Below are 91,270 nucleotides of genomic sequence, written 5' to 3'. Positions count from 1 at the left end.
TGTCATTTTGATTTAAAGGTGGATATTCAAAATATTGCAGTTGTTGCTCTGGTTCTAATGTCATAAATGATATTAGCATCCAATATGTTGCAATATTATAATACACTGTTTCCCATATAGGAGGAGATTCCATATTTTATCCTTAATAGAATTGTCTTTTATTGATTCCATTTTAAAACATGATAATGGAAATTACCATCTATCCAATAATTTAACTCAGATTCTTTCTTTTTCTTTATTCCACCATGATTTGGCGCGGGAGTATGATGATCCATTCTAATTAATTGGCGTGTTATTTTCATGTCCATGCCCAAACCAAATAACTGGCCACTCGCCTCTTTTTTTGCACCAAAAACTAATTTAATAGGTACTTTTTCATTACCAAACCTGATTTTGGCCCCTGTTGGAATAGTTTTCTGAGTATTTCCTGGTTGATTTTTAAACATAGGCATATAAATTAAAAAGCCTTTTAGTTTTCCTCCTTTCCTTTTTGTTGTACTATAGCCGGAAGCCCAATCTGCTAATCCACTACCAATAGCTCCTGGTAAATTGTATGTAAAATTTTGAATGGCCTCTTTATAGTCAAAAGATGCATTACTAGGGTGTCCATTTATGTCAAAGTCTGAAGCAGATAGTCCTTGAATAACACCCATAATACTATTTGCACCTGAAATAAGCTCAATAAATCCAGATACAGCTTGTACTTTATCATATAAATTCATAAAGTAGGCCATTCTAGTGCCAAGTGTTTGAAGGGAGTTCATCATTGAAACATTTAGGTCTATCAGTCCCATATACCCGCTAGGGTCAATAATATTGACAGACTCAGCATGAGCATAAAGATAAGGATTCAATGTAATCGGATTATTCCTAACACCCTCAAAACTATCCCTGCTTACAAACCGCCCAATCTTCGGATCATAATCTCTGGCTCTTAAGTGATAAAAGCCACTGTCCTGATCAAGGTACTCACCCACATAACGGTGCTTGATTGTACTGTCAGGTTTACTGCTTAATAGCGCATTACCAAAGGCATCATAATCAATAATTGATTGGGTAGAACCTTGTTGATCGGTTACCAGACGAGTAGAACCCTGTGCATCCTGGTAAAGATGGTTCACTTGCCCTGTTTGGTCTTGGGTAAGTAAATCACCTAAGCCCTCAGGCGTATGCACATAAAGGGTTTCACTCCAGGCACCCTGATCTACACGTGTACGTTCTAACACCACTTCACTGTAAGGACGTTCGCTATCGACTAAGTATTGTGTTTCAATGGTTTGCCCATTTTGTTTAGTTACTTTACCGATACGATTATCTTGTCCATCGTATTGATAAGACACTTGTCGCCGGTTAACCTGATCATCAATGGCAATTAGCTTATTACTGCTGCTCCATGAATAAGATATTTCTCCCTCTGGGCTGGTTTTCTTAATCAGATTGCCATTATTATCCCATGCGTAAGAAGTAGTGACATCTGCCGTTGTTTCACTGATTAACTGATCGTTACTGTTATAACTATAGTGGGTAGTTATACCATTCGCGACTTTTGTTAAGCGGTTACCCATTGCATCATAGGTATAAGCCATACTATTACGCTGACCTGCTTGCAGGATGGTTTCTGCTAATAATTTACCCGTAACATCATATTGATAACTAACACTTCGTTGTACACCATCAATGGTTTCATCTACTTGAGTGCGACGACCATTTTCATCAAGTGTATACTCAAACTTAGCGAGTACTTTACTGCCTTTTTGATGGGTGATGCTGGTGAGCTGATTGGCCTTGTTATAGGTCATCACACTTTGCGTACCATTACTGCGGTTGATTTGGGTACGATTACCGACTTTATCGTATTCAAAGCTGGTGACGCTACCGTCTATTGCTGTGATGCTGGTTAAGCGGTTTAACGCATCATATCCATAACTAAAGCTACCTTGCGTATTTACTTGCTGAGATACTTTATTACCATTGCCATCCCATTCATAAGACAATTGACCAAGAGGTGATGAAACCTGGGTAATACGCCCCAGTTGATCATAGGTATAGTCAAGATCACCAGTTAAACTATCGCTGACTTTAGCCACATTACCCAGGGCATCATAACTATAACTAATAGCGCGTTTATCAGGATAATTTAATGCGGCTAACTGCTGACTGGTATTGTAAGTATAACCCGTAGCCTTACCATTAAAGTCTGTGTGCTTGGTAACATTACCTATGGCATTGTATTCCCAGCTTTCTTTTTGCCCTTCGGGGAGCGTGCGTTGAATACGTTGCCCTACTTTGTTATAGGTAAAGCGTGTGGTATGACGATTCGCATCACTTTGTAAGGTTTGACGACCTTGTGTATCATAGCCATAAACAGTTTTATTGTTTAAAGCATCACTGACCTGAAAGAGTTGTCCTAACACATCATAACTAAAGGACGTTTTGTTTTGTAATGCATCAATAATGACTGTATTTCGACCTGCTTTGTCATATTCATAACCCACACTATGACCAAGTGCATTGACCTTTTTGATCGGTTGGTTATTGTCGTTATACAAGGTTGTACTACTATTACCTAATGCATTCGTTTGCTTGGTTAGATTACCCACTGCATCATAACTTGATTCCGTGGTATTGCCCAATGCATCAATGAGTTTGATCTGGCGGCCTAGCGCATCATATTGATACTGGGTCGTATTGCCTAAGGCATCAACAGTTGCTATGGCATTACCAACAGCATCATACTGGGTTTGCGTAATATTGCCTAATGCATCTTTGACTTGTATGGGGCGATCAGCCTCATCATAGGTTGTTTCGGTACAAATACCCGTTACACACGTTTTGACCTCATTACCATTTTTGTCAAAGGTGGTGCTGTCTATTTTACCATCAGGGTAAAGGGTTTGAGTTTGTTCTCCTCGTTCGTTATAGGTGTATTGGGTTGCTTGCCCTAAAGGATCGGTAACTTTGATCAGTTGGTTCAAGTCGTCGTATTGATAGGTGGTGACTAAGCCATTTTCATTGGTGTGAGTTAATACATTACCATTATCATCGTAGGTTTTACGGGTAACCATTTCTGTGGCTTTGCCGTCAATCACTAGATTGTATTTACGCGCTGTTTCATTACCGTTTTTATCGTACTCAAAACGGGTTACATTACCTGCGGCATCGGTCTCTGATACTTTTAGCCGTTTGCCGTTGCTGTCTTGGTAACCAAAACGTGTTGTATTACCCATTTGATCAGTAAGTACGGCTAAATCACCTTTATTTGTGTAGCTCGCATGAGTTGTATTACCCATGGCATCTGTGATTTGAGTTAAATCACCTGTTTGATCATAGGTACTTTTGATGACTCTGCCTAACTCATCAGTCACCAGGGTAGGATTACCATCCGCATTATAGGTGGTTTCGGTAGAGAAGCCTAAAGCATTGGTTTCTTTGGTAACATTGCCGTAGCGGTCATACTCGTAAGCTGTTTTATGTCCTAGGGCATCGGTGACACTGGTTTCATTGCCAAATTGATCATAGGTATACTGAGTCACATTGCCTTTGCTGTCTGTTACTTCGGTAATATTGCCTTGATCGTCGTAAACGTAAGTAGTGGTATTGCCATTACGGTCAGTGACTTTATCCACTTTATTATCATTGTCATGTTCCAGATTAACGCTATAACCTAAACCATCCTTTTGATTAATGAGCTGTCCATTATCATCAAATTCGGCTTTAAACAGACGTTTACCATCGGTACCATAAATTTCACTGAGCTGATGAACTAAATCTGCACTTTGTTGATAAATAAAGCGTGTTTTTAGTTGTTTAGGATCAAAGGCACCTTCTAAGTTACCATCACCATCGTAGGTGTAGTTAAGCACGCGGCCATCGGGAGCATCCACTTTTACAATGCGATCATTGTTGTCACGGGTAAAAATTAATCCTGCACCGTTAGAGTGCTGAATACCATTATGGGTATAGCTTAAGGTATTGCCGTAACGATCTTTAATTTGACGAATACCGAACGATTTATCCAGGTAATACACCATTCCATCTTTGGTGGTTAATTTAAATTGCTGTGGGTTGACCTTGTCTAAGCTGTCGTAATCAAAAAGAGCACCACCATGAACGCGTAGCATACCAACATCGGTTGCTTCTAAAGTTGAATAAGTGCCTGCTTTAGGCGCAAAGTCCAACTGGAAGAAACTACCTGCCGACTGTGACATCCAGCTATTACATTCGGGTATTGTTTTAGGCTCAAACTTTTCTATTTTACCGTCTGGTAAGCGGACAGTAACCATTCGGGTACCAACTGGCTTAGGGCAGAATTTTTTATTGAAACCGGAACCTATTTCCGCAAAATCCCAATCACGTCCTGGTATACCGTTGGTTTGAATTTTAACATCCTGGTAATTCACGCTCCAACCATAGCCAAAGTCCAGGCTTTCATTCTGGCTACGAGTATCGTAGGTACGGGTCAGGCGTAAAGGTAGGTTACCCATATCAATATCGAGATCGGTAAAGCTTAACGAGAATTGTCCTACTTTTTGCTCTCCACTGATAACCACGCCTATTTTGGCACTGCTTTGGTTGCCGCCTTCATCTTTTACGATTAGCAGTAAATCATAAAGTCCGTTGGGCATCGTTTGTGGTTTGAGTGTACCTAATTTACCATTGATGACCGATTGGTTGCCTTTAGCTACAGAAACCCATTTGCCTTCATCGGCAGGTGATAAATAAACTTGATATTCTACTAAGTTATCATCGGATGCTGTACCAATAATATCGGTTGTGGTGCTGATTTCTGCCACATTAATCTTATCTGATTTAGCCGGAGCAGTTATTTCCGCAGTAGGTGCAGTGATATCAGCCTTGTTTTTGACAATAAAACTTGTTTGTTGCTTAACTTCTCTGCCTTTAGCATCTCTGGCAATCAGGTCTAGTGTATGTAAACCTAATTGATTGCTTGTGACAGTTGCGCTGTTACCACTAACGGTTACAGGGCTGCCATCAAGCGTCAATGCTGCAACCTCATAAGGTTTTGTACCTCCATTTAGCACAATATCCACAGTAACAGGCTCGTTTGCCTCAACCAGTTGGGGTGTAGCAAGTAATTGACCGGTGAAAACGCCGCCTGTAGTAGCTGAAGGTTTGATGGTGACTTTATAGCCTTGTTGAGCCCACGCTTGCCCGTCACTGGCTTTAATAACAACATCAAAACTTCCACGTGTAGGTTTATCCCATGTTAAGGTGCCTGTTTTCACATCTATTGTCATGCCTGCAGGGGCATTAACCAATGAGTACACAATAGGGTCATTATCCGGGTCAACGGCAGTGACTTGATAGTTGTATGGTATATTTTCCTGGCCATCCATAACAGGAGTTGAAGTAATACGTGGCGGTCTGTTATCAGAAGGTAATGAGTTAATGGCTAAATCATAGGTTTGGGTGACGGTGTAGTTACCATCATTTACTGCAATTTTAATGGTATGAGTACCCAATATAGGATTTGACCAAGTAAGAAGTCCATTATTATCGATAATTACACCAGCAGGTGCTTCTTCTAATTTATAGGTTAACGGATCTCCGTCAGGATCATTAGCTTGTACTTGGTAGTGATAAGTGTCATTAACTACCCCTTGTATTTTAGGTATACTAGTAATTTGTGGTGGTTGATTAGTAATGGTTTGATCACCAATAGTGAGGGTATAACTTTGTTCAACCTTATGTTGTACGTCACTAACACTGAGTTTAATGCTGTGATTGCCCAAAGTTGGTTTTTCCCACTTTACAACACCATGGGAGTCCAACATCATCCCCTCCGGGCCTTCCTCTAAGAAATAGCTCAGTGGATCATTATCGGGATCAACAGCAATTAACTGATACTCATACTCGTTATTGATTGAGCCAGCTGTTTTTGGAGAACTGATAATTTGTGGCGGTTGATTTTCTAGTTCTGAATCACGAACCACGAGCGTGTAGTTTTGCTCTATTTCATAATGACCATCGCTTATAGCCAGTTTAATGGTATAGCTACCCACTGCTCTTGCTTTCCAAGAAAATAGGCCATTAGCATCAATGGTTGCTCCTGCAGGTGCTTCTTTGATTTGATAGCGTAATACGTCTCCATCAGGATCGATTGCTACAAGTTGGTAATGATACAGTTCATTGACTACTGTGCTTGTTTCAGGCGTACTGGTTAATAACGGTGGTTGATTAGTAACTGATTCTTGCGTAATAACGAGTGTATAGTTCTGTGTTACTGTCGCCAAACCGTCTGTGACTGTTAATTCAATGTCATGCTGTCCCAGTACTGGGGTATTCCATGTAAATAGCCCTGTATTACTAACCGTTGCACCATTTGGAGCTTTAGTTATTTTGTAAGTTAGCGGATCCTCATCAGGATCGACAGCAATTAATTGATACTGATAAGGTGCACCTAAGCTACTTTTCGTATTGGGCACACTTAAAATTTGAGGGGATTGGTTAGCTTCTAGGCCAACACGCAGTGTATATTCTTGTGTTGCGACACCACCTCGTTGATCACTGACTTCTATCACAATAGGGTAACTGCCAGCAATGGCCTGTGCCCAAGATAGCTTACCTGTTTCACGGTTCAGCTCTAAACCTACAGGCCCCTTAACTAATGACCAAACCACTTTATCACCGTCTGGATCATTCGCACTGGCTTGATAGCTATAAGCAGCATTTTCTGCAATATAGGTACTCGGTTGACTTGTGATAACAGGTGCTCTATTAGCCTGTGCGGTGATGGTTAATGCGTAGCTTTGAGTGGCAACACTGCCATCTTCATTCATCGCTTCGACAGTAATGTTTTCCACCGACTCTTGAGAGGGTTGCCAATTAATTTCACCCGTTTGAGTGTTGATAGTCATTCCCTGTGGTGCTTGACTAAGATTATAAGTAATAGTATCTCCACCACTGTCTTTTGCTTGTGCAAAATAAGTATAGGGCTGATTAACTGTACCATTGATAATTGGAGTACTTGTAAAGGAGGGTTTACCACTAACAGCTAAGACAACAGATTGTTGGTCTCTAGCCCCATAAGGATCTGTCACAACTACAGTTATAGGATAGCGACCTGGCTGAGGGTTAATCCAACTGATCAAACCATTTGTATTCATAGTCATGCCTGATGCCTGGCTAGCAAGACTGTAAGATATTTTCTGACCTTCAGGATCAACAGCTTCTACTTGATGGCTAAAGTACTTACCAGAAGGAATACGGGTGGGGATTTGATTGGTAATTTGAGGGGGTAAATTATCATCAATAACTTCAATATTATAAGACTGTGTTGCTTTACCACCATTACCATCGATAACTTGAATATTGACCTCATAAAAACCAATTGTATCGGGCTTCCATGTGATTAGACCTGTTTGACTATCGATTATCATACCAACAGGGCCGGCTAAAAGACTATAGGTTAAATCATCACCATCAGCATCTAAGGCTTCTGCCTGATAATGATAATCTGTTTTAATATCACCACCTATTTTAGGCTCACTGACAAAATAAGGTGGTCTATTGGCTACTTCTCCAGCCTCGATAGGTGATGGAACAACTGAGACAACTGAACCAGATGCACAGGATTCTAAACCTTCTGAGTCAAGTGGGCGTACATTGTAAAAATACTCCTTCCCCTCTTCGACCGTTTTATCAAGCCATGTGGAGTAGTTTGAGGTTGTTTCGCCTAAACTAATATAAGGTCCTTCTAATTTTTCAGAGCGATAAATACGGTAGGCATCCGCACCATTATCTGCCCAAGTCACTTGCACTTGCCCTGGTTTAGCACGCGCTTTTACATTATTTAAACAACCCTGTTGAGGCTTGATTTTATTGGCACCAAAGGCATCAACATAAACGTAACCTCCATGTGCATTTTGTGAGCAGTCAGCAGCTAGTGCCCGAACTTCCAACTCATGACCAATTAATGAATCAGGAACGATCATATCTACATCAATAAAGGGCGTTGATCTCCAAGTTCCATTAAAGTTAGTGGTGTAAAATAATCTTCCAGGTTGGTTAGAATAAGCTATATCATCATATAATATTTCTGCTGTCGTTAAATCTTTCAACTGTACATGAAAGTAAGGTTGTTGATAGGAGGCATGATTTGGATCGTTTAATACCGCCGCATAAGTGAAACGTATGTGTAGTTTTCCATCAGATGGGTCACGGTCATCTTCAGTGATAACATCTTTCTGAGATATCTGATTTATATGTCTACCACCTATCTCATCATTAAGCTTTGCCGTAAAGTTACCTTGTCTCGGTAAAACTAGATGAGGTGCTCTAGGATCAAAGCTGTTGCTTACAACATTCAAAATAAAACTTCCACCATTTGATATTTGAACGCTGTCAGCTGTGAATGGAGGATTTCCCTTAAGTCTATAGTTTAGTCCGTGCTCTTTCTCCCAATGGCTAAAATCTCCATTCTCAAAATCGCCGTTCTGAAAAATAGCCCAGCTATTACTTGAAACTAATGCTAAAGCAATTGAGCTAGCTAATAAATTTCGCTTGATTTTTTTCCTATATTTATCAGGTTCATTGGTTCGTTTCATAATAAATTCCTTATTAATTTGTTAATCAGTAAATGAGGTGTATCGCTTATAATTATTAATAGGATTGAATACGCTCTCATCGTGTATTTCCAATTGTTACGCCTTTACCCGGCCAATCAATACTAGACGCACAGCATTTGGTTTGATCGATTTTATGGAGATCGTTATAGCCAACGCCATATATGGCGCCACTTTCGGTTTGATAGAACACATGTTCTTTACCCCCACCCACAGAAACAACAGGATCATTAGCATGTGGTGTGCGTAAGGTGGGAGATGCTCCGTAAATCATTGGGAAAGCACTGCCACCCGTTTGACCCCATGTATAGATTTTTCCATCCTCGGTTAATGCGATAGAACCCACATAACGCGCATAGAGTTGAGCGACATTTTTCATGACAACAACAGGTTCTGGTGAGCTAATATTGGTTTTAGTCGTTCCTTGTCCGAGTGCAGCATGTAACCCCCAACCAATCACCGTACCATCATCCAGTAAGGCTTCACCCCAGCCATTGCCACCGGCGATATAGGTCATACGATCAGCATATTGATCTAAATTAGGCACACGCGTGGGAGTGCGAATTATTTTTTGAACCCCGTAATTAGAACCTTGAAAACCTAACCCGCTGGCTTCATTGTCACCCCATGCCCAGACATGGCCCTCTTCAGTCACTGCAAAAGCGCCTTCATAAGCCCCACCAATTAAACGTGCTTTTTCACCCTTTAAGTCAACAGCAATAGGTATCTGACTATTTTTCTTTCCATTATTACCAAGCTGCCCATATAAGTTATGTCCCCATGTCCAAACTTTTCCATCAGCATCTAATGCAACTGAAAAATACTCACCAGCTCCAATTTGCACTGCATTTTTCAATACCTTACAAGGGGTAGAAACATAAATTGATTTTGTTGGTTTACAACCCGTCTCTCCATAACCGCTTTGTCCCCAGCCATAGACATTTCCTTCATTATCTAAAGCAATTAGGTGATAAGCACCTCCTGTTAGACCAATAATGTTCGTTAGGCTATTTACTTTGGCCGGATCTTTATTGCTAGATACAACCTTCGTTCCATTGCCTTGTTGGGATGAGCCTCTGAATCCCCATACCCAGACATTACCTTCTTTAATGGCTGAACCTGTTGTTAGTAAACCGCCTTGCACCATATCAGGATAAGCTCTATCAAAATATCCTTTTTTTGCATAGAAGTTAAAAAATGTTTTAGGTGATGTTATGCTGTCTCGCTGGGTCAAACCGATAGTTGAGTTTCCTGCCAATGTGGCAACCGCAATAATTTCCTGGCCAGCTCTTAAATTGCCAATATCAATTGATAGTGCCATGGCAGGGTCATCTGTTGTACTGACATCGTTATAAACTGAAATATTTTTTAAAGAACCATGACTGGCTCGTGTGATAAGATCACCTTTTAAATAGCCAGGCTCACTGATTTCCCATTTATCGGGAGCAATATAACCACTTGGAGCGCTGAGTGACAATAATGAGCCATACTCATTAAAAAAAGTATTACCAGGGGCATCAAGATCGACATCAATTAACCCTGTTATACGCAAGTTGTTATAGTTAACTTTAGACTTGTTCTTTAAGTTCCATTGCCAAACAGTATCGCCATTGGCATCTGTTTTTGTTTGAAAATCTACACTGATATTCGAAGGTAGTGTATTGATAGCAGTATTAAGAGGTCTGTTTTCATAAACGTTTGCCCCATCTGAAACAAATAAGCTTAAACGCTCAATGGTAAAATCTTCTGCTAATGCCAGGGGGGATGATAAAATAAGTGACGAAAACAAAAGCTTTCGACAGAATTTTGTTAATAAATTAATATCGGTTTTTAACATAAATATTCCCTTTTTAATGTTATAAATTACTTGCTAATCGCTTGTTTTATTTAATGGTTAAGCTAAGCAAGCGGTTGTATGAAATGAGTGCAACTACCTGATCTGAAAGATCAACTGATGCTTTAATTAGAATGATAATTTCGGAGATAACATGTATTTACTAAAGCTGTTTAAATACCAACCAGCTATTAAATCGAACTTAGTAAATGATTAATTTTTGTTAAAACAAGAGTTTTTGGATAAAGGGAGGATAGATTTGTTATTACTGCCATTATTTTTTAGTGAGGCTGCGTGCATAAATGTTGCTGAAGTAGATATTAAGCTATTTTTGGCTATTTCTATCAATGCTAAATCATCAGCCATAACTAAAACTGAAAATTATTTGGAAACCTTAAACGTCTGCATTGGCACATAGCTATCTGTCAGAAGACACCTAGTCACAAGAACCATCTCAAATCTGAGCTAAAACAAATTAGCTTATCATCAGAGGAAAATTTTCTTTTTTAATCACAATTCAATTAAAATCTAATCCATTATAAAATTATTATCTGCTAATAGCCCAGATATAATATCCAATTATTTCTCGCATTATCATTATATTATAAATTTATATAAAATATTTTAAAAATTGCTTATATATTTTCATTTTATTATAACATAGATTAAAAATAGGAGCAATCGTAGATATTAAGCTATTTTTGGTTATTTCTATCAATGCTAAATCATCCGCCATAACCAAAACTAAAAACTACTTGGGAACCTTAAACGTCTGCTATTGGCACAAAACTATCTGTCAGAAGGCACTTGGTCACGAGGGACTATCCCTAATCTGAGCCAATACAAATTAGCTTATCATCAGAGGAAAAATTTCTTTTTTAATCATAATTTAATTAAAACCTAATTCATTATAAAATTATTATCTGAAATAGCCCAGACATAATATCCAATTATTTCTCGCATTATCATTTTATTATAAATTTATATAAAGTATTTAAAAATTGCTTATATATTATTTCTCTATTTTACTATAAATTAAGAATAGAAGCAAATAATTACAAAAAAACAATTATCTGTAAACATGATTCTGGCATTGAAAAACTAATTCAACATGCATCTAAAATCTCGTTTCTCAAGAATTAATATGTTAGCACCAAAAACAATTTTATTTGCAATTTGTTCAACACTTTCTGATTCCAGGCTAACCAACAAAAAATAAAAGCAACTAAACACATAAAAACTACAGCGCAACACTTTTTTAAGAATAATATTTAATATTTTGTATTTATAGTAAGCAACACTTAACTAAATTACATAGTTTGCGAAATTAAATCTATTCAAAGCTATTTTCAATAATACTTGGCCAATTCAATCATAGTTTTAAATTACTGATGATATTTTTTATCGTAAAATACAAATTTATTGAGGCTTTATATCTAACATCTCTTTCTTGCTTCTAATAATGAATGTGTAAGTAAGAACAGATATTTCTGGAATAATTATGCAAAAAAAACTATTACTGGTAGATGGTTCATCATATTTATATCGGGCATTTCATGCTCTTGCGCCATTAACCAGCCCAACAGGTATGCCTACAGGTGCATTATATGGTGTACTAAATATGCTGCGGCGTTTGCGTTTAGATACACCGCATGATTATGCATGTTGTATATTTGATGCTAAAGGTGAAAATTTTCGCCATCAGCTTTATCCTGAATATAAAGCTAATCGCCCGCCTATGCCAGAAGATCTTAGACCACAAGCTGAAGCGTTACCAGAATTAGTGAAATTAATGGGCTGGCCGGTTTTATCTGTCAAAGGTGTTGAAGCTGATGATGTAATTGGTACATTAGCTTATTCAGCAGAACAAGCCGGCTATAAGGTTATTATTTCTACTGGTGATAAAGACATGGCTCAGCTGGTTAACAATCAAATTACGCTTGTCAATACCATGAACAATGAAAAGCTTGATATTGAAGGTGTATTTAATAAATTTGGCGTAAAACCGCACCAGATAATAGACTATCTTAGTCTGATTGGTGATAAAGTTGATAATGTACCCGGTGTAGAAAAATGCGGTCCTAAAACAGCGGTTAAATGGTTGCAGGAATATGATTCATTACAAAATATAATTGAACATGCTAATGAAATTAAAGGTAAAGTTGGTGAAAATCTCAGAATTGCATTATCAAAATTGCCCCTATCCTATCAATTAATTACTATTAAAACTGATGTAGATTTACATCATGAGCTACCGCACGGAATTGAAGATTTACAGCGAAAAACTCCGAATTGGGCAGAATTAATTTCACAATTCAAGCAACTTGGTTTCAAAAGCTGGTTAAAAGAAGCACAAAATCATTGTCATGAGAATATGAATGAAACTTCTCAGCCTGCTAATGATCTATTTAGTGATATTGAAACCGATGATAGTACTGATACTAAAATTATAGAAAATACAGCAGAAACTGAACAAATCAGAAATATACCCAAGAACTATTCAGCTATTACCACAATTGAACAATTAAATAAATTACAACAACAATTAGACAACGCTAAAGTTATTGCTCTGGATACAGAAACAGATAGCCTGGATGCGATGAATGCGCATCTTGTCGGTATCAGTATTGCTTTAGAACCAGGAACAGCATTTTATATACCTGTCGGACACAGCCCGGCAGTAATCAGTGAACAATTAGCTATTGAAACCGTGCTTGCTACCCTGAAACCTTATCTGGAAGCAGATATACCCGAAAAAATTGGTCAAAATATTAAATATGATCAACATGTTCTGGCTAACTATAAGATTAACTTACAGGGAATTACCGGCGACTCAATGCTGGCTTCTTATATAATTGAAAGCCATTTAGGCCATGGTCTTGATGAATTGGCACTTCGACATCTGAACTGGCAAACTATTCATTATGAAGATCTATGTGGCAAAGGCGCAAAACAAATCAGTTTTGCTGATGTCGCGCTTGAAGATGCCGTTAATTACGCAGCAGAAGATGCAGATGTTTGTTTTCGCCTTGAATTTTTACTAAAAAAACAGATGGATACAGCGCAACTTGAGTTATATCGTAATCTCGAAATCCCTGTAGAGAACGTACTTTATAACATGGAGCGCACCGGAGTACTAATAGATCGTCAGGAACTGGCTCAGCAAAGCCATGAGCTTGGTACTGAATTGGTTCGACTCGAAGAACAGGCATATCAACTGGCAGGACAGCCTTTTAATTTAAACTCACCCAAACAGCTTCAGTCTATTCTGTTTGAAAAAATGGGAATCCCTACTTCCGGCCTGAAAAAAACTTCATCCGGAGGTATTTCTACCAATGAAACTGTGCTGGAAAAGCTTGCAGCAGATTATCCCCTACCCAAGCTTATTTTACAAACACGTAGTCTGGCTAAATTAAAATCCACTTATACAGATAAATTACCGCAACTAATTAATCCGAATACCGGTCGTGTACATACTACCTATGCTCAGGCTGTCGCTATTACAGGTCGTCTGGCCAGTAATAATCCAAATTTACAGAATATTCCGGTACGTACTGAAGAAGGACGGCGTATTCGTAAAAGTTTTATCGCTCCACCCGATCAGTTTATTGTTTCTGCGGATTATTCTCAGATTGAGCTAAGGATTATGGCTCATCTTTCTAATGATTCTACCTTAATTGATGCCTTTCAGCATGATGAGGACATTCATAAGCGTACCGCAGCAGAAATTTTTGCGACAAATCAAGAACAAATAACCGCAGAACAACGTCGTTATGCTAAAACCATTAATTTTGGTTTAATCTATGGTATGAGTGAATATGGTCTGGCCAAATCGTTAGGAATTGAATTGCAGGCTGCACAACACTTTATATCACGTTACTTTAACAGATATCCGGGTGTACACGAATATATGGAAAAAACTAAAGAACAAGCATTACAGCATGGGTATGTAGAAACCTTATTCGGACGTCGTCTGTATCTGCCTGGTTTAAAAAGCACAAATGCTAACGAACGCGCCGGAGCATTCAGAGCTGCGATAAATGCACCGATGCAAGGGACGGCATCTGATTTAATTAAACGAGCCATGATTGCTGTATATAAATGGCTTAATCAGGAAAAAATGCAATCTAAACTGATTATGCAGGTACATGATGAGCTTGTATTACAGGTACCTGAATATGAGTTGTCATCTGTACAAACACATTTGCCTCAATTAATGGCAAATGCGGCTAAATTAAAAGTTCCATTAATTGCTGATGTCGGATATGGGCATAACTGGGATGAAGCTCATTAATGGAATACTCAATTTGACATACCAGGATTAATAATAAAAGGTAGTCTGAAATTTATCAGGCTACCTTTTTAAAAATTAACAATATAAACTATATTTTTATGACAGAATATATCAAAATATTAATATATTAATTAAATGTCAAATAAATAATTTATTTTATTTCAGCTAATTGTGCACGCATAGCAGAAATTTGCTTAGAATAGTCGTTATGACCAAAAATTGCAGAACCTGCAACAAATGTGTCTGCTCCTGCTGCTGCTATCTGAGCAATATTATCAATTTTTATTCCACCATCCACTTCTAACCGGATAAATCTTTTACTTTCACGAGTATATTCATCAATTACTGCCCTAACCTTACGAATTTTTTTCAGCGTGGAAGGAATAAAGCTCTGCCCCCCAAAACCAGGATTAACCGACATCAGTAATATGACATCTACTTTATCTAATACTTCTTCCAATACACTTATTGGTGTAGCCGGATTTAATACAACCCCTGCCTGACATCCGGCTGTCTTTATTAGATTTAAGCTTCTATCTACATGCTTACTTGCTTCGGGATGAAAAGTAATAATATCCGCACCGGCTTTTGCAAAAGCATTAATCATCTCATCAACTGGTTCTACCATTAAATGTACATCGATGGGAACAGAAGCATATGGTTTTATTGCCTGACAAACCATAGGACCGAACGTAAGATTTGGCACATAATGATTATCCATAACATCAAAATGAATCCAGTCCGCCCCGCTATTAATTACAGAAGCAATTTCATTGCCAAGACAGGCAAGATCTGCAGATAAGATACTAGGGGCAATATAAAAATCCGGTTTTGTTAATTTATTCATATTAAAAATTATCTATAATGAATTATATTATTTACGCAAGTTTACTACCATTATATGTGCTTGACCGCTATTGAAGTATACTCATAATAACTGATGAAAATCAAAGGGAGAACAAAATGATGTTTTCAAGCTGGCAAAAAATAGCCCGCTATTGTGCCGGTTTTGTCATATTGACATTTACTTTCTCCACTTTTGCTGCTGGCCAAATTAATTGTGATTTACGTAAGCTTGAATTAACTCAAATGCAAAAAGCTCGGCTCAGGCTGATTAGAATGCAGTATAAAAGAAACCAAGATACTAATTTACAGCATACTGCGAATAGTAAACGTAAAAGAGAACAATTAACTCAGATTTTGATTAAGCCGAAATTTGATGAAACTGAAGCTAAACGTTATGTTTTAAATTATTATATGCCGCGGATCCAGCAAGATATAGATGAATTAAAAGTACAGTATGAATTTTTACAGGTTCTAAATTATCAGCAACGTCAAAGCTGGATTAATAATTGTTTGCGCTAAACATTATATATATTTTTCAGATCGCCAATACAATTACTTTTGAGTAGAACTGTATTGGCAAATTTTTTATTACCTGATCAATATAGAGTTTTATTGTTTAGCACACTTTTCATTTTCTGATGCATTTTTAATGTTTTCAATACTAGTCAGATCACAAATATATAATCCGGCACTGCTTCCTAACCAGACTGATTTTTTCAGTCCCTTACCGCTTTGGGGCTCCGCAAATATCCGATAATTCAGACAACTATCATCTTCATCATCACATTTTGCACTAATAGTATATTTTTCACTGACATTACTATTATCATTTGCATGTTTACTAATGATAGTAGTTATATCACCTTCTACTAGATTACCATTCAACAACTCTAATTTTCTTTCTGCAATCTTTTGATTGATATTAATTAATGCTGTACTGGCATCTGTTATATTTGCTTTTTCAATATGATTAGTATAAATAGGTATCGCAATAGCTGATAATATTCCTATAATAACTACTACTACCATCATTTCTAACAACGAAAAACCTTGAATTAATAATTTTTTATTCATTTAGAATATCTTTAATAATTATTTGGAAAATTAATTGTCATACAGGGCTGCCTGCACATTTTCTTCAACCATACTTGTAGTTGATGCATTGCGTCCCCACCCTTTTGCTGTGATCCTAAATAAATATATCCCAGCCCCAGCAGCTTTATCAGGGCCTAAATATTCTATAACATATCTGTATTTTACTTCACTCTTAACACTTGATGCAGATTCGGATTGAGTAGGGTAAACAATAGAAGGATCTTTAGCCGAATCATCAAACACATTTTGTCGTTTCCAGACTTCCTGCAAATCACCACAATTTTCTACAGTAGCCAGCTTACTATTAGCTATTGCTGGCTTTATATTATTAGCAGCACACAGACCGTCTTTACATTCACAAGTAAAATGTTTCTTTTGATTTTGAGCCGGCCAGGTGCCAATAAATTCTTCAGCTGCAATAATGCCTGTTTGAGCATTTTGAAGAGCAAACTGATGATCACTGTCATTGGCACTAGTACGGGTATCCATAGATGTGCTTTGTATTGTCGCAACAACCAAAAAAGCAATGACAATCATCATAATCAGCACTAAAAACAGTGCAAAACCAGATTGTTTCTTCTGTATTCTATTATATGATTTCATATATGCAGTCATATTCCATAACTATTTAAATATTTGAATACTTAATCAGGGTTGAGATGCCTGAGTTGCCTGATTATTAATACAAACTTCGCCCTGTCTTACCATTGCATTGATTACATAATTCACACTTTGATTGTTTGCCTGAGCAGGATTAATAGTCAGTGTTGCTGTTATTAATACTGGAGGTTTTTCATAGTTAGCGGTATTTACAGCCTGGCTGGAAACATTGTTAGGTTCAACAATGTCTGATGCTGTTTGAGGACAATCTGCATCCTGATGTCCGTCATATTCAAAACTATATTGTATATCTGATACATTACTTATAATCAACTGAGGAGATGTCCATACACCGTTACTGTAGTTTACCCGGTAAAGCCCCGGGGCTTGATCACCGTCATTTGTTGTACCAACCAAATATACCGCTGCATTTATATGGTTTGCCAAATCAGGGATATCTTTACCACAATCAGTTGCAACCAATCCATTTGCATAATCTTCATTAATATAAGTTATGATCAGTGATTGACTTCCACTAGCCTGAGTTACTCCAATATCACCATTAAAAATTGTGGATAAATACTGGCTCCCATTCGCAGGTGTAGGAGAAAAAGTGGCATCAAAAATATTACTTAAATCATCTGCTGTAGGCGGTTGCATACAACTAAAATTACCTAACTGCCTGGCATCACTTCTTAGCAAGTTCGCAGCATTTCTTACATCCTGCTCATATTCAACTCTACTTTTTACCTGTTCTTTCAATCTATATGTGCTAAAAAAGGTTGAACTTGCAGCCAGTAATACAATGATACTAATGATTGAGGCCACCATTAATTCAATCAAACTAAATCCGGATTGCTTTTTAAAAAGCTGTAATGAATTCAAATTATTTCGATAATTAAATAAATTAATTTGAATATGAGCATTTTTTTTCATGATTGGCCTGCTGTCAAACTATATGAAAATTCATCAGTTGTATCGTTATTGCCTAAAGATTGCCCTCCCCAACTAACCCTAACATTTCCATTGGCATTAATCACACAACTATTTAAGGTTGTATTTATCAAATGCACATTCAATCTAGCAGAACAGGTATTTATATCAGTGGTGGCATATTCAGAATAATCTTTACCAATAAACTGTATTTTAGTCGAATTAGCATCCAATTTTTCGTTAATTACTAATTTCGGTTGAGAACGCATTTCTTCTACAAGATTTTGTACCGCTCTTGTTACCTCACCTTGATTTGCCGCATTTATTGATGTATTCACTGCATTGATCTGAGCGAGCATTAACACAAGTACGCCAAAAGAAAGCACAAAAATCGCAACTACTGCTTCAACTATAGTTGTACCTTGTTGTAATTTATAATTGTATAAATTATGTTTAGATTTTTTAATTTCTAATTGAGACATATTTATATTCCATTATTTTGGTTAAGGCAGCGCTAAACTACATTCTCGGATATTTGTACCATTTTTGCCATAACATGCTATAGGTTTGCCACTAGGTGTAACAACAATACGTCTACTAATACTAGCATATTGTATATCGGTGATTTCAACAACCACATTGGACTGACCAATGTTCCAGTTACTTTTATTTGCTCCGTTACCGATACCAAACTGACCGTTTGGCATAAAGCCTAAAACGCCACTTCCGGTAATAGAATTACATGCATTTTGATTAGAATTGCAAAATCCTGTATTTATATTTAGTTTATTATCATTGTTCTGATTTACAGCAACAACCCGTATCATTGAATCTATATTTTGTGTATAACTGCCATCCATATTCTTATCATTAAATGCCATAAATCCCTGCCACCCGGCACCGTTATTATAATTACTAAAATTTTCACAACCATTAGAAGTAGCTGCATTTTGTTTGATTTTAGTCGGGCAAATTAATACTGGCTGATTTGTCCGGATTGCTTCTGCGCGCGCAAACTGAAATAAAGATAAAATTTGATCTGCACGATTATAGGCACGCTGCGTAGCAATCATTCTTTGCATTTGAGGAAAAGCAATTGCAGCCAGAATTGCTGTAATTGCTAAAACAATTAACGCTTCAATTAAAGTAAAACCAGCATTAACAGGTTTTGATGAGACCATAAGATCGCCCTATAAAGTGCCATATACAATATAAAATAAATTTATTTTAAGCTAATTTTACATCATTTCACATAATTTTGGAAAGTGCCTAATCATCAAAATAGCCTTCAGGCATAGCTGCATTATCAAATTTTGTAAACTGCCCCTGAAAAGTAAGGTGAACTTTTCCTGTTGGACCATTACGATGTTTACCGATAATACATTCTGCCAGACCTTTAAACTGACTGTCAGGATGATAATACTCATCACGATACATAAACATAATTAAATCTGCATCCTGTTCGATGGCTCCTGATTCTCGCAAATCCGACATCATAGGTCGCTTATCTGTTCGCTGCTCTACTGTACGGGACAATTGTGACAATGCAATAATAGGCACCTGAAGTTCTTTAGCCAGTGATTTTAAAGAACGTGAAATTTCACCCAGCTCAGAAGCACGGTTGTCTGAGCGGCCAGACCCAGACATTAATTGCAGATAATCAAGCACAATCAGTCCTAGTTTACCACCTTGTTGTCGCGCCAGTCTGCGTGCTCGTGCACGCACTTCCAGAGCAGTTAAGCCGGGGGTTTCATCAATAAACATTGGCGAATCGGTGAGTTTAACTACTGCATCGTTGAGTTTACCCCAGTGCTCATCCTGTAACTGACCTGTTTTCAGAACACTTTGATCAACACGGCCTACAGAACCTAACATACGCAAAACCAATTGTGCACCACCCATTTCCATTGAAAAAATAGCTACCGGTAATTTTTCTGCAATAGCGACATGTTCAGCAATATTCAGTGAAAAAGCCGTTTTACCCATTGACGGACGACCTGCAACAATAATCAGATCTCCCGGTTGCAGACCTGATGTCATTTTATCCAAATCAATAAAGCCAGTTGAAACACCAGTCACATCGTTTTTATTATCACGAGAATACAGGTAATCAATTCGAGCTACAACCTCTTTTAACAATACAGGCATAGTCAGGAAGCCCTGTTTTGATCGTGCAGTTGATTCAGCAATCTGAAAAACACTGTTTTCGGCTTCATCCAGCATTTGAGCTGCATCTTTTCCCTGCGGGCTATAAGCTAAGCGGGCAATTTGTGTTCCCACTTGTGCCAACTGACGCATTATAGAGCGTTCACGGACAATTTCACCATACCTTCGAATATTTGCTGCTGATGGCGTATTTTGTGCCAGTGTTATCAAATATTCCAACCCCCCTGCCGGATCAAGCTCTTCCTTTTTTTGCAATTCTTCCTGTACAGTTATCACATCTGCCGGACGTGACAATTCTACTAGAGCCTTAATTGCTCTGAATATCAGGCGATGTTCATGACGGTAAAAGTCGTCTTCATCTATTAAGTCTGCAATTCTGTCCCAAGCACTGTTTTCAAGCATCAGACCACCTAAAACCGACTGTTCAGCTTCCATAGAATGCGGTGGTACTGCTAATTGATTTGTTTCATCAATACTGATATCAATTTCTTCCATGTCTTTTAACTTTAATCACTACTTTATTTATTTTACCATTAAGCTCCTGCTTATCTGCTTATTTGCAGGCATTGATAGCAGTGTATTACAATATTAACAAACCACATGATGGTTTAAAATGGGTTAAAATGGTTATATTTTAAAAATATATCCCATTTAACTAAAAATGAGCTCACAGTAAAATAAGCAACACCCACTCTATCAGAAGGAATCACAACCATGGAACACAAATTACCAGAACTGCCTTATGCTCTTGATGCATTAGCACCACATATTTCAAAAGAAACCATGGAATATCATTATGGTAAACATCATCAGACCTATATTACCAATATGAATAACCAAATTAAGGGAACAGAGTTTGAGAATATGCCATTGGAAGAAATTATCAAAAAATCTTCGGGCGGGTTATTTAATAATGCAGCTCAAACATGGAACCACACTTTTTACTGGTTTGGCTTTACGCCAAAAGGCGCTGCATTAACAGAAAATAGTGCTTTAGCAAATGCAATCAATGCTAAATGGGGAAGTTTTAATGCTTTTAAAGAAGCATTCGACAAAGTTGCTGCAGGTACTTTTGGTTCAGGCTGGGCCTGGCTGGTAAAAACACCGGACGGTAATCTTGATCTGGTTTCTACAAGTAATGCAGCCACACCTCTGACCACTGACAACACTCCTTTGCTGACATGCGATGTCTGGGAACATGCATATTATATTGACTATCGCAACAGCCGTCCGAATTACTTAAGTAATTTCTGGGAAATCGTTAACTGGAATGAAGTAGAAAAACGCTTTGCAGCATAAGCTATAATTCACGGCACATAATTAAAACTGCCTTTTGTCTAAAGGCAGTTTTTTTATAACTGTACATCTATCTCAGTTATTTTCTTTCGGCACATACCAGTAATTTTTGGTATTGTGTGTGTGCATATACTGTTTGAACTCTGCTGAGCTATAAGCTGATTTCACAGCCTGTGCCCATTCTTTTGGAGCATTATCTGCTCTTACAGCCACAACTAATTCAAATGAAGGAATAATATCTTCCTGTAACAAAGCAAGATCAGGATTAATTTTGGCAGCATATGCCCTGCTTCCGGGTATAACTGAATAATCAAAATCTGATAAAGTACGCGGAATATTGCCCGGATCCAGCTCAGTGATATTCAATTCATAAGGATTTGACTTAATATCATTTTTAGATATCATTCCCGGATTAGTTGAAGGCTTAAGGGTAATCCAGCCAGCTTTTGCCAGCAGACGATAGGCGCGTGCCGCATTTGCCGGATCGTTTGGAACTGCAATAGCACTCCCTTTTTTTATAGCCTGCAAGTTTGTATGGCGCTTAGAGTAAATTGCTGTTGGCACAGTAGGAATATGAGTTAAAGCAACCAGATTGGCTTTTTTATTCTGATTAAATGCATCCATATAGGCAGTATGCTGATCAACATTTACGTCAATACTGCCTTGCTGTAAAGCGATATCAGCCTGCATTAAATCAGAAAAATCAACTTGTTTAATTTGATATCCCTGTTTTTCCAGAATAGGTTTTACTGCATCAAGAAAAAGCTGGCTATAGGGGCCGGGTGAAGTGCCGACAATAATCTGTTTATTACTGGTTTTATCCTGCTGACAGGCTCCCAGTACCAGACAGGCAGTAATTAAAATAATAATTTGCTTAAAAAACTTCATGCTATTGGCTCCGATGATAGTCAATTTCATATTTTTAATTCACATAACAGCAAGTACGTTTTATTTATGTGAATTAAAGATTAATTGGCTTATGGAAAAAATATAATATAGCTGGGTAGTCTAATCATTGCATATGAATATTAAAAGACTGACTGCTTATAACCAAAGATAAGAAATTTATATACATGCAGACATTAAAAACGGCTTAAAATAAGCCGTTTTAAATAAATAGAAAGTTAATTTTTTTTAGTCTTAGCTGCAAGCCAGTTACCCATGGTCTGAATAATTTGTACAATTAATACCAGAACGACAACTGTAACAATCATAATTACATAATCAAATCGCTGGTATCCGTAATTAACAGCTAAATCACCGATACCTCCGCCACCAACTGTACCAGACATGGCTGTAGCATCAATTAAACCGATAAGTGCTGTAGTTAAGGCCAGCCAAATAGAGGGCATAGCTTCAGGTAAAATAAAATAGCGAATAATCTGAAAATTGGTTGCTCCCATTGATTGAGCTGCTTCGATAATACCTGCCGGTACGCTTAATAAGGAATTTTCAATTAACCGAGCAATATAAGGGGAAACAAAAATAATCAACGGAATGATCATTGCCTTGGTACCAATAGATGTATGGATAGCAAGACTGGCTATTGGTAACACACAAATCAGCAAAATGATAAAGGGTAATGAACGAACAATATTAATAATAATATTTAGCAAATTATACAGTATCGGCTTTGGCCATACTCCTCCCTGTCGGGTAAGCAATAACAGTACACCTAAGGCTGTTCCGAGTATCGATCCCAGAACAAATGAGATACTGACCATATTGAAAGTTTGCAATATTGCCGTACCAAACTGGTCAGCAGTTAATGAGGTATCAAACCACTGATTCATACACCACCTCTTTCCACTCGAACGCCTCTGTCCTGCAAAAATGTCAACGCTTTTTCTACATCTGTCTCAATACCATTCATCTGGATAAACATACTTCCCAGCACTACTCCGCCTATTTCGCGCATATTGGCAAAAAGTATGTTAATTTCCACCAGTTGTTTTAAAATAAGCTCATTAACTACTGGTTCTCTAGCTGAATTACCTAAAAATTCCAACCTGAATATATTTTCCTGTTCAACCAGACTATCCAACACTGCTTCGGGTATTTTTGCATTGATTACTGTGCTGACAAATTTTTTCGTTGTCTCTTGCTGAGGGGCGGAAAAAATATCAAGTACAGTTCCTTTCTCAATTACCTGCCCCTTTTCCATCACCGCTACTTTATTACAAATGGAGCTAATCACTTCCATTTCATGAGTAACCAGTAAAATAGTGATATTGCGTTCGCTATTAATTTGTTTTAATAGTTTCAGAATAGATAAAGTAGTCTGAGGGTCTAATGCGGAAGTAGCCTCATCACATAATAATATTGTTGGTTCTGTAATCAGAGCACGGGCAATCCCGACACGCTGTTTTTGACCACCGGATAACTGGCTTGGATAACTTTGCTTTTTACCAGCCAGATCAACATACGACAACATAGCATCGACTCTGCGGTCTATCTCATCACGTTTTAATCCCTGTAAAACTAATGGAATTGCAATATTCTGAGCAACCGTTTTAGATTCCAGTAAATTAAAATGCTGAAAAATCATGCCGATTTTTTTCTTATGCTCACGCTGAGCCTTGGTATCCAGTTTGTTTAAATCTACACCGTCAACAGTAACCGTACCGGATGTTGGTTTTTCAAGCTGGTTAACCAGACGAATTAAACTGCTTTTACCTGCGCCACTCCACCCAATCAGCCCATAGATATCACCCGTATCAACTGAAAGGTTAATATCATTCAGGGCATGAACCTGCTGTTTATTTTTGATATAAGTTTTTTTTATATTTTCAAATATGATCATAACGATCCTTAAATACTCGCTGCGATCTGATTTCCAATGATCCAGATGTAATGCAATACAGATAGTGTACTTGATAAATCGTAAACGTGCTGACCGATTTTCTAATGACTACAGCTAAAAAATGCAAGTATACTGTAAATCTTGGTGATTAAGTTCATTATTATGTATTACTCTTTTTTAGCGTATAAAATAAAGCTATTGTTTAAAATTATGCCAGTTAACGCCATAACAATGATGTTGCTGCCAGCATTGCGCAAATTCTTCACTTTGTAACCATTGCCATTCGTATTCACGCGCATTTTTAATTTCATCATTCCAGTGCTCTGAAGGTACTGCCGGATGGCACATAATCAACAATGGATGTTCAGCAGACATGCCAAGCCAGTTGTTCCATTTATGCTGTAAAATTTTTAAATCGGCATTAAAGTTATAGATACCTGCAAAGAAATGATTGTGCCTAATATTAGCTGCATTTAAAGCGCTGTCGAGAGCGTGACCGCCAAGGGTATGAATTAATTTTGCCTTGATATCTTTCTGAGAAGTTTTTGTGCTGCGTACTGCTATTGTATTTCCATAACGCTGCAAGATTATATTTAGTAGTACAGAGCGTATCTGCGGGAACTGATGTACATGCTGATGACCATCGATAAAAGCAGGTATACTACTAATTTTATCTTCAAAAGCATCCAGCTGACGATTAATAATATCCTGCAAAATTTTTTCTGGCCATACATGCAGATAAGATTTAGACAGTACCTGTTTCAGCGTACCCAGCCCGGCAAAACCGGTAAAATCCAGATGCAATCCAATATCAATATGCTGTTTTTTCAATTCTTCAACCTCATCCGAAGCAATGTTGCCCAGACTCATAAAGCTGCTTGCCTGTATACGTCCCATTTCAGACAGACGCAGCACAGCTTCATTTACAGCTGCAGATAAACCCAGATCATCTACGTTAATCATTACTGGTTTCATTATGTGCCTTTTCATTAAATGCCCAGAATTTACCCAGTATAAAAGATAAAACTGTCACTATCAGCGTAACAATAAACCATAACCACCAATAGGCCTGATTTCCAAAACAGTGTATACCTGCCATAAATAAAATCTGGTTTATCATAAAACCGGCTATAGAGCTGAATAACCAGCGCCAAAGAGCCTGAAACCATGTATGTTGCGTCAAACTGAATGTAAGGTAATAATGACCGGTAAAGCTGATAACAAAAGCACAAAGGAAAGCCAGAGGATTGGCCAAAACAGGTAAAAAGTGAGCATATTGAACTAACACCACCAAACATAAAAAATGCATAGCAGCGGCTGCTCCTCCTACCAGAGTAAACCATATGCCTTGTGCAGAAACAGATTTCATTATTTTTCGCGACTGTCCCACACTTTGTCTATCAGATAAAGCGGCCGCTGTTTTACTTCTTCATAAATACGACCGATATATTCGCCAATTACACCAAGACAAACGAGCTGAATCCCGGCAGAAAACATAATTCCGGCTGCCAGTGTCGGCCAGCCAGCAAGGTCTTTGCCAAAAAAAAGAGTATCAGCAACGATATACAATCCATAGACAATCGAAAGGAATGAAATAATCATTCCCATTCTGGAAATCCAGCGTAATGGACGCTGGGAAAACGAAGTAATGCCTATTAAAGCCAGCTCAAACAGGCTGAAATAATTAAACTTACTCTTGCCTGCCTGTCGTTCAGAGGCCTGAAAAGGTATATAAATGGTAGAAAATCCTACCCATGCGTACAACCCTTTCATAAAACGCTGCCGCTCAGGTAGCTTGAGTAAAGCTTCAACAACCCGGCGTTTCATCAGTCTGAAATCACCTGCATTAGATTTCAGCTCATACCGGTGAGTGTCCTGCATAAAATGGTAAAAGCCATTTTTCAGCATCCGGGTTAATAAGCCTTCATGTTCACGTGAAGCCTGTACGGCGGCCACCACATCCACATTATTGGTCTGAATTAATTCAAGCATTTGTTCCAGTACTGAAACCGGATGCTGCCCGTCAGCATCCATCATGGTAACCAGTTCGCCCTGAGATTGCGCTAATCCGGCCGTAAGTGCAGCTTCCTTACCAAAATTACGCGAAAATTGTATCAGCCTCAATGCTGTATTACTTGGTAATTGCTGTCGAAACGTTTCAAATAATGTAGTCAGATGATCTTTACTACCATCATCTACTAAAATAATTTCACAGTTCTGTTGCTGCCGACTGGTAAAATCAAACAGTTCAGGCAAAAAGCGATTTATAGCTGCTGCATCATTATATACCGGCAGAATAATACTTAAACCAGTGCTAACTTTATCCATATCATTTACCTCTCAGCCTAAAAGCAAACTGAGATAATCCAAATGTATTATTAATCATTTTTAATTTTATATAAATATAAAAAATCATTGTTGTTTTAAACATTTTTTCGGTATGTATGCCTGCCAGACTACCTTAAGAGGCTCTCGATCGGGTAATTTATTCCATCGAACTATCCACTCACCTTGTTTTACAACCAGCTCAGAATGATGGGCTAAAGGTTCTAACCATGGTGTCTGAGGATGTTCATCCGCAGGCCATAATGCCAGCGTACCCTGCTGCTGTAAACGACTACTGCTCATCCATGGAGAATAAGCGGAATTACCGGAAACCATGACTGATGGAGCAAATTTTGAATAAGAAGCTACCAGCAATACTACCCAGTCTGAACCAGTCACACTATCAAGCTTACAAGAAGATAACTCCTGCCATTGATCATCAACCTGTTTGGCCAGTGCAGCCTGAGGCCAGTCCATCCGAGAAGGTTTATGACGGATTCTGGCTCCGAATCCTATATAAACAGCCATCAATATGGTAACAATAAACGCCCAGACTGCTATACCTTTCAGCAAAGATTTATCTTTAGATATAAATACCGGTTCGGGAATCAGAGACACGATTATGAGTCCAGATAGGCCCCACATCGGCATACCCCACATATCACGTAATCCTAGTCCAAAAATCAGTCCGGCAAATACAAGTATCAGCGTAGGAACTAATCCCATCCATAAAAGAAAATACCAGTCACGCTGACGCAATACCTGAACAGACGGGCGTAAACTCAATCGTGTACGGGTAAACAGCAAAATAAATAAAATAGGTAAATGATTAATTAGCTGAGTGCCGAAATAGCCCAGAGCCGCCAGATGCCCGTTACGGTTTGCATCTTCAGCTGAGCGTGCAGAAGCATAAGTCAGTGGTAACCAGTTATGCTCTATCAGCCAGTATATATTCGGAGCAAACACAATCAGAGCAAGCAGAATTGCCAGCCACGGCTTTGGTGTCAGCCATAACCGTCGGTTCGGTGTACACAATGAATATAACACCATAGTTAATAACAGTAAGGCAACGGTATATTTTACCAGCATGCCAATACCAGCCAGCAAACCATACAATAACCAGTATTTCCAGCGATTTTCTCGAATAGCCAGATAAAAGATATAGACTAAACCCAGCCATACTGGCATTTGCGCTATATTATGATTGAATTCAAGAGAAGGCCACGTGTAATAAAATATTGCCAGCAAAAACAATGCACCGATAAAAGCCCGGCTTTTGCTCATTAGTTGCCGGCCAAACAAATAAGCCAGCCATAAACACAATGCTATTGTACATTGACTTAAAATATACGGACCAATATGACCAAAAGTATAGTAAAAAGAATAGAGTACCCAGCTTGAAAATGGCGGATGCTTATAATATCCCCATTGCCATTCACGTCCCCAGTAAATACCCTCAGGAACATCTAAGGGATAACTTGAGGAAAGCATAAAAGGTAATACCGTCCACAAGATGAAATACAGTATTAACCAAAAGGGTAGTCTGAGCGACAATGGTTTGCTTGGCATAAAAAGATTTCAATTTTGAAAGTAAGTTATTATAAAGGGTGCGGTATCTGTTAGACACTACTATATAGCAATATTATCAAGAAACTTATCTGTTGATTTTAAAAAATTATTTACTTAAAGCATTCAGGCGCAATGAAAAATTGCGCCTGAATAATGCAAAATCAGCTCAACTAAAGCTAGCTTAAGCTACTTGGAATGTAGCTTTGATTTTATCCGGCCAGATTAATTCCAGTTCATCACCGGATTGAATCGCAGCAACTCCGGCAGGTGTGCCGGTGTAAATAATATCACCTGCCTGCAAACCATAAACCCCGGACAGATAACTGATAATTTGCCGGCACGTAAACATCATATCTTTTGTATAACCCTGCTGGCGTATCTCTCCATTTACCTTTAAGAAAAATTCCTGTTGCTGGATATCATCAATTTCAGCTGGTGGAATAAAGTGCGATAAACAGGCTGCTGTAGGAAACCCTTTGGCTTTTTCCCATGGCAAACCTTTACTCTTTAACTCTGTCTGTACATCTCGCGCAGTTAAATCCAGACCAATAGCATAGCCACCGACATAATCTAACGCCTCATTTTCCTGAACATCGAAAGCATCTTCTGCCATATATATAACCAACTCACATTCATGATGTACATCGGAGCTATAGGATGGTAATTGAATATCATCAGACTCCAGAGCCAGAGAAGAAGTTGGCTTCATAAATACCACGGGTTCTTCAGGTTTTACATTATGTAATTCTTTAATATGCTCTGTGTAATTTCTTCCAATACAAAAAATATTACCTAAAGCAACTTTTTGTTCTTCGATATAAACGGTTTTCATCTTGTGTCACCAAAAATTAAATCCAGATTTGAAATTAATTACTGTCTGGAAATAGCAATTTATCCGGCCAAAATCAGTTTATCAAAACTGAAAATTCAGCCTGTATAGTCTGTGAGAACCAGAGATAATATATTTAGTAAAATTAAAAAGCAGTAATTTCACTTAATTTTATTAATTGCATTGGTTCTTTCAAGTATGGTTCTACTGTTTTAATCAGGTTTTGAAAATGTACAGTATTACCATGCTCATTAATTGCTGCATCATCAGCCCAGCATTCAATAAATATAATTCGATCAGCCTTATCTAAATCTTTATTAACGGTGTAAAACACATTTCCTTTTTCTTTACGTGACAATTCCACACATTGCTCAACCGCAGCAGCAATATTTATCCAGGCATTTGCTTTCAAATCCATGATCGCAATTAGTTTAATTGGCTGTGACATATTTTATCTCCTTGATTTTTCTTAGACGGTACGAAAGCACCTACAAAAGTAAAGCCTATTCTTTTAATTAGCTAAAGACAAATATAAAATTAATCACGTCGTGTAGCATCTACACCTTCCTGTACCGAATTTACCCCGATAATAGTCAGCCTTGGAAAATCTGCCGTCCGTTTGGGACAATTAGCTGCAGGTACTATGGCATGAGTAAATCCAAGTTTTTCTGCCTCTCGCAAACGTTCCTGTCCGCGCGGAACAGGACGAATTTCACCTGATAACCCGACTTCTCCGAATACAATCAGCTTTTCCGGTAATGGTCGATTACGATAGCTTGAAAGCATGGCCAGAATCACAGCCAGATCTGCTGCCGGTTCGGTAATTTTCACACCACCTACAGCATTAAGAAACACATCCTGATCATAACAGGCAATACCGGCATGACGGTTCAGCACAGCCAGCAACATTGCCAGACGCTCCTGAGCCAGCCCTACAGTTAATCGTTTTGGAGCAAAACCATGAGCATCATCAACAAGCGCCTGAATTTCTACCAGTAAGGGGCGTGAACCTTCCTGAGTAACAAGAACGCATGAGCCGGGAACATCATCGCGATAACTGGATAAAAACAATGCTGAAGGATTGGAAACCCCCTTCAGCCCTTTTTCTGTCATTGCAAAAACACCCAACTCATTAGCGGCACCAAAACGGTTTTTAATAGCCCGAATCATACGATAATTTGAATGAGTTTCCCCTTCAAAATACAATACTGTATCCACCATATGCTCCAGCACCCTGGGACCGGCAATCGCGCCATCTTTAGTTACATGACCAACCAGCAGCATGCTGATACCCTGTTGCTTCGCCAGACGGGTTAATTGTGCTGCACATTCCCTAACCTGTGACACGGAACCGGGGGCTGAAGTAATACCATCAGAATACATGGTCTGAATAGAATCGATTACTACCACTCTGGGTTTTTGGCGTGCAATAACTGCACTGATTGCCTCTACACGTATTTCTGCCAGTAAATGAACTTTGTCCGCACGTACACCAAGACGCTGGGCACGTAAAGCAACCTGCTGAGCTGACTCTTCTCCGGAAACATACAATACGGATTCCTGTTCGGCCATCAAGGCTATTGTTTGCAGCAATAATGTAGATTTTCCAATACCCGGATCTCCGCCTAACAAAATAACAGCTCCGTCTACTAAACCACCTCCAAGTACTCTGTCCAGCTCACTCATTCCTGTTGGCGTTCTCTGTATTTCAACTGCACTGACTTCTGCCAGTAACTGTACCGCCGATTCACTTGATGCCCATGATTGAAAACGACTGCCAGAAGAAGGTGCAGATAAAACTGTTGTTTCTTCCAGAGTATTCCATTCGCCACAATGAGGACAACGCCCCTGCCATTTAGGTGAACTTCCACCACAACTGCGACATTGAAACTGAGTTTTTTGCTTTACCATGAAACCTTTCCGACAATACCTGCATTAAATTCAAACATAGTTTCCTTTGACTATTGAGAAATAATGATTCAATAAAATTGACCACTTTTATTTAGTTCTCTATTTTATCTAAACTTCACCTAGCCAAAACACAAAAACAGAGTAATTAATTTTACTCTTTATCAGCGTATAATTTAGTTAAATTTTTGATACTAAAACCATTAAATCAAAATAGTAATATCCGTATATATAGACAATAGAAGCACTATAATAGTTTTAATCATAATGATTAGCAGATTAAAAAATATGGCAATTTACTGACTCAAATTCAAAAGAGTCTGCACTTATAACTGAACGATAAAATCAAATGTTTTTGGCAAATAGTAATTGCTTCCAAAAACAAATTATAATAATTACTTTGTCTGGCAATTATTATATACTCTGTCAATTCGTGCAGGTTAAATCCGGCTTTGCCTTGATATTCTCTTGCATGATCAATTATTACATTACACTATTTAATCTTTAACATACATCGAAAAAAATGGAATGAATTTTATTTTTCGGCTAATTTTTAGCGGAATACCTTAATGTTCAAATCGGTCCATTTTTATTTCAATTTTTATACACAGGGTTTTTCAAAACTATGTCCTTGCCAATGATTGTCACATTCGCTGTGTACATTTTAGGAATGATTGCAATTGGTTTTTTTGCCTATCGGTCAACACAGAATTTTGGTGATTACATTCTGGGCGGGCGTCGTATCGGCAGCGTGGTAACTGCACTTTCGGCCGGAGCTTCTGACATGAGCGGCTGGCTGCTGATGGGATTACCGGGTGCAGTATTTTTATTTGGTATTTCACAAAGCTGGATAGCCATTGGCTTAGTACTTGGTGCTTACCTGAACTGGTTATTGATTGCCGGACGACTGCGTGTTTTTACAGAAATCAACCATAATGCGTTAACTTTACCCGATTATTTTACGCATCGATTTGAAGATAACAGCTCGTTACTGCGTATTATTTCAGCAGTAATTATTCTGATTTTTTTTACAATTTATTGTGCATCAGGAATTGTTGCCGGAGCTAAGTTATTTGAAAGCACTTTTGGCATGAGCTATGGCTGGGCTATGCTGGCAGGAGCTGGTGCAACTATTCTTTATACGCTTATAGGTGGTTTTTTAGCGGTTAGCTGGACAGATACCATTCAGGCAAGTCTGATGATGTTTGCTCTGATTTTAACCCCCATAATGGTAATCATTAATGCCGGTGGTTTTTCTGATGCACTCATTCATATTGAAAACCTGAATCCGGACTATACCAATCTTTTTGCCCATATGGATTTTATCGCCGTAATCTCATTGCTAGGCTGGGGGTTGGGCTATTTCGGGCAGCCGCATATTTTAGCCAGATTTATGGCTGCTGATTCGCATGAAGTAATGAAAAACGCACGCCGTATCAGCATGACATGGATGATTTTATGTCTGGCCGGTGCCATTACCGTCGGCTTTTTCGGAATAGCATATTTTGCCAACCATCCAGAGCTAAGCTATCTGGTCAACAATGGAAAACAGGAGCGGATTTTTATCGAGTTATCTAAATTACTTTTCAATCAATGGGTCGCCGGTATTATTCTCGCTGCAATTCTGGCTGCTGTGATGAGTACCTTAAGCTGCCAGCTGTTGGTCTGCTCAAGCGCTTTGACAGAAGATTTCTATCGCGCATTTTTCCGTCCAAAAGCAAAACAGAAAGAATTGGTCTGGATTGGACGAATAATGGTGTTTATAGTATCTGTGATTGCCATTTTGCTGGCAATTAATCCGAATAACAGCGTTCTGGATTTGGTGAGCCACGCGTGGGCTGGTTTTGGGGCGGCATTTGGTCCGATTATTATTTTTTCTGTATTCTGGTCACGTATGACACGTAACGGCGCATTAGCCGGTATGATTACCGGTGCCGTCACAGTATTGCTTTGGATCAATTTTAACTGGTTAAATCTGTATTCACTCATCCCCGGATTCATACTTGCATCAATTGCAATCATTATTTTTAGTTTATGTGATAAAAAACCAAGTGAGATAGTACAGGTTCATTTTAAAGATGCTTATAAGCGCTACCATACTAAAACAAAATAAACTTTAATTAACCTGGCGGATTAAACTGTTTTTAAGTTACTCAGTAATCCGAATATGCTCTCAAACCAATTTATTTTATTACATAGCTATATTATGATTATGTCCTTTAATTCACATAATCGTAATAATGAGCATCAAGCATTGGCCGCAAAACGATCGCCCCCGGGAAAAGCTTCTTAAAATGGGCGCCTCGGCGCTAAGTGATGCCGAGCTACTCGCAATCCTGCTGCGCACCGGTACCCGTGGCATGAGTGCGGTAGATCTGGCACGAGAGCTTATTTCTCAACTGGGCAGTCTGCGCGCATTGCTTGAAGCAGATTGTCAGCAAATTTGTCAGTATCACGGAATGGGTATTGCCAGTTATACCCAGTTTGCAGTAATCAGGGAAATAAGCAGACGCATGCTGGCAGAAGAAATTTATTGCCGCCCTATTTTTACTCAGCCGGCTGCAGTGGCTGATTTCCTGCGTTTACATATAGGCTATGAAAAAGTGGAGGTTTGTGTAGCTTTACTGCTGAACCAGCGTAACGAGCTTATGCAAACCATTGAACTGGCGCGCGGTACCATCAATGAAGCACGGGTTTACACTCGCGAAGTTGCTACAGCAGCTCTAAAACATCACGCAGTCTCAATTATTCTGGCACATAATCATCCAGGACAATCTACTATGCCGTCTAGCGGCGATATTCAATTTACCAGAGAAATAAAAGCCGCTTTAAATCTGCTGGATATTCGTTTATTGGATCATTTTATTGTTACTGCTGAAAAAATAACATCAATGGCTGAATTAAATTTGCTGTAATAATAATTATGGTTTGCAAATATTTATTCAGAAGCAAAACACTGCAAAACTGGATAAATTTATCATTGGCGATTACAATATCTGGTTTAATAGCGTTATTTACTTGAATTAAACGGAGTAGCCCCATGATTGATTTTGCTTATGCTGCCGACACTGCCGCTGCACAAAGTGGTTTTATGCAGTTTGTACCACTTTTATTAATTCTTGTTGTATTTTATTTTCTGATTATCCGCCCGCAGCAGAGCAAGCATAAAAAACATCAGCAAATGCTAACCGAGCTGAAAAAAGGCGATAAAGTTGTCACTTTAGCTGGCATCGTCGGCAAAATCACTAAAGTAAATGAACAGTACTTCACTTTAGAAATTGCTCCGAAAGTTGAAGTAGAATTCGAACGCAATGCTATTAGTGGCAAAGCTCCAGAATAAAACCAGTTATTCTGCCGCAACTATTCGGTTGCGGCCTTTGTTTTTTTTATTTATTAATTGAAAACAATAGTCTGCAAACAAGGCAGCAAATATGAATCGTTATCCTTTGTGGAAATATCTGCTTATTATCGTTTCAGTCGTATTGGGACTGCTATATACCATTCCCAATTTTTTTGGCGAAATACCGGCAGTACAAATCTCTACCAACCGTCAGGCCATTATCATTAATGAACAAACCGAAAATACGGTGAAACAAGCCCTGGCTGATGCGCATATTCAGCATCAGGGCATGTTCATAACTGATGGCAGTCTGAAAGTACGTTTCAGTGATACTGAAACTCAGCTTAAAGCACGTGATGCCATTGCTTCCAAATTTGGTGAAGGCTATATTGTGGCATTAAACCTTCTTGCCAACACCCCGGAATGGATGGAAAAAATTCATGCCAAACCGATGTTCCTTGGTCTGGATTTACGTGGTGGTGTGCATTTCACTATGCAGGTTGACATGGACTCAGCCGTTGACAAAACACTTGACAGTTATGCAGGTGATATCCGCCGTCAGCTGCGTAAATTACAAATCCGTAGTGGCAATATTGTTAAAAACGGGCAGACACTGGTTGTCCCTTTCCAGTCGGCAGATGACGCGTCCACTGCCATATCCGGATTAAAAAAATATCTTAATGATGCAACACTTACTCAGAATGGCGATCGTCTGATTGTCAGCCTGAGTAATACTGTCCTGACCAGAATCCGTACCGATGCAGTGAAACAGAATATTAATACCCTGCATAACCGCGTTAATGAGCTAGGTGTTGCTGAACCGGTTATTCAACAGGCCGGGCCGGACAGGATTGTCGTACAACTGCCGGGCGTTCAGGATACGGCTAAAGCCAAGGATATTATTGGCCGTACTGCCACTTTACAAGTACGTATGGTTAGTGATGATCCTAATCAGTATCAACAGGCGCTGCAAGGCCATAACCCTGATGGATTTGAACTATTGTCTTCCGCAGGTAATGGGGCGCCTACACTGGTCAGCAAACAGGTCGAACTAACCGGTGACAATATTAATGATGCTCAGGCCAGCTTTAACGACCGCGGGCAACCAGGCGTCAGCGTAAACTTTGACAGCACAGGCGCCAGTATTTTTGCCGATCTTACCCGAAACAATGTCGGTAAACGCATGGCAATGGTACTTATCGACCAGGGTAAAGCTGAAGTCATTACTGCACCAGTAATCAATGAACCGATTCCCGGTGGTAAAACCATTATTTCAGGCAATATGAATATTGCCGAAGCCAATGATACCGCTTTGCTGCTGCGCGCAGGTTCACTGGCAGCACCAATGAAAATTATTGAAGAACGTACTATTGGTCCTTCATTGGGTAAAGAAAATATCAGTAAAGGCTTTCATTCCACCTTATGGGGCTTCGTAGTAGTAGCCATATTCATGATGCTTTACTACCGGATGTTCGGGCTGTTTTCAGTAATTGCCCTGTCATGTAATCTGTTATTCCTGATTGCCATCTTGTCAGCAATGCAGGCAACTCTGACACTACCGGGTATTGCAGCTATTGCCCTTACACTGGGTATGGCAATAGACTCGAATGTACTAATCAATGAACGTATCCGTGAGGAGCTGCGTCATGGCAACACACCGCAGATATCAATTAATGCCGGTTATGATCATGCCTGGCATACCATTGTGGATTCTAATATCACTTCTTTGATTGCCGGTCTGGCACTATTGATTTTTGGTTCAGGGCCTATTCGCGGATTTGCTGTAGTACATTGTCTGGGTATTATTACATCTATGTATTCGTCAGTAGTAGTTTCCCGTGCTATTGTTAATTTGTGGTATGGTCGCAAACGCAAACTGAAAACACTGTCTATCGGCCATATCTGGATTGCAGATAAAGCTGCCACCGATAAAAGTAAGGCTTAATAAATTATGGAATTCTTCAAAATAAAACGTGATATCCCGTTTATGAGCTATGGTAAGCTGACAACGGCGATTTCATTATTTACTTTTATTCTGGCTGTATTTTTTCTCGTGACTCGCGGGTTAAATTTTTCTGTAGAATTTACCGGCGGTACTGTAATGGAAGTGGAATTCAAACAGAGTGCTGATTTAAATAAAATTCGCACAGAACTGGATGGATTAAAACTGGGAGATATACAGGTACAGGCATTGGGTACAAATAAGCAGATTATGATACGCCTGCCCAATAAAGCCAATATGACCTCAGCACAACTTTCCAATCAAGTGATGGATTTACTCAAACAGCATAATGACGGTGTAAGCTTGCGTCAAGTGGAATTCATCGGGCCGCAAGTGGGCGAGGAACTGGTTACTCATGGCTTGCTGGCTTTAGGCATGGTTGTGATTGGTATCATTATTTACTTATCCATGCGTTTTGAATGGCGATTTGCTGTGTCCGCTATTATTGCCAATATGCACGACGTTGTAATTATTCTCGGCTGTTTTGCTCTGTTCCAATGGGAATTTTCTCTTACTGTACTTGCAGGCGTTCTTGCCGTGCTCGGCTACTCTGTTAATGAATCCGTAGTAGTCTTTGACCGTATTCGTGAAAATTTCCGTAAGCCACATATGCGTGGTAAAAGCGTACCGGCAATCATAGATAATGCCATTACCGCAACCATGAGCCGTACAGTTATTACTCACGGATCAACAGAAGCAATGGTTATTTCTATGCTGGTATTTGGCGGAGCTGCTTTGCATGGTTTCGCAATGGCATTAACAATTGGTATTGTGTTTGGTATTTATTCCTCAGTATTAGTAGCCAGCCCGTTACTACTGATGTTTGGTCTGAACCGGCAAAATCTGGTTAAGCCGCCCAAACGGAAAGAGGAAGCTGTAGTTTAAGGTTTAATAACAATTGTCTTCCCAAATCATACAAAAAAATCCAGAATAATTTTTTATTCTGGATTTTTTTGTATGATTATAAAATTTATCTACAAATTTAGGTTTATCTGTACGGCAATCAAAATAAAATTTAAAGAAATTACAAACCTATACTCTTCGACGGGATAATAACTGATTGCTAATGTAATGCCCGTTCGTCTTTCCAACCTTTATCCGTTAAAACCAACACAGCCGCACGACGTTGAGGTTCTTGCAAAGATTTCCACCAGTTTTCATCAGTATTTTTTAATAATTTTTCAGCCCATTTCTCAGGTACCAGTTTTGCATCATAAATCACTTTAGAAACAGTCATCCCATTTGCAGGGGTAGGTTCAGTAAAGAGTACAATTTTATCTACCTTTTGTGTTCCGAGGCAGAGCAAATTTCCCTGAGTATTATTGATCACATTGTCCTCACTTTTACTTGTACGGTAATACACCGCCTGCGGTATATCTTTTCCACCATTAACAGTCAGTGTTGCATCCTTACCTTTTTCATACAAGCCTGCATCAGTTAAAATATCCATTTGCTTTAAAGCCGTTTTATTAATTTTATCGCCATCACTATTTTTTCTGGCAATACGTATTTCTTTACTGCCTAATGCAATCGTGTTATTCATACCACCCTGAGCATTATCCAGCATCAAATTTACCGCCAGACAAACCTTATCATTTTTAGCAAAGTCATTGATCGCCTCAGCAAAATTAGTATTATTTGCCTCTCGTTTACCTCCGCAGGCCGCTAGCAATAAGCTAACAGCTAATACACTTATTTTTTTCATTCCGGTCTTCCTTATAAAATCTGTACTTGTTAAAGCATACTGCCAATATGTCTGATTAGCAACGCAAGCTGTTCAACTCAATACACGGAAACAATTTAAAACGAACCATCGACATAAAACCAACACTTTAAGCAAATATAAGCAAAACGGTATAATAGCAGCTTATTTCCGCAAACAGGCTTTCAAAAATGAGTATACAAATTTACGGTATCAGCCAGTGTAATACTGTAAAAAAAGCACGCCAATGGTTGGCTGAACATCATATTAATGCTGAATTTATCGATTATAAAAAAATATCGCCGACAATAACTGATATCCAGTTCTGGCTTACAAAAGTACCCAAAGAAATATTACTTAACCGTAAAGGTACTACATGGAGAAAATTAAGTACCAGTGAACAGACAATTGCTTTAAGTAATGATGAAGAAGCCATTCGCCTAATGATAAACCAGCCTTCAGTGATTAAACGACCAGTTCTGGTCAAAAATCAATTTATATTGGTCGGTTTTGATCCGCAGCGCTATACTGATTTTTTTGCCTGATATTTCCAGATACAAACCATGAACAACACAACAATATTTATTTCTGATTTACATCTTTCTGAACAGACTCCACCTTTAAATCAATTATTTGATCGCTGCCTGCAACAATGGCAAGGAAATATTGATGCTTTATATATTTTGGGTGATTTTTTTGATGTCTGGATAGGTGATGATGATGATAGCGATTTTATTCGTCATATCAAATCTCAGTTAAAATCTTTTACTTCCATCACACCAATTTATTTCATTCATGGTAACCGGGATTTCCTGATTGGTGAAAAATTTGCTGCAGAATCTGGAATACAACTACTTACATCACCTCAGCAAATAAAGCTTTACAATCATGATTATATTATTATGCATGGTGATGAATTATGCACTGACGATCTTGCATATCAACAATTCCGTGCCCAGTCCCGCAATCCTCTATGGCAAATGGCAGTATTAAGTAAATCTATTGAAGAGCGTCGCTTACTAGCCGGACAAATCCGCCAAATGAGTGAAACACGTAAAAATAATGAAGGTAAAAGTGAGATTTCTGATGTAACAGAACAAGCCATTAATGAACTGATGAGTAGCCATATGCAACCTTCTTTGCCTACACTGATTCATGGTCATACCCATCGTCCGGCCGTACATAAATTACAGTTGAACAACCAGCCTTTCAAACGTTATGTCATACAGGACTGGGCTGATGATTACGGCGGCTATCTGGCTGTAGACGCAGATGGTGTACATGTACATGAGCTTAAGCTATAAATAGAAAAAATACATCTATACTATTAATAAGAATGCTCCTAGAAGCTAATTATCTCATTACTAACTAGAACAGTCAGATTTCGTATCTGAAGACAACGCTATTCAAATAAAAACCGAAAAGATTAAAAATTCTTTTCGGTTTTTATTTATTATTTTTCATTTCCAAATACCCTGCTTTATCCAAGTAATGGCATATCATTATTAAATCACCCATTATATACAGAAATATTAAAATAAAAACCGTGTCTACTAAGCGTAAACACGGTTGATACTAGTTTTAAAAAAATTATTTACTACCGCGCATTAAATCAAAAAAGTCAGCATTATTTTTAGACTGCTTGAGTTTATCAATAATAAATTCCATTGCTTCGATATCATCCATTGGATGCAAGAATTTCCGCAGCAGCCACATTTTTTGCAAATGTTCATTAGAAACCAGCAATTCTTCACGGCGAGTACCTGAACGATTAATATTGATTGCAGGAAACAGACGTTTTTCAGCCATACGCCGATCCAGATGCAATTCCATATTACCTGTTCCTTTGAACTCTTCATAAATCACATCATCCATACGGCTACCGGTTTCTACCAGAGCAGTTGCGATAATGGTCAAAGAACCACCCTCTTCCACATTACGGGCAGCGCCGAAAAAGCGCTTAGGACGATGCAATGCATTTGCGTCAATACCACCAGTCAGAATTTTTCCGGAAGCAGGAATAACAGTATTGTAAGCACGCGCCAGACGAGTAATCGAATCCAGCAGAATGATTACATCTTTTCTGTGCTCTACCAGACGCTTGGCTTTTTCAATCACCATTTCTGCTACCTGAACATGCCGAGTCGCCGGTTCATCAAAAGTGGAAGATACTACCTCACCCCGTACTGAGCGGGTCATTTCCGTAACTTCTTCAGGACGCTCATCAATCAGCAGAACAATCAGTTCAGCTTCAGGATAATTAGCTGTAATCGCATGTGCGATATTCTGCAGCATGACTGTTTTACCAGATTTCGGCGGAGCTACCAGCAAAGCGCGCTGACCAAATCCGATAGGTGCAATCAGATCAATTGCACGTCCGGTAAGATTTTCTCCGGAACGAATATCCCGCTCCAGAACAAACTGACGATCAGGGAATAACGGGGTCAGATTCTCAAATAAAATTTTATGTTTGCATACATCCGGATCGTCTCCGTTAATTTTATCCAGACGAACCAGCGCAAAATAGCGTTCATTATCTTTAGGTACACGCACACTGCCTTCAATCGTGTCACCTGTATGCAGATTAAAGCGCCGTATCTGACTTGGGCTGACGTAAATATCATCAGGCCCTGCCAGATAAGATGTATCCATGCTACGCAAAAAGCCAAAGCCATCTGGGAGAATTTCCAGCGTACCTGAACAGGTAAACGCTTCTCCCTGCTTCATTTTAATGCGCACAATAGCAAACACCAGATCCTGTTTGCGCAAACGATTGGCATTTTCAATACCAAACTCTTCAGCTATGCCCAGTAATTCAGACACATGTAGATTTTGTAATTCAGAAACGTGCATAAAGATATAAATGAACTTATTTATTAGAATTGAAGATAAAATGAGTAAAAAAACTCATAATAATTCCGTTCGCCAGGCTTTATAATGCAAAAAACACACTAAGGCATGGCAAGATTTTTATTGAATGTTGATTTGGTTTAATTTCGTCACAAAAGACATTAATCAAAGATATTAGAATTGACATCTTCTTATAGACATCAATTCTATTCGTTAAGCCTTATAATGTCAAGCCGTTATCAACATCCAAACGCTACTGTTAATAAGCATACCCTTAAATATTGATTATCGCATCAGTTGATACTGATGGATTAAAGAAACAAAATTCATTTTTTAAATTTATATGCTCAATTAATCTGATAAAGCAATAATTATGGTTAATATAATTTTTTTATTGTTATATTAATCCAATTATTTTAATCACACTTTATTACTCAGCCTAGATATTATTCATATTATTAAAATAAGTATATTAATGTAAATACAAACAAGCCATCTCAAAAAGACAACAGCTACGAACAAATAATATATCAAACCCAAAATTTTACGGATTTAAAGCTGTTACAAAATAACCAAGGTATACAGCCGATAAGAAAATGTATTTTCGCAGATGGCTGCTATAATCATCTTTCCATTAACCCTAAAAGAGAAATTATGAAACACTTGTCTTTAATCACTCTGGGAATCACTACTGCACTTATTTTATCAGCCTGTAATTTTGCTGATAACGGATATAAAAATAACAGCAGTGAGCCGGTAGCAGCCTCTACTGCTACTGCACAGGCTACTCGAAACCCACAGCTTACAGGGGATGAGTTTCTGGCCAAAAATAAAAATACCCCGGGAGTAAAAACTACAGCTTCAGGTTTACAATACAAAGTTAATCATGAAGGTTCAGGCAAAAAACCTAAAGCTACTGATATAGTGACAGTTCAGTATGAAGGACGATTAATTGACGGTACAATATTCGACAGCACTGCTCAGCGAAATAATCAGCCGGCTACTTTTCCGCTTAACGGAGTAATCCCAGGATGGACTGAAGGTCTGCAGCTAATGTCAGAAGGCAGTGATTACACATTCTATATTCCTGCCCAACTGGCGTATGGCGAACAAAGTCCTACCAGTGCCATTCCGGCTAACAGCGTTCTGGTATTTGATGTCAAGCTGATAAAGGTTGGAGAGTAATTAAACAAATTAAATTGATCATACCGATAATGGAAAACGCACTCAGTAAACTGAGTGCGTTTTCAAATCTGGCTCCCCGACCAGGGCTCGAACCTGGGACCTGCGGATTAACAGTCCGTCGCTCTACCGACTGAGCTATCAGGGAATGAGGCGAGATTATAGCGATTGTATTTTTACTGTCAAGCCTTTTAAACAACTTAATAATTATAATTCAATTAAATTGTTCATTACACAATAATTAAATATTGATGAATAATTTATATTGTTAACTATTCAGATCGCTCGTTCTGACCAAGTATCATGGTTCCGACACCTTTGTCAGTAAAAATTTCCAGTAATAAGGCATGTGGTACACGTCCGTCAATGATATGGGTATTATGAACGCCATGCATGGCAGCCTGCAAAGTAGCATTAATTTTAGGCAGCATACCATTCTGCAAAGTACCGTCAGCAATTAAAGCACTGATATCGCATGGTGTTAACCGGCTTAATAAATTATTATTTTTATCCAGTACGCCGATAGTATTGGTCAGCATGATCAGCTTTTCCGCTTTAAGACTTTCTGCCAGTTTACCTGCTACTACATCAGCATTGATATTAAAAGCTTCTCCATGCTCACCCACCCCGATAGGTGCTACAACAGGAATATAGCCATGCTCTACCATTTCCCGAATCAGAGCGGTGTCTATTTCTTCAACTTCTCCAACCTGGCCGATATCCTGCTTTTCATTTTCAAAGTTGGTAACAAACAGTTTTTTAGCCTTAATAAAATGATTATCACAACCGGTAATGCCTACAGCATGTCCTCCGTGCAAATTCAGTAAAGACGTGATTTCCTTATTAACACAGCCACCCAATACCATTTCAACAATATCCATGGTTTCACTGTCTGTCACCCGCATACCCTGAATAAAATGATTTTCCTTGCCGACTTTATGTAGTAGTTCATTAATTTGCGGACCGCCACCATGTACGATAACCGGATGAATACCGACCAGCTTGAGCAAAACGACATCTTTAGCAAAAGATTCTTTTAATTGCGGGTCAGTCATGGCATTACCACCATATTTGATTACCATAGTCACACCGGAAAATCGCCGGATATATGGAAGTGCCTCTGCTAAAATATTAGCTTTTGTTTTAGCCTCAATGGTATCAATATTAATGATGGTGTCTGTGCTCATTACTTATCCCAGTTTGATTGAATTGATTATTTTTTCTATGGTTAAGTTTATCTTCTGTTTTGATAAATTAAAACCATAATTTGTAATTAGATGTTTAAACCAGGTACTGAACGGATAAAAACACAACTGTAAACAAACGAGAAAAGCAGATAGGAAAAGCAAATCAGCTGACATTGACTTTACTGATAACTAAATACATTAAAACATTTTTATACAGACGATGTATTCAGTGTTATCAGCAGACAGGATGTGATCTATAAGATTTTTTAAAAAGATGACGGATAAAATTTAATCAAGTTTTGCCATACATGCTCCCGTACTAAAATACGTCGCTAAAATAGCCTGTGCGGCGACCTGATCCAATACTTGCTTGCGTTTTTTTCCAAATACCAATGCTTCGTTCAGTAAACTTTCTGCAACAACAGATGTCCAGCGTTCATCTACCCAGTATACCGGTAAATTAAAACGTCCATGTAAACGATTACCAAAACGACGACAAAGAGCAGTGGCCTCGTCTTCAGCACCATCAGCATGAGTTGGAAAACCCACAATAAGAGCCTGTGGCTGCCACTCTTTAATTAAAGCCTGAATACGGTTGAAATACTGCTCGTTGTTAACAACAGTAATCGTCTCCAGCGGATGTGCGCTTGTAAGCTCGGCCTCTCCGATGGCTATCCCGATACGGGCAGTTCCAAAATCAAAACCAAGTACAGTACCACGCTTTATTGGAGAAAGAGCTGAATCAGGCATGACCCACCATCATACTCAGATTGGTAATATCAATATTTAATAACTGTAAAGCAGCTTTATAACGTTGCTTATAAGGCATATCAAATAAGATCTGAGTGTCGGCAGGTACTGTTATCCAGCTATTATTTGCCAGTTCCTGCTCCAGCTGTCCGGCTGACCAGCTGGAGTAACCAATAGTAGCTACAGCTTTATCCACTGTATTTTCCTGTGTCAGTCCCAGAATAATATCACGGGAAGTTGTCATGGCTATATCATCAGTTACCAATAAACTGCTCTCCCAGGAACCTGTCGGAGTATGTACCAGAAATCCGCGGTCAACCTGTACCGGACCGCCCATCAGAACACTTTGTCCATGGAATCGTTCCGGTGTGGGAGCTTTAGCAGAATCAAACAGTAAATCCATCATAATCGGTGATGGTTTATTCACAATAATGCCCATGGCACCGTCTGCACTATGTTCGCACAGGTAAATCACGCTTTCTTTAAAAAACGGGTCCTCCATTGACGGCATAGCAATCAAAAAATGATTTGCCAGAGAAAAACCGGAAGGAGCGTTTTGTTGTGCAACCATATTGTGCTTATCCATAAAATGATATCAGACCAGATAAAATGAATTTGTCGTTAAATTGGGTTTGTTTTGCAGTTTCTCAAGCCTGCGCTTTTCGTTATAATTCTATCTTACTCCAAAGCGGATTGTTTTAACCGTTTTTTAAATCCTCATCAAAGCAAATAATACTTGCAGACTTGGTCAAAAGCGCGGCCATCACTGAAAGGTCAATTGTGTCATTAATTAAACCTGTTGTTCTTTTAATTCTAGATGGTTTCGGCCATCGTGCCGAAGGAAATGACAATGCTATTTTACTGGCACATACTCCTAATATCGATAACTATCGTCAGCAATATGCTTATGGCACGATAGATGCTTCAGAACGAATGGTCGGATTGCCAGTTGGCCAGTTTGGCAATTCAGAAGTAGGTCACCTGAATATTGGTGCAGGCAGAATTGTACCTCAGGATATTACCCGAATCGATATGGCCATTGAAGACCATACTCTCGAACAAAATCCGGTTTTGCGACAGGCATGGAATAATCCGAATCATACTGTACATCTGATGGGGTTATTTTCTGATGGTGGTGTGCATAGCCATATAGAACATTTTTTTGCAGTTATAGAAGCCGCATTAGCTGCCGGCATGCAAAAAATTGTTGTCCATCCGTTTCTTGATGGTCGTGATACACCGCCGCAAAGTGCCCGTCCCTATCTGCAACGACTGCAACAATATATGCAACAGCATTCTCAGATATTATGCGGAGCAGTTGTCGGACGTTTTTTTGCCATGGACAGAGATAATCGCTGGGATCGGGTTGAAGCTGCTTATAATGCCTTATTTGGCGATGCGCCTTATCAGGCTGATTCACCTGTTGCTGCATTAGATGCTGCTTATACCCGTGGCGAGCAGGATGAATTTGTTAAACCTACCATTGTCAGCCCTCAGGCAAAGCTGCTGGATGGTGATGCCATTCTGTTTCTCAACTTCCGCGCTGATCGCGCACGTCAATTAACTCAGGCTCTTACTTTTGCTGATTTCGACGGATTTAAACGCAAATATCGTGTACAACCGGGATATTTTTCTACGATTACTGCTTACGGCACACAATTCAGCAATCCAGTAATGTTCGAAAAACAATCAGTAAATAATGGTCTGGGAGAATTTTTGGCCGGACAGGGTCTTAGCCAGCTCCGTATAGCAGAAACAGAAAAATACCCGCACGTAACTTATTTCTTCAGCGGTGGTCGGGAAGAGCCTTATATTGGTGAAGAAAGAATTATGATTCCTTCACCCAAAGTGAACACATACGATTTACAGCCAGAAATGAGTGCTGTCGGCATTACTGAACAGATTATTGATAGTCTGAAACATCATCGCCATGATGTTATTATTTGTAACTTTGCCAATGGTGATATGGTTGGACATACCGGCTCACTTGAGGCCGCTATAAAAGCAGTAGAAACACTGGATAGCTGTGTAGCACAGGTTGTCGAAACGACACTTTCTGCAGGCGGAGAAGTGATCATTACAGCTGATCACGGTAACTGTGAACACATGTATGATGAAAAAAATCAGCAACCTCACACACAGCATACAGTTGAACCTGTCCCATTTATCTATATAGGGCGTAAGGCAACAATCCGTTCCGGCGGAGCACTTAAAGATGTAGCTCCTTCTCTTTTAACTGCTCTGGGACTGACTCCGCCTGCAGAAATGACAGGCCAGAACCTAATTGAATTCACAGATAAATAATGAAATCTTTATTCTGTCTCATTCTGATATGGTGCAGTACCCTTTTCTCTTTGGCTATCGCTGCCAATAATCAGAAAATTCAACAACCACCCGGTGAACTGAAACAGGTTCACCAAGCTATTTCAGCAACACAAAACCAGATCAGTAAAACTACGGTTGAACAGAAAAAAATTGATGCCTCAATGGTTGCAACCAGCCAGCAGCTTAATCAGGCAAAAAATGAGCTTAACCGCATTCAGCAACAGCAACAGACCAGTATGCGGCAGTTACAAATCCTGCAAACCAACCTGGATAAAACCCGTACCCAGATTGCAGAAACTCAGACCCAGATAGCCCGTTTACTTAATGCTCATTATCGAAACCGTCAGCCTAACAGCGTATATTTAATGCTAAAAAAGGACCCCTCCGACCAAAAAGGACGCTCGTTACAATATATCCGATATTTAAATGAAGCCAATGAGCAGGTCATTCAGAGTTTACGCCAACAACAATTGCGAATGAATGCACAGCAACAGGCTATCAATAATCAGCAACAGCAACTTTCTTCTTTACAAAAAAAACAACAGCAGCTTATTAATAAACTGCATGCTGAACATGCTATTCAGCAAAGCAAATCCAGCGTATTAAACCAACAACTACAAGTACAGAATAAGCAGTTACAATCATTAAAGGCTGATGAGAAAAGATTGAATAATTTATTAAGTAGGCTGTCAGCCCAGGGAACGATGCGTCGTCTGGCACAGAATCCAGCTAAACCACCTAAACAAAATACCGTTAAACCGGAAAATACCAGTCAACCGCACACTTCTCCCACTACTAAAAATCCTGTAATCAGTGATACAAATAATACAAAACAGCCATCAACTTTAACTGCAGAAGATTTAGCTTTACAGGCTACAGAAAATATTAAAACACCGCTTATTAAAGGTCTTGCACAGAAACAGGGACGTCTTTCCCGACCGGTTAACGGCAGCATATCAGGAAGATTCGGAGAAAACAGACCAAATGGCGGCATCTGGAAAGGATTGTTTTTTTCCTGCAATAATACGACAGTACAAAACATATCTGATGGTAACGTAATTTATGCTGCATTTTTGCAAGGTTACGGCAATACCGTTATCATTGATCATGGTGAAGGTTATCTCAGTATTTATACTGGTTTGTCTTCAATCAGTGTTTCTGCGGGTAATACTGTCAGTACTGGTCAAACCATTGGTATAAGTGGTAAATTACCAGATGGTCAGAACGGACTGTATTTTGAAATTCGTTATCATAATCAGGCAATGAATCCATTATCATGGCTACACTAACACAGACTATACATTGCTATTACCTCTAATTATTTTATAGTGTACACTCTGACAAATTTTGAATTTTCATCATAACCTGTTATATACGGTTATTAGTATCCTGAATTAATGTCGTTATCAGAAAGAACAATAGTAATAATGGCTAAATCTAGATTTAAAAAAGCAGCTCTATATACATTCGGCGCTTTTAGCGGTGTTATTCTCACTCTGAGCATACAGGGTTATGCTAACGAGAAATCCGAACCTCTACCAGTACAATCTCTTCATACTATGGCTGAAGTTTACGGACAAATTAAAGCTAATTATGTTGAGAACAAAACTGACGATGCTATTCTTGAAGGCGCAATGAAAGGTATGGTCAGTAACCTTGATCCGCATTCAGAATATCTGACAGTTAAAGATTATTCAGATTTGCAGGAAAGTACTACTGGTGAATTTGGCGGACTGGGAATGGAAATCAGCTCAGAAGACGGACTGATTAAAATTGTGGCGCCTATCGAAGATACACCTGCTGAGCGTGCCGGTATTAAAAGTGGTGACTACATTGTTAAAATTGACAATGAGTCCACCCGTAACATGACTGCTACTGAAGCTGTGAAAAAAATGCGTGGTAAACCCGGAACCAGCATAACGCTGACTCTGGCTCGTAAAGATGAAACTCAGCCGATTGTGGTACGCCTGACAAGAGCTATCATTAAAGTTAAAAGTGTCCGCTCCAAGCTTCTCGAACCTGGTTACGGTTATGTGCGCATCATGCAGTTTCAGGAACATACTGTAAGCCTGCTGGCCGATGCCATCAGAGATCTGGAAAAAGAGAATAAGCAACCGTTGAAAGGTCTGGTACTCGACTTACGCGATGATCCGGGTGGTCTGTTAAACAGTGCTGTTGGTGTTTCTGCTGTTTTCCTGAAACCGGGAGTAAAAGTAGTTAGTACCAAAAGCCGAGATAAAAAAGAAGGCATGATATTAAAGGCCATTCCTAAAGATTACGTAGTTAGAGGTAATGATCCGCTGATAAATATGCCAGAGGAAATAAAAAATATTCCTATTACAGTTTTAGTAAATTCAGGTACGGCTTCTGCTTCAGAAATTGTTTCCGGTGCGCTTCAAGACTATAAACGTGCTGTAATTGTAGGAACTCAGAGCTTTGGTAAAGGTTCTGTACAAACAGTTATTCCGTTATCTAATGGCGGTGCAGTTAAATTAACAACTGCACTTTATTACACCCCTAATGACCGTTCAATTCAGGCACAAGGTATCGTGCCTGATGTTGAAGTGAAAGATGAAAATCGTAAATTCGAAAGTCGAGAAGCCAATCTTGGCGGACATCTGAGCAACCCGTTAGGTGGTAAAGAAGTTAAAGGGGAGTTAACAGGCAGTCAGAAGAAAACGGCTGCTCCGGCTCCGGTTGCTGATAGTAAATCTGTAAATCAAAATTCTGAAAATGCAACAGATAGAGACGGCGCTAAAGATATAAAAACCAGTAATATTTCCAATAATAAAGACAGCAAAAAAAAGGATAATGAAGACTGGCTGGAAAAACGTGTGCCTAATCCGGCGAAAGATGTTCAATTGAAAGCTGCTCTGGACTTGGTAAAAGATCCAGTAAAATGGAATCAATCACTTGGACTGGCTGCAAAAAAACCAGTTAAAACGGATGACAAAAAAGATAAAAAATAGCATTTTATCTAAAAAAACAGATAGCTTTGCTATCTGTTTTTTTTATAATATTAAAAATCTTTCTGATTTAAATTTAATATGACTGTGATATCACACCTATTAATATCAGAAATAGTTATATATTATTTTTGACTGGCAAATTCGAGTAATTAGTACAAGGTAATCTATTTATTATTTCTTGTCTTAATGGCTTGACAGCAGTTTCTATTTCATTCGAATTATTACTATTTAATATCAGATCATACAGCTGCAATGCTTTAATAGCATAAATAACCTTCAGCTTAATTTTCACAGAACTATCATGTTTTTGATTAAATGCTTTTTTCCAGGTCTTAATATCTTTATCTGTAAACTGGTTTTCACATAATTGTTTCAAACTTTCATCTGTTTGTTTTTGTTTACTTTCATCTAAATTCACTATTGAAAAATAGTCACGATTGGTGGATTCTAAATCATAGTAAATCGCCAACTTCAATTGATCCATACTATTCCCTCTTTTGGCCGATTTTTCTATTTTTTTTAATATTTTATCATTATAGTTAACTTTATACATATCATTAGCTATATTTTTTGTGAGCTCGGTATTTTGGAATCTATATAAATCAGAATGTACAGAAGAAACAAATTGAGAAATCATAATAGCTTCCGAATAGGAAAATTGACTGCTAAAGATAAACAATAAACCCATAACCACCAGTTTTCTGTATTTCACTACTATCTCCTTTGCGATTATTACTAAATTTGAAATAAAAACACTAATTTACATATTAGCAATTTACAGTAGCGATATCATATCTCTATAACAACAATATAAATAGTGAAAATTAAAAATATACTTTTTTAATTTTTCATACATACATATTTTTGCCCTTGATTATCAATTAATTCATTAACATATGAATATAATAATGTAATTTAAAATATTTATAAAATTAATTTTTTAATTTTGATTAAATAAGAAGTAATATTAATAATTAGTGTCACAGTGATTTTATTAATCCAGAATAAATAAAAGACTGCCATTTAAATGGCAGCCTTTATTTGTTTATTTTTAACTGAAAAGATTTATTTCTTCAGTTCCTTAGCAAGATATAACCATGTTTCAATTACAGTATCAGGATTCAAAGAAATTGTTTCAATTCCTTCCTCAATCAACCATTTAGCAAAATCAGCATGATCAGATGGTCCTTGCCCGCAAATACCGATATATTTGTTTAATTTACGACAAGCCTGAATTGCCAGACTAAACATCACTTTTACAGCCGGATCGCGTTCATCGAAAGTACCTGCAATCGGCCCACCGCTATCACGATCCACACCCAGAGTTAGCTGAGTCATATCATTTGAGCCAATAGAGAACCCATCAAAATATTTCAGGAACTGTTCAGCAAGGACTGCATTTGTTGGCAGTTCACACATCATAATCAGACGCAGACCATTTTTACCACGCTCCAGCCCGTTGTCTTTCAATGCGCGTACGACATTTTCTGCCTCTTTCAATGTACGTACAAATGGAATCATAATTTCAACATTAGTCAATCCCATTTCATCACGCACATATTTCAGTGCTTTACATTCAAGTGCAAAGCAATCTTTGAAATCATCAGAAACATATCGGGCTGCACCGCGGAAACCCAGCATCGGATTTTCTTCATGAGGCTCGTATTTATTACCACCTAAAAGATTGGCGTACTCATTAGACTTAAAGTCAGACATACGCACAATTACTTTTTTCGGATATACAGAGGCAGCCAGTGTTGCCACACCTTCAGCAATTTTATCAATATAAAAGTCTACCGGAGATGAATAGCCGGAAATTCTGTCAGTAATGGTGGCTTTCATCTGTTCATCCTGCTGATCAAATTCCAGCAAAGCACGAGGATGAATACCAATCTGGCGGTTAATAATAAATTCCATTCGTGCCAGACCAATACCATAGCCCGGTAAACCTGAGAAGCTGAATGCCAGCTCAGGATTACCTACATTCATCATGATTTTGGCTGGTGATTCAGGCATATTATCCAAAGGTATTTCATTGACATCAACTTTCAGTAAACCTTCATATACATAGCCTGTATCCCCTTCAGCACAGGACACCGTTACTTCCTGACCATCCTGCAAAGCAGAAGTTGCATTACCACAGCCAACCACTGCCGGAATACCCAGCTCACGCGCAATAATGGCTGCGTGACAAGTACGTCCGCCACGATTGGTAATAATCGCAGAGGCACGTTTCATAACCGGCTCCCAGTCCGGATCGGTCATATCAGTAACCAGTACGTCACCTGGCAACACTTTATCCATCTCATCAACAGATTTAACCAGACGTACTTTACCCTGACCGACTTTCTGACCGATGGCACGACCTTCTACCAGAATGGCAGATTTATCATTAATCTGATAGCGACGTAGAACACGGCTGTTATTTTCCTGTGATTTCACAGTTTCAGGACGAGCCTGCAAGATATACAGTTTGCCATCAACACCATCACGCCCCCATTCAATATCCATCGGACGGCCATAGTGTTCTTCAATTGTCAGTGCATACTGTGCCAGCTCAGTAATTTCTTCGGCACTGATTGAGAATTTTTTCCGATCGGCAGCATCAACATCTACTGTCTGTACAGATTTACCTGCCTGAGCCGCATCAGTGAAAACCATTTTAATCAGTTTAGAACCCATGGTTTTACGCAGAATCGCAGGACGTCCGGCACGCAGAGTTGGTTTATGTACATAGAATTCATCCGGATTTACTGCACCCTGTACAACAGTCTCACCCAGACCATAGGATGATGTAATGAATACAACCTGATCAAAACCAGATTCTGTATCCATGGTGAACATTACCCCGGAGGCGCCTTTATCAGAACGTACCATCCGCTGAACACCGGCAGACAGAGCCACTACATCATGAGCAAAATTTTTGTGCACACGGTAGGAAATGGCACGATCGTTATACAAAGAAGCAAATACATGGTGCATAGCTTCTTTGACATTATCATAACCGCTTATATTCAGAAATGTTTCCTGCTGACCGGCAAAAGATGCATCAGGTAAATCTTCAGCAGTCGCAGAAGAGCGTACAGCCACGCAAATCTGGTCAGTACCGGCATCAGCTACCATTTTTTCCCATGCTGCCTGTAAATCTGCTTCCAGTTCAGGCGGAAATGGGGTGTCCATGATCCATTGACGGATCTGTTTACCTACCCGGGCCAGTTCGGCAACATTATCTACATCTAGTGCCTTTAGCTCGTTATTGATACGTTCACTCAAACCTTCGTAAGCAAGAAAATTGCGATAGGCTTCGGCAGTGGTAGCAAAACCACCGGGTACACGCACACCTTTTTCGGTGAGCTGTGAAATCATCTCGCCAAGAGATGCATTTTTGCCGCCGACGCTTTCAACATCAGTCATGCGCAGATTTTCAAACCAGATTACGTTATTACCGGCCATGATGGTTATCCAGTGAGGAGTGGGAAAGTTGAAGACGACCTATTCTAACTAGTCAGGTATAAAATGTCATGTATTTTTGGCTATTTATCCGGCCTTAATTGAGGATAATTTATCACTAATCAAACACTATTCAGATACAAATCCTTGATACCTTGAATATTTTAATTTAAATCTCAATTAATTGGATTAACATATCAAAATAATTAATTTTTCAGCAATTTTATTTCATAAATATCTTTTACATTCAATAAAATATTAATTTTATTGCTTAAATATTGCATATTCAGCTTAATTTTATATTTTAAGAACATATGTTGAAAATAATCCAATATTTAAGCATGAGCTGGAAGAAACTTCATTTACGATGGATAATTCGTTTAGTCGCCGCTTTTTGAACTCTGAATTATGCAGATAACTATGAAACCAGTACGTCAAGTTTTTTTTGTTTCCGACCGTACCGGCATTACTGCCGAAAGTATGGGTCTGGCTTTATTAAACCAGTTTGACAATATAGAATTTAAGCGTGCTACCTACCCTTTTGTAGACACTGAAAAAAAAGCACGTGAAATTGTTGCGTTAATTAATAATGCTGCTAATCACAGTGAAACACGTCCTTTGGTTTTTTCCAGCATTGTTGATGAAAATGTCCGTAAACTGATCAAAACCAGTGCCGGGCTGCATATGAGCTTTTACGATGCATTTATCGGTGAGCTTGAAGATGAACTCGCCACAGAGGCAAATCACTCCATTGGCCGAACTCACGGAATGCATGATACAGAACGATACGATAAAAGAATGGAAGCAATTAATTTTGCTTTGAATCATGATGACGGAATTACCGATCGCGAACTGAAAAAAGCTGATGTGATTCTGATGGGCGTTTCTCGCAGCGGTAAAACGCCTACTTGTCTTTATCTGGCATTACAGTATGGAATTCGTGCTGCAAATTATCCTCTTATTCCAGAAGATCTGGAAAGCAGTGAATTACCTAGAATGCTGCAACCATTCCGGCAAAAATTATATGGGCTAACCATAGATGCAGATCGTTTGCATCATATTCGTTCAGAGCGCCGTCCTGATTCCCGTTATGCCAGTCGTGATAATTGCCGGCATGAAATTTTAACAGCTGAAGATATGTTCCGCCGTTTTAATATTCCTTACACCAATACAACTCATAAATCTATTGAAGAACTGGCTGCAAGTATTATTTTAGCGGCTAAATTACAACGGCGATTTTAGGTCTTTCGTTATAAAATTTTGCCCTGAATAAATTCAGGGCTTTTCAATCATGTTTTATATTTATCTGGTATCAGTAACAGACAAATAAGTTAAGCAGAATTAATATCAAATCAAATCTTTGAATACATGAATATTATTACCTGAGCACATAACATGTTTTTATGTACTATCCAAGGTAACTGTACTATCTCTAAATTTCCAAATTAAAATATGTCTGAATATTCAGATACCATCCAGAAGTACTGAGTTTTTTATTCCGTGGTCGGATTGTCGCAAAGATATACTTTAGATTATTTTTCTCTTGCTTTAGTGGCGTAATCAGCAAAACATACTTATCTGTATTTCGTAATTATATTATATAATTAACAATCAATTAACATAATCGATAACAACAGTAATTATTTCTTAGTCAGTAGATTTTCACACCAGCAAAAACAACAAATAATCTTGGCATCAATATAACCATAATATTTTTAATTTAATTCTAAAAATTTATTTTTAAGCGTATAGATTGATATCTTTTGTTATCTATAAATCGAATTGTTTTCAATTTGGGTTAAGTTTTCTTGCCATTTTGTTTTTCTCATGGGATTATGAATCATAAAATTCAAAATTGTTTTAACTATTAATCTTTTGAGACAATTTTATGCAGCCGCGTCCAATTATAGGCATACCATGTGATGTAAAGCAGATAGGTAAGTGGAATTTTCACGCTGTAGGTGAAAAATACATTCATGCGGTTCAGGACAGTGTCGGTGATGTTATTTTACTTCCGGTACTGTCTGATCAGGAAGTTTTAACTCGCCTGCTCAAATTGGTTGATGGTGTTTTTTTACCCGGTTCTTATTCAAATATAGACCCGAAATGGTATGGTGAAATATCGGCACGAGAGGGAATGTTACAGGATGCTGCCCGTGACCATACTGTTTTACCGCTAATTAAATATATTATTGATAGTGGTATACCACTTCTGGGTGTTTGCCGCGGTTTGCAGGAAATCAATGTAGCACTTGGTGGTGACCTTCACCAGCATATACAGGAAATACCCGGTTATCTGGATCATCGTGAACCCGATAATCAGCCAATTGAAATTCAATATGGCGATGCGCATGCGGTTAATCTGAAAACAGACAGTTTATTGATGCTGTGGCTGGCAACAGACCACAAACAGTATCAGGTCAATTCTTTACATCAGCAAGGAGTAAAAACGTTAGCACCCGGGCTTAGCATAGAAGCAACTGCTCCAGATGGTCTTATTGAAGCATTCAGGATTGATGCAGCGTCAATATTTGGCTATGCAGTACAGTGGCATCCGGAATGGCAATATGGGAATAAGCCGCTTTCTATCGCTATTTTTAAAGCTTTTCGTGAAGCATGTATGCAATATAAATTGCACAGGCAAAAGGAATCATTTTAAGGTGACTTATGTATGATGACATATTTAACTGGCTTAAAGAACATGGTATCACTGAAGTAGAATGTATCTTACCGGACATTACAGGTGTGGCTCGCGGTAAAATTATTCCGAAAGATAAATTTATATCTGAACCGGATATGCGACTACCCGAGGCAGTATTATTGCAAACAGTAACCGGAGAATATCCACAATCCAGCCTTCTGGATGAAACAGATGCGGATATGGAGTTAAAGCCAGACCAGACTACTCTGCGCTTTGTTCCCTGGGCTCAGGATCCGACAGCATCACTAATATTTGATTGCTTCTCTCCTGACGGTTTACCGGTTGAAACTGCGCCGCGCAATGTACTCAAACGCATATTAAAATTGTATGAAAATATGGGGCTGGAACCCATCGTTGCTCCGGAAATGGAATTCTATCTGATTTCACCCAACCCCGATCCGGATGTCCCCCTGCAACCTCCGATCGGCCGTACCGGACGCAGTGAATTCGGACGACGGTCTTATGCTGTAGATGCAGTAAATGAATTTGACCCTCTGTTTGAAGAAATTTACGACTACTGCCATGAACAAAACCTTGAAGTTGATACGCTGATTCATGAAATTGGTGCAGCACAGATGGAAATCAATTTCCTGCATGGTAATGCTCTGGATTTAGCCGATCAGGTATTTTTATTCAAACGCACAGTACGTGAATCTGCCTTTCATCATAAAATGTATGCCACTTTTATGGCTAAGCCTATGGAAGGAGAACCGGGCAGTGCCATGCATATCCATCAGAGTTTGAACAACGTAGAGAATGGTAATAATGCATTCAGCAGTGATGATGGCACTCCTTCAGAACTATTTTTTCATTTTATTGGCGGCCTGCAAAAATACCTGCCGCAAACCATGCCCTTTTTTGCTCCGTATGTTAATTCTTTCCGCCGGCTGACCCGGTTTACAGCTGCACCCACTAATGTTGAATGGGGTTATGACAATCGCACTGTAGGTTTACGTGTCCCGCGTGCTAAAGCCAAAGGAAAACGGATTGAAAACCGGCTGGCCGGAGTAGATGTGAATCCTTATCTGGCGATTGCCTGCTCACTGGCTTGTGGTTATCTGGGAATTAAAGAACAGCTACAACCGCGTGCTCCGCTGAGCAGTAATGCGTATTCATTACCTTATCAGTTCCCTACTACACTGGAAGAATCAATAGAACGTTTACGCCAGTGTGAACCAATTCATGAAATACTGGGTCAGCGCTTTGTTGAGATGTACATTGCCGTAAAAGAGCAGGAAGTTTCAGAATATTTTCGTGTTATCAGCCCTTGGGAGCGCAAATATCTGTTATTGCATGTCTGAAACCATCTCAATAGCATATTTCAACTGTTATTCTTGTACTTGTACATTGAATGATTGCTTATAACATTTTAAAACAAAGGAGTTTTTATGAGTAATAAAACCGATGTGAGACTGGCTGTAAAACATCATTTACATCCATTTTCCGATAATGCTGAGCTTAAAAAGCACGGTGTACGCATGATGGTTAAAGCAAAAGGCATTTATGTATATGATAGTGACGGCAATGAAATCATTGACGGTATGGCCGGGTTGTGGTGTGTCAATATTGGATACGGAGAAAAAAAACTGGCTAAAATTGCCGAGAAACAAATGCAAGTGCTGCCGTTTTACAATACTTTCTTCAAAACAACCCATCCTGCAATCATTAAATTATCGGAAAAACTGGTTGAAATCACACCGGAGGGATTTAATCATGTGTTTTATACCAACTCCGGTTCTGAATCGGTTGATACCATGATACGTATGGTGCGCCATTACTGGGCATCTGTCGGCAAGCCTTCTAAAAAAGTGATCATTGGTCGCTGGAACGGCTATCACGGCTCTACCTTAGGCGGAGCAAGTCTGGGAGGTATGAAAGGCATGCATGAGCAAGGTGATTTACCGATTGCCAATATAGTTCATATTGAACAACCCTGGTATTACGGCTTAGCCAAAACTAGTGAAAGTGAAGAAGAATTCGGCATTCGTGCTGCTAACTGGCTTGAAGAAAAAATTCTGTCATTGGGTGCGGACAAAATTGCAGCGTTTGTTGCAGAACCGATTCAGGGTGCTGGCGGAGTGATTATTCCTCCGGCAAGTTACTGGCCACGAATTGAAGCCATCTGTAAAAAATATGACGTACTACTGGTAGCTGATGAAGTAATTTGCGGTTATGGGCGTACTGGCAGATGGTTTGGATTCGAAACCTTTGGTTTCACGCCAGATATTTTTACGACCGCTAAAGGACTGTCTTCCGGCTATTTACCAATCGGGGCAGTTCTGGTCAATGACAAAGTAACAGAAGGTCTACTGTCCGGGGGTGAGTTTAATCATGGCTTTACTTACAGCGGGCATCCGGTTTCAGCCGCAGTTGCCTGTACAAACCTGAATATAATTGATAAAAAGAATCTGATTGAAAAGGTACGTAATAAAACAGGTCCTTATATGCACAAACGCTGGCAGGAAACATTCAGTCAGTTTAAATATGTTGCTGATATTCGCAGTGAAGGATTGATGTGTGGTTTTACACTGGTAAAAAATCGTGATACTCGCGAGTTCTTTGACGATTTCGGCGCTACAGGTTTGATTTGCCGGGATATCTTTTTTAAGAACAATCTGATTTTCCGCGCCTGCGGTGACCACATCGTAGCTGCTCCTCCGCTAATTATTTCCAAAAAGGAAATTGATAATATGCTGGCAATCGCCAGTGAGTGTATGCGCGAATTTGAGGAACTTATGGACAAAAAGCTGGATTGTGATACAGATAAGGCTGCCTGAATTTGATTAAACAAAAACCTGAGTGATAGCTCAGGTTTTTGTTTATTTTAGAGAGTGAATTTATCGCTCTTATTCTATGCTTTTCAAAGCAACCGATGGTGCTGGATTCAGTAATATATTTGCATTCTGCGCAGTTAAAGTGAGCGGTACAGTTCGCTTGACCAGTACCAGCCCGTAAACAGCTGCCAGATGTGGCCACCAGCGATTACCCATATATTCTATAGCCTTGTGACTATCACCGTAACAGGCCGGAATACCATAACCCATAAACTGTCCTTCTTCCAGAAACAGGCCAAAGCGTTGCATCTTATCAACAGCCGTACGAGCAGACAGTAACTTTAAAGCAGAATGGCCTTTCAGACTGCTCTGATAAAACAGGCGCCAATATCCATGAATATTTAAGCCGGTCATTACAAGATGCCCACCGGGCACCAGAACACGAGCTATTTCAGCTATAGACTCTTCATAATCGGATAAAGTATCCAGACCATGAGGCCAGATAATGGTATCTATACTTTGCTGAGCCCAGGGTAAGGCCTTAGATTCAGCAATAACTGCTGTACCACAATCGACTATATTACTTTGTACAATATACTGGGAATCAGCTGCAAAAACATGCCGGAACTGCCATTGTGATATACCGCATTGTAATATGGTGCCAAAACGCAACCCTGCTAATTTATGCAGGATGAACTGCTGCTCCAGCCGGCTTAAATAGAGACCATATTTATGTTCGGCCAGCCAGTTTTCCAATTGCTGAGTATTCATTTAAACACCATTATGTACCATATTAAATCTAAGCTGCAGACTATTGAATTATTTTATTGCATTTACATCATTACTGTAAAAATAGGGATTTATCCTTGACCGTTAAGAACTTCCTCTTTAATATTAATAGGATTTTGCACAAATTTTACGGTTAAACGAATGGCTAAATTGAAGCATATGGTACTGGCACTTACTGGCCTGATACTTGCTCCCTCATTATCATTTGCCCAATCTTACACCAGTAATGGTATTGGCTTATCAATAATGAATCTAAATGCGGCTACCCTGAAGGGAAAAGCGAATTCCAATCATGATATCTGGGGCCGCTTGCGTCAGGATTTCCGTATGACAGAGGTTAATCCTGAAATTATTCGCCGGCAGGAGCAGTATTATTCAAGCCACAGCGATTACTTTAACCGCACGGTTGTGCGCAGCCAGCCTTATTTATATCACATCGTAAATGAAGCAGAAAAACGTCAGATGCCGGCTGAAGTGGCTTTACTGCCGTTTATTGAGAGTGCTTTCGTCAGCAAAGCTCAGTCACGGGTAGGAGCTTCCGGTCTGTGGCAGTTTATGCCCAGCAGCGGTCGACAGTACGGACTGGAGCAGACTAATCTGTATGATGGTCGTCACGACGTATATGCAGCGACCGATGCTGCTTTAACTTATCTGCAATATCTTTATAGCCTGTTTGGTGACTGGTCACTGGCTCTTGCGGCCTATAACTGGGGAGAGGGTAATGTTGGTAAGGCCATTAAACGTGCTCAGCTGGCGGGTATAGATCCTACCTATGAAAATCTGCGCATGCCAAATGAGACCCGTAATTATGTGCCGAAATTGCTGGCTGTGCGGAATATTATCGAAAATCCGCAGGCCTTTGGTGTTAATCTGGTTTCCGTACCGAACCGTCCTTACTTTGAAGCAATCAGCATTGATCAGCCAATTGATATTGATGCAGCTGCCCGACTGGCGAATATTTCGACTTCAGAATTTCTAACCCTTAATCCAAGTTTCAAGAGTCCGGTTTTTATTCCTAAAGAAAATCGTAAAATGCTGCTGCCTATTACCGCAGTAAATACTTTTGAACGCAATTACCGCAACGCAGATAAAAATACGCTGCTTTCATGGAATATCTTTAAAGCATATTCAACCACCAGTGTAGCTGATTTAGCTGCACAAACTGGAATGAGCAGTGCTGAAATCAAGCGATTGAATAATCTGACCAGCAATACTGTACCAGCCGGTCGCAGCCTGCTTATCAGTAAAAATAGTTTGAACACTCAGCTTATGGATTCTTTCCGCAACAGTGATACAGATCCATTACTGAATATTGCTATGGCAAAACCAGTATTACCTCCGGGCACGTTTGTGACTCATCCGGCAGCAACCACTGTTGCCCAGGCTGATAAAGTTACTGATACCGGCAATGCACCTGTACCAGCTCTTACTGAAACAGTTACAACCACAACATCCACTGTACTGAATACTGACCAGCCGTCACCGGTCAATACAACAGTACAAACCCAAACCATAACCGTGGCTGAAAACGCAGCAACCCCGGCAGAATTGCCTGCCCCTGTTGCAACCAATAAGGATGCACTGATGCAGGTTGCACAGGATGCGCAATTACAGGCAGCTGCTGCAGCTTCCGTTCAAAAAGCACTGGCACAGGCTGAACGTGAAGAAGCTCAGACTGCTGCCCGTCTGACAGAAAACCGTAATGAACGCACAACACGCAATGTCATCAACGTTGCGGACAGCCGCAGTAATATTGCTCATAAAGTAAATAAGGGTGATACATTGTATTCAATTGCCCAGCGCTATAATATTAATGTAGCTGATCTGGTTACTGCCAATAATCTGCGCGGTCATAATCTGCAGGTTGGTCAGGTACTGAAAATTAGCCCGAATCAGGATAATAAACGGATACTGGCTACTGTACGTAAAGGTAAAGACTCCAAATCCGGTGTAGTCCCTGTTTCATACACGGTAAAAAAAGGCGATACGCTTAGCAGCATAGCTCAGCGCCTGAATATTCCTGTAAGTAAATTGCAAAAAGTACATGGGAAACAAGTATTACGTCCCGGTCAGAAAATTAAGCTGACCAATCTGTAGTTTTACAGCATATCATTGCAATTAACTCAAAAAGGTTAGTGTACATTCACTAACCTTTTATTTTTAGCTATATAAATTTAATTCTTTTTTGGAATAAATATACAGGTAGTTGCCGCTCCAATAACCATAACTATTCCGGCAAAAGCCTGTATATTTACCGTTTCATTCAATAACAGAATGGCCGTTATTACTCCGAAAACCGGTTCCATAGCCAGAAATATCCCGCTCACACTGGCAGAAACATTTTCCAGCCCTTTATTCCAGCACCATGCAGCCAGCAGACTGCATCCAATACCCAGATAAGCTATAGCACCAATACCCTGAAAAGAATAATGAATATCCCAGTTTTCAACTAGAAACAGCATAAACGGCAAACCAAATACAGTACCCGTTTGCAACGTTAAGGCTGTATATATCTTAACATCTATTTCGCGTAGTAACTTTTGTGACAAACGTATCCAGAAAGCCATGACAATAGTTGAAGTAAATACCAGCGAGGCTCCCAACAATGCAGTATTACCACTGGCCTTTTCTGGTTTACCCACTACCAGCAACACCCCTATAAAAGCCACAATGCCCAGTATAAATACCAGCAATGGTGTTTTTTCGCGAAAAAAAATCAGACCCACCAGTACTATAATAATTGGTTCCATACCAATAATGGTGACCGCATTGACCGCAGGAATAAGTTTCAAACCTGTAACCTGTAACAGATAAGTTGCAGGATATGTCAGCAATCCTAGTCCGATAATTTTGATCAGTTGTACTTTGGAAATGACATTATGGTTTTTAAAATAGCTCCACGTGATGGGTAAGGTAACTACTGCTGCCAATATCAGCCTGCCGAGTACCACAAGTGACGGATCCAGCATGTCATAAGCCATTTTTGTAGCAATAAATGAGCTACCCCACATAAATGAAGCAATTAAGAGATAAAGCATAATTTCAAACTAAAACAAACCAAAAATTCTGCGCACTGACCCATTTTAAATACATGATTCAATCAATCTGAACAAATATTTGTCAGTGTTTTAACCAAATATCATGTCTATTTGCAATACGTTTCAAAGCCAGTACGCTTTTCTGTACACAAAAGCATGCATATTAGCATACACAAACATTTATAAACTGCTAGAATCCTCCCAGCAGAATAAATAATTTGACTAAGCTCTTCTCAGAATTAAAAGAAATTTTTGACTATGTTTTATTTTAGTATTAACAGCCCGGACAACTGTCATCTTGGTTTTCTGGTACTCATGGATGAAGATAATTCAGCTTATACTGATGGAGCTACTGGCTATTATGCTGTTAAAGCACAGACTGATGAAACAGACCAGCAAGCCTGTCCGGCACAATGGCAGATATTGCAGCAATTATCAGAGCAAGAAAGCCTTCGTTGGTTTCGCAAAGCCGATTATGTTCAGCTTTGTGATGCTGAAAACAATATTATAGGGCGTTTACAGCAACAATATCTCATCTTATGTGGTCAGCATTTTGTACTGAATGACCTCACCGGCACCCTGTAACCACAACATATGTATTGGTAAGGTTATTTATGTCTACACCTGATATGCTCCCATCCAGCAACCAGTTTGCTTTTGCCCGTACCAGACGATTTCTACCGCTGTTTGGTACTCAGTTTTTTGGTGCGTTTAATGATAATTTGTTTAAAACCTCATTATTCGTTTTAATCAGTTTTTATGGGCTTGGTGCTAATTCATGGTTACCAGCAAGCCAGATGCTGAATGCTGGTGCCCTGCTATATATTCTGCCCTTTTTTCTTTTCTCTGCATTATCTGGTGAATTATCTAATAAAATGGATAAAGCCATTCTGGCGCGCTGGATAAAAACTGCTGAAATCTGCATTATGCTGATAGCAGGTATCGGCTTTTGGATGCAGTCTGTCACAATATTGATGTTATGCCTGTTTCTGATGGGCACACATTCTACTTTGTTCGGTCCGTTGAAATATGCGGTATTACCAGAATATCTCCCTAAATATGAACTACTCAACGGTAATAGCCTGATCGAAAGCGGTACTTTTCTATCCATATTATTCGGGCAGATTTTAGGTACTATTCTGGCTGGCACCAATACAGCATGGCTGTTTAGTATCCTGCTGTTCGTCGCTATTCTTGGGCAGATTGCCAGTATATTTATGCCAAGGGTACCCGCACAAATTCCACAGCAATATATTGATTCAAACATCATGCGGAGTACAAAACAGTTACTTCGGCAAACTTATCTGCAAAAAAATCTCTGGATTGCCATAATCGGTATTTCCTGGTTCTGGCTGATTGGTTCTGTATATATAACCCAGCTCCCTACTTTTACCCGTTTGAATCTTGGTGGAAACGAGGCTGTATTTAATTTAATGCTAACGCTCTTCTCCCTTGGTATAGGTACGGGTTCAATTGTTTGTGCACGGATTAGCCGCCATCAGTTACATCTTAGTCTGGTTGTGATCGGGACAATCGGTCTGAGTATATTCGGTCTGCTGCTGGTATGGTTCACACCGTCACAACCTAATCTGCCAGTTGCCGGTATCGGTACATTTATCGGCCGACCGGACAGCATGGCAATAATGATTTGCATAATCGGTATTGGTTTTTCCGGCGGCTTTTTCTCATTGCCATTATACACATGGCTGCAAACAGCCAGCAGCGATCAGTTCCGTTCGCATGCAATTGCTGCCAATAATATTATCAACGGTCTGTTTATGGTTTGTGCAGCCATATTAAGTGCTGTACTGATCTGGCTGTTTAACAGCATTAATGCCCTATACATGATTGTGGCGCTGGGAAATGTGCCCGTTTTAATTTACTTATTACGAAGTCAAGAGTTACGTATTGATTTTAAGGAATTTATTTTACGAAAACATTAAAACGTTTACCTGATAGCTTTAAATTAGCGTTTTGAAATAGGTATAATACCGGATGGTTTTAATAAACAGCAATTTAATTAAAGCCAGTATCCTCTTTTATCCAGCTAGTTTGGGCAAGGCATTATGTCAGATAACGATACGATTCATATTCGCGGTGCACGCACACACAATCTTAAAAATATAGATCTGGATATTCCCCGTCATCAACTGGTTGTCATTACCGGTTTGTCTGGTAGTGGTAAATCCTCACTGGCTTTTGATACTTTGTATGCAGAAGGACAACGACGCTACGTAGAAAGCCTGTCGGCCTATGCTCGCCAGTTTTTGCAAATGATGGAAAAACCGGATGTAGATTTAATTGAAGGTTTGTCACCAGCTATTTCCATTGAGCAGAAAGCAACCAGTCATAATCCGCGCTCTACCGTAGGAACAGTCACTGAAATTCATGACTATTTGCGCTTATTGTATGCACGTGTCGGCACACCGTATTGTCCTGAACATAATTTGCCTTTATCCAGTCAGACTGTTTCCCAGATGGTTGACCATATACTGAACCTGCCTGAAGAAAGCCGGGTAATGATTCTGGCTCCGGCAGTGCGCGGTCGCAAAGGTGAATTTCTTGAATACTTTGCTGATTTACAGGTACAGGGTTTTGCACGGGTGCGTGTTGATGGTGAGGTATACGCGATTGAAGAAGTACCAAAACTGCAAAAAAACATCAAGCATGATATAGATGTGGTTATTGACCGGGTAAAAGTACGCGCTGATATCAAACAGCGTTTGGCTGAAAGTTTTGAAACTGCACTGCGTCTGGGCAATGAGCGTGCTCTGGCTATCGAAATGGATAGTGGTAAAGAACACTGGTTTTCAGCACGCTTTGCCTGTCCGGTATGTTCGTATAGTCTGCAGGAACTCGAACCACGCCTTTTCAGCTTTAACAACCCTGTCGGAGCCTGTCCCAGTTGTGACGGACTCGGCAGCATGGATTATTTTGATCCTGAACGAGTAGTAATGCATCCGGATTTATCGCTGGCCGCTGGAGCAATCAAGGGCTGGGATAAACGTAATACTTTCTATTTCCAGATGATTCAGTCACTCGGGCAACATTTTAAATTTGACGTTAATACGCCATTTAATGAATTAAAGGAAGAAATCCGGAGTATTATTCTTTATGGTTCCGGTAAAGAGCAGATTGAATTTACCTATCTGTCTGAACGGGGCACAAAATTTACCCGCAGTCATCCGTTTGAAGGTATTCTGCCTAATCTGGAGCGGCGCTACCGCGAAACAGATTCCGCTACTGTACGCGAAGAATTAGCCCAGTATCAAAGTCATCGAGCCTGCCCGGCCTGCGGCGGTGCCCGTTTGCGAACAGAAGCACGATATGTCTATATAGGTGGAAAATCATTACCTGATGTCAATGCATGGCCGTTAACAGCTACACTGGATTTTTTCCAGAATCTGAATCTGGAAGGTAATAAAAAACAGATTGCTGAAAAAATTCTTAAAGAAATTAATGAGCGTCTTGGTTTTCTCATTAATGTCGGCCTGAATTACCTGAGTCTGGCACGCAGTGCTGAAACCTTATCTGGTGGTGAAGCTCAGCGTATCCGGCTGGCCAGCCAGATTGGTTCCGGCCTGACAGGTGTCATGTATGTACTGGATGAACCGTCTATCGGCCTGCACCAGCGAGATAATGACCGCCTGCTCGATACACTGAAACATCTGCGCGATCTGGGTAACAGCGTAATTGTCGTTGAGCATGATGAAGATGCTATCCGTGCCGCCGATTTTGTTGTCGATATGGGACCCGGTGCCGGTGAGCATGGCGGACAAGTTATTATCGCAGCTTCACCTGAAAAGGTGGCAGCATGCAAAGAATCTATAACAGGACAATATCTGAGCGGGAAAAAAGCCATTAGCATGCCGGAACAGCGCAGTCCGGTTGATAAAGAGCGCTTACTGATATTAAGCGGTGCCAGTGGCAATAATCTTAAAAATGTAACCCTTACCTTACCTCTCGGCCTGATTACCTGTATTACCGGCGTTTCCGGGAGTGGCAAATCAACTCTGATTAACGACACACTGGCAAAAATTACTGCACGTGAATTAAATCGCGCCAGTGAAGAGCCTGCTCCTTATGAAGATATCAAAGGACTGGAGCATCTGGATAAAGTTATTAATGTTGATCAGTCTCCCATAGGAAGGACTCCGCGTTCTAATCCTGCCACGTATACCGGCCTGTTTACACCCATCCGCGAACTGTTTGCCGGGGTACCCCTTTCTCGTGAACGCGGATATACAGTTGGCCGATTCTCTTTTAATGTAAAAGGCGGACGCTGTGAAGCCTGTCAGGGTGATGGGGTTATTAAAGTAGAAATGCATTTTCTTCCTGATATTTATGTACCCTGCGAGGTTTGCCATGGAAAACGCTATAATCGTGAAACACTGGAAATACAATACAAAGGCAAAAATATCAGTGAAATTCTGGAAATGACCGTGGAAGAAGCCTGCACATTTTTCGATGCTGTACCGACAGTTAAGCGAAAATTGCAGACATTGCTGGACGTAGGACTGGGTTACGTGCGATTAGGACAGTCTGCCACTACACTTTCCGGTGGTGAAGCTCAACGGGTAAAACTGGCGCTGGAACTCTCCAAACGCGATACCGGGCGGACACTTTATATACTTGATGAACCAACCACCGGCTTACATTTTGCCGATATAGCTCTGTTACTGGACGTTATTCATCGCCTGAAAGGGAAAGGTAATAGTATTATTATTATCGAACATAATCTGGATGTAATTAAAACAGCTGATTATATCGTTGATCTGGGTCCGGAAGGTGGTGATGGAGGCGGTACGATTATCGCGGAAGGTACTCCGGAAGAAGTTGCAGCCAATCCTAAAAGCTATACCGGAAAATACCTTAAGCCAATGCTTGGCAAATGAATAAATTAAACTGTGGAGCTGTTATCGGCCGCACAGTTTAATTACCAGTTAAAAAACTATTAACCAAAGTAAACATGCATGTAAAAAATACAAGTAACATGCATTTTGTGTTAATGTTCAGCTGTATATTTTTATTGCGTATCTTACTCAAGGTTAAATATGAAAAAATTGTTATTTGCATTATTGTCAGTGGCAGCAATCAGTACGGTACTGACAGCATGTACTCAGAAAACTGAATCCGTACCGGCCGCCAGTTCTGGCAGTACTCCTGCAACAACAGATAAAACAATACTGAAAGTTGCTGCTTCACCTGTTCCTCATGCAGAAATTCTTCAGGTAGCTAAACCATTACTGGAAAAAGAAGGAATTGATTTACAAATCATTCAGATGACTGACTATGTACGTCCGAATATCGCCCTGAATGAGAAAGATGTAGATGCTAACTTCTCTCAGCATAAACCTTATCTGGAAGATTTTGTCCAGAAACACAAAATGCAGTTAACACCGATTGCCAATATTCATGTAGAACCGATGGGTATTTACTCTAAAAAAGTAAAAGCACTCAGTGAAATACCTGATGACGGGCTGGTTACTATTCCAAATGATGCTACCAATGGTGGTCGAGCTTTGTTATTGCTGCAAAAAGCCGGTTTAATTAAATTAAAAGCAGATGCGGGTATCAGTGCTACTGTACGTGATATTGTTGATAATCCGAAACATCTCAAAATTACACCAATGGATGCGCCTCAGTTACCGCGTACTTTAAATGATGCTACTCTGTCTGTAATTAATACCAATTTTGCTATGGAAGCTAAACTGGTACCAACCAAAGATGCTTTATTTATTGAATCAAAAGATTCACCTTATGCAAATATTCTGGTTGTCCGCACAGGGGATGAAAACCGTGATGCAATCCAAAAGCTGAAACAGGCCATGACTTCACCTGAAGTGAAAAAATTTATTGAAGAAAAATATCAGGGTGCCATCATTCCTGCATTCTGATTAATTATTTCATTTTAGGAAATAAAATAAACCCTTATGTTTGTAACATAAGGGTTATTTTTAATTTATAGCAATTCAAAAAATATTTATGATAAATCTTTTGGATTGACAGCCTGCCACTTTCCCAAAGGTAACTTAAGGGAGAAAACATCTAGCTGCCCTATTCCTACTCGCACTAAACGTAAACAAGGCCAGCCGACTTTTGCACACATGCGTCGTACCTGCCTGTTTTTACCTTCACTGATTCGAATTTGCAGCCAGAAATCAGTTACTGTTTTACGTTCACGAATTGGCGGTACTCGCGGCCATAAACGGGCTCTATCAGCAGCATTAACCAATTGAACCTGAGCCGGCTGTGTAATAAAGTCGCCCAGATTTACCCCGTCAGCCAATTGCTGCATGCGTTCGTTATCCGGTTTACCTTCCACCTGTGCCCAGTATGTTTTTATCAGTTTATACTTTGGATGAGCAATTTTTGCCTGTAAACGCCCGTTGGCAGTTAATAAAAGTAATCCTTCACTATCCGTATCCAGCCGGCCTGCCGGATAGACATCCGGTAATGATACATATTGCTTCAGGGTAGGATGTTTTTCATGAGCGCTAAACTGACAAATCACACCATAGGGTTTATTCAGTACAATCAGTTCAGGTACAGACATTATGCTTCCAATCAGAAAATCAGGCTGTCAGGAATGCTGACAGCCTGTTTTATAAACACAGAGGTTTAGCTCAGTAATAAAGCATCATCAGATACTTTTTCGCCCTGAGTATGTTCGAACATCTTTAATAGATCCGCCACACTCATACCGGCACGTTTGTCACCAGCCACATCCAACACCACACGCCCCTGATGCAGCATGACAGTACGTGATCCGTGATCCAGAGCCTGCTGCATCGAATGTGTTACCATCATTGCAGTTAATTTATTTTCACGCACAATACGGTCTGTCAGCTCGAGTACAAAAGCGGCTGTTTTAGGATCCAGTGCAGCAGTATGCTCATCAAGCAATAAAATTTTAGAACTTTGCAACGAAGCCATCAACAAACTGACAGCCTGTCGCTGCCCACCGGAAAGCAGACCAATTCTGTCGCTCAATCGGTTCTCCAGCCCCAGATTAAGCATTGCCAGTTTTTCACGGAACAGTTCACGATACTGACGTTTAATAGCCGGACGCAAACCACGACTGCTGCCACGCCGCAGTGCCAGAGCCATATTTTCTTCAATGGTTAAGGCTTCACAGGTACCGGCAAGAGGGTCTTGAAAAACACGTGCTACTAATGGCGCACGTTTATAAGCAGGTTCACTGGTAACATCTTTACTATTAATAGTAATCGTACCGGAATCCACCATGGTGTCACCGCTGATAGCATTAAGAAAAGTAGATTTACCGGCACCATTACTGCCGATAACGGTAACAAATTCACCATCCGCAATACTTAAACTCATGCCTCGCAAAGCAGGATTTTCAATTGGTGTTCCCGCATTGAATGTGAGGCGTAAATTATCTGCGCGCATCATGCTTTGAATTTCCTTTTAAAGTAACCTTTGATTGCCGGCAACCGCAGCGCAAGTACAACTAAAATTGCTGTAACCAGATTTAAATCCTGCGGTCCAAAGCCTATATGCTGCAATGTATCACTGCCCAGCGCCAGCGCAATAAATGCACGGTAAAGTACTGCCCCCACTATAACAGCCAGTGTAATGATGATAAACCGTTTTCCTGGAATTAAGGTTTCGCCAATAATCACCGCGGCCAGCCCGACGACAATCGTGCCAATACCGATTGATATATCTGCACCGCCCTGAGTCTGGACAAATAGTGCACCAGCCAAGGCAATAAATGCGTTTGATATCGCCATGCCTAACAGTAAAATACGTGAGGTATTTACACCCTGAGCACGAGCCATTCGTGCATTTACGCCGGTAGCTCGCATTGATAAGCCAATTTCTGTAGCAAAAAACCAGTCCAGAAAAAATTTGGCAATCAGCACAAAACCAAAAATTACCAGCGGCTGCACCCAATACTGGTTGCTTCCGTCTGCATTAAAAAACGGCGTAAATACACTGGGCTGATCCAGTAAAGGCAAATTAGGTGCACCCATAATACGCAGGTTAACCGAATACAAAGCAACCATAACCAGAATACTGGCCAACAGCTGCATGATTTTTAAAGAAACATGCAGCCATGCTGTTACCAAACCGGCACATGCACCGGCAACTCCGCCAAGTGCAGTAGCCAGCCACGGATTAATACCATGGGTAACACAAATGGCAAATACAGCACCGCCGAGCGGAAAACTGCCATCGGCAGTTAAATCAGGAAAATCCAGAATACGGAATGAAATCAGTACACCCAGAGCAACGAGAGCATATATCAGTCCGCTTTCTAAAGCGCCAAATAAAGCTATAGAAGACATATTAACCAATTAATAAATTGTGGTTGAAAATAAAAACAACATCGGCAAAGCCTGAATCAGCTTGCCGATGTTACGGTATCCGTCCCAGAGGCTTTCTATAATCCTAATCGACTAATTTAGCCTGTTTGAGTAATTGCTCCGAAAATGTAATACCTTGTTCGGCAGCATGAGATTTACTTACCATCAAATCAAGCTGATCTGCGCTCATACGCTGCGGAGCAATGTTACCAGCCTGCTCTCCTTTGAGAATCCGGCCTACAATTTTACCAGTAGCTGTACCAAGCTCATGATAATTAACCCCCAGTGCTACAGCTGCACCGCGTTTTACTGAGTCGGTATCTGAAGCCACCAAGGGCATTTTCATATCTTTGGCAACTTTGTACATGGATTCATAAGCAGAAACCACATTATTGTCCAGAGAGGTATAAATCAGATCTGCCTTACCCTGCAAGCTTTTAGTAGCCATGGGGACATCAGTTGTACGCTGTGCCGGAGCTGCTGCCACAGTAATACCGTCCTTAGCCAGTAAAGACTGTAATTGTCCGAGCACAACGGTTGAATTGATTTCTCCCGGGCTATATACATAACCCACTGTTTTCAGGTTAGGTACCACTTGTTTCATTAAATCAATCTGTGGCTGTAAAGGCAGTTCATCAGATACACCGGTAACATTGGTTTTGCTGGGTTCCCAGCTTGTTACCAGTTTGGCTGCAACCGGATCGGTTACTGCTGCAAACACTATCGGAATTTTGCGCGTTGCTGCAACCATAGACTGCGCGCTTGGCGTGCCGATAGTAACAATTACATCCGGATTATTACCAGCGAATTTTTTAGCAATCTGACCGGCAGTAGCAGTATTCCCTTGTGCACTTTGAAAATCCAGCTGAAGATTTTTACCCTGTTCATAGCCTTCAGCACGCAGTTCATCAATCACACCCTGACGTACAGCATCCAAAGCAGGATGTTCAACAATTGCCGTAATGGCTACTTTTTTCGTATTGGTATCGCTGGTTTTATTTCCCTGTTCGGATTGCGAACAGGCAGAAAGCAAACAGGCAGCAGTTAAACCCAGAATAAATAAGGTTTTTTTTGCTCTGAGCATATGAGGTTCCTCAGCACAGGATTAATCCGGAAGCAATTTAGCAATAAAATTGCTTACACCTGCACAAGTAAGCAGATGATGGCATAAATTATACAAAAAACCAGCCTTATTGCGTAATTAAAATTGCTCAGACATACGCTTTTACATTAAAATATAATTTCAATATTTTATTTATTTAAGCAATAAAATTTTAAAAATATAATTCAATTACAAAAATAATTCTTATAACTCATAATACTCGCCATATCACACTTTTCTTAGAAAACACCCTGCTTCACATTTTTTAATCTATCCGGCCGAAAACCACACAACCATGTTTTCCAAAATAACCTTTGCTGACGCGGTCGCGGTACGACCAGCTGATATTGCATGATATTTTGTAGTCCGTCCTGCTCAATTTCATTAAGCTGAGCCCAGGCTACTGCGAGCATGGCCAGACTGGGGCGCTGCCTGCGGTTATCTGCAGAGGGCAGCAAAGCAAGAGCAGAATTAAACTGCTGTTTTAATGTAGCAAGCCATGCGTTCATCAATGCCGTAAATTCAACTCCACCGTGTCGGTTAAGTACCAAATGAGCCGGAACATTAAATTGCTGTAATAACTCTACTGGAATATACAGCTTCCCCAGCCTTGTATCCGCACCAATCCGTGAGTAAATCATCACCAGCTGACATATTTCACCCACTTTATCGGCAAATTCCAAAGTTTGTTCTGCACTGAATCCCAAAACTCTGCTTGTTAAACGCCCCTGCACCATCCCTGCCTGTTTACTATAATGGCATAGCTGTTCCATATCCTGAAATCTGGCCTGAGTTAATTGCGTACGAAGTGCATCAGGCAAAGCCAGTATTTCAGCCAATGGTAAAGAATATCGGATAATAAATGGTTTTAAAGCCTGTAATAAAGGATGTTCAGGAACAGAATCAGAGTTATACAGCTTATCTAGTTGTCGCTCCCACCATCGCAGTGTTGTCAAAGCCACATTAGCATCAGAACAATCTTCTACTACATCATTTAATTCTTGCTGCAAAGCATACAAAGCTATCAGTGCATGACGCTGCACCGAGGAAAGAAAAGGAAAACGAAAAGCCATAGCATTCCTGCTATGGCAAATTTTCTGAAGACAATATTCGAGTGGCTGCACAGCAATAAATTAAATTAACCTAAAACAGTATTGTAACCTTTTCCGGATATTTCTCCAGCCACTAATCTGCAATAAAAATTAACTTTTTAGCGTATCTTTTTTTACTTCACCGTTACGAAGTACAAAATTTAAACTATTATTCCAGAATTCAACCAGAAATAAATCATCTTCTGTCAGGTGCTGTTGCTGAATTTTTTGCTCCAGCCACTTCTCATCCTTATTTATCCGATGCAATTCCGTTGTACGCACCTCTCCTTCCTTAAATAAAATTAATGAAGGATATTTGCCTTTATCAGTTAATACCGTCAGCGAACCACTGGGCTCAATCTGTGCATAACTGACTTCCTGAAACGAAGTAATACCCTGAGCATGCAAAAGTGAAGCCACATTAAGAATATCAATCTTATTCTTTTTACGCAGAATATTATCCATCAAAAAATGTCCGTCTTTCATAATCGGAATCGGTTCACCAATAGCAAACATTCGGATAAAGCTGACATGCTTGCATACCCAGTTTAATAATGAAATAAGGCAAACACCGATTAACAACACTATAATATACTGATAAATCGGAATATCCTGATTATAAATTACACCACCGATAATACCGCCAAGTACAAAGTTACCAATAAAATCTACCGGGGTCATCTGATTCAACTGCGTTTTACCTGTTACATTCAAATGCAGAATGACAATAATAAAACCAACAAGAAACTTAGCCAGCACCCATAAATAATATTCCATAAGAATTTTTCCTGTATTAAAGTTAAATTCCCGACCAGCTCTTACCGGTCAGAGTTCATTCCCCTCATACAAGCATCATTCTTAACTTTATTCATAAACTCTGAAAATGAACATTAAGATATTTTAGTTTAATTTGCTTTATTCTAAATAAATGATAAAGATAACATTTTACAAGCAATAATTTTTTATCAAGATGTAACTGATACCGTCTTAACCCTGAGCGAAAAATTTAATTACCTGGCAACGGTATTTATTTCTTTTATCAGGCAAATTACATCACAATTACATTTTTAAATGAAGAATGATATTTATCCGGTATAATCAGATTAGTACACCAATTTCCGTTATAATTGGTTTCTTTACTCACTAAATGAAATATACATGTCAAATCAGCGCCTCATCATTGGCTTTCACGCAATTAATGCCCGTTTATGGCAAAATCCAGACAGCATAATTGAACTTTATGTACTGGAGGATAAACATGATGCCCGTATGCGCGATGTATTAAATAAAGCTGAAGCAGAAAATGTGCGCGTTATCAGCGCAGATCAGGCACGGCTCGATACTTTGAGTAAACATGCCCGCCATCAGGGTGTAGTAGGCTTTATCGATGCTTCCAAACAACATGTAGACATAGAAGATGTACTTGAAAATCTGAATGAACCACCGTTATTGCTGATTCTTGACGGCATTACAGATCCGCATAATCTGGGAGCCTGTTTGCGTGTTGCAGATGTTATGGGAGTTCACGCGGTAATTGCTCCCAAAGATAAAAGTGTCGGATTAAATGCCACCGTAAGTAAAGTAGCCTGTGGTGCTGCTGAAACAGTACCTTATATTACAGTGACGAATCTGGCACGCACCATCCGTGAATTGAAACAGCGCGGTATCTGGATTATCGGTACCGATATGAACGGTAGTGATGACTTATATCACTTTACGGCCCCGGAAGCAGTGGCATGGGTAATGGGTGCAGAAGGTAATGGCATGCGCCGTTTAACACGAGATATGTGTGACACATTGGTATCCATTCCTATGTTCGGAACCGTTGAAAGCCTGAACGTTTCTGTCAGCACTGGTATCGTTCTGAGCGAAACCCGTAGGCAACGGATACTATCATCCTAAAATTACTTTACAATACAACATATTTCTGTTAAAGATTATAAAATTAAGGAGATAATGATGATTTGGTGTATTGCAGCTTTGGTTCTGTTTGTATTGGAAATGTTTAGCGGCACTTTTTATATGCTGGTAATCAGTGCCTCATTACTAAGTGCCGGTCTGGCTGAATGGCTGCTGAAAACCAGTGAGAGCGTCAATGCTGTTATTGCAATAGTTTTTTCTATTCTGGGTATTGTCATTGTACGTGCCTGGCAAAAGAAGCATCCGCGTGAAAACATGGCCAAACCAACTGATGATCCGGACTACGGTCAGACAGTGATACTTAGTCAGCTGCTACCCGACGGATTATGGCAGGTACAATATCGGGGTACTATCTGGCAAGCTCGTTTTAATCATCCGGCAGAAGCAAAATCCGGTGACAGTGCGCAAATCATCAGCCATCAAGGCAACATTTTAAATATTACTTCTCAGGTCCCATCTACTTCGCAGGAATAATTATGATTCTGACATTTATTTTTCTCGCCGCTATTGTCGCATTTATCTGCATGGCATTTAAAGTTGTACCGCAGCAGGAAGTCTATATAGTTGAACGTTTAGGCCGCTATCATGCTACTCTGGTGGCCGGTCTTAATTTTATTATTCCGATTATCGACCGTGTCGCTTATAAACATACCTTAAAGGAAATCCCACTGGATGTACCCAGTCAGGTTTGTATTACCCGTGACAATACTCAGCTTACAGTGGATGGTATTATCTATTTTCAGGTAACTGATCCTAAACTTGCATCCTATGGCTCCAGTAACTTTGTAGTTGCCATTACCCAACTGGCACAAACAACATTACGTTCAGTTATCGGTCGTATGGAACTGGATAAAACTTTTGAAGAACGTGATGATATTAACCATACCGTGGTAGCCTCTCTGGATGAAGCAGCGGTTTCATGGGGTGTTAAAGTATTGCGTTATGAAATCAAGGATCTGGTTCCGCCTCAGGAAATTCTGCGCTCAATGCAGGCTCAGATCACGGCCGAACGGGAAAAACGCGCACGTATTGCTCAGTCTGAAGGGATTAAACAGGAACAGATTAATCTGGCGGCCGGTCAGCGTGAAGCTGAAATTCAGAAATCACAGGGCGAAGCTCAAGCCTCTATCAATGAATCTCAGGGTGCAAAAGTAGCACAAATTAATCGCGCTGAAGGTGAAGCTGAAGCTTTGCGTCTGGTTGCTCAGGCGACCGCGGAAGCAATTCGTCAGGTAGCTGCCGCAGTAAAAGAACCGGGCGGTACAGAAGCTGTGAATCTGAAAGTGGCTGAACAGTACGTAGATGCTTTTGCTAAACTGGCAAAAACCAATAACACTCTGATTATGCCTGCTAATGTTGCAGATATTGGTAGTCTGGTAAGTGCTGGCATGAGCATTATCAAAGGTCAGAACAGCACAGCAGTTAAATAAATAACTCACGTAACTATTAAAAAATCAGGTTCCGGTTAATGATACCGGCAGCCTGATTTTTTATCCTTAACCCTGATACTGATTATTTCTAAATTATTCTTTTTAAAAGCAATATATTTAAATAAATACTACTCTTCTATTAACGGCCACAACCATGCCCAGACACTGCGGCCTTCACTGCGCAACACCATAAAAGTACGGCAAGCAGCAGCTGTAGACATACTTTCTACACCGATTCCTTTTTCGACTAATTGTGAAGTCAGACGCGGATGAATAAACACATGATGATTTCCGGTACCGATTAAAATCACTTCAGGCTTAAACTGTAAAGCCTGAGTAAAATCATCAATGGTTAACTCACTGGCTGCTTGCTTATCCAGTGTGAGCACTTCATCAGCAGTAATACATACAGGTTGAGTATATTGCCGGCCGTTTACAGTAATTTTTCCGATATCAACTTCCTCAATCCATAATCCTTGTTTATCCCGAATTTCTTCAATTTGCATTAAAATTTCCTTATGCATAACCACACAACATACTATGGCTGTAGTAGTCAAAAAAGCAGTTTTCGGCTAGCATAGTAGATTATTCACGTAAAATTGCAAGTATCAGGCAGTTCATAAATTAAATTTGTCTATTTGAAGGAGTAAACATGCAGCCTCTGCGTATAGGCTTGCTGGGCGTCGGCACAGTAGGTGGTGGTACCGTCAAGTTATTACAGAATAATGCGGATGAAATTACCCGCCGGCTTGGCCGCGAATTAATTATTACCCGTGCAGCAAGTCGTAATATTGAACGTACCCGGGAAATATGCGGCAATAGCACTTTTGTTAGTAATGATGTATTTGAAGTAGTAAATGCAACTGATGTTGATGTTGTAGTAGAACTAATTGGCGGTACAACAATAGCTAAAGATGCTGTGATCCAGGCAATCAGGAACGGAAAGCACATTGTTACTGCCAATAAAAAACTTCTGGCAGAATACGGTAACGAAATTTTCCGACTGGCTTCTGAACACAATGTAATGGTGATGTATGAAGCTGCAGTTGCCGGCGGTATTCCTATTATTAAAGCTTTACGTGAGGGGCTGGCTGCCAACCATATCGAATCTATTGCCGGCATTATCAATGGCACCAGTAACTTTATTCTGAGTGAAATGCGTACCCGAGGCAGTACCTTTCCGGAAGCATTAAAACAGGCACAAGAACTGGGTTATGCAGAAGCCGATCCTACATTCGATATTGAAGGTCATGATGCCGGTCATAAATTAAGTATTATTTCTGCACTGGCATTCGGAACCCCGATTAATTTTAGCCAATGTTATCTGGAAGGCATCAGTCATCTGGAGAGTCTGGACATCTGTTATGCTGAGGAACTAGGCTATCGCATTAAATTACTTGGTATTACCCGCAAAACTCCGCAAGGTATCGAGCTGCGTGTACACCCTACTTTAATCCCTGAAAGCCGATTACTGGCAAAAGTAGAAGGAGTAATGAATGCTGTAACTGTTCAGGCAGATATGATTGGGCAGACACTCTATTATGGTGCTGGTGCTGGTGCCGGCCCAACTGCCAGTGCAGTGATGGCTGATATTATTGATGTAACCCGATTACAGAATGCTGAAGCCAGCTACCGTGTTCCCTATCTGGCTTTTCAGTCTAATTCATTACAAAATATTTCCATTCTGCCAATGGATGAAATCACCAGTAGTTATTATCTGCGTGTATCTGCCTGCGATGAACCGGGTGTGCTGGGAGAAATTGCGAATATTCTTGCTGCAGAAAATATTTCTATTGAGGCTCTCATCCAAAAAGGTATTATTAATAAGGAATCTGCCGAAATTGTTATCCTGACACATTCAACCAAAGAACGTTTTATCAAACAGTCAATGGCTAGAATTCAGGCATTACCACGAGTTTTATCCCCGGTTACCATGATCCGGATGGAAAGCTTACATCATCGTTAATTCCATATCAGCCAAATAAATTTTTTAAATACGGGCGTTATAGCCCGTTTTTTTACTGCTGTTATACCTGTCAACACAAACTGATCATGAATTTTTTAAATAAAAAATAAAATCCTAATTTTAATTAATAATATCTACAAGAATTATCTGGACACTAATACCTGACTATTTATTATAAATATTTTGAATTTTAAATAAACAAAAAACAAAATAATTATACTATTTATGCGTATCATAAATAATTTTATTTATTATATAATTTAACAATAAATTCATAGCATAACAAAATAAAATATACAATATAGATATATTCATATATACTATTAGTCCGAAAAATAATTTCTTTTATCAAATAAATGGTTAGTATATTCTATAAGCATAAATACAGATATCGTATGTCTTCACTCCGAAAAACCGAACAGGGATACAGCTTATTTGAGCTTATGCTTATACTGACTGTTATCCTCATGATAATTCTGATTGCTTATCCATATTATCGCCAGCATGTACTACAGGGTAGATTAAATCAGGCAAAGGCGGCATTGCTTATCAATGCTCAATTCCTGTCCAAACATTATCAAAAACACATTAGCTATAAGCAAAACAAACACAACTGGCCAGAATTACCTATTATTGAGAACCAGCATTTTTGTTTTCGCATACAGGGAAATCCGCGTTTTGCACCTGAAGAACATTTCACACTCAAAGCAGTGGCGATTGATACCGAAGCTGAACCTCGTATAATCAAATTAAATCAGGATGGAAGAATATTTATCTGCCAAAGCAGCTCCAGCCGCTGCGATGAAGAAAATCATTTTTTTAATGGCAAAGGACAGCCAGACAAAAATTGCCGGATTTTTTAATTAAAGGTAAGTTCAGTATTGCTGCAACATATTAACTATGAACCTGATACAATAACTCATTTCCATAAACCATAATCAAACGTATTCGTCTTAATCATGAGTATTCTGTCACTCGATAATGCCTGCTTTACTGTAGGTCACCACCCCTTACTGGATCATACATCTTTGCAAATGGATGCAGGTGAAAAAATAGGCTTTATTGGTCGCAATGGTGCCGGGAAATCCTCATTACTGAAAATTCTTGCCCGAGTACAGAAACTGGATGACGGATTATTAACTATCCAGAACAACCAAAAAGTTGTTTATGTACCGCAGGAATCCTTTTTTGAACCGCAGGCTACTGTATTTGACACCATAGCCCAAGGATTGGGCGAACTGCAAAATCTGTTACGTGAGTATCATGAGCTCAGCCAGAATATTGGTGATGAAACCAGTCTGAATCGGTTAACTGAATTACAGAATAAGCTTGAAAACCTTAACGGCTGGCAATTTGATGCCTTAATTGCGCAAACCTTAAGTGAATTACAACTACCGGAAAACGAATTAATCAGCAACTTAAGCGGTGGTCAGAAAAAGCGTGTTGCACTGGCTCAGGCATGGGTACAAAAACCGGATATCCTGTTACTGGATGAACCAACCAATCATCTGGATATCGAAGCGATAGAATGGATGGAAAATCTGCTTGGTAATTTTGCCGGCAGTCTGATTGTCGTGACACATGACCGACGCTTTCTGGATCGTGTAGCTACGCGTATCATCGAACTAGATCGCGGACATTTACGTAGTTACCCGGGAAGTTTTAGTGCCTATAGTGAAAAAAAAGCACAGGAACTAGCTGTTGAAGCTGAACATAACCGGCTTTTTGATAAATTTCATGCTCAGGAAGAAGCATGGATTCGCAAAGGAATTGAAGCACGCCGCACACGTAACCAGGGGCGGGTTAAACGGCTGGAACAACTACGCCGCGAACGCGCTGCACGTCGTGAAGTACAGGGGCAGGTCAGCTTTAATTTAAATCGCGGTGAAGCCAGCGGGAAAATTATAGCAGAGCTTGAACACGCCGGATTTGCTTATGGTGAACACCTTATTATGCGTGATTTCTCTTGTGTTATTCAGCGCGGTGACAAAATTGGTCTGATCGGATCAAATGGTGTTGGCAAAACTACCTTTTTAAAATTGATTTTAGGTGAATTACAGCCAACCTCAGGCAAAATTCGGCTGGGCTCACGTCAGGAAGTTGCCTATTTTGATCAGTTTCGTAGTGCATTAAATGAAAACGATACTGTTTTTGATACTATAGGTCAGGGTAATGATTACATTGACATTGGTGGTCAGCGTAAACATGTAATTGGTTATCTTGAAGAATTTCTGTTTTCTCCGGCCAGAGTTCGTAGTGAAGTCAAATCACTTTCTGGTGGCGAGCGCAACAGGCTATTACTGGCCAAACTATTTATCCGACCAGCTAATATTCTGGTACTTGATGAACCAACAAATGATTTGGATATCGATACGCAGGAATTACTGGAAGAGTTATTGCGGGATTATAACGGCACCGTATTTCTTGTCAGTCACGATCGTACTTTTCTGGATAATGTAGTTACTCAATCCATAGTTTTCAAAGGTAATGGTCAATTAAAAGAATACATAGGCGGTTATCAGGATTATATTGACGCCCAAAAACGTGAACAAAGCTTACTAACACCAGCGCCCACAACAAGCAAAAATACCAGTAATCCTGATAAAAACCGGCAAAAAAGCCGACGCAACGATAAACTTTCCTACAACGAACAACGTGAACTCACCAGCTTACCCGACGAGCTTGCTGCTCTCGAAGCAGAACAACAAGATCTGAATAATAAACTTTCCGATCCGGAAATATTCAAAAATGACTATAAACTGGCAACTGAATGGCAAACACGTATTGCTGAAATTGAAGAGCTGCTGCTGGAAAAACTTGAACGTTGGGAAATCCTTGAAGCAAAACAAAAAAATCAGGAATAATCCGATAAAAAAGCCAGTATATGAATATACTGGCTTTTTTATGTTCGAATTTATCTTTTACGGTGGCGTCCAGTACCGCCACCATGCCGCATACAAGTTTCATAACGACGGGTGACATTAGTAGCATACCAGTTGGTATTATAATCTTTGCTTAACTTCGGTCCGCTAATTATCACTTGCGGCATAATAGCATATGGAGGATTTTTACCGAATTGCTGTTTATATAAAGCAATTACATTCTGATAGGTGGATGTATTTTCAAATTCTGCCTGTTTTTCCTGCAACAAATCTGAACGTATCTGTTCCGTTTTCATTACGACACCATGATCAGCAAATAACTGATTCAATGCTGTTTCAGTCTGACTAGGCATTGACTGCGCCTTATCATCTTTATCATATAGCAATAAATCCCCATCCAAAGCCATATCTGTATTGAGCAGTTTATTTATATCTTGCTGAAAGGCTGCATTGCGGCTCGAATACATGCCGGAATTATAATCAGCAAAACGGTATTGAGGATTATCATAGGCCGCAGGATACTTCATCAACCGGTGGATACCGTAATATAAACCACCCTCCCGGGTATACATATAATCACGTAACTCATTCACCGTAGCATTGTCGCGCTGATGTTCACGTGCATATTTTACTAATACCTGCATCGAACCAATAGTAGTAATCGGATTATTATCTTCTCCGATATCCTTACCCATAAACCTAGCCGCAGCATTAGTAATTGAATCAGCATAAAATTGCTTTGATACATAAGCAAATATCTGCCGGTAAATTAAGTCCAGCTGCTGTTCAGTTTTTACATTACGCATCTGTACCAGAAAACTGTTTTCTTTGCTCGGTTCATTAACCAGTACTGAATTAAAATAACGTGAAACTGCCGGTCCCAGAGCCGGACCAAACTGCCTGACAAATTTTTGCGGCACTTCCGTCTGAAAAGCCTTGATTGCTTTATTACCAAGATCAGGAACCGAAGGGTTTGCAACAAAATTTGATTCCTGATCAACCACAGCAATCACACTACATACATTTTCCTGAGTCTTACTGATTTTCAGCTCATCCATGATCCGACTGATATCTGCAGCCCATGCATCACGATCTGCTACCCGAGCCGGAATTAACCGGCTTATCTGTGCTGGCTGATTTAATACCCGGCTGCTGTCATCCGGCGAATTATCATCCCCGCCAGACCATCTGCCCTTGTCCTTACAGGCAGACATACCGCACAGGAATAATCCAGCCAGTGTAATATGACCAATTGTCTTCAGTAAAAATCTAGCATTCATACCATAGCATTCATTCAAACAAAACAAATTATCAGCCGCTGATCCGGCACAGCTTCAGCATTTACGACTGCGCCAGAACCATACCCAGACCCAAAGTAATACAGCAGTAAAAAATAACGCACTCCATATCGGTAAAGGTATCAGTAAAATTTTCTGAACCTCACCACAATTACCTGTACCGCGAATAATCGGTTCATACCAATGAAATAACGGCGCATCACGCAAACGGAACGTCCATGGTGCGCCGCAGGAAGGCTGATCCATCAAAGGAAGATGCTGAATATATATCTGATATACAGCTACACCCAGTCCGCCTATGGGTGCCAGACTGACCACAATGGCATTTATCACCCGCTCAATACAGCTGCGGTTAGGACAGCAGGCACACAAAAAAGCCAGTAATGCAGTAGCAATGACCGCTACACGCTGAACTATACACAACACACACGGGTTCATTCCCAGAACATACTGACCTATAAACGACCCTGCCGCACAAAGTACTGCCAGAAAAAATACACACCACAATGCTTTACGGAAGCTCATTTTCAATCCTTTTAAACACGCAGTTATCAAATATTTGTACTTTCGCCTGACCATTATCCATACAAATTCCCATTACCAGTTACACTTCAGGCTCCAGCAATAATCATATTATCAATCAAAATCGAACCAACCTTATGCGTACTGCGCTTTAACGAATCATCTGCTACACCAGCCATTGCCATAAACATATCCTGTAAACGTGAAGCAATGGTAATACCTTCAACCGGATAGGCAATTACTCCGTTTTCCACCCAGAAACCTGCAGCGCCGCGCGAATAGTCTCCGGTAATAGCATTTACACCCTGCCCCATCAGCTCAGTAACCAGTAAACCGGTTCCCATCGTTTTCAACAAATCAGCCTGACTGGCATGAGTATGATTCAGATATAAATTATGAACACCACCGGCATTTCCCGTGGTGCGCATACCCAGCTTACGCGCACTGTAACTACTAAGAAAATAACCTGCAACCTGTCCTTCACTGATAACAGTACGGTCAAGTGTAGCCACCCCTTCTGCATCAAAATAAGTACTGGCCAGTGCTTTTTTTACATGTGGTTTCTCTGTAAGACATACCCAGGGCGCCATAACCTGTTTGCCAAGGCTGTCCACCAGAAAGCTGGTTTGCCGGTATAACGCACTACCACTCAGTGCACCTACCAAATGACCAATTAAACTTCCGGCAACCGTAGTATCAAAAATAACCGGATATTTCCCTGTAGCAACTGACCGACCGTTTAAACGCCGTACTGTACGTGTTGCTGCTGTCTGTCCGATAATTTCAGCATTATCAAGATCTCGTGCATCTCGTGCCAAATCATACCAGTAATCACGCTGCATCCCTAAGTCATCCGCAGCCACCACACTACAGGAAATACTGTGTCGGCTGCCGCGCTGATAAGCACAAAAATCATTACTGTTGGCATATACAAACTGATAATGATCAGTCTGTACCTCTGCTCCTTCAGAATTTTTGATACGCTCATCGGCATCAAGCGCGGCCTGTTCAGCTTTTTTACCAATCTCAATCGCTTCATCGGCAGACAGTGACCAGGGGAAAAAAGATTCTGTATCGCCGAACTCTGTAGCCAGTAATGCGGCTTCTGCCAGACCGGCACAGTCATCCTGAGCTGTATAACGGGCAATACTTAAAGCTGCTCTGATTACCTCTTCTATTGCTTTTTCATTGAAATCAGCAGTACTCGCACGCCCCTTAGCCTGACCCAGGTAAACTGTTATATCTAAGGATTTATCCTGCTGGTATTCAATATGCTCAACATTCTGCTGACGCACTTGTACATTCTGGCCTGCAGATTCGCTAATATCGATTTCAACAGCAGTTGCCCCTTGCAGTCTCGATTTATTGATTGCCTGCTGGCACAATTCTTGTAACTGGTCGGCACTATGATGAAACATTAATCTACTCTCTTGCAAAGAAGTTTGCATTCTAACATGCCGGTTTAGGCACTGGCAGCAGTTAAACAAGCGTGCCAACTGAAATAATATGGATTTTTTGCTAAAATAGATACTTGAAATTCAGATACACACATGACCCGATAAATATGAACAGTAATCCCGATAGCCAGGCTTTTGCAGACGAAAAATGGATAAGTAAAACCCAATTGAAAAAGCAAATGAATGATTTGCAGCAATTAGGTATGGAATTAACCAAATTATCTGCAGATACATTGAAAAAAATGAATTTGCCTGAAGATTTATTACAGGCAGTATTAAGCTATCAGAAAATCAGCTCCAACAGCGCGCTTAAACGCCAGGCTCAGTTTATCGGTCGTCTGATGCGTGAAACCGATACCAAACCCATCAGCGATTATCTTGCGCGCCTCAAAGGTGAAAACAGTACACATAATGCTTATTTACAACGGCTGGAAAATCTGCGTGATCGTTTAATTTCCGATGACAGCAGCCTTACTGAAATCATCAGCCGCTATCCGCATATTGATATCAGCAATCTGCGCACATTAATTCGCAATGCCCGTAAGGAACAGGCTGCAGGAAAACCACCTAAAGCTTTCCGGGCTATTTTTCAAGTATTGAAAGCAGAAATTAGTGAAGATAGTTCTTTCTAAAAGATGGTTTTCCTTCTGGCGATAACCCGCCTTCCCTTTTTGATTAATTCTGCTTCAGCATCCACTTTTGGACACAACTCATGAGTGATATCTTAAATAAAATTATTGCCACCAAAAAAACTGAAATGGTTACTGCCAAAACGGCTGAAACACTGGCTGAAGTACGGGCGAAAGCCTATGAACAGAACCCTGCGCGTCCTTTTCTTGAAGCAATACAGACAAAACATCATCAGGGAAAGGCTGCCATTATTGCCGAAGTAAAAAAAGCCAGCCCATCTAAAGGTTTGATTCGTCCTGATTTTTCACCAGCAGAGATTGCCAGAGATTATCAGCTTGGTGGCGCAGCCTGCATGTCTGTATTAACAGATAAAAACTATTTTCAGGGTAGCCTTGACTATCTGAATATCGCACGCAATGCCTGCAATCTGCCAGTACTGCGCAAAGATTTCATCATTGATGCCTATCAAATATACCAGTCCCGGGCATACAATGCAGATGCAATCCTGCTTATTGCTGCGGCACTGAGCAGTGCTCAGTTGACCGAATATGAGGCTATTGCTCATGAACTAGGTATGACCGTACTGCTTGAAATACATAATGAAGACGAACTTGAAAAATGTACCAATATGCAAACCTCACTATGGGGTGTAAACAATCGTAATCTGCGTACTTTTGAAGTAGATTTACAACAAACCATCAAGCTTCTGCCCGCGTTGACAGGAAAAACTGTTGTAGCTGAAAGTGGTATTTTCACCACAAATGATATTCATATGATGCGACAACATCAGGTGAACACTTTTCTTATCGGTGAAAGTCTTATGCGCAAACAGAATATTACCGATGAACTAAGTTTACTGGTGAATGCTTAAATTATTATACACATTAACTGAATTATTTTAATTACCGTAAAAGGAAGAATCATGGCCGTGATTATTAAGAATGCAGAAGAAATTGCTGCAATGCGTGTTGCTGGCCGACTGGCTGCCGAAGCACTTGACTACATAGGCCAGTTTATCAAACCGGGAATCACCACCAATGAAATTGACCGTCTGATCCACGATTATCATATCAATGTTCAGGGCGGCTATCCTGCCCCATTAGGCTATGGCAACCCGCCATTTCCCAAGTCATGCTGTACTTCTGTCAACCATGTAATCTGTCACGGCATACCCGATGATAAACCCCTAAAAAACGGCGATATATTAAATATAGATGTCACCATTATCAAAGATGGTTTTCATGGAGACTCAAGCCGTATGTATGCCGTCGGAGAAATCAGCCCGCAGGCCCGGCGCCTGATCAACATTACCCATCAAAGTATGATGGCCGGTATATCAGTAGTCAAACCGGGGGCAACACTTGGTGATATTGGTTACGCCTGCCAGCAAGTAGCTGAGAATGCGGGTTACTCTATGGTGCAGGAATTTTGCGGACATGGAGTCGGTCGCGGCTTTCATGAAGAACCGCAAGTGTTGCATTATGGTCGTCGCAATACAGGATTAAAATTACAACCCGGAATGATTTTCACAATCGAGCCAATGGTTAATCAAGGTAAACGTCATTTACGTATATTAAATGACGGATGGACGGTTGTGACCAAAGACCATAAGCTTTCTGCACAATGGGAACATGAGGTTCTGGTTACTGAAAACGGCTATGAAATACTTACAGTCAGCCCTTTAACAGGCAAACCTTAAAAGCATAAAAATATCATAACTTTACATTAATATAATATTAATATCTGATATAAAACAATAAATCTTTATTTAGTTTAATTAAAATAAATCTGTATTATCCTGTTATACCACATTTTAATAAAACAATAGCAATATTGTATTGAATGTAAAAACAATTGTGATAATATTGAAGCCAATAGATAATTATGCATAATGGTAAAACATTTGCCATCAGTTTTCCTGACAAATTTTACCAAAATAATTAATTATTTATGAATGACCATATTAATTTACTAACACATAGACAACTCGCTTTTAAGGTATAAAAATTATGAAAGCATTCAAACCTATTAACAATGTGCGTGAAATCCGTAAAAAACTTGGTTTAAATCAAATTGAGTTCTGGAGTCAGGTTGGTGTTACCCAATCCGGTGGTTCGCGTTACGAAGCAGGACGCAATATTCCGAAACCAGTTCGCGAGCTGGTTCGTCTGGTTCATGTCGAACAACTGGAATTAAGCAAACTGAATCGTGTAAATATGGAGGTAGCAGAACTGCTTAAAAACGAACATCCTGATATGTATCAGCAGTTAAAAGCAAAAGCTGAAGGAAAATAGGTTAATTAATAGTATTTTCCCTGGCTCCGTCCCAGAACTTGGGCGGAGCTTTTTATTTGTTTACTAAAAATTCAGATTTATAATAAGAACCGGCGAATTTAAATTAATCAGGATTCAACATGACACACACAGCATCTACCCTGATGCCCTTTTTCGGCCTTATTCGGGTTAGCGGCGAAGATCGCACCACATTTTTGCATAATCAGCTTTCAAATGACATTAATCATCTTGCAGAAGAACAGGCATGTCTGGCAACTTATAATACAGCCAAAGGCCGTGTCATCGCCAATATGCTTCTACTTAACAGAGGAGACGATATTATTCTGATTGCTGCAGCCGATCTGTGTGAAACGCTACAGAAAAAATTGCAAATGTACATTTTGCGCAGCAAAGTAAAATTAGAAACCATGCCCGAATGGGGTGTGGCAGTTGGTTTACCAAATGATATTCCTGTATCAAATGCACCAGAACAACCTCAATATGTTTTATCAGCAACGACGACCAATCAGATCTGGCAGATACAATTGCCAGATCACTCAGAGGTCAGCGTCGGCAAAATCAATCAGCTACCACCATTGAATACAGAAAACGCCATAGCATGGAAAACCCATGAAATTACCTGTGGCAACCCATGGATTAGTGCAGCTACCACAGAAACATGTGTGGCACAAATGCTCAATCAGCAGCTTATCGGTGCCGTACATTTTAAAAAAGGATGCTATCCAGGACAGGAAATTATCGCCCGGGCCCAGTACCGCGGTCAGGTAAAACGCGGCTTGGTACTTATTGAAAGTACTACCCCCCTTTCCGACGGAGACAGCATATATGATAGCAACAATGAAGAAGCGGGGCTGATTATCAATCAGGTACAAAAAGACTCAGTTTCATTGGCACTGGCAGTTATTAAACACAATGCTGCCCAGGCGCAGCTACAATGTAACAACCAAGTTTTAAATATGAAAAAATGCTTTTTTTCTACCGCTAATGACTAACCAGTTTAAATCACCAGTAAACAGCCGATAAATAAAATTTATATTCATAAAAAGTCATAATTAACAGCACTAAAATATCCAATTAACAGATTTCATATCAACCTGTGCTACAATATGTATCTCTTTACAAGACGGCCACAGCCGTCTTGTTTTTATTGTTTTCAGAATATAAAAATCATGAGTCAGATTGCCCAGGAAGCGGCACGACGCCGCACATTTGCGATTATTTCCCATCCGGATGCCGGTAAAACCACCCTAACAGAAAAACTGCTATTGTTTTCCGGAGCTATCCTCTCTGCAGGTACAGTAAAAGGAAAAAAATCCGGTAAATTTGCCACATCAGACTGGATGGAGATCGAAAAACAGCGTGGTATTTCCGTAGCCTCATCTGTGATGCAGTTTGATTATCATCAACATGTTGTTAACCTGCTTGATACACCCGGTCACGAAGATTTTTCTGAAGATACTTATCGCGTACTCACTGCCGTTGACAGTGCCTTAATGGTTATCGATGCCGCCAAAGGCGTAGAAGCACAAACAATCAAACTTTTAAATGTTTGTCGGCTGCGTGACACACCGATTGTTACCTTCATGAACAAATATGATCGCGAAGTTCGCGATTCACTTGAACTGCTCGATGAAGTTGAAAACATACTGCACATCCGCTGCGCTCCGATTACCTGGCCGATTGGTATGGGAAAAAATTTCAAAGGTGTCTATCACATCCTGAATGATGAGATTTACCTCTTTGAAGCCGGTGGCGAGAAGCTGCCACATGAATTTGATGTAATCAAAGGTATCGATAATTCCCGACTGGATGAGCTCTTTCCGATAGAAATTCAGCAACTGCGCGAAGAAATTGAGCTCGTGCAGGCCGCGTCAAATGAATTTGATTTAGACGCATTTTTGCGCGGCGAGCTGACGCCTGTCTTCTTTGGTTCAGCTATCAACAATTTCGGTATTCAGGAAATCCTCAATGCATTGATTGACTGGGCACCGGCTCCGCAGCCCAGAGAAACACTTGAGCGTGTGGTCGAACCAACTGAAAACAAATTTTCCGGATTTGTATTCAAAATACAGGCCAATATGGACGCCAAGCATCGCGACCGTATTGCTTTTTTACGCGTGTGTTCTGGTGAATTTACCCGGGGCATGAAAATCAAACACCTGCGTCTTAACCGAGACATTGCTGCATCCAGTGTTGTCACCTTTATGTCACATACCCGTGAACTGGTTGAAGAGGCTTTTGCTGGTGATATTATCGGTATTCCTAATCACGGTAACATCCAGATTGGCGACAGCTTCACCGAGGGAGAACGGCTCACCTTTACCGGCATCCCGTTTTTTGCACCGGAACTGTTTCGTGCTGTGAGAATCAAAAATCCGCTGAAAATGAAACAGCTGCAAAAAGGATTACAACAACTTGGTGAAGAAGGTGCAGTACAGGTATTCAGACCTCACAATGGCGGCGATCTAATACTCGGTGCTGTAGGTGTATTGCAGTTTGAAGTAGTTACCGCCCGTCTCGCCAATGAATATGGCGTTGATGCCGTATTTGAATCTGTCAGCATCTGGTCTGCACGCTGGGTATCCTGCTTTGACCGGAAAAAATTGGCTGAATTTGAAAAAGCCAACATACTTAATCTCGCTACAGATGCAGGTGGTAACCTAACCTATCTGGCTCCCAACCGTGTAAACCTGTCTCTAACAGAAGAACGTTGGCCAGATATTCGTTTTCATGAAACCCGCGAACTAACAGCACAGATTAATCAATAGATTTTCTGTTTAAACAAAAGCAGCTTATTCCTTAGAGGAAAAGCTGCTTTTTTAATAATGACTACTTATCTGTATTTCAAATGCTTTATCTATTATAAAGCATATTATTTACAATTATTAATTTTAAATATAAAAAAACATTTAGTTTAAAAAAAATATTAATTTATGTCAAATTATATATATTTAAGTTATTTTTTCCATTTAATTTATAATATATTAATATTAATTTACATACTTTGTTTTATTTTAATTTACAACAGGGGAAATTTAACATGAGGGAAGCATACTGGGCAGCACGTGAAGGAGACGTACTTTTACATACTTCAATAATGGCTGATTTTGCAGGTGGTTTTGTTGAATTCAAATGTTATGAAGCTTTAGCAACTGTGTGCGTTGTCGCTGTAGCAGTAACAATAGCTGTTATAGCAGGGGGAGGATTAGAAGCTGCAGCAATAGCAGTTATTGCGGCATTAATAGGAACTGCCGATATATTAACCAGTATTTTAGGACTCATAGTGTCTGTTGGTGCTTCATTAGCATTAAAAGACTATATTTCAGAGGCTGCAGACTGGGTCTGCAGCTTATTCCCCCAATCCGAATACGCCAATATTGATACCGGTTCCAAGAATACTCGTATTAATAGTAAACCCTCAGCACGCGCTGCCGGCATAGTAAAAAAAGCAGAAACCGCACAAGCACCTCAACAGACTGAAAGTTTTATCGATATAACCGGCAACATACTTCAGCTCATAAGGCAGGCGTCAAATGAGATTGTCACACCTATTGTTGCTTCTCCGGATCCAAGTACAACCATCACCAGAATAGACGATAAAATCATTTGCAAAAAACACCCGCCTTCTTCCTCTGATGAATTTATGGCTGAAGGTTCCAAAAAAGTCTATATCAACAACCAGCCGGCGGTACGCAGCAATGATCGCAGCACCTGCGAAGCCAAAGTAACTGATGACTACAAAGGTGGTATCAAAGTTTCCAACAACGTGCGCATCGGCGGTGAATCTGTTGTTGTCCGTGAAATTAAAAGTGGCAAATACCCTATTAGTCTAACATTAGCTATTGCGACACTACTGTTATCCCCAGGAAAATTTTTCACAAAACTAAGTCGTTTTGTAAAGTGTGCTTTTTTAGTCGCCAGTATTAGCTATAATATATTAAAAGCTATAGAGCCCTTCAAAGGTAATCCGGTTCATCTGCCAACCGGTGCCAAACTCCTGTTCGGCCCCGAAGAACTCGACTTCTCCCTGCCGGCTCACCTGCCCTTCGAATGGCAGCGTTTCTACAGCAGCGTCGACACCCGCACCCACAACATGTTCGGTGCCGGCTGGAGTGTTAACTATGAAATCGAAATGGAAATCGACCCGCAGCCTGATGGTTCCTGTGCTGCCGTCTATATCAACGAAGAAGGGCGGCGTATCGA

General features: G+C 39.8%; 75 protein-coding genes and 1 tRNA gene. 37 read left to right on the top strand and 39 right to left on the bottom strand.

Annotated elements, in window-relative coordinates:
- Nucleotides 1-158: 158 nt before the first annotated feature.
- Complete coding sequence (locus H3T84_RS09990) at nucleotides 159-8,567, bottom strand: putative Ig domain-containing protein (RefSeq protein WP_198219011.1); 8,409 nt, start codon at nucleotides 8,565-8,567, stop codon at nucleotides 159-161.
- A gap of 76 nt (nucleotides 8,568-8,643) precedes the next feature.
- A complete protein-coding gene (locus H3T84_RS09985) occupies nucleotides 8,644-10,422 on the bottom strand; it encodes a hypothetical protein (RefSeq protein WP_198219010.1) in 1,779 nt (592 codons plus the stop codon).
- A 217-nt stretch (nucleotides 10,423-10,639) separates the two neighbouring features.
- Here H3T84_RS09985 and H3T84_RS09980 point away from each other — a divergent pair, with 217 nt between their 5' ends.
- Both H3T84_RS09980 and polA read left to right on the top strand, forming a co-directional pair.
- Complete coding sequence (locus tag H3T84_RS09980) at nucleotides 10,640-10,837, top strand: hypothetical protein (protein WP_198219009.1); 198 nt, start codon at nucleotides 10,640-10,642, stop codon at nucleotides 10,835-10,837.
- Between the two features lie 1,083 nt (nucleotides 10,838-11,920).
- Nucleotides 11,921-14,713 carry a DNA polymerase I gene (polA, locus tag H3T84_RS09975; protein ID WP_037475146.1) on the top strand — a complete coding sequence of 931 codons (2,793 nt, stop codon included), beginning with the start codon at nucleotides 11,921-11,923 and terminating at the stop codon, nucleotides 14,711-14,713.
- 151 nt (nucleotides 14,714-14,864) lie between these two features.
- Here polA and rpe read toward each other — a convergent pair whose 3' ends face one another.
- Complete coding sequence (gene rpe / locus H3T84_RS09970; protein WP_037475144.1) at nucleotides 14,865-15,560, bottom strand: ribulose-phosphate 3-epimerase; 696 nt, start codon at nucleotides 15,558-15,560, stop codon at nucleotides 14,865-14,867.
- 116 nt (nucleotides 15,561-15,676) lie between these two features.
- Here rpe and H3T84_RS09965 point away from each other — a divergent pair, with 116 nt between their 5' ends.
- Complete coding sequence (locus H3T84_RS09965) at nucleotides 15,677-16,078, top strand: Spy/CpxP family protein refolding chaperone (protein ID WP_198219008.1); 402 nt, start codon at nucleotides 15,677-15,679, stop codon at nucleotides 16,076-16,078.
- Nucleotides 16,079-16,168: 90 nt separating this feature from the next.
- On the opposite strand, the gene H3T84_RS09960 is transcribed toward H3T84_RS09965, so the two are convergent.
- From H3T84_RS09960 to dnaB, 6 genes are all read right to left on the bottom strand, one after another.
- Nucleotides 16,169-16,633 (bottom strand): type IV pilin protein, encoded by a 465-nt coding sequence (locus H3T84_RS09960; protein ID WP_037475142.1) that lies wholly within the window; start codon nucleotides 16,631-16,633, stop codon nucleotides 16,169-16,171.
- A 30-nt stretch (nucleotides 16,634-16,663) separates the two neighbouring features.
- Complete coding sequence (locus H3T84_RS09955) at nucleotides 16,664-17,257, bottom strand: PilX N-terminal domain-containing pilus assembly protein (protein WP_198219007.1); 594 nt, start codon at nucleotides 17,255-17,257, stop codon at nucleotides 16,664-16,666.
- 45 nt (nucleotides 17,258-17,302) lie between these two features.
- A complete protein-coding gene (locus tag H3T84_RS09950) occupies nucleotides 17,303-18,190 on the bottom strand; it encodes a PilW family protein (protein WP_198219006.1) in 888 nt (295 codons plus the stop codon).
- Nucleotides 18,187-18,669, bottom strand: coding sequence for a hypothetical protein (locus H3T84_RS09945; protein ID WP_174833337.1), 483 nt, complete (start codon nucleotides 18,667-18,669; stop codon nucleotides 18,187-18,189). Before H3T84_RS09945 ends, H3T84_RS09950 begins: the two co-directional genes overlap by 4 nt.
- A 21-nt stretch (nucleotides 18,670-18,690) precedes the next feature.
- Complete coding sequence (locus tag H3T84_RS09940) at nucleotides 18,691-19,368, bottom strand: GspH/FimT family pseudopilin (protein WP_198219005.1); 678 nt, start codon at nucleotides 19,366-19,368, stop codon at nucleotides 18,691-18,693.
- Nucleotides 19,369-19,456: 88 nt separating this feature from the next.
- Complete coding sequence (gene dnaB, locus H3T84_RS09935) at nucleotides 19,457-20,848, bottom strand: replicative DNA helicase (RefSeq protein WP_198219004.1); 1,392 nt, start codon at nucleotides 20,846-20,848, stop codon at nucleotides 19,457-19,459.
- A 219-nt stretch (nucleotides 20,849-21,067) separates the two neighbouring features.
- On the opposite strand from dnaB, the gene H3T84_RS09930 reads away from it, so the two are divergent.
- Complete coding sequence (locus tag H3T84_RS09930; RefSeq protein ID WP_198219003.1) at nucleotides 21,068-21,652, top strand: superoxide dismutase; 585 nt, start codon at nucleotides 21,068-21,070, stop codon at nucleotides 21,650-21,652.
- A gap of 72 nt (nucleotides 21,653-21,724) precedes the next feature.
- On the opposite strand, the gene H3T84_RS09925 is transcribed toward H3T84_RS09930, so the two are convergent.
- From H3T84_RS09925 to radA, 10 genes are all read right to left on the bottom strand, one after another.
- A complete protein-coding gene (locus H3T84_RS09925; RefSeq protein WP_037474055.1) occupies nucleotides 21,725-22,537 on the bottom strand; it encodes a MetQ/NlpA family ABC transporter substrate-binding protein in 813 nt (270 codons plus the stop codon).
- Nucleotides 22,538-22,773: 236 nt separating this feature from the next.
- Nucleotides 22,774-23,442, bottom strand: coding sequence for a methionine ABC transporter permease (locus tag H3T84_RS09920; protein WP_198206531.1), 669 nt, complete (start codon nucleotides 23,440-23,442; stop codon nucleotides 22,774-22,776).
- A complete protein-coding gene (locus tag H3T84_RS09915; RefSeq protein WP_174833332.1) occupies nucleotides 23,439-24,452 on the bottom strand; it encodes a methionine ABC transporter ATP-binding protein in 1,014 nt (337 codons plus the stop codon). The genes H3T84_RS09920 and H3T84_RS09915 overlap by 4 nt, the downstream gene beginning before the upstream one ends.
- Nucleotides 24,453-24,647: 195 nt before the next feature.
- A complete protein-coding gene (locus tag H3T84_RS09910) occupies nucleotides 24,648-25,427 on the bottom strand; it encodes a ChbG/HpnK family deacetylase (RefSeq protein WP_198219002.1) in 780 nt (259 codons plus the stop codon).
- Entirely contained in the window at nucleotides 25,408-25,821 is a 414-nt protein-coding gene (locus H3T84_RS09905; protein ID WP_198219001.1) for a GtrA family protein, read from the bottom strand. The genes H3T84_RS09910 and H3T84_RS09905 overlap by 20 nt, the downstream gene beginning before the upstream one ends.
- On the bottom strand, nucleotides 25,821-26,780 hold the full coding sequence (locus tag H3T84_RS09900) for a glycosyltransferase family 2 protein (protein ID WP_198219000.1): 960 nt from the start codon (nucleotides 26,778-26,780) through the stop codon (nucleotides 25,821-25,823). Before H3T84_RS09900 ends, H3T84_RS09905 begins: the two co-directional genes overlap by 1 nt.
- Before the next feature lie 84 nt (nucleotides 26,781-26,864).
- Nucleotides 26,865-28,268: a glycosyltransferase family 39 protein gene (locus H3T84_RS09895; RefSeq protein WP_198218999.1), complete on the bottom strand. Its 1,404-nt coding sequence runs from the start codon at nucleotides 28,266-28,268 to the stop codon at nucleotides 26,865-26,867.
- Between the two features lie 259 nt (nucleotides 28,269-28,527).
- On the bottom strand, nucleotides 28,528-29,178 hold the full coding sequence (locus H3T84_RS09890) for a fumarylacetoacetate hydrolase family protein (RefSeq protein WP_198218998.1): 651 nt from the start codon (nucleotides 29,176-29,178) through the stop codon (nucleotides 28,528-28,530).
- A 142-nt stretch (nucleotides 29,179-29,320) separates the two neighbouring features.
- Nucleotides 29,321-29,623: a putative quinol monooxygenase gene (locus H3T84_RS09885; RefSeq protein WP_078475561.1), complete on the bottom strand. Its 303-nt coding sequence runs from the start codon at nucleotides 29,621-29,623 to the stop codon at nucleotides 29,321-29,323.
- An 89-nt stretch (nucleotides 29,624-29,712) separates the two neighbouring features.
- Entirely contained in the window at nucleotides 29,713-31,086 is a 1,374-nt protein-coding gene (radA, locus tag H3T84_RS09880; RefSeq protein ID WP_110414198.1) for a DNA repair protein RadA, read from the bottom strand.
- Nucleotides 31,087-31,708: 622 nt separating this feature from the next.
- Between radA and putP the strand changes: the two genes are divergently transcribed.
- The 5 genes from putP to secF all read left to right on the top strand — a co-directional run bounded on the left by putP (nucleotide 31,709) and on the right by secF (nucleotide 37,310).
- On the top strand, nucleotides 31,709-33,196 hold the full coding sequence (gene putP, locus H3T84_RS09875) for a sodium/proline symporter PutP (RefSeq protein WP_198218997.1): 1,488 nt from the start codon (nucleotides 31,709-31,711) through the stop codon (nucleotides 33,194-33,196).
- A gap of 127 nt (nucleotides 33,197-33,323) precedes the next feature.
- On the top strand, nucleotides 33,324-33,998 hold the full coding sequence (radC, locus tag H3T84_RS09870; RefSeq protein WP_174833324.1) for a DNA repair protein RadC: 675 nt from the start codon (nucleotides 33,324-33,326) through the stop codon (nucleotides 33,996-33,998).
- Between the two features lie 125 nt (nucleotides 33,999-34,123).
- Nucleotides 34,124-34,423 (top strand): preprotein translocase subunit YajC, encoded by a 300-nt coding sequence (gene yajC / locus H3T84_RS09865; RefSeq protein WP_100116356.1) that lies wholly within the window; start codon nucleotides 34,124-34,126, stop codon nucleotides 34,421-34,423.
- 91 nt (nucleotides 34,424-34,514) lie between these two features.
- Nucleotides 34,515-36,368 carry a protein translocase subunit SecD gene (gene secD / locus H3T84_RS09860; protein ID WP_174833323.1) on the top strand — a complete coding sequence of 618 codons (1,854 nt, stop codon included), beginning with the start codon at nucleotides 34,515-34,517 and terminating at the stop codon, nucleotides 36,366-36,368.
- Between the two features lie 6 nt (nucleotides 36,369-36,374).
- A complete protein-coding gene (gene secF, locus H3T84_RS09855; RefSeq protein ID WP_198218996.1) occupies nucleotides 36,375-37,310 on the top strand; it encodes a protein translocase subunit SecF in 936 nt (311 codons plus the stop codon).
- Nucleotides 37,311-37,488: 178 nt separating this feature from the next.
- Here secF and H3T84_RS09850 read toward each other — a convergent pair whose 3' ends face one another.
- Entirely contained in the window at nucleotides 37,489-38,130 is a 642-nt protein-coding gene (locus H3T84_RS09850; protein WP_198218995.1) for a hypothetical protein, read from the bottom strand.
- A gap of 188 nt (nucleotides 38,131-38,318) precedes the next feature.
- On the opposite strand from H3T84_RS09850, the gene H3T84_RS09845 reads away from it, so the two are divergent.
- Entirely contained in the window at nucleotides 38,319-38,672 is a 354-nt protein-coding gene (locus H3T84_RS09845) for a Spx/MgsR family RNA polymerase-binding regulatory protein (RefSeq protein ID WP_198218994.1), read from the top strand.
- An 18-nt stretch (nucleotides 38,673-38,690) separates the two neighbouring features.
- Nucleotides 38,691-39,431 carry a UDP-2,3-diacylglucosamine diphosphatase gene (locus H3T84_RS09840; protein ID WP_198218993.1) on the top strand — a complete coding sequence of 247 codons (741 nt, stop codon included), beginning with the start codon at nucleotides 38,691-38,693 and terminating at the stop codon, nucleotides 39,429-39,431.
- Between the two features lie 286 nt (nucleotides 39,432-39,717).
- Here H3T84_RS09840 and rho read toward each other — a convergent pair whose 3' ends face one another.
- Nucleotides 39,718-40,980, bottom strand: a complete 1,263-nt coding sequence (gene rho / locus H3T84_RS09835; RefSeq protein WP_100116350.1) for a transcription termination factor Rho — start codon at nucleotides 40,978-40,980, stop codon at nucleotides 39,718-39,720.
- Between the two features lie 651 nt (nucleotides 40,981-41,631).
- Between rho and H3T84_RS09830 the strand changes: the two genes are divergently transcribed.
- Nucleotides 41,632-42,162 (top strand): FKBP-type peptidyl-prolyl cis-trans isomerase, encoded by a 531-nt coding sequence (locus H3T84_RS09830; protein WP_198218992.1) that lies wholly within the window; start codon nucleotides 41,632-41,634, stop codon nucleotides 42,160-42,162.
- A gap of 69 nt (nucleotides 42,163-42,231) precedes the next feature.
- Here H3T84_RS09830 and H3T84_RS09825 read toward each other — a convergent pair.
- The 4 genes from H3T84_RS09825 to H3T84_RS09810 form a co-directional block, all read right to left on the bottom strand.
- Nucleotides 42,232-42,307: transfer RNA gene (locus H3T84_RS09825), tRNA-Asn, on the bottom strand.
- 124 nt (nucleotides 42,308-42,431) lie between these two features.
- Entirely contained in the window at nucleotides 42,432-43,346 is a 915-nt protein-coding gene (gene argB / locus H3T84_RS09820) for an acetylglutamate kinase (protein WP_198218991.1), read from the bottom strand.
- A 288-nt stretch (nucleotides 43,347-43,634) separates the two neighbouring features.
- A complete protein-coding gene (gene ruvX, locus H3T84_RS09815) occupies nucleotides 43,635-44,096 on the bottom strand; it encodes a Holliday junction resolvase RuvX (protein WP_198218990.1) in 462 nt (153 codons plus the stop codon).
- Nucleotides 44,089-44,667, bottom strand: coding sequence for a YqgE/AlgH family protein (locus tag H3T84_RS09810; RefSeq protein ID WP_198218989.1), 579 nt, complete (start codon nucleotides 44,665-44,667; stop codon nucleotides 44,089-44,091). The genes ruvX and H3T84_RS09810 overlap by 8 nt, the downstream gene beginning before the upstream one ends.
- 209 nt (nucleotides 44,668-44,876) lie before the next feature.
- Between H3T84_RS09810 and gpmI the strand changes: the two genes are divergently transcribed.
- The 3 genes from gpmI to H3T84_RS09795 all read left to right on the top strand — a co-directional run bounded on the left by gpmI (nucleotide 44,877) and on the right by H3T84_RS09795 (nucleotide 49,390).
- Complete coding sequence (gpmI, locus tag H3T84_RS09805; RefSeq protein ID WP_198218988.1) at nucleotides 44,877-46,400, top strand: 2,3-bisphosphoglycerate-independent phosphoglycerate mutase; 1,524 nt, start codon at nucleotides 44,877-44,879, stop codon at nucleotides 46,398-46,400.
- Nucleotides 46,400-47,710, top strand: a complete 1,311-nt coding sequence (locus H3T84_RS09800; protein ID WP_198218987.1) for a murein hydrolase activator EnvC — start codon at nucleotides 46,400-46,402, stop codon at nucleotides 47,708-47,710. Before gpmI ends, H3T84_RS09800 begins: the two co-directional genes overlap by 1 nt.
- 138 nt (nucleotides 47,711-47,848) lie before the next feature.
- Nucleotides 47,849-49,390 carry a S41 family peptidase gene (locus H3T84_RS09795; protein WP_100116344.1) on the top strand — a complete coding sequence of 514 codons (1,542 nt, stop codon included), beginning with the start codon at nucleotides 47,849-47,851 and terminating at the stop codon, nucleotides 49,388-49,390.
- 115 nt (nucleotides 49,391-49,505) lie between these two features.
- Here the strand turns inward: H3T84_RS09795 and H3T84_RS09790 are convergent, their stop codons facing one another.
- Together H3T84_RS09790 and ppsA are read right to left on the bottom strand one after the other, a co-directional pair.
- On the bottom strand, nucleotides 49,506-50,102 hold the full coding sequence (locus H3T84_RS09790; RefSeq protein WP_198218986.1) for a hypothetical protein: 597 nt from the start codon (nucleotides 50,100-50,102) through the stop codon (nucleotides 49,506-49,508).
- A 353-nt stretch (nucleotides 50,103-50,455) separates the two neighbouring features.
- Nucleotides 50,456-52,843, bottom strand: a complete 2,388-nt coding sequence (gene ppsA / locus H3T84_RS09785; protein ID WP_174833311.1) for a phosphoenolpyruvate synthase — start codon at nucleotides 52,841-52,843, stop codon at nucleotides 50,456-50,458.
- A gap of 417 nt (nucleotides 52,844-53,260) precedes the next feature.
- Between ppsA and H3T84_RS09780 the strand changes: the two genes are divergently transcribed.
- From H3T84_RS09780 to H3T84_RS09765, 4 genes are all read left to right on the top strand, one after another.
- Complete coding sequence (locus H3T84_RS09780; protein WP_198218985.1) at nucleotides 53,261-54,082, top strand: pyruvate, water dikinase regulatory protein; 822 nt, start codon at nucleotides 53,261-53,263, stop codon at nucleotides 54,080-54,082.
- Nucleotides 54,083-54,728: 646 nt separating this feature from the next.
- Nucleotides 54,729-55,499: a gamma-glutamyl-gamma-aminobutyrate hydrolase family protein gene (locus H3T84_RS09775; RefSeq protein ID WP_198218984.1), complete on the top strand. Its 771-nt coding sequence runs from the start codon at nucleotides 54,729-54,731 to the stop codon at nucleotides 55,497-55,499.
- 8 nt (nucleotides 55,500-55,507) lie between these two features.
- The gene (locus H3T84_RS09770; protein ID WP_198218983.1) at nucleotides 55,508-56,842 is read left to right on the top strand and encodes a glutamine synthetase family protein; all 1,335 of its coding nucleotides are present in this window, start codon (nucleotides 55,508-55,510) and stop codon (nucleotides 56,840-56,842) included.
- A gap of 87 nt (nucleotides 56,843-56,929) precedes the next feature.
- Nucleotides 56,930-58,318 carry an aspartate aminotransferase family protein gene (locus tag H3T84_RS09765; protein ID WP_198218982.1) on the top strand — a complete coding sequence of 463 codons (1,389 nt, stop codon included), beginning with the start codon at nucleotides 56,930-56,932 and terminating at the stop codon, nucleotides 58,316-58,318.
- A gap of 69 nt (nucleotides 58,319-58,387) precedes the next feature.
- Here the strand turns inward: H3T84_RS09765 and H3T84_RS09760 are convergent, their stop codons facing one another.
- Nucleotides 58,388-59,086 (bottom strand): class I SAM-dependent methyltransferase, encoded by a 699-nt coding sequence (locus tag H3T84_RS09760; protein WP_198218981.1) that lies wholly within the window; start codon nucleotides 59,084-59,086, stop codon nucleotides 58,388-58,390.
- A 159-nt stretch (nucleotides 59,087-59,245) separates the two neighbouring features.
- On the opposite strand from H3T84_RS09760, the gene H3T84_RS09755 reads away from it, so the two are divergent.
- Nucleotides 59,246-61,201, top strand: a complete 1,956-nt coding sequence (locus H3T84_RS09755; protein ID WP_198218980.1) for a LysM peptidoglycan-binding domain-containing protein — start codon at nucleotides 59,246-59,248, stop codon at nucleotides 61,199-61,201.
- Nucleotides 61,202-61,278: 77 nt separating this feature from the next.
- Here the strand turns inward: H3T84_RS09755 and H3T84_RS09750 are convergent, their stop codons facing one another.
- Complete coding sequence (locus tag H3T84_RS09750; protein WP_198218979.1) at nucleotides 61,279-62,142, bottom strand: DMT family transporter; 864 nt, start codon at nucleotides 62,140-62,142, stop codon at nucleotides 61,279-61,281.
- A gap of 258 nt (nucleotides 62,143-62,400) precedes the next feature.
- On the opposite strand from H3T84_RS09750, the gene H3T84_RS09745 reads away from it, so the two are divergent.
- The 4 genes from H3T84_RS09745 to H3T84_RS09730 all read left to right on the top strand — a co-directional run bounded on the left by H3T84_RS09745 (nucleotide 62,401) and on the right by H3T84_RS09730 (nucleotide 68,039).
- Nucleotides 62,401-62,727: a hypothetical protein gene (locus H3T84_RS09745; RefSeq protein WP_198218978.1), complete on the top strand. Its 327-nt coding sequence runs from the start codon at nucleotides 62,401-62,403 to the stop codon at nucleotides 62,725-62,727.
- Nucleotides 62,728-62,756: 29 nt separating this feature from the next.
- Nucleotides 62,757-64,085 (top strand): MFS transporter, encoded by a 1,329-nt coding sequence (locus tag H3T84_RS09740; protein WP_232346165.1) that lies wholly within the window; start codon nucleotides 62,757-62,759, stop codon nucleotides 64,083-64,085.
- A gap of 123 nt (nucleotides 64,086-64,208) precedes the next feature.
- Nucleotides 64,209-67,037 carry an excinuclease ABC subunit UvrA gene (gene uvrA / locus H3T84_RS09735; protein ID WP_198218977.1) on the top strand — a complete coding sequence of 943 codons (2,829 nt, stop codon included), beginning with the start codon at nucleotides 64,209-64,211 and terminating at the stop codon, nucleotides 67,035-67,037.
- A 159-nt stretch (nucleotides 67,038-67,196) separates the two neighbouring features.
- Nucleotides 67,197-68,039: a MetQ/NlpA family ABC transporter substrate-binding protein gene (locus H3T84_RS09730; protein ID WP_100115461.1), complete on the top strand. Its 843-nt coding sequence runs from the start codon at nucleotides 67,197-67,199 to the stop codon at nucleotides 68,037-68,039.
- A gap of 86 nt (nucleotides 68,040-68,125) precedes the next feature.
- On the opposite strand, the gene H3T84_RS09725 is transcribed toward H3T84_RS09730, so the two are convergent.
- The 6 genes from H3T84_RS09725 to H3T84_RS09700 form a co-directional block, all read right to left on the bottom strand.
- On the bottom strand, nucleotides 68,126-68,698 hold the full coding sequence (locus H3T84_RS09725; RefSeq protein ID WP_198186010.1) for a pseudouridine synthase: 573 nt from the start codon (nucleotides 68,696-68,698) through the stop codon (nucleotides 68,126-68,128).
- A 65-nt stretch (nucleotides 68,699-68,763) separates the two neighbouring features.
- Nucleotides 68,764-69,558, bottom strand: coding sequence for an ABC transporter ATP-binding protein (locus H3T84_RS09720; RefSeq protein WP_037393448.1), 795 nt, complete (start codon nucleotides 69,556-69,558; stop codon nucleotides 68,764-68,766).
- Nucleotides 69,555-70,457 carry an ABC transporter permease gene (locus tag H3T84_RS09715; RefSeq protein ID WP_025330629.1) on the bottom strand — a complete coding sequence of 301 codons (903 nt, stop codon included), beginning with the start codon at nucleotides 70,455-70,457 and terminating at the stop codon, nucleotides 69,555-69,557. Before H3T84_RS09715 ends, H3T84_RS09720 begins: the two co-directional genes overlap by 4 nt.
- 103 nt (nucleotides 70,458-70,560) lie before the next feature.
- A complete protein-coding gene (locus H3T84_RS09710) occupies nucleotides 70,561-71,559 on the bottom strand; it encodes an ABC transporter substrate-binding protein (RefSeq protein ID WP_198218976.1) in 999 nt (332 codons plus the stop codon).
- A 257-nt stretch (nucleotides 71,560-71,816) separates the two neighbouring features.
- On the bottom strand, nucleotides 71,817-72,650 hold the full coding sequence (locus H3T84_RS09705; RefSeq protein WP_198218975.1) for a squalene/phytoene synthase family protein: 834 nt from the start codon (nucleotides 72,648-72,650) through the stop codon (nucleotides 71,817-71,819).
- Between the two features lie 129 nt (nucleotides 72,651-72,779).
- Nucleotides 72,780-73,445 carry a DUF421 domain-containing protein gene (locus H3T84_RS09700; protein ID WP_025330626.1) on the bottom strand — a complete coding sequence of 222 codons (666 nt, stop codon included), beginning with the start codon at nucleotides 73,443-73,445 and terminating at the stop codon, nucleotides 72,780-72,782.
- 381 nt (nucleotides 73,446-73,826) lie between these two features.
- Here H3T84_RS09700 and rlmB point away from each other — a divergent pair, with 381 nt between their 5' ends.
- From rlmB to H3T84_RS09685, 3 genes are read left to right on the top strand one after another with little or no spacing between them, the layout of a single operon-like run.
- Complete coding sequence (gene rlmB, locus H3T84_RS09695) at nucleotides 73,827-74,570, top strand: 23S rRNA (guanosine(2251)-2'-O)-methyltransferase RlmB (RefSeq protein ID WP_198218974.1); 744 nt, start codon at nucleotides 73,827-73,829, stop codon at nucleotides 74,568-74,570.
- A 57-nt stretch (nucleotides 74,571-74,627) separates the two neighbouring features.
- Nucleotides 74,628-75,062 (top strand): NfeD family protein, encoded by a 435-nt coding sequence (locus tag H3T84_RS09690; RefSeq protein ID WP_232346166.1) that lies wholly within the window; start codon nucleotides 74,628-74,630, stop codon nucleotides 75,060-75,062.
- Between the two features lie 2 nt (nucleotides 75,063-75,064).
- On the top strand, nucleotides 75,065-76,018 hold the full coding sequence (locus tag H3T84_RS09685; protein WP_025330623.1) for an SPFH domain-containing protein: 954 nt from the start codon (nucleotides 75,065-75,067) through the stop codon (nucleotides 76,016-76,018).
- Between the two features lie 128 nt (nucleotides 76,019-76,146).
- Here the strand turns inward: H3T84_RS09685 and H3T84_RS09680 are convergent, their stop codons facing one another.
- Complete coding sequence (locus H3T84_RS09680) at nucleotides 76,147-76,524, bottom strand: Mth938-like domain-containing protein (protein ID WP_084585067.1); 378 nt, start codon at nucleotides 76,522-76,524, stop codon at nucleotides 76,147-76,149.
- 146 nt (nucleotides 76,525-76,670) lie between these two features.
- On the opposite strand from H3T84_RS09680, the gene H3T84_RS09675 reads away from it, so the two are divergent.
- The 3 genes from H3T84_RS09675 (at nucleotide 76,671) to H3T84_RS09665 (ending at nucleotide 80,848) form a co-directional block, all read left to right on the top strand.
- Nucleotides 76,671-77,984 carry a homoserine dehydrogenase gene (locus H3T84_RS09675; protein WP_198218973.1) on the top strand — a complete coding sequence of 438 codons (1,314 nt, stop codon included), beginning with the start codon at nucleotides 76,671-76,673 and terminating at the stop codon, nucleotides 77,982-77,984.
- A gap of 395 nt (nucleotides 77,985-78,379) precedes the next feature.
- A complete protein-coding gene (locus tag H3T84_RS09670; RefSeq protein ID WP_037474938.1) occupies nucleotides 78,380-78,847 on the top strand; it encodes a type IV pilin protein in 468 nt (155 codons plus the stop codon).
- A gap of 96 nt (nucleotides 78,848-78,943) precedes the next feature.
- Complete coding sequence (locus H3T84_RS09665) at nucleotides 78,944-80,848, top strand: ATP-binding cassette domain-containing protein (RefSeq protein ID WP_198218972.1); 1,905 nt, start codon at nucleotides 78,944-78,946, stop codon at nucleotides 80,846-80,848.
- A 50-nt stretch (nucleotides 80,849-80,898) separates the two neighbouring features.
- Here the strand turns inward: H3T84_RS09665 and H3T84_RS09660 are convergent, their stop codons facing one another.
- From H3T84_RS09660 to pmbA, 3 genes are all read right to left on the bottom strand, one after another.
- Nucleotides 80,899-82,146 carry a DUF1615 domain-containing protein gene (locus tag H3T84_RS09660; protein WP_198218971.1) on the bottom strand — a complete coding sequence of 416 codons (1,248 nt, stop codon included), beginning with the start codon at nucleotides 82,144-82,146 and terminating at the stop codon, nucleotides 80,899-80,901.
- A gap of 54 nt (nucleotides 82,147-82,200) precedes the next feature.
- Nucleotides 82,201-82,689 (bottom strand): disulfide bond formation protein B, encoded by a 489-nt coding sequence (locus tag H3T84_RS09655; RefSeq protein WP_174833296.1) that lies wholly within the window; start codon nucleotides 82,687-82,689, stop codon nucleotides 82,201-82,203.
- Between the two features lie 86 nt (nucleotides 82,690-82,775).
- Complete coding sequence (gene pmbA, locus H3T84_RS09650; RefSeq protein WP_232346167.1) at nucleotides 82,776-84,134, bottom strand: metalloprotease PmbA; 1,359 nt, start codon at nucleotides 84,132-84,134, stop codon at nucleotides 82,776-82,778.
- 116 nt (nucleotides 84,135-84,250) lie between these two features.
- Between pmbA and yjgA the strand changes: the two genes are divergently transcribed.
- The 7 genes from yjgA to H3T84_RS09615 form a co-directional block, all read left to right on the top strand.
- The gene (gene yjgA, locus H3T84_RS09645) at nucleotides 84,251-84,775 is read left to right on the top strand and encodes a ribosome biogenesis factor YjgA (RefSeq protein ID WP_037474927.1); all 525 of its coding nucleotides are present in this window, start codon (nucleotides 84,251-84,253) and stop codon (nucleotides 84,773-84,775) included.
- A gap of 80 nt (nucleotides 84,776-84,855) precedes the next feature.
- Nucleotides 84,856-85,644 carry an indole-3-glycerol phosphate synthase TrpC gene (trpC, locus tag H3T84_RS09640; protein ID WP_037474924.1) on the top strand — a complete coding sequence of 263 codons (789 nt, stop codon included), beginning with the start codon at nucleotides 84,856-84,858 and terminating at the stop codon, nucleotides 85,642-85,644.
- Between the two features lie 48 nt (nucleotides 85,645-85,692).
- Nucleotides 85,693-86,472, top strand: coding sequence for a type I methionyl aminopeptidase (map, locus tag H3T84_RS09635; protein ID WP_174833355.1), 780 nt, complete (start codon nucleotides 85,693-85,695; stop codon nucleotides 86,470-86,472).
- A gap of 310 nt (nucleotides 86,473-86,782) precedes the next feature.
- Entirely contained in the window at nucleotides 86,783-87,067 is a 285-nt protein-coding gene (locus H3T84_RS09630) for a DNA-binding transcriptional regulator (RefSeq protein WP_100115443.1), read from the top strand.
- A gap of 119 nt (nucleotides 87,068-87,186) precedes the next feature.
- Nucleotides 87,187-88,059 (top strand): folate-binding protein YgfZ, encoded by an 873-nt coding sequence (locus tag H3T84_RS09625; protein ID WP_198218970.1) that lies wholly within the window; start codon nucleotides 87,187-87,189, stop codon nucleotides 88,057-88,059.
- Between the two features lie 177 nt (nucleotides 88,060-88,236).
- Nucleotides 88,237-89,835 (top strand): peptide chain release factor 3, encoded by a 1,599-nt coding sequence (locus H3T84_RS09620; RefSeq protein WP_198218969.1) that lies wholly within the window; start codon nucleotides 88,237-88,239, stop codon nucleotides 89,833-89,835.
- 272 nt (nucleotides 89,836-90,107) lie between these two features.
- A partial coding sequence (locus tag H3T84_RS09615; RefSeq protein WP_198218968.1) for a DUF6531 domain-containing protein occupies nucleotides 90,108-91,270 on the top strand: 1,163 nt, incomplete at its 3' end.

It is taken from the genome of Snodgrassella sp. M0110 (assembly GCF_016101465.1).
Classification (GTDB): domain Bacteria; phylum Pseudomonadota; class Gammaproteobacteria; order Burkholderiales; family Neisseriaceae; genus Snodgrassella; species Snodgrassella alvi.
Note: the sequence above shows the minus strand (reverse complement) of the source record. Positions and strands in the feature narration are given on the sequence as shown.

Bases quoted from the DNA above. Each gene is read 5' to 3' on its own strand.
- H3T84_RS09990 (WP_198219011.1), bottom strand. From the start codon at position 8,567: ATGAAACGAACCAATGAACCTGATAAATATAGGAAAAAAATCAAGCGA.
- H3T84_RS09985 (WP_198219010.1), bottom strand. From the start codon at position 10,422: ATGTTAAAAACCGATATTAATTTATTAACAAAATTCTGTCGAAAGCTT.
- polA (WP_037475146.1), top strand. From the start codon at position 11,921: ATGCAAAAAAAACTATTACTGGTAGATGGTTCATCATATTTATATCGG.
- rpe (WP_037475144.1), bottom strand. From the start codon at position 15,560: ATGAATAAATTAACAAAACCGGATTTTTATATTGCCCCTAGTATCTTA.
- H3T84_RS09965 (WP_198219008.1), top strand. From the start codon at position 15,677: ATGATGTTTTCAAGCTGGCAAAAAATAGCCCGCTATTGTGCCGGTTTT.
- H3T84_RS09960 (WP_037475142.1), bottom strand. From the start codon at position 16,633: ATGAATAAAAAATTATTAATTCAAGGTTTTTCGTTGTTAGAAATGATG.
- H3T84_RS09955 (WP_198219007.1), bottom strand. From the start codon at position 17,257: ATGAAATCATATAATAGAATACAGAAGAAACAATCTGGTTTTGCACTG.
- H3T84_RS09950 (WP_198219006.1), bottom strand. From the start codon at position 18,190: ATGAAAAAAAATGCTCATATTCAAATTAATTTATTTAATTATCGAAAT.
- H3T84_RS09945 (WP_174833337.1), bottom strand. From the start codon at position 18,669: ATGTCTCAATTAGAAATTAAAAAATCTAAACATAATTTATACAATTAT.
- H3T84_RS09940 (WP_198219005.1), bottom strand. From the start codon at position 19,368: ATGGTCTCATCAAAACCTGTTAATGCTGGTTTTACTTTAATTGAAGCG.
- dnaB (WP_198219004.1), bottom strand. From the start codon at position 20,848: ATGGAAGAAATTGATATCAGTATTGATGAAACAAATCAATTAGCAGTA.
- H3T84_RS09930 (WP_198219003.1), top strand. From the start codon at position 21,068: ATGGAACACAAATTACCAGAACTGCCTTATGCTCTTGATGCATTAGCA.
- H3T84_RS09925 (WP_037474055.1), bottom strand. From the start codon at position 22,537: ATGAAGTTTTTTAAGCAAATTATTATTTTAATTACTGCCTGTCTGGTA.
- H3T84_RS09920 (WP_198206531.1), bottom strand. From the start codon at position 23,442: ATGAATCAGTGGTTTGATACCTCATTAACTGCTGACCAGTTTGGTACG.
- H3T84_RS09915 (WP_174833332.1), bottom strand. From the start codon at position 24,452: ATGATCATATTTGAAAATATAAAAAAAACTTATATCAAAAATAAACAG.
- H3T84_RS09910 (WP_198219002.1), bottom strand. From the start codon at position 25,427: ATGAAACCAGTAATGATTAACGTAGATGATCTGGGTTTATCTGCAGCT.
- H3T84_RS09905 (WP_198219001.1), bottom strand. From the start codon at position 25,821: ATGAAATCTGTTTCTGCACAAGGCATATGGTTTACTCTGGTAGGAGGA.
- H3T84_RS09900 (WP_198219000.1), bottom strand. From the start codon at position 26,780: ATGGATAAAGTTAGCACTGGTTTAAGTATTATTCTGCCGGTATATAAT.
- H3T84_RS09895 (WP_198218999.1), bottom strand. From the start codon at position 28,268: ATGCTTTCCTCAAGTTATCCCTTAGATGTTCCTGAGGGTATTTACTGG.
- H3T84_RS09890 (WP_198218998.1), bottom strand. From the start codon at position 29,178: ATGAAAACCGTTTATATCGAAGAACAAAAAGTTGCTTTAGGTAATATT.
- H3T84_RS09885 (WP_078475561.1), bottom strand. From the start codon at position 29,623: ATGTCACAGCCAATTAAACTAATTGCGATCATGGATTTGAAAGCAAAT.
- radA (WP_110414198.1), bottom strand. From the start codon at position 31,086: ATGGTAAAGCAAAAAACTCAGTTTCAATGTCGCAGTTGTGGTGGAAGT.
- putP (WP_198218997.1), top strand. From the start codon at position 31,709: ATGTCCTTGCCAATGATTGTCACATTCGCTGTGTACATTTTAGGAATG.
- radC (WP_174833324.1), top strand. From the start codon at position 33,324: ATGAGCATCAAGCATTGGCCGCAAAACGATCGCCCCCGGGAAAAGCTT.
- yajC (WP_100116356.1), top strand. From the start codon at position 34,124: ATGATTGATTTTGCTTATGCTGCCGACACTGCCGCTGCACAAAGTGGT.
- secD (WP_174833323.1), top strand. From the start codon at position 34,515: ATGAATCGTTATCCTTTGTGGAAATATCTGCTTATTATCGTTTCAGTC.
- secF (WP_198218996.1), top strand. From the start codon at position 36,375: ATGGAATTCTTCAAAATAAAACGTGATATCCCGTTTATGAGCTATGGT.
- H3T84_RS09850 (WP_198218995.1), bottom strand. From the start codon at position 38,130: ATGAAAAAAATAAGTGTATTAGCTGTTAGCTTATTGCTAGCGGCCTGC.
- H3T84_RS09845 (WP_198218994.1), top strand. From the start codon at position 38,319: ATGAGTATACAAATTTACGGTATCAGCCAGTGTAATACTGTAAAAAAA.
- H3T84_RS09840 (WP_198218993.1), top strand. From the start codon at position 38,691: ATGAACAACACAACAATATTTATTTCTGATTTACATCTTTCTGAACAG.
- rho (WP_100116350.1), bottom strand. From the start codon at position 40,980: ATGCACGTTTCTGAATTACAAAATCTACATGTGTCTGAATTACTGGGC.
- H3T84_RS09830 (WP_198218992.1), top strand. From the start codon at position 41,632: ATGAAACACTTGTCTTTAATCACTCTGGGAATCACTACTGCACTTATT.
- argB (WP_198218991.1), bottom strand. From the start codon at position 43,346: ATGAGCACAGACACCATCATTAATATTGATACCATTGAGGCTAAAACA.
- ruvX (WP_198218990.1), bottom strand. From the start codon at position 44,096: ATGCCTGATTCAGCTCTTTCTCCAATAAAGCGTGGTACTGTACTTGGT.
- H3T84_RS09810 (WP_198218989.1), bottom strand. From the start codon at position 44,667: ATGGTTGCACAACAAAACGCTCCTTCCGGTTTTTCTCTGGCAAATCAT.
- H3T84_RS09800 (WP_198218987.1), top strand. From the start codon at position 46,400: ATGAAATCTTTATTCTGTCTCATTCTGATATGGTGCAGTACCCTTTTC.
- H3T84_RS09795 (WP_100116344.1), top strand. From the start codon at position 47,849: ATGGCTAAATCTAGATTTAAAAAAGCAGCTCTATATACATTCGGCGCT.
- ppsA (WP_174833311.1), bottom strand. From the start codon at position 52,843: ATGGCCGGTAATAACGTAATCTGGTTTGAAAATCTGCGCATGACTGAT.
- H3T84_RS09780 (WP_198218985.1), top strand. From the start codon at position 53,261: ATGAAACCAGTACGTCAAGTTTTTTTTGTTTCCGACCGTACCGGCATT.
- H3T84_RS09775 (WP_198218984.1), top strand. From the start codon at position 54,729: ATGCAGCCGCGTCCAATTATAGGCATACCATGTGATGTAAAGCAGATA.
- H3T84_RS09770 (WP_198218983.1), top strand. From the start codon at position 55,508: ATGTATGATGACATATTTAACTGGCTTAAAGAACATGGTATCACTGAA.
- H3T84_RS09765 (WP_198218982.1), top strand. From the start codon at position 56,930: ATGAGTAATAAAACCGATGTGAGACTGGCTGTAAAACATCATTTACAT.
- H3T84_RS09760 (WP_198218981.1), bottom strand. From the start codon at position 59,086: ATGAATACTCAGCAATTGGAAAACTGGCTGGCCGAACATAAATATGGT.
- H3T84_RS09755 (WP_198218980.1), top strand. From the start codon at position 59,246: ATGGCTAAATTGAAGCATATGGTACTGGCACTTACTGGCCTGATACTT.
- H3T84_RS09750 (WP_198218979.1), bottom strand. From the start codon at position 62,142: ATGCTTTATCTCTTAATTGCTTCATTTATGTGGGGTAGCTCATTTATT.
- H3T84_RS09745 (WP_198218978.1), top strand. From the start codon at position 62,401: ATGTTTTATTTTAGTATTAACAGCCCGGACAACTGTCATCTTGGTTTT.
- H3T84_RS09740 (WP_232346165.1), top strand. From the start codon at position 62,757: ATGTCTACACCTGATATGCTCCCATCCAGCAACCAGTTTGCTTTTGCC.
- uvrA (WP_198218977.1), top strand. From the start codon at position 64,209: ATGTCAGATAACGATACGATTCATATTCGCGGTGCACGCACACACAAT.
- H3T84_RS09730 (WP_100115461.1), top strand. From the start codon at position 67,197: ATGAAAAAATTGTTATTTGCATTATTGTCAGTGGCAGCAATCAGTACG.
- H3T84_RS09725 (WP_198186010.1), bottom strand. From the start codon at position 68,698: ATGTCTGTACCTGAACTGATTGTACTGAATAAACCCTATGGTGTGATT.
- H3T84_RS09720 (WP_037393448.1), bottom strand. From the start codon at position 69,558: ATGATGCGCGCAGATAATTTACGCCTCACATTCAATGCGGGAACACCA.
- H3T84_RS09715 (WP_025330629.1), bottom strand. From the start codon at position 70,457: ATGTCTTCTATAGCTTTATTTGGCGCTTTAGAAAGCGGACTGATATAT.
- H3T84_RS09710 (WP_198218976.1), bottom strand. From the start codon at position 71,559: ATGCTCAGAGCAAAAAAAACCTTATTTATTCTGGGTTTAACTGCTGCC.
- H3T84_RS09705 (WP_198218975.1), bottom strand. From the start codon at position 72,650: ATGGCTTTTCGTTTTCCTTTTCTTTCCTCGGTGCAGCGTCATGCACTG.
- H3T84_RS09700 (WP_025330626.1), bottom strand. From the start codon at position 73,445: ATGGAATATTATTTATGGGTGCTGGCTAAGTTTCTTGTTGGTTTTATT.
- rlmB (WP_198218974.1), top strand. From the start codon at position 73,827: ATGTCAAATCAGCGCCTCATCATTGGCTTTCACGCAATTAATGCCCGT.
- H3T84_RS09690 (WP_232346166.1), top strand. From the start codon at position 74,628: ATGATTTGGTGTATTGCAGCTTTGGTTCTGTTTGTATTGGAAATGTTT.
- H3T84_RS09685 (WP_025330623.1), top strand. From the start codon at position 75,065: ATGATTCTGACATTTATTTTTCTCGCCGCTATTGTCGCATTTATCTGC.
- H3T84_RS09680 (WP_084585067.1), bottom strand. From the start codon at position 76,524: ATGCAAATTGAAGAAATTCGGGATAAACAAGGATTATGGATTGAGGAA.
- H3T84_RS09675 (WP_198218973.1), top strand. From the start codon at position 76,671: ATGCAGCCTCTGCGTATAGGCTTGCTGGGCGTCGGCACAGTAGGTGGT.
- H3T84_RS09670 (WP_037474938.1), top strand. From the start codon at position 78,380: ATGTCTTCACTCCGAAAAACCGAACAGGGATACAGCTTATTTGAGCTT.
- H3T84_RS09665 (WP_198218972.1), top strand. From the start codon at position 78,944: ATGAGTATTCTGTCACTCGATAATGCCTGCTTTACTGTAGGTCACCAC.
- H3T84_RS09660 (WP_198218971.1), bottom strand. From the start codon at position 82,146: ATGAATGCTAGATTTTTACTGAAGACAATTGGTCATATTACACTGGCT.
- H3T84_RS09655 (WP_174833296.1), bottom strand. From the start codon at position 82,689: ATGAGCTTCCGTAAAGCATTGTGGTGTGTATTTTTTCTGGCAGTACTT.
- pmbA (WP_232346167.1), bottom strand. From the start codon at position 84,134: ATGCAAACTTCTTTGCAAGAGAGTAGATTAATGTTTCATCATAGTGCC.
- yjgA (WP_037474927.1), top strand. From the start codon at position 84,251: ATGAACAGTAATCCCGATAGCCAGGCTTTTGCAGACGAAAAATGGATA.
- trpC (WP_037474924.1), top strand. From the start codon at position 84,856: ATGAGTGATATCTTAAATAAAATTATTGCCACCAAAAAAACTGAAATG.
- H3T84_RS09630 (WP_100115443.1), top strand. From the start codon at position 86,783: ATGAAAGCATTCAAACCTATTAACAATGTGCGTGAAATCCGTAAAAAA.
- H3T84_RS09625 (WP_198218970.1), top strand. From the start codon at position 87,187: ATGACACACACAGCATCTACCCTGATGCCCTTTTTCGGCCTTATTCGG.
- H3T84_RS09620 (WP_198218969.1), top strand. From the start codon at position 88,237: ATGAGTCAGATTGCCCAGGAAGCGGCACGACGCCGCACATTTGCGATT.